At 71.3% G+C, this 113,320-nt stretch carries 111 protein-coding genes, 3 tRNA genes, 1 pseudogene and 1 riboswitch; of the genes and pseudogenes, 92 read left to right on the top strand and 23 right to left on the bottom strand.

The features are described 5' to 3' along the window. Positions 1-568: 568 nt before the first annotated feature. Positions 569-1,450: a hypothetical protein gene (locus tag AB0C22_RS27800; RefSeq protein WP_357537886.1), complete on the top strand. Its 882-nt coding sequence runs from the start codon at positions 569-571 to the stop codon at positions 1,448-1,450. A gap of 112 nt (positions 1,451-1,562) precedes the next feature. Here the strand turns inward: AB0C22_RS27800 and AB0C22_RS27795 are convergent, their stop codons facing one another. From AB0C22_RS27795 to AB0C22_RS27785, 3 genes are all read right to left on the bottom strand, one after another. After that, positions 1,563-2,432 (bottom strand): hypothetical protein, encoded by an 870-nt coding sequence (locus tag AB0C22_RS27795; protein ID WP_357537884.1) that lies wholly within the window; start codon positions 2,430-2,432, stop codon positions 1,563-1,565. A 142-nt stretch (positions 2,433-2,574) separates the two neighbouring features. Next, entirely contained in the window at positions 2,575-3,432 is an 858-nt protein-coding gene (locus AB0C22_RS27790) for a DMT family transporter (RefSeq protein ID WP_357537882.1), read from the bottom strand. Between the two features lie 34 nt (positions 3,433-3,466). Continuing rightward, the gene (locus AB0C22_RS27785; protein ID WP_357537880.1) at positions 3,467-4,240 is read right to left on the bottom strand and encodes a GntR family transcriptional regulator; all 774 of its coding nucleotides are present in this window, start codon (positions 4,238-4,240) and stop codon (positions 3,467-3,469) included. A 446-nt stretch (positions 4,241-4,686) separates the two neighbouring features. Between AB0C22_RS27785 and AB0C22_RS27780 the strand changes: the two genes are divergently transcribed. From AB0C22_RS27780 to AB0C22_RS27770, 3 genes are read left to right on the top strand one after another with little or no spacing between them, the layout of a single operon-like run. Beyond that, positions 4,687-5,082, top strand: a complete 396-nt coding sequence (locus AB0C22_RS27780; protein ID WP_357537878.1) for a hypothetical protein — start codon at positions 4,687-4,689, stop codon at positions 5,080-5,082. Beyond that, positions 5,075-5,386 carry a precorrin-4 C11-methyltransferase gene (locus AB0C22_RS27775; protein ID WP_357537876.1) on the top strand — a complete coding sequence of 104 codons (312 nt, stop codon included), beginning with the start codon at positions 5,075-5,077 and terminating at the stop codon, positions 5,384-5,386. Before AB0C22_RS27780 ends, AB0C22_RS27775 begins: the two co-directional genes overlap by 8 nt. 52 nt (positions 5,387-5,438) lie before the next feature. Further along, positions 5,439-5,981: a DapH/DapD/GlmU-related protein gene (locus AB0C22_RS27770; RefSeq protein WP_357537874.1), complete on the top strand. Its 543-nt coding sequence runs from the start codon at positions 5,439-5,441 to the stop codon at positions 5,979-5,981. Between the two features lie 173 nt (positions 5,982-6,154). Here AB0C22_RS27770 and AB0C22_RS27765 read toward each other — a convergent pair whose 3' ends face one another. From AB0C22_RS27765 to AB0C22_RS27755, 3 genes are all read right to left on the bottom strand, one after another. Continuing rightward, positions 6,155-6,601 (bottom strand): hypothetical protein, encoded by a 447-nt coding sequence (locus AB0C22_RS27765; protein ID WP_219464763.1) that lies wholly within the window; start codon positions 6,599-6,601, stop codon positions 6,155-6,157. A 150-nt stretch (positions 6,602-6,751) separates the two neighbouring features. Further along, positions 6,752-7,270 carry a hypothetical protein gene (locus tag AB0C22_RS27760; RefSeq protein WP_219464761.1) on the bottom strand — a complete coding sequence of 173 codons (519 nt, stop codon included), beginning with the start codon at positions 7,268-7,270 and terminating at the stop codon, positions 6,752-6,754. 188 nt (positions 7,271-7,458) lie between these two features. After that, on the bottom strand, positions 7,459-7,971 hold the full coding sequence (locus AB0C22_RS27755; protein ID WP_357537872.1) for a GyrI-like domain-containing protein: 513 nt from the start codon (positions 7,969-7,971) through the stop codon (positions 7,459-7,461). 481 nt (positions 7,972-8,452) lie between these two features. Here AB0C22_RS27755 and AB0C22_RS27750 point away from each other — a divergent pair, with 481 nt between their 5' ends. From AB0C22_RS27750 to truA, 57 genes are all read left to right on the top strand, one after another. Beyond that, complete coding sequence (locus AB0C22_RS27750; protein ID WP_169733070.1) at positions 8,453-8,599, top strand: hypothetical protein; 147 nt, start codon at positions 8,453-8,455, stop codon at positions 8,597-8,599. Positions 8,600-8,662: 63 nt separating this feature from the next. Beyond that, positions 8,663-11,182 (top strand): bifunctional diguanylate cyclase/phosphodiesterase, encoded by a 2,520-nt coding sequence (locus AB0C22_RS27745; protein ID WP_219464757.1) that lies wholly within the window; start codon positions 8,663-8,665, stop codon positions 11,180-11,182. 96 nt (positions 11,183-11,278) lie between these two features. Further along, positions 11,279-11,351 (top strand) — tRNA-Thr (locus AB0C22_RS27740). 25 nt (positions 11,352-11,376) lie between these two features. Beyond that, positions 11,377-11,449: transfer RNA gene (locus AB0C22_RS27735), tRNA-Met, on the top strand. A gap of 132 nt (positions 11,450-11,581) precedes the next feature. Continuing rightward, complete coding sequence (gene rpmG, locus AB0C22_RS27730) at positions 11,582-11,749, top strand: 50S ribosomal protein L33 (RefSeq protein ID WP_091242082.1); 168 nt, start codon at positions 11,582-11,584, stop codon at positions 11,747-11,749. Between the two features lie 132 nt (positions 11,750-11,881). Next, complete coding sequence (locus tag AB0C22_RS27725) at positions 11,882-12,328, top strand: MaoC family dehydratase N-terminal domain-containing protein (protein ID WP_219464755.1); 447 nt, start codon at positions 11,882-11,884, stop codon at positions 12,326-12,328. Position 12,329: 1 nt separating this feature from the next. Continuing rightward, positions 12,330-12,722, top strand: a complete 393-nt coding sequence (locus tag AB0C22_RS27720) for a MaoC family dehydratase (RefSeq protein ID WP_219464753.1) — start codon at positions 12,330-12,332, stop codon at positions 12,720-12,722. A gap of 127 nt (positions 12,723-12,849) precedes the next feature. After that, positions 12,850-12,922 (top strand) — tRNA-Trp (locus AB0C22_RS27715). Positions 12,923-13,135: 213 nt separating this feature from the next. After that, positions 13,136-13,555, top strand: a complete 420-nt coding sequence (gene secE / locus AB0C22_RS27710; RefSeq protein WP_219464751.1) for a preprotein translocase subunit SecE — start codon at positions 13,136-13,138, stop codon at positions 13,553-13,555. Positions 13,556-13,593: 38 nt separating this feature from the next. After that, the gene (nusG, locus tag AB0C22_RS27705) at positions 13,594-14,316 is read left to right on the top strand and encodes a transcription termination/antitermination protein NusG (protein ID WP_219464749.1); all 723 of its coding nucleotides are present in this window, start codon (positions 13,594-13,596) and stop codon (positions 14,314-14,316) included. Positions 14,317-14,500: 184 nt separating this feature from the next. Further along, positions 14,501-14,932, top strand: coding sequence for a 50S ribosomal protein L11 (rplK, locus tag AB0C22_RS27700; RefSeq protein ID WP_208568215.1), 432 nt, complete (start codon positions 14,501-14,503; stop codon positions 14,930-14,932). 80 nt (positions 14,933-15,012) lie between these two features. Continuing rightward, positions 15,013-15,729, top strand: coding sequence for a 50S ribosomal protein L1 (gene rplA / locus AB0C22_RS27695; protein WP_208568214.1), 717 nt, complete (start codon positions 15,013-15,015; stop codon positions 15,727-15,729). An 80-nt stretch (positions 15,730-15,809) separates the two neighbouring features. Beyond that, positions 15,810-16,742 (top strand): ABC transporter ATP-binding protein, encoded by a 933-nt coding sequence (locus AB0C22_RS27690; RefSeq protein WP_357537869.1) that lies wholly within the window; start codon positions 15,810-15,812, stop codon positions 16,740-16,742. Then, positions 16,739-17,425 carry a hypothetical protein gene (locus AB0C22_RS27685; protein WP_357537867.1) on the top strand — a complete coding sequence of 229 codons (687 nt, stop codon included), beginning with the start codon at positions 16,739-16,741 and terminating at the stop codon, positions 17,423-17,425. The genes AB0C22_RS27690 and AB0C22_RS27685 overlap by 4 nt, the downstream gene beginning before the upstream one ends. A gap of 838 nt (positions 17,426-18,263) precedes the next feature. Continuing rightward, positions 18,264-18,812: a 50S ribosomal protein L10 gene (gene rplJ, locus AB0C22_RS27680; protein ID WP_088644793.1), complete on the top strand. Its 549-nt coding sequence runs from the start codon at positions 18,264-18,266 to the stop codon at positions 18,810-18,812. Positions 18,813-18,866: 54 nt separating this feature from the next. Continuing rightward, entirely contained in the window at positions 18,867-19,256 is a 390-nt protein-coding gene (rplL, locus tag AB0C22_RS27675) for a 50S ribosomal protein L7/L12 (RefSeq protein WP_091276487.1), read from the top strand. Between the two features lie 587 nt (positions 19,257-19,843). Next, the gene (locus AB0C22_RS27670; protein ID WP_208568211.1) at positions 19,844-23,275 is read left to right on the top strand and encodes a DNA-directed RNA polymerase subunit beta; all 3,432 of its coding nucleotides are present in this window, start codon (positions 19,844-19,846) and stop codon (positions 23,273-23,275) included. Positions 23,276-23,394: 119 nt separating this feature from the next. Continuing rightward, positions 23,395-27,285, top strand: a complete 3,891-nt coding sequence (locus tag AB0C22_RS27665; RefSeq protein ID WP_208568210.1) for a DNA-directed RNA polymerase subunit beta' — start codon at positions 23,395-23,397, stop codon at positions 27,283-27,285. Between the two features lie 134 nt (positions 27,286-27,419). Continuing rightward, positions 27,420-27,788, top strand: a complete 369-nt coding sequence (locus tag AB0C22_RS27660) for a hypothetical protein (protein ID WP_208568209.1) — start codon at positions 27,420-27,422, stop codon at positions 27,786-27,788. A gap of 519 nt (positions 27,789-28,307) precedes the next feature. Next, the gene (locus AB0C22_RS27655; RefSeq protein ID WP_208568321.1) at positions 28,308-28,730 is read left to right on the top strand and encodes a hypothetical protein; all 423 of its coding nucleotides are present in this window, start codon (positions 28,308-28,310) and stop codon (positions 28,728-28,730) included. Between the two features lie 471 nt (positions 28,731-29,201). Beyond that, positions 29,202-29,576, top strand: a complete 375-nt coding sequence (rpsL, locus tag AB0C22_RS27650) for a 30S ribosomal protein S12 (RefSeq protein WP_007465318.1) — start codon at positions 29,202-29,204, stop codon at positions 29,574-29,576. 1 nt (position 29,577) lies between these two features. Next, positions 29,578-30,048, top strand: coding sequence for a 30S ribosomal protein S7 (rpsG, locus tag AB0C22_RS27645; RefSeq protein WP_091242043.1), 471 nt, complete (start codon positions 29,578-29,580; stop codon positions 30,046-30,048). Between the two features lie 75 nt (positions 30,049-30,123). After that, complete coding sequence (gene fusA, locus AB0C22_RS27640; protein WP_208568208.1) at positions 30,124-32,220, top strand: elongation factor G; 2,097 nt, start codon at positions 30,124-30,126, stop codon at positions 32,218-32,220. A 217-nt stretch (positions 32,221-32,437) separates the two neighbouring features. Beyond that, positions 32,438-33,631, top strand: a complete 1,194-nt coding sequence (gene tuf, locus AB0C22_RS27635) for an elongation factor Tu (protein WP_204924855.1) — start codon at positions 32,438-32,440, stop codon at positions 33,629-33,631. A gap of 353 nt (positions 33,632-33,984) precedes the next feature. Next, positions 33,985-34,293, top strand: coding sequence for a 30S ribosomal protein S10 (gene rpsJ, locus AB0C22_RS27630; RefSeq protein WP_007073037.1), 309 nt, complete (start codon positions 33,985-33,987; stop codon positions 34,291-34,293). An 11-nt stretch (positions 34,294-34,304) separates the two neighbouring features. Continuing rightward, positions 34,305-34,970 (top strand): 50S ribosomal protein L3, encoded by a 666-nt coding sequence (gene rplC / locus AB0C22_RS27625; protein WP_208568207.1) that lies wholly within the window; start codon positions 34,305-34,307, stop codon positions 34,968-34,970. Beyond that, positions 34,967-35,647: a 50S ribosomal protein L4 gene (rplD, locus tag AB0C22_RS27620; RefSeq protein WP_208568206.1), complete on the top strand. Its 681-nt coding sequence runs from the start codon at positions 34,967-34,969 to the stop codon at positions 35,645-35,647. Before rplC ends, rplD begins: the two co-directional genes overlap by 4 nt. Continuing rightward, positions 35,644-35,946, top strand: a complete 303-nt coding sequence (rplW, locus tag AB0C22_RS27615) for a 50S ribosomal protein L23 (protein ID WP_007465304.1) — start codon at positions 35,644-35,646, stop codon at positions 35,944-35,946. The genes rplD and rplW overlap by 4 nt, the downstream gene beginning before the upstream one ends. 12 nt (positions 35,947-35,958) lie before the next feature. After that, on the top strand, positions 35,959-36,798 hold the full coding sequence (rplB, locus tag AB0C22_RS27610) for a 50S ribosomal protein L2 (protein WP_091242024.1): 840 nt from the start codon (positions 35,959-35,961) through the stop codon (positions 36,796-36,798). A 12-nt stretch (positions 36,799-36,810) separates the two neighbouring features. Next, complete coding sequence (gene rpsS / locus AB0C22_RS27605) at positions 36,811-37,092, top strand: 30S ribosomal protein S19 (RefSeq protein WP_088647003.1); 282 nt, start codon at positions 36,811-36,813, stop codon at positions 37,090-37,092. Positions 37,093-37,132: 40 nt separating this feature from the next. Then, positions 37,133-37,591: a 50S ribosomal protein L22 gene (gene rplV / locus AB0C22_RS27600; RefSeq protein WP_088647002.1), complete on the top strand. Its 459-nt coding sequence runs from the start codon at positions 37,133-37,135 to the stop codon at positions 37,589-37,591. After that, positions 37,591-38,463, top strand: a complete 873-nt coding sequence (rpsC, locus tag AB0C22_RS27595; protein WP_088647001.1) for a 30S ribosomal protein S3 — start codon at positions 37,591-37,593, stop codon at positions 38,461-38,463. Before rplV ends, rpsC begins: the two co-directional genes overlap by 1 nt. Before the next feature lie 3 nt (positions 38,464-38,466). Further along, on the top strand, positions 38,467-38,892 hold the full coding sequence (gene rplP, locus AB0C22_RS27590) for a 50S ribosomal protein L16 (RefSeq protein ID WP_088647000.1): 426 nt from the start codon (positions 38,467-38,469) through the stop codon (positions 38,890-38,892). Then, a complete protein-coding gene (rpmC, locus tag AB0C22_RS27585; protein WP_013288628.1) occupies positions 38,892-39,128 on the top strand; it encodes a 50S ribosomal protein L29 in 237 nt (78 codons plus the stop codon). Before rplP ends, rpmC begins: the two co-directional genes overlap by 1 nt. Continuing rightward, positions 39,125-39,406, top strand: coding sequence for a 30S ribosomal protein S17 (gene rpsQ, locus AB0C22_RS27580; protein ID WP_208568205.1), 282 nt, complete (start codon positions 39,125-39,127; stop codon positions 39,404-39,406). The genes rpmC and rpsQ overlap by 4 nt, the downstream gene beginning before the upstream one ends. A 101-nt stretch (positions 39,407-39,507) precedes the next feature. Beyond that, positions 39,508-39,876, top strand: a complete 369-nt coding sequence (gene rplN / locus AB0C22_RS27575; RefSeq protein ID WP_007073026.1) for a 50S ribosomal protein L14 — start codon at positions 39,508-39,510, stop codon at positions 39,874-39,876. Next, positions 39,873-40,193, top strand: coding sequence for a 50S ribosomal protein L24 (gene rplX, locus AB0C22_RS27570; protein ID WP_208568204.1), 321 nt, complete (start codon positions 39,873-39,875; stop codon positions 40,191-40,193). The genes rplN and rplX overlap by 4 nt, the downstream gene beginning before the upstream one ends. Next, a complete protein-coding gene (rplE, locus tag AB0C22_RS27565; protein WP_204957695.1) occupies positions 40,193-40,762 on the top strand; it encodes a 50S ribosomal protein L5 in 570 nt (189 codons plus the stop codon). The genes rplX and rplE overlap by 1 nt, the downstream gene beginning before the upstream one ends. 1 nt (position 40,763) lies before the next feature. Further along, a complete protein-coding gene (locus AB0C22_RS27560) occupies positions 40,764-40,949 on the top strand; it encodes a type Z 30S ribosomal protein S14 (protein WP_007073023.1) in 186 nt (61 codons plus the stop codon). Between the two features lie 96 nt (positions 40,950-41,045). Continuing rightward, the gene (gene rpsH, locus AB0C22_RS27555) at positions 41,046-41,453 is read left to right on the top strand and encodes a 30S ribosomal protein S8 (protein ID WP_067301438.1); all 408 of its coding nucleotides are present in this window, start codon (positions 41,046-41,048) and stop codon (positions 41,451-41,453) included. Between the two features lie 16 nt (positions 41,454-41,469). Further along, complete coding sequence (gene rplF / locus AB0C22_RS27550; RefSeq protein WP_208568203.1) at positions 41,470-42,012, top strand: 50S ribosomal protein L6; 543 nt, start codon at positions 41,470-41,472, stop codon at positions 42,010-42,012. Then, entirely contained in the window at positions 42,009-42,398 is a 390-nt protein-coding gene (gene rplR, locus AB0C22_RS27545; RefSeq protein ID WP_208568202.1) for a 50S ribosomal protein L18, read from the top strand. The genes rplF and rplR overlap by 4 nt, the downstream gene beginning before the upstream one ends. Before the next feature lie 33 nt (positions 42,399-42,431). Then, positions 42,432-43,046, top strand: coding sequence for a 30S ribosomal protein S5 (rpsE, locus tag AB0C22_RS27540; protein WP_088646996.1), 615 nt, complete (start codon positions 42,432-42,434; stop codon positions 43,044-43,046). Next, positions 43,046-43,228, top strand: coding sequence for a 50S ribosomal protein L30 (rpmD, locus tag AB0C22_RS27535; RefSeq protein WP_067301451.1), 183 nt, complete (start codon positions 43,046-43,048; stop codon positions 43,226-43,228). Before rpsE ends, rpmD begins: the two co-directional genes overlap by 1 nt. After that, the gene (rplO, locus tag AB0C22_RS27530) at positions 43,228-43,671 is read left to right on the top strand and encodes a 50S ribosomal protein L15 (RefSeq protein ID WP_088646994.1); all 444 of its coding nucleotides are present in this window, start codon (positions 43,228-43,230) and stop codon (positions 43,669-43,671) included. Before rpmD ends, rplO begins: the two co-directional genes overlap by 1 nt. A 235-nt stretch (positions 43,672-43,906) precedes the next feature. Further along, complete coding sequence (gene secY / locus AB0C22_RS27525) at positions 43,907-45,235, top strand: preprotein translocase subunit SecY (protein WP_208568320.1); 1,329 nt, start codon at positions 43,907-43,909, stop codon at positions 45,233-45,235. Beyond that, positions 45,236-45,889, top strand: coding sequence for an adenylate kinase (locus AB0C22_RS27520; protein ID WP_091241987.1), 654 nt, complete (start codon positions 45,236-45,238; stop codon positions 45,887-45,889). Positions 45,890-45,986: 97 nt separating this feature from the next. Continuing rightward, positions 45,987-46,838 (top strand): type I methionyl aminopeptidase, encoded by an 852-nt coding sequence (gene map / locus AB0C22_RS27515; protein WP_357537865.1) that lies wholly within the window; start codon positions 45,987-45,989, stop codon positions 46,836-46,838. A 1,156-nt stretch (positions 46,839-47,994) separates the two neighbouring features. Continuing rightward, the gene (locus tag AB0C22_RS27510; protein ID WP_357537863.1) at positions 47,995-48,612 is read left to right on the top strand and encodes a DUF1707 domain-containing protein; all 618 of its coding nucleotides are present in this window, start codon (positions 47,995-47,997) and stop codon (positions 48,610-48,612) included. A gap of 269 nt (positions 48,613-48,881) precedes the next feature. Further along, positions 48,882-49,103, top strand: coding sequence for a translation initiation factor IF-1 (gene infA, locus AB0C22_RS27505; RefSeq protein ID WP_007073013.1), 222 nt, complete (start codon positions 48,882-48,884; stop codon positions 49,101-49,103). Positions 49,104-49,195: 92 nt separating this feature from the next. Continuing rightward, positions 49,196-49,309, top strand: coding sequence for a 50S ribosomal protein L36 (rpmJ, locus tag AB0C22_RS27500; RefSeq protein WP_012184307.1), 114 nt, complete (start codon positions 49,196-49,198; stop codon positions 49,307-49,309). Between the two features lie 264 nt (positions 49,310-49,573). Beyond that, the gene (gene rpsM / locus AB0C22_RS27495) at positions 49,574-49,954 is read left to right on the top strand and encodes a 30S ribosomal protein S13 (RefSeq protein WP_091241981.1); all 381 of its coding nucleotides are present in this window, start codon (positions 49,574-49,576) and stop codon (positions 49,952-49,954) included. A 69-nt stretch (positions 49,955-50,023) separates the two neighbouring features. Further along, entirely contained in the window at positions 50,024-50,431 is a 408-nt protein-coding gene (gene rpsK / locus AB0C22_RS27490) for a 30S ribosomal protein S11 (RefSeq protein ID WP_030329919.1), read from the top strand. Positions 50,432-50,445: 14 nt separating this feature from the next. Then, positions 50,446-51,072, top strand: coding sequence for a 30S ribosomal protein S4 (rpsD, locus tag AB0C22_RS27485; RefSeq protein WP_067301470.1), 627 nt, complete (start codon positions 50,446-50,448; stop codon positions 51,070-51,072). Between the two features lie 95 nt (positions 51,073-51,167). Beyond that, a complete protein-coding gene (locus AB0C22_RS27480; protein WP_007073009.1) occupies positions 51,168-52,190 on the top strand; it encodes a DNA-directed RNA polymerase subunit alpha in 1,023 nt (340 codons plus the stop codon). Positions 52,191-52,224: 34 nt separating this feature from the next. Beyond that, a complete protein-coding gene (rplQ, locus tag AB0C22_RS27475; RefSeq protein ID WP_208568198.1) occupies positions 52,225-52,794 on the top strand; it encodes a 50S ribosomal protein L17 in 570 nt (189 codons plus the stop codon). A 74-nt stretch (positions 52,795-52,868) separates the two neighbouring features. Beyond that, a complete protein-coding gene (gene truA / locus AB0C22_RS27470) occupies positions 52,869-53,699 on the top strand; it encodes a tRNA pseudouridine(38-40) synthase TruA (RefSeq protein ID WP_357537861.1) in 831 nt (276 codons plus the stop codon). A gap of 99 nt (positions 53,700-53,798) precedes the next feature. On the opposite strand, the gene AB0C22_RS27465 is transcribed toward truA, so the two are convergent. Further along, positions 53,799-54,917: a hypothetical protein gene (locus AB0C22_RS27465; protein WP_357537859.1), complete on the bottom strand. Its 1,119-nt coding sequence runs from the start codon at positions 54,915-54,917 to the stop codon at positions 53,799-53,801. Positions 54,918-55,040: 123 nt separating this feature from the next. On the opposite strand from AB0C22_RS27465, the gene AB0C22_RS27460 reads away from it, so the two are divergent. The 3 genes from AB0C22_RS27460 to AB0C22_RS27450 all read left to right on the top strand — a co-directional run bounded on the left by AB0C22_RS27460 (position 55,041) and on the right by AB0C22_RS27450 (position 58,406). Beyond that, positions 55,041-55,646, top strand: a complete 606-nt coding sequence (locus AB0C22_RS27460; RefSeq protein WP_219464739.1) for a methyltransferase — start codon at positions 55,041-55,043, stop codon at positions 55,644-55,646. Between the two features lie 41 nt (positions 55,647-55,687). Further along, positions 55,688-57,367, top strand: coding sequence for an ATP-binding cassette domain-containing protein (locus AB0C22_RS27455; protein ID WP_219464738.1), 1,680 nt, complete (start codon positions 55,688-55,690; stop codon positions 57,365-57,367). Positions 57,368-57,443: 76 nt separating this feature from the next. Next, positions 57,444-58,406 carry an aldo/keto reductase gene (locus AB0C22_RS27450; RefSeq protein WP_357537856.1) on the top strand — a complete coding sequence of 321 codons (963 nt, stop codon included), beginning with the start codon at positions 57,444-57,446 and terminating at the stop codon, positions 58,404-58,406. Positions 58,407-58,476: 70 nt separating this feature from the next. Here AB0C22_RS27450 and AB0C22_RS27445 read toward each other — a convergent pair whose 3' ends face one another. Beyond that, positions 58,477-59,016: a hypothetical protein gene (locus AB0C22_RS27445; protein ID WP_219464735.1), complete on the bottom strand. Its 540-nt coding sequence runs from the start codon at positions 59,014-59,016 to the stop codon at positions 58,477-58,479. A 75-nt stretch (positions 59,017-59,091) separates the two neighbouring features. Further along, complete coding sequence (locus AB0C22_RS27440) at positions 59,092-64,911, bottom strand: ThuA domain-containing protein (protein WP_357537853.1); 5,820 nt, start codon at positions 64,909-64,911, stop codon at positions 59,092-59,094. Between the two features lie 338 nt (positions 64,912-65,249). After that, a riboswitch (TPP riboswitch) is annotated at positions 65,250-65,358 on the top strand. Here AB0C22_RS27440 and thiE point away from each other — a divergent pair. From thiE to AB0C22_RS27400, 8 genes and pseudogenes are all read left to right on the top strand, one after another. Then, entirely contained in the window at positions 65,353-65,979 is a 627-nt protein-coding gene (gene thiE / locus AB0C22_RS27435; RefSeq protein ID WP_208568190.1) for a thiamine phosphate synthase, read from the top strand. (Overlaps the previous riboswitch by 6 nt.) Then, complete coding sequence (gene thiO / locus AB0C22_RS27430) at positions 65,973-67,043, top strand: glycine oxidase ThiO (protein ID WP_219464732.1); 1,071 nt, start codon at positions 65,973-65,975, stop codon at positions 67,041-67,043. Before thiE ends, thiO begins: the two co-directional genes overlap by 7 nt. Before the next feature lie 9 nt (positions 67,044-67,052). Then, positions 67,053-67,253, top strand: coding sequence for a sulfur carrier protein ThiS (gene thiS, locus AB0C22_RS27425; RefSeq protein ID WP_219464730.1), 201 nt, complete (start codon positions 67,053-67,055; stop codon positions 67,251-67,253). A 5-nt stretch (positions 67,254-67,258) separates the two neighbouring features. Beyond that, positions 67,259-68,029, top strand: coding sequence for a thiazole synthase (locus AB0C22_RS27420; RefSeq protein WP_357537851.1), 771 nt, complete (start codon positions 67,259-67,261; stop codon positions 68,027-68,029). Continuing rightward, positions 68,026-68,673 carry a thiamine phosphate synthase gene (locus AB0C22_RS27415; protein WP_219464725.1) on the top strand — a complete coding sequence of 216 codons (648 nt, stop codon included), beginning with the start codon at positions 68,026-68,028 and terminating at the stop codon, positions 68,671-68,673. The genes AB0C22_RS27420 and AB0C22_RS27415 overlap by 4 nt, the downstream gene beginning before the upstream one ends. Then, positions 68,670-69,458, top strand: coding sequence for a bifunctional hydroxymethylpyrimidine kinase/phosphomethylpyrimidine kinase (thiD, locus tag AB0C22_RS27410; RefSeq protein ID WP_219464723.1), 789 nt, complete (start codon positions 68,670-68,672; stop codon positions 69,456-69,458). Before AB0C22_RS27415 ends, thiD begins: the two co-directional genes overlap by 4 nt. Before the next feature lie 17 nt (positions 69,459-69,475). Then, positions 69,476-71,068, top strand: a complete 1,593-nt coding sequence (gene thiC, locus AB0C22_RS27405; protein ID WP_357537848.1) for a phosphomethylpyrimidine synthase ThiC — start codon at positions 69,476-69,478, stop codon at positions 71,066-71,068. A gap of 508 nt (positions 71,069-71,576) precedes the next feature. Then, positions 71,577-72,730: pseudogene (locus AB0C22_RS27400) on the top strand (IS701 family transposase). 1,241 nt (positions 72,731-73,971) lie between these two features. Here AB0C22_RS27400 and AB0C22_RS27395 read toward each other — a convergent pair. From AB0C22_RS27395 to AB0C22_RS27380, 4 genes are all read right to left on the bottom strand, one after another. Continuing rightward, the gene (locus AB0C22_RS27395; RefSeq protein ID WP_357537846.1) at positions 73,972-76,410 is read right to left on the bottom strand and encodes a hypothetical protein; all 2,439 of its coding nucleotides are present in this window, start codon (positions 76,408-76,410) and stop codon (positions 73,972-73,974) included. A gap of 86 nt (positions 76,411-76,496) precedes the next feature. Next, on the bottom strand, positions 76,497-76,805 hold the full coding sequence (locus AB0C22_RS27390; protein ID WP_145921730.1) for a cupin: 309 nt from the start codon (positions 76,803-76,805) through the stop codon (positions 76,497-76,499). Next, complete coding sequence (locus AB0C22_RS27385) at positions 76,802-77,752, bottom strand: LLM class F420-dependent oxidoreductase (protein WP_357537933.1); 951 nt, start codon at positions 77,750-77,752, stop codon at positions 76,802-76,804. The genes AB0C22_RS27390 and AB0C22_RS27385 overlap by 4 nt, the downstream gene beginning before the upstream one ends. Before the next feature lie 2 nt (positions 77,753-77,754). Continuing rightward, positions 77,755-78,540: an ABC transporter ATP-binding protein gene (locus AB0C22_RS27380; protein WP_208568183.1), complete on the bottom strand. Its 786-nt coding sequence runs from the start codon at positions 78,538-78,540 to the stop codon at positions 77,755-77,757. A gap of 262 nt (positions 78,541-78,802) precedes the next feature. Between AB0C22_RS27380 and AB0C22_RS27375 the strand changes: the two genes are divergently transcribed. Together AB0C22_RS27375 and AB0C22_RS27370 are read left to right on the top strand one after the other, a co-directional pair. Next, positions 78,803-79,831: an ABC transporter substrate-binding protein gene (locus AB0C22_RS27375; RefSeq protein ID WP_219464718.1), complete on the top strand. Its 1,029-nt coding sequence runs from the start codon at positions 78,803-78,805 to the stop codon at positions 79,829-79,831. A 100-nt stretch (positions 79,832-79,931) separates the two neighbouring features. After that, complete coding sequence (locus tag AB0C22_RS27370; RefSeq protein WP_219464717.1) at positions 79,932-80,801, top strand: ABC transporter permease; 870 nt, start codon at positions 79,932-79,934, stop codon at positions 80,799-80,801. 72 nt (positions 80,802-80,873) lie between these two features. On the opposite strand, the gene AB0C22_RS27365 is transcribed toward AB0C22_RS27370, so the two are convergent. Continuing rightward, the gene (locus AB0C22_RS27365) at positions 80,874-82,055 is read right to left on the bottom strand and encodes an ABC transporter substrate-binding protein (protein WP_219464716.1); all 1,182 of its coding nucleotides are present in this window, start codon (positions 82,053-82,055) and stop codon (positions 80,874-80,876) included. 280 nt (positions 82,056-82,335) lie between these two features. Here AB0C22_RS27365 and AB0C22_RS27360 point away from each other — a divergent pair, with 280 nt between their 5' ends. The 6 genes from AB0C22_RS27360 to AB0C22_RS27335 all read left to right on the top strand — a co-directional run bounded on the left by AB0C22_RS27360 (position 82,336) and on the right by AB0C22_RS27335 (position 88,399). Beyond that, positions 82,336-82,497, top strand: coding sequence for a hypothetical protein (locus tag AB0C22_RS27360; protein WP_208568179.1), 162 nt, complete (start codon positions 82,336-82,338; stop codon positions 82,495-82,497). Beyond that, positions 82,494-85,841, top strand: a complete 3,348-nt coding sequence (locus AB0C22_RS27355; RefSeq protein ID WP_357537843.1) for a nitrate- and nitrite sensing domain-containing protein — start codon at positions 82,494-82,496, stop codon at positions 85,839-85,841. Before AB0C22_RS27360 ends, AB0C22_RS27355 begins: the two co-directional genes overlap by 4 nt. Then, the gene (locus tag AB0C22_RS27350) at positions 85,838-86,245 is read left to right on the top strand and encodes a roadblock/LC7 domain-containing protein (RefSeq protein WP_067313320.1); all 408 of its coding nucleotides are present in this window, start codon (positions 85,838-85,840) and stop codon (positions 86,243-86,245) included. The genes AB0C22_RS27355 and AB0C22_RS27350 overlap by 4 nt, the downstream gene beginning before the upstream one ends. Before the next feature lie 84 nt (positions 86,246-86,329). After that, positions 86,330-86,692 carry a DUF742 domain-containing protein gene (locus AB0C22_RS27345; protein WP_067313317.1) on the top strand — a complete coding sequence of 121 codons (363 nt, stop codon included), beginning with the start codon at positions 86,330-86,332 and terminating at the stop codon, positions 86,690-86,692. Continuing rightward, entirely contained in the window at positions 86,673-87,296 is a 624-nt protein-coding gene (locus AB0C22_RS27340) for an ATP/GTP-binding protein (protein ID WP_357537842.1), read from the top strand. Before AB0C22_RS27345 ends, AB0C22_RS27340 begins: the two co-directional genes overlap by 20 nt. Before the next feature lie 194 nt (positions 87,297-87,490). Continuing rightward, a complete protein-coding gene (locus tag AB0C22_RS27335) occupies positions 87,491-88,399 on the top strand; it encodes a ferritin family protein (protein WP_357537841.1) in 909 nt (302 codons plus the stop codon). 46 nt (positions 88,400-88,445) lie between these two features. On the opposite strand, the gene AB0C22_RS27330 is transcribed toward AB0C22_RS27335, so the two are convergent. From AB0C22_RS27330 to AB0C22_RS27310, 5 genes are read right to left on the bottom strand one after another with little or no spacing between them, the layout of a single operon-like run. After that, positions 88,446-89,534, bottom strand: coding sequence for a uroporphyrinogen-III synthase (locus AB0C22_RS27330; RefSeq protein ID WP_208568176.1), 1,089 nt, complete (start codon positions 89,532-89,534; stop codon positions 88,446-88,448). After that, positions 89,534-89,881 carry a nitrite reductase small subunit NirD gene (gene nirD / locus AB0C22_RS27325; RefSeq protein ID WP_208568175.1) on the bottom strand — a complete coding sequence of 116 codons (348 nt, stop codon included), beginning with the start codon at positions 89,879-89,881 and terminating at the stop codon, positions 89,534-89,536. Before nirD ends, AB0C22_RS27330 begins: the two co-directional genes overlap by 1 nt. Beyond that, positions 89,878-92,445 (bottom strand): nitrite reductase large subunit NirB, encoded by a 2,568-nt coding sequence (gene nirB / locus AB0C22_RS27320; protein WP_357014510.1) that lies wholly within the window; start codon positions 92,443-92,445, stop codon positions 89,878-89,880. Before nirB ends, nirD begins: the two co-directional genes overlap by 4 nt. A gap of 29 nt (positions 92,446-92,474) precedes the next feature. Then, positions 92,475-93,908 (bottom strand): FAD-dependent oxidoreductase, encoded by a 1,434-nt coding sequence (locus tag AB0C22_RS27315; RefSeq protein WP_219464714.1) that lies wholly within the window; start codon positions 93,906-93,908, stop codon positions 92,475-92,477. After that, complete coding sequence (locus AB0C22_RS27310) at positions 93,905-96,136, bottom strand: molybdopterin oxidoreductase family protein (protein ID WP_357537839.1); 2,232 nt, start codon at positions 96,134-96,136, stop codon at positions 93,905-93,907. The genes AB0C22_RS27315 and AB0C22_RS27310 overlap by 4 nt, the downstream gene beginning before the upstream one ends. A gap of 150 nt (positions 96,137-96,286) precedes the next feature. On the opposite strand from AB0C22_RS27310, the gene AB0C22_RS27305 reads away from it, so the two are divergent. From AB0C22_RS27305 to glmM, 7 genes are all read left to right on the top strand, one after another. Beyond that, positions 96,287-96,985, top strand: a complete 699-nt coding sequence (locus AB0C22_RS27305) for a class I SAM-dependent methyltransferase (RefSeq protein ID WP_219464712.1) — start codon at positions 96,287-96,289, stop codon at positions 96,983-96,985. A gap of 112 nt (positions 96,986-97,097) precedes the next feature. Next, positions 97,098-97,355, top strand: a complete 258-nt coding sequence (locus AB0C22_RS27300) for a DUF6364 family protein (RefSeq protein WP_091241872.1) — start codon at positions 97,098-97,100, stop codon at positions 97,353-97,355. Further along, complete coding sequence (locus tag AB0C22_RS27295) at positions 97,345-97,638, top strand: type II toxin-antitoxin system PemK/MazF family toxin (RefSeq protein ID WP_208568170.1); 294 nt, start codon at positions 97,345-97,347, stop codon at positions 97,636-97,638. Before AB0C22_RS27300 ends, AB0C22_RS27295 begins: the two co-directional genes overlap by 11 nt. Positions 97,639-97,968: 330 nt before the next feature. After that, complete coding sequence (locus tag AB0C22_RS27290; protein ID WP_357537931.1) at positions 97,969-99,282, top strand: nitrate/nitrite transporter; 1,314 nt, start codon at positions 97,969-97,971, stop codon at positions 99,280-99,282. A gap of 211 nt (positions 99,283-99,493) precedes the next feature. Continuing rightward, positions 99,494-99,937, top strand: coding sequence for a 50S ribosomal protein L13 (gene rplM, locus AB0C22_RS27285; protein ID WP_030489638.1), 444 nt, complete (start codon positions 99,494-99,496; stop codon positions 99,935-99,937). 20 nt (positions 99,938-99,957) lie between these two features. Further along, positions 99,958-100,431: a 30S ribosomal protein S9 gene (gene rpsI / locus AB0C22_RS27280; protein WP_091241865.1), complete on the top strand. Its 474-nt coding sequence runs from the start codon at positions 99,958-99,960 to the stop codon at positions 100,429-100,431. Positions 100,432-100,546: 115 nt separating this feature from the next. Beyond that, on the top strand, positions 100,547-101,902 hold the full coding sequence (gene glmM, locus AB0C22_RS27275) for a phosphoglucosamine mutase (protein ID WP_357537837.1): 1,356 nt from the start codon (positions 100,547-100,549) through the stop codon (positions 101,900-101,902). Positions 101,903-102,104: 202 nt separating this feature from the next. On the opposite strand, the gene AB0C22_RS27270 is transcribed toward glmM, so the two are convergent. After that, a complete protein-coding gene (locus tag AB0C22_RS27270; protein ID WP_219464709.1) occupies positions 102,105-103,301 on the bottom strand; it encodes a pyridoxal phosphate-dependent aminotransferase in 1,197 nt (398 codons plus the stop codon). Between the two features lie 91 nt (positions 103,302-103,392). Beyond that, positions 103,393-103,887: a hypothetical protein gene (locus tag AB0C22_RS27265; RefSeq protein ID WP_219464708.1), complete on the bottom strand. Its 495-nt coding sequence runs from the start codon at positions 103,885-103,887 to the stop codon at positions 103,393-103,395. Positions 103,888-104,621: 734 nt separating this feature from the next. Here AB0C22_RS27265 and glmS point away from each other — a divergent pair. Next, complete coding sequence (gene glmS / locus AB0C22_RS27260) at positions 104,622-106,535, top strand: glutamine--fructose-6-phosphate transaminase (isomerizing) (protein ID WP_208568166.1); 1,914 nt, start codon at positions 104,622-104,624, stop codon at positions 106,533-106,535. Positions 106,536-106,564: 29 nt separating this feature from the next. Here the strand turns inward: glmS and AB0C22_RS27255 are convergent, their stop codons facing one another. Beyond that, on the bottom strand, positions 106,565-108,319 hold the full coding sequence (locus AB0C22_RS27255) for an alpha/beta hydrolase (protein ID WP_357537834.1): 1,755 nt from the start codon (positions 108,317-108,319) through the stop codon (positions 106,565-106,567). Continuing rightward, positions 108,316-108,612, bottom strand: coding sequence for a hypothetical protein (locus tag AB0C22_RS27250; protein ID WP_357014531.1), 297 nt, complete (start codon positions 108,610-108,612; stop codon positions 108,316-108,318). Before AB0C22_RS27250 ends, AB0C22_RS27255 begins: the two co-directional genes overlap by 4 nt. A gap of 285 nt (positions 108,613-108,897) precedes the next feature. Between AB0C22_RS27250 and AB0C22_RS27245 the strand changes: the two genes are divergently transcribed. The 4 genes from AB0C22_RS27245 to tsaE are packed head-to-tail and all read left to right on the top strand — an operon-like array spanning position 108,898 to position 113,177. Next, the gene (locus AB0C22_RS27245) at positions 108,898-110,367 is read left to right on the top strand and encodes an NAD(P)H-hydrate dehydratase (protein WP_219464706.1); all 1,470 of its coding nucleotides are present in this window, start codon (positions 108,898-108,900) and stop codon (positions 110,365-110,367) included. A gap of 56 nt (positions 110,368-110,423) precedes the next feature. Further along, positions 110,424-111,542, top strand: a complete 1,119-nt coding sequence (gene alr / locus AB0C22_RS27240; protein ID WP_219464705.1) for an alanine racemase — start codon at positions 110,424-110,426, stop codon at positions 111,540-111,542. Then, positions 111,539-112,636 (top strand): alpha/beta hydrolase, encoded by a 1,098-nt coding sequence (locus tag AB0C22_RS27235; protein ID WP_219464704.1) that lies wholly within the window; start codon positions 111,539-111,541, stop codon positions 112,634-112,636. Before alr ends, AB0C22_RS27235 begins: the two co-directional genes overlap by 4 nt. A 58-nt stretch (positions 112,637-112,694) precedes the next feature. After that, positions 112,695-113,177 (top strand): tRNA (adenosine(37)-N6)-threonylcarbamoyltransferase complex ATPase subunit type 1 TsaE, encoded by a 483-nt coding sequence (tsaE, locus tag AB0C22_RS27230; RefSeq protein ID WP_208568160.1) that lies wholly within the window; start codon positions 112,695-112,697, stop codon positions 113,175-113,177. Positions 113,178-113,320: the final 143 nt, after the last annotated feature.

Raw genomic sequence — 113,320 nt, 5'->3', positions numbered from 1 at the left:
CTCCCTCGTCACGGCAAATACGCGGCAGAGTTCGGTCAAGATCCTTCCTGGTCCTCGATCCTGAGCGCGTTCTCGATCCGCCTCTTGGCGGCCTCCTGCTGACCGTCGATGCACTTCGCGTAGACCTTCATCAGGACGTGCACACTGTGCCTGGCCCACTCGGCGACCTGCGGAGCGAGAACCCCGGGCTGCCGTCCGAGTCGTGTAGTAGAAGCTCGCCAGGGAGAGGGCGCTGACCGAAGCGCAGGTCGCCTCGCCGCTCGTTCGCCGGCCACACGACCTACGTCACGTGGCGGCCTCGCTCTGGCCGAACACCGGCGTCCTGCCGAGCGAGGCTGCCCGGAGCCTGTGCCACGGCGCCGCCGTCCTGCTCCCGGTCTACGCCAACTGTATCGACGGGGGAGACGACATCATGAATGGCAAGATCAGCGATGCGCTCGCATATGTGCCGGCGGTTCGAACCGGCAGAGGTGGGAGTCGGGATAAATAGAGAGGGGCGGTGGACCGTCGATCGGGAGCGGCTTGACCAGGCGGGGACACTCGTAATCATGTGGCGACCATGTGTAGCTTGCTCGGCGTCGAGGGTTTCAGCTCAGGCGGGCGGTACACGGTGAAGGTGCATTCTGCCTGCGATCGGGAGGTGGCAACGGCGGGCACCCGAAGCCTTGCACCAGTACGGCGATATCGAGACCGCGCCATGTGGTTGACGCTTATCCCGCTGCTCCTAGCGCTGGTACTCGCGGGCTGCAACCCGGAGGGGGAGGGTAAGGGCAAGGTCAAATACAAGCCTGCGCTGCTGCCGGTGGCCCTGACAGTCGGTCCGGATGGCGTTGCGGTTGAGGGCGAGACGAGCATCGTCACCCCGATCGGCGAGTTCTCGATCGGAGCGGAGTACTCCCTCCCACCTCGAGACGGAAGCACGATCTACGTCTTGCTTCGGGACCGCAAGAAGGGTGCCACCGGGTTCGACAGTGTGTTCAAGGTTCAGACCGGACGCGACCAGCTCACCGTGGTCGTGAACGGAACCACCACCATCCAGGTCAACGATGGCCAAGTCTTGATCGACGTCACCGGTGGCGCTGTCAAGAGGATCCAGTTCAAGCGAGTGGATCAAGCGAAAGTGAAGGAAGGTGGGGACTCGTACTGGTCCAGCGTTGGCGTGAAGTGGAGCCAGGGCTGGGACTCCTCCCTCTACAAGCCCTTCGTGCTCACCCGCTGGGCATACGACGACTCGACAATCGACAAGTGGTACGGCCTGGGGTTTGTCTGGTTCCTGCTGCGCTTGGCGCTCACCCTCGTGCTGCTGCTCGTAGATTTGGTGCTGAGTTCGATCTTCTTGCTGGCGCAGATCGCCTATTTGATCTTCGGCTCGACTGGACGGAACGTTGTATGGGGGGTTGTCATCCTGCTGGCGGTCATCGGGGTGATCCGCGGGTTCCTCTACTACTGATCTGGACGTTCTGCGCGTGGGTGGATTGTGGATGGCTAGCACCTCAGTCTCGTATCCGTCCCCTCCGACCGGTCGACTGGGCCGACCGTGTCATACACGTGTCGCTTTTCGATCATGTTCGCCAGGGAGCGAGGCCCGATCCAGCGGGTGCCTGTCGGGCGGCAAACCGGGTGCACGCGGCCAGCGTGGCGTCGTCGGACGCCTTGGCGCGCGGCCACCGTCTGCCGTGCGGATCGCCGGCCTCCGCCGCCCGGACCCGCCGGATGATCTCGGCTGGCCCTTCCACAGCGATGAGCGCGAGAACTGCCGGCCAATCTGCCAGGGCGAAGTGGTCCACGATGCGGCTGGCCCCGTCACTGAGTAAGACAGCACCCCTGACTCCCGAGACGGGCAGACTCCCGGTCAGCGCTTCCGCCGCCACCCCCGGGTCGTCGGCAGCGACCCAGAAGCCGCCGGGCTGGTTGCGGTGGGCGCGGAGGGCTTCGATGTACTCGCGGAGCGCCCGGTCGTGTTCGACGGTTCCGTTCGGGGCGGCGTCCATCGCGGCACGGTAGCGGCTACCGACGGCATCGACCCGGCCATCGGTGATCACTTCGGGGGCGTCCCCGGCGTGGTCGAGGACCAGCACGGAGTCGGCGAGCGCGAGGTAATCGGCGCGGTCGTCGTCGATCCGAAAGATGGTGACGGTTGCTGACGGACTGCTCGGATCACTGATGTCGCAGGTGTCCCGGTGCGCGTCGGCAACCTCCACGATCGCCTGGCCGAGGATGGCGGTGAGATCCTGGCCGTCGTCGGCCGCCAGTTGGCCGAGCAGCGCCCCGCCGAGCCGGCGGGTGTACCAGGCGACGCCGTGGAGACAGGTAGATGTGGTGCCGGACAGGCCGGCACCGTCGAGCAGGACGACGGCATTCGGTACGGCACCGGTGAAGTCTTCGTTGGGCTGGTCGGGCTTGGCCGGGCGGGTTGCCATGACGACCTGCATCAGCGTCCTCCACGCGGTTCAGAGCCGACGATCCGATTCAGCGGGGAGCGTCGGTGGCCGGCTTCGACTCGGTGACCATCAGGACGGGCGGGCCATCCGCACCACCCGGGTACGAGGATTGCTGATCGATGTGAAGTGTGGGTTATCCGATTTCGGTGGAACGTTTCCGGGTCAGGGTGACTCCGGCGAGGACCAGGGCGATGCCGGCCACGATTGCGGTCGTGACGGCTTCGCGGAGGAAGGCCCAACCGAGAAGCACCGCGACGACGGGCAGCAGGTAGGTGACCACCGAAGCGGCGGTCGGCCCCTCGTCGTCGATGATGCGGTAGTTCAGGACGTAGGCGGCCCCGGTGCCGAGCACCCCGAGGACGAGCAGGCTCGCCACCGCGTCGAGCCGCCACACCGGCGACTCCAGTCCGGCGAACGGCAGCGCCGGGACCAGCAGAACGGCAGCCGCGCCGAGCTGAGCCGCCGACAGCATGAGCGGCGGTATTCCGCGCCCGGTCAGGAACCGGCCCATGTAGACGTAGCCGAGCCCGTAGCTGGCGGCTGCGGCGAGGCAGGCGAGGCCGCCCCAACTGGCGATCTCGCTCGCGGACTCCCACGGCGAGAAGATGACCACGACCCCGAGGAACCCGAGGGCGAAGCCGGCGGCCTTCTTGACGGTGACGGCCCGGTCGACGCCGACGAGGAATGCCAGCAGCAGCGTCCACAGCGGCGTGGTCGCGTTCAGCACCCCCGCCACGTTGGAGCCGATCGTCTCCTCCGCGACGCTGAACAACAGGTACGGCACGGCGTTGGCGACCATGGCGGCCACGAACAGGTGACCCCAGAGTCGCTTGTGCCTTGGAAAGCGGAGTCCCCGGGACAGCGCGATCGGGGTCAGGACCAGGAAGCCGAGCAGGAGCCGGGCGAACACGATCTGCACCGGGTTGAAGCCGCGCAACGCGAGCTTGATCCAGAGAAAGCCGGAACCCCACAGCAGCGCGAGACCGGCCACCCGGGCGATACCTGCCCGAGTGACCCGCCGGTGGTCAGTCCTCAACGGGCATGTCGTAGTCCAGGCCGTTCACGTCGGCGCGCATGACGAACCGGGTCACCTCGAAGGCTCGTCCGTCACCATCAAGGCTGGTGTGCAGCAACTCGATCACGGGCACACCCGGTGGCATCGAGAGTCCCTTCACCTCTTCGGGCGTCGGCATGCGGGCACTCACCTCCTCGCGGATACGCGCGATCGGGTAACCGAGATCCTCGAACCGCTGGTAGATGCTGCCTCGGCCGAGCTTCTTCTCACTCGCCAGCGGTGATCCCTCGACCACCGCTGTCGGGATGTAGGTCACCCCGACCTGCATGGGCTCGTCGTCGGCGAAGTACCAGTTCTCTCGCCGGATGACCTCCTGGCCGGTGTCGAGCCCCAGCCGTTGGGCGACTTCGGCGGGCGGCTGGACGGTGGTCACCGACCGGCACTCCGTGTGCGGGATGCGTCCCTGCCGCTCCACCTCGATGCGGAACGGCGAAAGTCCCGTCTCGTTCCGCGCCCGGCGGGAGTACCGGTCACGACCCATCCTCATCAGCGGACGCCGCAGGCGTACGAACACGCCTCGGCCGTGTTGGGCCTGGGCAAGGCCCTCGGCCTGCAAGATGCCCAACGCCTCTCGGGCGGTGTTGCGGGCCGTGGCGTATCTGGCGGCCAGATCGCGTTCGGAAGGTAGTTGGTCGCCGTCGCCGAGGTCACCGCGCATTATCGCGGCCCGTAGCTCCTCGGCGATGCGGCGGCTCGGAGGCTGCCGCTCCTGCTGGTCACTCATCGGATCACCACTCCTCAAGGTGGTACCCAGGCTAGCGCAACTGGCTCAAGCCAGCTATTGACAGCCTGCCACCCTTCATCGAAGCTGGCTTAAGCCAGTTGCCGCCAATGTCGGTCCTGTCGTGAGCCGGTCTTGGACTCAGGCCGTTCGGAGGGCCAGGCCATGCCGCTGGCAGCCAAGCAACCCGGGGTCCTCGCCCCGGTTACCTGTGGAGGTGTGATGTCCGGCACTCATCGTCGATGCGATTGGTTCTCGTCCTGGCGGTCTCGAAGGCGTTCACCGTCACGACCTGTCCGCCGCAACGCCCCGCCGGGCCCGTCCACTGCACCTCCGCTCGCCACGCCATGGTGGTCGGTCGAGGTGACCCGCGAACTGCCCACCCTGCGGTGTGCCCCGCTGCTGACGGTGGGCCAGGCACGTCGGGGTAACGGTGGGCGGTGGCGGCGATGACCCGTACCGGTAAGCCGACCACCACCCACCCGCCGTGGTGTACCCCCGAGCGGTGCGGTTTCCTGGTTCCGCCGGTGATGCCGCACATGGCCCGCCGGCATCGTGGCCCGATGCTGCGGGTCGGTGAGAGTCGGGCGAGTGGCCTCGTCGTCACGTACCTCATCAGCGCGGAAGTCCCGGGTGCGCCGCTCGTCGGGGTGCACGCGACCTGCCGGGCCGGCAACGCCTGGGCCGAGTTGTCCCTGCCTCAGGCCGCCGAGCTGGCGGACCAGTTGCGCGACCTGCTGACCCAGGCCGCCGACCGGGGCGATCCGGGCCGGGGCGACGGTGGCCCGCCGGGGGCCGATCGGGTCGCCGGTCCGGGCGGCGGTCCGGGGGCCGGCGATGAGTGAGGGTGGTCGGCCGGTCGTCTGTCCGGTGTGGTGCCGGGGGTGCGGGCCGAACGACCCGATGCACCGGGGGTTCCTCGCCACCGTGGGGCGGGAGCGGACCGGCTGGGTGAGCCTGCAACTGCTCGTCGACCGGTTCATCCGGCGCGAACCGTCGATCAAGCTGGACGCGACCCGGTACGGCGGCACCCAGGCGGTGCTGCTGTCGAGCGGGCAGGTGGACCGGCTCATCGAGGAGTTGACCCAGGCGCGGCGGCTGATGCGGGCACCGGTCGGCCCGCCGGGGCAGGCGGGGGAGCGGCGGTGAACGGCGGTGGCCCGCAGCGCCCCGGGGCGGCGGCGTCGGCGAGGATCGCGGGATGGCCGACGACCGCTTCATGCGCATCCACAGCCCCGAGTTCCAGGCGATGGCCGCGAGGGTGCTGCGGGCCACCGAGTTGACCTCCCGGCTGAACGTGCTGCCCTTCGCCGACGAGGCCGGCCGGGCGGAGCTGTTGGTGCAGCTCCTCGGCCGGCCGCTGCCGGCGCGGGTGACCATCTATCCGCCGTTCTACACCGATCACGGCCTTAATTTGGAGATCGCGGAGCGGGTGTTCATCAACCAGAACTGCACGTTCCTCGACTACGCCGGCATTCGGCTCGGCGAGGGCGTCATGGTCGGTCCGAAGGCCACCTTCATCACCCTCGGCCACCCGGTCGACCCCGTGCAGCGGCGGGAGTGGCTGACCGGTGCGCCCATCGACGTGGCGGAGAACGTCTGGATCGGGGCCGGCGTGACGATCCTCCCCGGCGTCCGCATCGGCCGCGACGCCGTGGTGGCGGCCGGCGCGGTGGTCGCCGACGACATCCCGCCCGCCACCCTGGTCACCGGCCCCAAAGCGACGGTACGCCGCCAGTGGTGACCCCACCCGCCTTGCCGGTGGGCCGGGATGACCTCACCCGCCTCGCCCGGGGGTCGATGTAGCGGTATTCAGGCTGGCCGGATACCGCTACGTCGCCTCCCCTGAGTCGATCGTGCGTCCCGCTCCGCCCGGCGCCGTCGGTTCCGTTATGCAGCCCGTCGCGGCCGGGTCGGTCAGCGGCCGTCGCGGTCGGGCCGCGCCGACTCCGGCGTGGCCTCGTGGCCGGGCATGCCGTGGGTACGCCGCCGCTGCTTCATCTCGGCCTCGTAGAGGTGCCGCCGGCCGCCGGCCAGCTTCTCCCGGGCGTCCCGTTCGATCTCCTGGAACGTGGCGTAGTAGCCGTCGTCGAACTCCTCCACGATCTGGAACGTCCACCGGCCGGGCAGTAGGTTGCGCCCCAGCAGCTCGTGTTCGACCCGGTCGGCCACCTCGTCGTGCCCGGCCCCGCGCAGCAACTCCACCACCCGGTCCAGGGTGAGATCCGCGCCGCCGACGAGCTGGTGCGCGGAGTAGAGGTGCCCGCGCACCCGGTGGATCGTCTCCAACGCCTCACTCAGCTTGCCCAACGCCTCGACCGTCGCGTCGTCGACTCCCGCCGGCCGCGCGTGCTCCTCGTCCATCGCACCGTTCTGACCTGCCATAACCCCCGACATACCCCCAAACCATCCCAGGTATCCCCTGGTCGCGGTGCGAGCAGCGCGGCCGGGCGGAGTCCCTGGCGGCCGGAACACCACGGACGTCGAGGCGGCAACTCGGCTGACGGCGGTGGCTCAGTCGTTCTCCGCTGTGCCGCCGATCAGCCGCCGCGCTTCGGCGACCACGTCCGCATCGACTCCGGCAGCCGCATCGTCCGGGTACGGCTGCCCGTCGTGGACGACGGCCTCGACGATCTCGTACGCGTACTCAAGGTCGATGAGCCCGGCCGCCAGCGGAGTCCCGTCCCGGGTGATGAACCCGTACGCCCAGGAGGTGAGGGCGCGGGCGGTGATCGTCCGGTCGAGCAACCGGCGGGCCATGATCCGGACGGCTTCGTCCTCACCCGCCCGGCTGCCCTGCGGGAAGAAGGTCAGCGAGAGTTCCGCCAGCGTATCCCCGAGCCACCGACGTAGTTCGTCGCTCTCGCCGCCTGGATCGGCCGAAATGCCCGCAAGGATCCGAAGCGTCGGGCTGTCCACCCCCGCTATCAGGCAGTCGCAGGCCGCCTCGACCACCTCGGCCGGCGTGCCCGACCCGACGCTCCACAGGACGGCGGCCTCCTGGAGGCGGGTGAGCACATCGTCTGGTTGCACCGGCACATGGTCCGCCGTCACGCCGACGTTGTCTCCGGGATAACCACCCGGCGAGCCATCCGCTTCTCGCAGTAGCTCGCCGTACTTGAAAACCCTGGCCCGAAATTCAAGTAAAGCGGCAGATACTGCAAATTGCCTGATAGCAGTGGTGCTGTGCGGATGGCGTACGGATGGTCCGCCCGTCCTCGTCAGTCCGCCAGTCGGAAGGCCAGCTGCGTCTGCCACGTGCTCCGGTCCGGGTCGTCGTCCGGGCCGAGGTGGTAGATCTCCAGCCGGCAGCCCCAGCGCTCGCCCGCCCCGGTGTCGCTGACGTCCCAGCGCAACCCGTTGCGCTCCGCCCACTCCAGGAACGCCCCGGTCACCGCGACCAGTTCGTCGGGGTCGCCGACGTGGGTGGTGGTGAGGTAGCGGCCGGCCGGCAGCACGCCGGTCCGCATGGGCGTCTCGACCGTGATCTGCGCGTCGGCCGGGACCGGTACGCCCGCCTCGACCTCAAGCTCCCGCGCCATGTCGATCACGTGGTAGCGCAGGAAGTCCGGGCCGGCCGGGGCGATCCCCTGCGCCGCCAGCCAGCCGAACAGGTCCGACAGGGCGTCCGCGGCATCGCCGATGGTCCCCATCGTCACCGTGCGTCGGATCCCCACGTAGGGCTGGACCGCCCGTTCCTCGATCACCGGCGTCACCGGTGTCTGCGATGTCATGGATTCACGACACCATCGGGGTGCGACATCACGGGGTCCGACCGCCTCTGGCGGGTGTTTCGCCTGCTCGCGCCAGCTCGCCACCGTTAGCGCGTTTTGTCGTTGATCTGGTGCGGAGTCCGTCGACTCCCGACAGGCCGCTTCCGTACCTGACGAAATGAGCTATGGTGATCGATGTGACGGTTCCGGGAGCAGTCGTCGCGACCCTCGAATACGACGGTCGCCCTGCCGCCCGGGCAGCGGCCCCGCGCCGTTAAAGATCGGGTTTGCGTCGATAGTGACATTGGGCGATTCGTGGAGGCTGTTACCCGTCCTGGTGCCGCTGATCTGGCACGGGGAGGTGACGGCGGTGGTCCGAACGGCGGAACCTCTCCGCTGCTCGGACCAGCGCCGCTCTCCCCGCTTTTCTGGGTACCCGAGGTGTGGCACGATCGTGGAACCTCCACCATCCCCCGTGAACACTCTCTCGACAGGAGCAATCATGTCTGGTCGAAGGCTGGGCCGGCTGTTTGGCTCGCTCCTCGTGCTCGCCACCATCCTCGGTGGACTCGCCGTAGCCGGCGTTCAGTCCATCGACGGCAGCGCGCAAATGGCGGACGTCGTCTGGACGATGGGCGGCGCGCGCTAAGCCCCCGCGTCGTCCCCGCTCCCGGTGTCCTGGGGGTGACGTCTCTCAGGGAGAGGGTGGCGCATGGCCAGCCGAGATCAGCGGCGTAAGTCCACCGAACGCGCCTGGTTCATCACCGCCCCCTTGGCCTTGCTGGCCATCGTCTTCAGCACCGCGATCGGTGTCCTGCTTCCCGAGTTCGGGGAGTGGGGCTTGGCGTTCGTGCTCTTCGTGGCGATGACGGGGATCAGCATCCCGGTTCTCAACGTGATCGTCCGGCGGCAGTCGGTCGGGGTGACGTTGACCGAGGTGCCCCTCGTCGTCGCGCTCTTCTTCCTGCCACCGCTGACGGTGGTGCTGATCTACACGCTCTCCGTGCTGATCTGGAGCGCGTCGCACCGGTTCGCTCCGGCCAAGCTGTGGTTCAACGTCGCGAAAGCGGCGGCGGCCACCTCGCTGGCCGGGCTGCTCCTGCTGGCCCTGCCCCCGATCAAGGGGGTCGGGCCGGGGACCTGGGGCAGCCTGTTCCTGGCGGTCAACACCATCACTCTGGTCAGTCTGCTCTCGGTGGCCGGGGTGCACGTACTGCTCCAGGGCTGGCAGGCCGGCCGGGAGGCGCTGCGTACCGCGCCGTCGGTCTTCCTCACCACCTCCATCAACGCCTCGGTCGGCCTGCTCGTCCTGATCGCGTTGAAGACCACCTGGTGGTCGGCGCTGCTGCTGGCCGCGTTGTTCGCGGCGTTGTTCCAGGTCTACCGCTCCTACTCGCAGTTCTTCCGGCAGCACCGCACCCTCACCGGCATGTACGACCTGACCCGGTTGCTCACCAACAGCGCCGAGGGGGCGATCGCCGACATCCTCCTGGACCGGGTACGGGGCCTGATGCAGGCCGAGTACGCCACCCTCTGGCTGCCCGCCCAGCGCCGGCACCCCGAGGTGCTGCTGACCGCCCGGGTCGACACCCCGGGCCTGCTCGACGTCGCACCCACCCCGACGGTCTTCCGGGAACAGGCCCGTGAGCTGGGCAAGACGCTGTCCATCGGCCGACTGCTCGGCGACGACACCGCGCTGCGTCGTGAGGTGGGCGCCCAGCAGGTCAAGGACGCCATCGTGGTGCCGTTGCGGTCCGGCCAGGCGGTGATCGGCACCCTGGAGGTGACCAACCGGCTCAGCGACATCGGCCACTTCACCACGAGCGACATCCCCGTCTTCGAGACCGTCGCCGCGCACGCCGCCGTCGCCCTGGAGAATTCCCGGCTGGTCGACCGGCTGCGGCACGACGCCTACCACGACGCGCTGACCGGCCTGCCCAACCGGCGGCGGATCACCGCCGCGCTGGCCGAGGCGGTCAAGATCCGCGCGCCGGGCGAGGTGGTCGCCGTGCTGCTCTTCGACGTGGACGGGCTGCGGCAGGTCAACGAGTCGTTGGGGCACGCGGCGGGGGACAAGGTCCTCGTCGAGGTGGCCGAGCGGTTGCGCGCCTGCGCCCCGTCGTCGGCCCTGGTGGGTCGGGCCGGGGGCGACGAGTTCCTGGTGACGCTGCGGCTGGAGAACGCCGAGGCGGCCCTGGAGCTGGCCGGCCAGCTCCGCGAGCAGATCCGCGACGAGATGGTCTTCGACGCGCTCACCCTCGACGTGGACACCGCCGTCGGGGTGACCGTGCATCCGGATCACGGCAGTGACGCCGCCGTGCTGCTGCAACGGGTCGACCTGGCGGCCACCGCGGCCAAGGCGGTGCCGGGCAGCGTGCAGCTGTTCAACCCGGCGCTGGAGTCGCGGTCGCTGCGCCGGCTCGGGCTCGCCGGTGACCTGCGTCGCGCTCTCGACGAGGGGGAGCTGGAGGTCTACTTCCAGCCGAAGGTGACCCTGCGGGACCGTCGCCTGCTCGGGGTGGAGTGCCTGGCCCGCTGGGAGCATCCGGCGCACGGCACGGTCTCCCCGGAGGACTTCGTCGCGGTGGCCGAGCACACCGGCCAGCTGGGTCGGCTCACCGAGTTCGTGCTGCGCGAGGGGCTGCGCCGCAGCCGGGACTGGAGCCACACCGGGCAGCCGCTGGCGGTGGCGGTCAACATCGCCGCCCGTTCGCTGACCGACCGGCACTTCCCGGACCGGGTGGGGGAGCTGCTGACCGAGTACGGCGTCCCGCCGCAGCTGCTGACCGTCGAGATCCCGGAGGCGGCGGTGCTGGACGGCACCGAGCGGCCCATCCCCACCCTGCGCCGGCTGCGGGACCTCGGCGTCCGGCTGGCGGTCGACGACTTCGGCACCGGCAACTCGTCGCTGGCCCAGCTGCGCCGGCTGCCGGTGCACGAGGTGAAGGTCGACCAGTCGTTCGTGCAGGGCATGGCGACCGACCCCGGGGACCTGGCGATCGTCAACGCGGTGGTGTCGCTGTCCCAGCAGTTCGGCCTGTCCGTGGTGGCCGAGGGGGTGGAGAGCGAGCTGACCCTCGAACTCCTCCAGGACATCGGCTGCGAGATCGGGCAGGGCTTCCTGTTCAGCCGGCCGCTGCCGTACGAGCGGTTGGAGGCCTGGTTCGGTGCCCAGGCGGACCAGGAGGCGACCGGCGCGGATGAGCTGCCGAGGCTCCGCGTAGTGCCCTGAGCTGTGCCGACGCGGTATCGGGGGATCCCATTTCACCCCCGGCGCGGTGCCGTGTAATGTATCCCCTGCGCGACGCCCTCCGGGGTGATCGGGTAGGCCCCCTTAGCTCAGTCGGCAGAGCGTCTCCATGGTAAGGAGAAGGTCTACGGTTCGATTCCGTAAGGGGGCTCAGAGGGTCCTTTGGGATCCGCCTCGGCGGTGTAGCTCAGATGGCAGAGCAAGCGGCTCATAATCGCTGTGTCGCCGGTTCAATTCCGGCCACCGCTACTCTCGTCCTCCGGGCTCATCCCCGGTGGTGAGTGGGACGGGCGCCATAGGCGCCCACTTTGCATGTCCAGGCATCTTCCGCGTAGGCTGATGCGCTGTAGTTGATATCCGTAGCGAGGAAGGCACTCCGCCGTGGCGAAGGCGACCGATGTCCGGCCGAAGATCACTCTGGCGTGTGTGGAGTGCAAGGAGCGCAACTACATCACGCGTAAGAACCGCCGTAACGACCCGGACCGCATCGAGCTGAAGAAGTTCTGCCCCCGGGACGGCAAGCACACCGCCCACCGCGAGACCCGCTGACCCTCGGTCGGCCACCGGCCGGCCCGGTCCGCAAGCGATCACCCCGGACGCCGATCCGCACGGATGGCGCGGCCTTCACAGCCGCCTGCCCGTACGGGTCGGCGTTCGTGCGTCCCGTGTAGGTTCGGCGGCATGTCCCTGGACCCGTCCTTCGTCGGCCGGACGTATCCGCCGACCGCCCCCTACCAGGTGGGCCGAGAAAAGATCCGCGAGTTCGCCACCGCCATCGGAGCGACCGAGCCGGCCCACCACGACCCGGCGGCGGCCCGTGCCCTCGGCCACCCGGACGTGGTCGCCCCGCCCACCTTCCCGGTCCTGATCACCATGGCCGCCAGCCAGCAGATCGTCGACGATCCGGCGCTCGGGGTCGACTACAGCCGGGTGGTCCACGGCGACCAGCGCTTCGCGTACACCCGGCCGGTGGTGGCCGGGGACGAGCTGGTCTGCGTGAACACCATCGAGGAGATCAGCAACCGGGGTGGGCACGCCTTCCTGACCACCCGCACCGACGTGACCACCTCGGCCGGTGAGCCGGTGGTCGCCGTCTGGTCCAAGCTCGTCGTACGTGGGGAGTCCTGACGTGGAACTGTCGACCCGGACGTTCCGGGTGACCCGGGCGGACCTGGTCCGCTACGCGGGCGCCTCGGGCGACTTCAACCCGATCCACTGGAACGACCGGACCGCCACCAGGGTGGGTCTGCCCGGGGTGATCGCCCACGGCATGTTCACCATGGCGCTGGTCGGTCGGGCGGTCACCGAGTGGGCCGGCGCACCCGACGCGGTGGTCGAGTTCGGGGTGCGCTTCACCCGGCCGGTGGTCGTCCCGGACGACGACGAGGGCACCGAGATCACCGTGGACGCGGTGGTCAAGGAGGTGACCGAAGCCGGGCTGACCAGGCTCGATGTGACCGCCCGGTGCGGTGAGGAGAAGATCCTCTCGCAGGCGCGGGCGGTCGTGCGGACGACCGGCTGACGGCCTGTCGAAACGTACCGGGCGGGACCGGTTGGGAAAGTCGGGGCGCTACCCGTACACTGGTCCGCCGTGGGGCAAGTGACCCCTGCCCGGCCGTGCAGGTCGGGTGGGGAGAGCGTTGCCGCACAGGGGTGTAGCTCAATTGGCAGAGCAGCGGTCTCCAAAACCGCAGGCTGCAGGTTCAAGTCCTGTCACCCCTGCGCCTCAGGCCTGACCGTTCCCGTGGGTCGCGCCGCCGCAAGGCGGCGTCCGGCCCGTGGTGGTGGCATCGGCGGGGTGGTTCCGGGGCGACCCGGGGCCCTTCGTCCGGTCCGCCGGCCGCGGCCCGTCGCGGGACGGTTGGTCCGGCCGGCGTGACCAGCGCCGCGTACGCCTCCCGGCGTACGAACCGACATCCCGCGACGGAGGGCGAAGTGGCCGAGAGCAAGCGGCGCGGCGAGGACGCCGGCGACGACGGTCTGCGCGACGAGCGCGACGAGGTCGTCGACGAGGTGACCGCCGACAACGACGCCCCCGACGACGACGCCACCGACGCGGACGAGCCGGTATCCCGGGGCGGTACCGCGACCCGGTCGCGGACCCGTGCGGGTGCTGCCGACAGCAAGCCGAAGACCCGGTCCGAGACCGACCGGGTGGGGCCGTTCGCCCGCATCGCGCGTTTCTTCCGCGAGGTCGTCGCCGAGCTGCGTAAGGTCATCTGGCCGACCCGCAAGGAACTGCTGACCTACACCGCTGTGGTGGTCACCTTCGTCGCGGTGATGCTGACGATCGTGGGCCTTCTCGACTTCGCCTTCGCGAAGGGCGTGCTGTGGGTCTTCGGCAGCCCCAGCTGACCGGCCGACTGAGCCGATAGTGACGGAAGTGAGCAAGCGTGCCTGAGTACGACGAGACCGCCGGGACCACGGACGACCAGTCCACGGTCGCGACGGCGGCGAGTGACGAGTCGGTCGAGGCCGCCAGCGAGCCGGAGTTCCCGACCACGGAGCCCGAGCCGGACGAGGACTACGACCCGGTCGCCGAGCTGCGCCAGAAGCTGCGCTACGCGCCCGGCGACTGGTACGTGGTGCACTCGTACGCCGGTTACGAGAACAAGGTCAAGACCAACCTCGAGACCCGGATCACCTCCCTCGACATGGAGGAGTTCATCTACCAGGTCGAGGTGCCGACCCGGGAAGAGGTCGAGGTCAAGAACGGCAAGCGTTCCCAGATCCAGGCCAAGGTCTTCCCCGGTTACATCCTGGTCCGGATGGAGCTGACCGCGGAGTCCTACTCGTGTGTGCGCAACACGCCGGGGGTCACCGGCTTCGTGGGGGCGACCGACCGGGCCGACCGGCCGGCACCGTTGAGCCTCGACGAGGTGCTCAAGTGGCTGGCTCCGGCGGTGGAGACCGAGCAGAAGAAGGCCAAGCCCGAGATCAGGGTCCTCGACTTCGAGGTGGGCGACTCGGTCACCGTCACCGACGGGGCGTTCGCCTCGCTGCCGGCGACGATCAGCGAGATCAACGCCGACCAGCAGAAGCTCAAGGTGCTGGTGTCGATCTTCGGCCGGGAGACCCCGGTCGAGCTGAACTTCAACCAGGTCGCCAAGATCTGACGACGTTCGTCGCCGGCGGTGGGGCAGCAGCCCGCCGCCGGCGACGTCGTTACCCCCGGCGCGGACCTCGGCGCGGGGCGCTGTCGGGCGCTGCGCTACTCTTGAACGTCGTCGCTGTGGTACCGCGCTGACCGTGCGCGCCCGTGGCCGGCACCTTTCCCAGTTCCAAGCCCCAGGAAGTGACATGCCTCCGAAGAAGAAGCTCGTCAAGACGTTCACGCTTCAGCTGAAGGCGGGCCAGGCGACTCCGGCTCCGCCGGTGGGCCCCGCGCTCGGTCAGCACGGCGTGAACATCATGGAGTTCTGCAAGTCCTACAACGCGCAGACCGAGGCCCAGCGGGGCGACATCGTCCCCGCCGAGATCAGCGTGTACGAGGACCGGTCCTTCACCTTCGTCCTGAAGACCCCGCCCGCCGCCCGGCTGCTGCTCAAGGCCGCCGGCGTCGACAAGGGTTCCGGTGTGCCGCAGAGCCAGAAGGTCGGCTCGGTGAGCCAGGCCCAGGTGCGCGAGATCGCCGAGAAGAAGATGGTCGACCTCAACGCCAACGACATCGACCAGGCTGCGAAGATCATCGCCGGCACCGCCCGGTCGATGGGCATCGTCGTCAACGACTGACCCCGGTCGGTCCCCAAGATCAGTTCGTGGGAGGGCGCGCGTCACCCGCGGCCCGCCAGAGACCACAGGAGTAACCCGAGATGCAGCGCAGCAAGACGTACCGCAAGGCCGCCGAGGCGGTCGACAAGTCGAAGCTCTACACCCCGGCCGAGGCGGTCAAGCTCGCCAAGGACACCACCAGCGCCAAGTTCGACGCCACGGTCGAGGTCGCCATGCGCCTCGGCGTCGACCCCCGCAAGGCGGACCAGATGGTCCGCGGCGTGGTCAACCTGCCGCACGGCACCGGTAAGACCGCCCGCGTGATCGTCTTCGCCGCCGGCGCGAAGGCCGAGGAGGCCGTCGCCGCCGGTGCCGACGAGGTGGGCACGGACGAGCTGGTCGCCCGGATCCAGGGCGGTTGGCTGGACTTCGACGCGGCGATCGCCACTCCGGACCAGATGGCCAAGATCGGCCGGATCGCGCGGATCCTGGGCCCGCGCGGCCTGATGCCGAACCCGAAGACCGGCACGGTGACCATGGACGTCACCAAGGCCGTCTCGGACATCAAGGGCGGCAAGATCACCTTCCGGGTGGACAAGCACTCCAACCTCCACCTGATCATCGGCAAGGCCTCGTTCTCCGAGACCCAGCTGATCGACAACTACGCCGCGGTGCTCGACGAGGTCCTGCGCGCCAAGCCGTCCGCGGCCAAGGGCAAGTACCTCAAGAAGGTCACCCTGGCCACCACCATGGGTCCGGGTGTCCCGGTCGACCCGAACGTGGTGAAGAACCTCCAGGAGACCGGCGCCGAGGGCTGAGCCCGGCTTCTCCCGCGAAGGGCCCCGCCACGGACAGTGGCGGGGCCCTTCCGCATGTCGCACTGTGGCAGGCTCCTCCCATGCGACTGGAGAACGTCCGGCTTCGATACGGCCGGGGCGGCCCATGGGTGCTGCGCGGCGTCACGGCCCGGCTCGACCCGGGCGAGGTGGCGGTGGTGCTCGGCCGCAACGGGGCCGGCAAGTCGACCCTGCTGCAACTCTGCGCGGGGGTGCTGCGGCCGGCCCGGGGCCGGGTGGTCGACCGGCCCCGGCACGTCGGCTGGGTGCCCGAGCGGTTCCCCGCCGACCAGCCCTGCACGGTGACCCGCTATCTGACCGCCATGGGCCGGGTCGCCGGCCTCGGCCGGGCCGACACCGACCGGGCCGTCGACCGGTGGACCGACCGGTTGGGGCTGACCCCGTTCCGCGAGGTCCGCCTGCCCGACCTGTCCAAGGGCACCGCGCAGAAGGTGGGCCTGGCTCAGGCGATGCTGCGCACCCCGGGCCTGCTGGTGCTCGACGAGCCCTGGGAGGGGCTGGACTCGGCCGCCCGGGGCCTGGTGCCCGAGCTGATCGACGAGGTGCTGGCCGACGGGGGAGCGGTCCTGGTCAGTGACCACCGCGGTGAGACGGTCCGGCTCCCCGGCGCCCGGCACTGGACGGTGGCCGACGGACTGGTCACCGAGGAGGCGGCCACCGGCGATGCGGCCGTCGCCGTGGTCGAGGTCGCGGTGCCGGCCGCGCGGGTGGCCGGCACCGTCGCCCGGTTGCGCGCCGACGGCCACCACATCCTGCGGGTACGCGAACCCGCCACCCCGCCCACGCCGGTGCTCGTGCCGCCCACACCCGTCCCGTCCTCGTCGGTGGCTGACCCGTCTCCGGGGCGGGCCGGGGCCCCGGCCACCGGTGGGCCTGCGGGGGCGGCGGAGCCGTCGGTGGGCGCCCCGCCTCCTGACGCCGGGTCGACAGCCGACCCGGCGCGCAGTGGCCGGCCCGGGGAGGTGGCCCGGTGAGCGCGCTGGTCCGGATGCGGCTGGCCGGCTTCCTGCGTACCGGACGGGCGCTGGCACCGGTGCTGGCCGGCCTACTCACCCTCGGCATCCTGTACGGCGGCGGCCGGGCCCGGCCGGCGGAGGCGTACGGCGTCAGCGCCGTGGTGCTCTTTCCGGTGTTGGCCTGGCAGGCCAAGATCCTGCTGGACGTCGAACCGGACGTGCAGCGCCGGCTGGCCATGGTGTCGGTGGGGCCGGCCCGCGAGTGGATCGCCGGGCTGCTCGCGGCCCTGGTCGCCGGGGTGGGCACGGTGCTGGTGGCGTTGGGATTCCCGTGGCTGGTCGGCGGGGTGACCACGCCGGGCCCGGGTGACCTGCCGGTGGTGGCGGCGCTGGCGCTCGGGCTCTGGGCCCACCTGCTCGCCCTGCTGCCGGCGGTGGCCCTGGGCGCGCTGGCGAGCCGGGCGCTGACCCGCACCGCCGGCTACGGCGTCGCGGTGCTCGCGGTGGGTGCGGTCGGCACCCTGGCACTGGGCCTGCGCGGCTCGGTGGCGCCCTGGCTGGTGCCGCCGGTGCTGACCACTGCCCGGGCGCTCGCCGGCTCCCTGCCGGCCGGCACCGCCCTGCTGCTCTCCGGCTGGGCGCTCGCCTGGGCCGGGGTGGCGCTGACCGGCTACGCCTGGTGGCGGCGGACCCGCCCCTGACCCGGACCTGGAGGCAGCGATCCCCTGACCGTCCGCCGACCACCCACCCACCGTGGCGGGGCGGGGTGGGGTCCGATCTGGTCCGGCGTGTGATGGCTCCGCCTGGTCCGACGCGGCCTGACGTGCGGGGTGGGGCCCGATCTGGTCCGGCGTGTCATGGCTTCACCCGGCCTACGCGGCCTGACGTGGCTGGGGTCGGCGCGGCCCTGTCCTGATCCGGCTCGACGTGGCCTGACGTGGTTGGCTCGGCGCGGCCTTCTCCTGATCGGCTCGGTCTGGTCGGGCCGTTGCTGCTCGACCCCGCACTGCTCCCGACCTGCCGGCAACAGTCGCGGGCTCGCCAAGATCGTGCTCAATCCAGGATGTAGTGGCCTCAGCGCCCGCCGCGCGAGACCACTACAACCAGGAAGCTGCACGATCTTGGCGCTGGCGCTGGCGCTGGCGCTGGCGCTGGCGCTGGGGCTGGGGGTGGGGCTGGGGGTGGGGGTGGGGCTGGGGGTGGGGGTGGGGCTGGGGGTGGGGGTGGGGCGAGAGGGCGGGTGGGGGCGATTTGGCGATGGGTGGACGTGTCGCGTAACCTGGGCCGGTAGTTCCACCCAGAGACCGCTGGTCACCGTGCTCCGGCACGGTCGAAGGCTCCGCGACGACGGGCGACCCGCGCAGGGCGGTAAGCGTAATACGGTTCCTCCCCGTGGTCTGCCGACCATGGTGATCGCTCCGGTCCTCGCCCCGCGCGCCCTGCGCCGGGGCTTTTTCGTTGTCGTGACGCCTTCGGCGCCGTCGCAGGGCCTTGTGCTCCCCGACGGCGACCAGCTCCGAGTAACGAGAGAGGAGGGACATGGCGGACAAGCCGATCCGGGCCGACAAGGCCACGGCCGTCGCTGAGCTGACCGAGAGCTTCCGTACCTCGGGCGCTGCGGTGCTCACCGAGTACCGTGGTCTGACGGTTTCCCAGCTCACCCAGCTGCGGCGCTCGCTCGGCAAGGAGACCACCTACACGGTCGCGAAGAACACGCTGGCAAAGCGTGCCGCGACCGAGGCGGGCATCTCCGGCCTCGACGAGCTGTTCACCGGTCCTACCGCGCTGACTTTCGTTTCGGGCGACGTCGTCGAGGCGGCGAAGGGTCTTCGCGACTTCGCGAAGGCCAACCCGAAGCTCGTCATCAAGGGCGGTGTCTTCGAGGGCAAGGCCATTTCCGCGGCCGAGGTCACGAAGCTCGCCGACCTGGAGTCCCGTGAGGTGCTGCTGGCCAAGCTGGCCGGCGCGATGAAGGGCAACCTGAGCAAGGCCGCAGCCCTGTTCCAGGCACCGCTCTCCAAGGCCGCCCGTGCGGCGGCCGCCCTGGCGGACAAGAAGCGCGAGCAGGAGGGCGCCGAGGCGGCCTGAGGCCCTCCCGGCGCACCACGTTCTTAATTTTCATTGCGAGAAAGGACGCCAGACATGGCGAAGCTCAGCACCGACGAGCTGCTCGACGCGTTCAAGGAGATGACGCTGATCGAGCTCTCTGAGTTCGTGAAGCAGTTCGAGGAGACCTTCGAGGTCACCGCCGCCGCCCCGGTCGCGGTTGCCGCTGCCGGTGGTGCCGGTGGCGCCGCCGCCGCTCCGGTCGAGGAGGAGAAGGACGAGTTCGACGTCGTCCTCGAGGCCGACGGTGGCAAGAAGATCCAGGTCATCAAGGTCGTGCGTGAGCTGACCGGCCTGGGCCTCAAGGAGGCCAAGGACGCGGTCGAGGCCGCCCCGAAGGCGATCCTGGAGAAGGTCAACAAGGAGACCGCCGAGAAGGCCAAGGCCAAGCTCGAGGGCGAAGGCGCCAAGGTCACCCTCAAGTGACCTGAGGTCGACCTCGGGTCGACCTTGGCGGGGGCCGGCTCACGTGAGCCGTGGCACACCGCAAACTGAACGGGCGGTGATCCGACAACGGATCACCGCCCGTCATGCTTGGTGACTCCGGGTATCAGTGGCGTGAGCAGGGTGTTCGCACCCGGTGCGTGATGCGGTGGGGACTCTGGCGGGTAGCCCGTCCGTGGGAAACCCGCCGAGCAGCCGGAAGCAGGCTCTTGACGTGGCCCCGACCTGCCAGGCACGCTGACACCAGCAAGACCTTCCGCGCTTGCGACGGCCACCTCTTGGGTATTGGCTGCGGCAGTACCAGCAGCCGCTGCATCCGAGTGGCCCGACAGGAACTCGCGTTCCGAGCGGCCGGTGCGACCCCGGTTTTCCGGGGTGCCGAGGCACGTTCCGCGACGACCTGCGGGATGGGCTGGACAGCGGTTAGCCTCTCGGCTACACTGCTAGTTTGCGCTGCCTTCCGACTTGACCCCTGCTCGGAAATGTCCGGTTACGGATATTTCTGGTGGGGTCATTGGAGTGCACGCGTACCAGCCGTTCTGCAGCACCGGTCCTCGGAAGGACGCATCTTGGCAGCTTCCCGCCCTGCGAAGACCAGTCGTACGTCGAGCGCTTTCGCTCCCCGCCGAGTTTCTTTCGGCAGGATCACCGAACACCTCGAGGTCCCCAACCTCCTTGCCATCCAGAACGAGTCCTTCGACTGGCTCGTCGGCAACGAGGCTTGGCAGGGCCGGTCGGCGGACGACCCGCACGCACGCTCGGGTCTCGCGGAAATCCTCGACGAGATCAGTCCCATTGAGGACTTCTCCGGCACCATGTCGCTGTCCTTCTCGGCACCGCGCTTCGACGAGGTCAAGGCCTCGATCGAGGAGTGCAAGGAGAAGGACCTGACCTACTGCGCCCCGCTGTTCGTGACGGCGGAGTTCACCAACAACACCACCGGCGAGATCAAGAGCCAGACGGTGTTCATGGGTGACTTCCCGATGATGACGCCCAAGGGCACCTTCATCATCAACGGCACCGAGCGCGTCGTGGTCAGCCAGCTCGTCCGGTCTCCGGGCGTGTACTTCTCCAAGGAGCCGGACAAGACCTCCGACCGCGACCTCTCCAGCGTCAAGGTCATCCCCAGCCGGGGTGCCTGGCTGGAGTTCGACATCGACAAGCGTGACACGGTCGGCGTCCGCATCGACCGTAAGCGCCGGCAGGCCGTCACGGTCCTGCTCAAGGCCATCGGTTGGTCCGCCGAGCAGATCCGCGAGAAGTTCGGCTGGTCCGAGCTGATGATGACCACGCTCGAGAAGGACCACATCGCCGGCCAGGACGAGGCCCTGCTCGACATCTACCGCAAGCTCCGCCCTGGCGAGCCGCCGACCCGCGAGAACGCCCAGACCCTGCTCGACAACCTCTTCTTCAACCCGAAGCGGTACGACGTCGCCAAGGTCGGGCGCTACAAGTTCAACAAGAAGCTCGAGCTCAGCGTGCCGATCACCACGGGCACGCTGACCGAGGACGACGTCGTCGCCACCGTGGAGTACCTCTGCCGGCTGCACGCCGGTGAGGACGGCTACGAGGCCGACGACATCGACCACTTCGGCAACCGTCGCCTGCGTACCGTGGGTGAGCTGATCCAGAACCAGGTCCGGGTCGGTCTCTCCCGGATGGAGCGGGTCGTCCGCGAGCGGATGACCACCCAGGACGTCGAGGCGATCACGCCGCAGACCCTGATCAACATCCGCCCGGTGGTGGCGGCGATCAAGGAGTTCTTCGGTACGTCGCAGCTGTCCCAGTTCATGGACCAGACCAACCCGCTGGCGGGCCTGACCCACCGGCGGCGGCTGAGCGCGCTCGGCCCGGGTGGTCTGTCCCGGGAGCGGGCCGGCTTCGAGGTCCGTGACGTGCACCCGTCCCACTACGGCCGGATGTGCCCGATCGAGACGCCGGAAGGCCCGAACATCGGCCTGATCGGCGCGCTGTCCACCTTTGCCCGGGTCAACCCGTTCGGCTTCATCGAGACGCCGTACCGGAAGGTCGTCGAGGGTCGGGTCACCGACCAGATCGACTACCTGACCGCGGACGAGGAGGACCGGTTCGTCAAGGCGCAGGCCAACGCGCCGCTCAAGGCGGACGGCACGTTCGCCGAGGACCGGGTGCTGTGTCGCCGTAAGGGTGGCGAGACCGAGGACGTGGTCCCCGGTGCCGTCGACTACATGGACGTGTCGCCGCGGCAGATGACCTCGGTCGCGACCGCGATGATCCCGTTCCTGGAGCACGACGACGCCAACCGCGCGCTGATGGGCGCCAACATGCAGCGTCAGGCGGTGCCGCTGGTCAAGGCGGAGTCGCCGCTGGTGGGCACCGGCATGGAATACCGTGCCGCGGTCGACGCCGGTGACGTGGTGGTGGCCGAGGTCGGTGGCATGATCGAGGATCTCTGCGCCGACTACATCACCATCCACCAGGACGACGGCCACCGCCGGACGTACCTGCTGCACAAGTTCCGCCGCTCCAACGCCGGCTCCTGCGTCAACCAGAAGCCGGTCGTCTTCGAGGGCGACCGCGTCGAGGCCGGCCAGGTCATCGCCGACGGTCCGTGCACCGACGAGGGCGAGATGGCGCTCGGACGCAACCTGCTGGTGGCGTTCATGTGCTGGGAGGGCCACAACTACGAGGACGCGATCATCCTGTCGCAGCGCCTCGTGCAGCAGGACGTGCTCACCTCGATCCACATCGAGGAGCACGAGGTCGACGCCCGGGACACCAAGCTCGGCCCGGAGGAGATCACCCGGGACATCCCGAACGTCAGCGAGGAGATGCTCGCCGACCTCGACGAGCGCGGCATCATCCGGATCGGCGCGGAGGTCGTCCCCGGCGACATCCTGGTCGGCAAGGTCACGCCGAAGGGCGAGACCGAGTTGACCCCGGAGGAGCGGCTGCTCCGCGCGATCTTCGGTGAGAAGGCGCGTGAGGTCCGGGACACCTCGCTGAAGGTGCCGCACGGCGAGACCGGCACGGTCATCGGGGTGCGGACCTTCTCCCGCGAGGACGGCGACGAGTTGCCGCCGGGCGTCAACGAGCTGGTCCGGGTGTACGTCGCCCAGAAGCGCAAGATCCAGGACGGCGACAAGCTCGCCGGCCGGCACGGCAACAAGGGTGTCATCTCGAAGATCCTGCCGATCGAGGACATGCCGTTCCTGGAGGACGGCACCCCGGTCGACATCGTGCTGAACCCGCTGGGTGTGCCGTCCCGGATGAACATCGGCCAGGTCCTGGAGACCCACCTCGGGTGGGTGGCCAAGACGGGCTGGAGCGTGGACGGCGACGACACCGACTGGAAGCGTCAGCTCCGGTCGATCGAGGCGCACGAGTCCGAGCCGGACACCAACGTGGCCACGCCGGTCTTCGACGGTGCCCGCGAGGAGGAGATCTCCGGTCTGCTCTCGTCGACCCTGCCCAACCGGGACGGCAAGCAGCTGATCGGTTCCTCCGGCAAGGCGCAGCTGTTCGACGGTCGTTCCGGCGAGCCGCTGCCCGACCCGATCGCGGTCGGTTACATCTACATCCTGAAGCTCAACCACCTGGTCGACGACAAGATCCACGCGCGTTCGACCGGTCCGTACTCGATGATCACGCAGCAGCCGCTGGGTGGTAAGGCGCAGTTCGGTGGCCAGCGTTTCGGTGAGATGGAGTGCTGGGCCATGCAGGCGTACGGCGCCGCCTACGCCCTGCAGGAACTGCTGACCATCAAGTCCGACGACGTCCTGGGCCGGGTCAAGGTCTACGAGGCGATCGTCAAGGGCGAGAACATCCCCGAGCCGGGCATCCCGGAGTCGTTCAAGGTGTTGCTCAAGGAGCTCCAGTCGCTGTGCCTGAACGTCGAGGTGCTCAGCAGCGACGGGGTGGCCCTGGAGATGCGCGAGACCGACGACGAGGTGTTCCGGGCCGCGGAGGAGCTGGGCATCGACCTGTCCCGGCGCGAGCCGAGCTCGGTCGAAGAGGTGTAGGTGGTGGCGGTGGGGGTCGGCCGATTCGTTCGGGCGGTCAGGCGTGAGTCCGACGCGAGTCGGCCGGCCCCCACCCCCGCCCGTGATCTAGCTGTACAGACGACGACATAGGGGACATAGTGCTCGACGTCAACTTCTTCGACGAGCTGCGTATCGGCCTCGCGACCGCGGATGACATCCGCCAGTGGTCGCACGGTGAGGTCAAGAAGCCTGAGACGATCAACTACCGCACCCTCAAGCCGGAGAAGGACGGGCTCTTCTGCGAGAAGATCTTCGGCCCTCAGCGGGACTGGGAGTGCTACTGCGGTAAGTACAAGCGGGTCCGGTTCAAGGGCATCATCTGTGAGCGCTGTGGCGTCGAGGTGACCCGGTCCAAGGTCCGCCGTGAGCGGATGGGGCACATCGAGCTGGCCGCTCCGGTGACCCACATCTGGTACTTCAAGGGCGTCCCGAGCCGGCTGGGCTACCTGCTGGACCTCGCCCCCAAGGACCTCGAAAAGATCATCTACTTCGCCTCGTACGTCGTGACGAGCGTGGACGCCGAGGCGCGTCACCGTGACCTCTCGACGATCGAGAACGAGATCCTCGCCGAGAAGCGGCAGTCCGAGAACAGCCGCGACTCGGAGATCGAGAAGCGGGCCGCGAAGCTCGAGGCCGACCTGGCCGAGCTGGAGGCCGAGGGTGCCAAGGCGGACGTCCGGCGCAAGGTCAAGGAGGGCGGAGAGCGCGAGATGCGCCAGATCCGCGACCGGGCCCAGCGCGAGATCGACCGCCTCGACGAGGTCCTCGACACCTTCCGCAAGCTCGACTCGAAGCAGCTGGTCACCGACGAGCTGCTCTACCGCGAGCTGCGTGACCGGTTCGGCGAGTACTTCACCGGCGGCATGGGTGCCGAGGCCATCAAGGCGCTGGTCCAGAACATGGACCTCGACGCCGAGGCCGAGAGCCTGCGCGAGACCATCCGCTCCGGCAAGGGCCAGCGCAAGATCCGCGCGCTCAAGCGGCTGAAGGTCGTCGCGGCGTTCCTGAACACCCGCAACTCGCCGCTGGGCATGGTGCTGGACTGCGTCCCGGTCATCCCGCCGGACCTGCGCCCGATGGTGCAGCTCGACGGTGGCCGCTTCGCGACCTCCGACCTCAACGACCTGTACCGCCGTGTGATCAACCGGAACAACCGGCTCAAGCGGCTGATCGACCTCGGCGCCCCCGAGATCATCGTCAACAACGAGAAGCGGATGCTCCAGGAGGCCGTCGACGCGCTGTTCGACAACGGCCGTCGGGGCCGGCCGGTCACCGGTCCGGGTAACCGCCCGCTCAAGTCGCTGTCCGACATGCTCAAGGGCAAGCAGGGCCGGTTCCGGCAGAACCTGCTCGGCAAGCGCGTCGACTACTCCGGCCGTTCGGTCATCGTGGTCGGCCCCAAGCTGAAGCTGCACCAGTGCGGCCTGCCCAAGCAGATGGCGCTGGAGCTGTTCAAGCCGTTCGTGATGAAGCGGCTGGTCGACCTCAACCACGCGCAGAACATCAAGTCCGCCAAGCGGATGGTCGAGCGGCAGCGCCCGGTCGTGTGGGACGTGCTGGAAGAGGTCATCGGCGAGCACCCGGTGCTGCTCAACCGCGCGCCGACGCTGCACCGCCTGGGTATCCAGGCGTTCGAGCCGCAGCTGGTCGAGGGCAAGGCGATCCAGATCCACCCGCTGGTCTGCACCGCGTTCAACGCCGACTTCGACGGTGACCAGATGGCGGTGCACGTGCCGCTGTCGGCCGAGGCCCAGGCCGAGGCGCGGATCCTGATGCTGTCGTCGAACAACATCCTCAAGCCGGCCGACGGCAAGCCGGTCACCATGCCCACCCAGGACATGGTCATCGGTCTCTACCACCTCACCCACCTGACCCCGGGTGGCATCGGTGAGGGCCGGGCGTTCAGCTCGGACGCCGAGGCGCGGATGGCCTTCGACGCGGGCGAGCTGCACCTGCAGACCCCGGTCAAGATCCGGTTGCGGGACGTGATCGGTGTCGACAACGGCAACGGCGGCGAGCCCTGGGTCGCCCCCGAGGGCTGGGTCGAGGGTCAGCCGCTGACCGTGGAGACCACGCTGGGGCGGGTCCTGTTCAACGAGACGCTGCCGCAGGGCTACCGGTTCGTGAACTACGAGATCCGCAAGGGCCAGCTCTCCGCGATCGTCAACGACCTCGCCGAGCGCTTCCCGAAGGTGGCGCTGGCCGCCACCCTGGACGGGCTCAAGGAGGCCGGCTTCCACTGGGCCACCTGGTCCGGCGTCACCATCGGCATGGAGGACGTCATCGCGCCGCCGCGCAAGGCGGAGATCCTGGCGAAGTACGAGGCGGAAGCCGACCGGATCGACAAGCAGTACCAGCGTGGTCTGATGACCGCCGAGGAGCGTCGCGGCGAACTCATCGAGATCTGGACCAAGGCGACCAACGAGGTCGCCAAGGAGATGGACACCGCGCTGCCGCAGGAGAACCCACTGTGGAAGATGATCAACTCGGGTGCCCGCGGTAACCTGCTCCAGCTCCGGCAGATCGCGGCGATCCGTGGTCTGGTGGCCAACCCGAAGGGCGAGATCATCCCGCGGCCGATCAAGGCCAGCTACCGGGAGGGTCTGTCCGTGCTGGAGTACTTCATCTCCACCCACGGTGCCCGTAAGGGTCTGGCCGACACCGCGCTGCGTACCGCCGACTCGGGTTACCTGACCCGTCGTCTGGTGGACGTCTCGCAGGACGTGATCATCCGCGAGGAGGACTGCGGCACCGACCGGGCGATCCCGATGCAGATCGGCGAGCGTCTGGAGGGTGGCCGGCTGGTCGTGCACGAGCACGCCGAGACCAGCGTGCACGCCCGTACCCTGGCCGACGACATCAAGGGGCCGGACGGCACCGTGGTGGCCCACCGGGGTCAGGACATCAACTCCATCGGGGTCGACAAGATCGTCGCCGCCGGGGTGGAGACGGTCCGGGTGCGCAGCGTGCTCACCTGCGAGTCGAAGCTGGGCGTCTGCGGTGCGTGCTACGGCCGCTCGCTGCCGACCGGCAAGACCGTGGACGTCGGCGAGGCGGTCGGCATCATCGCCGCCCAGTCGATCGGTGAGCCGGGTACCCAGCTGACGATGCGTACCTTCCACACCGGTGGCGTCGCGGGTGAGGACATCACCCAGGGTCTGCCGCGTGTGCAGGAGATCTTCGAGGCCCGGATCCCGAAGGGCAAGGCGCCCATCGCCGACACCCCGGGTCGGGTCCGGATCGAGGACGGCGAGCGGTCCCGCAAGATCATCGTGGTGCCCGACGACGGCAGCGAGGAGATCGTCTACGACAAGATCTCCAAGCGGGTCCGGCTGCGGACCCACGACGGGGACCACGTCGCGGTCGGCGAGAAGCTCACCGAGGGCACCATCGACCCGCACGAGCTGCTGCGGATCATGGGTCCGCGGGCGGTCCAGGTCCACCTGACCCAGGAGGTCCAGGAGGTCTACCGCTCGCAGGGTGTGCTCATCCACGACAAGCACATCGAGATCATCATCCGCCAGATGCTCAAGCGGGTGACGGTCATCGACTCCGGCTCGACCGAGTTCCTGCCGGGCGTGCTGGTCGACCGGGCGCTGTTCGAGTCGGAGAACCGCCGGCTCGTCGGCGAGGGTGGCGAGCCCGCCGCCGGTCGTCCGGTGCTGATGGGTATCACCAAGGCCTCGCTGGCCACCGACTCCTGGCTCTCGGCGGCCTCCTTCCAGGAGACCACCCGGGTGCTGACCGACGCGGCGATCAACTCGCGCAGCGACTCGCTGGTCGGCCTCAAGGAGAACGTGATCATCGGTAAGCTCATCCCGGCCGGTACCGGCATCAGCAAGTACCGCAACGTCCGGGTCGAGCCGACCGAGGAGGCGAAGGCCAAGGTCTACTCGATGACCGGCTACCCGGAGACCGACTACGGCTTCGGGCCGGCCAGCGGCCAGGCAGTTCCGCTGGACGACTTCGACTTCGGGTCGTACCGCTGAGCAAGCTCTGACGAAGGCCCCCGGCGTGTTGCCGGGGGCCTTCGTCGTTTCCGGGGCCCGGCGGGACCCGCCATCGGGTCCGGGCCCGCCGGGGGAGTGCCCGGTACGGCCGTCGGCCGGGCATGATGGTGGGCATGACGACCGCTGCGGGGCAGGTGCCGGTGGCGCACCAGCCGCCACGTCATCCACTCGACCCCGACCCGGTGCGCGCCACGAAGGCGCGGGCCGTCTTCGCGCTCGGGCTGATCGGGGCGTTGACCGGGCTCTTCGTCGGTGGGGTGGTGCCCGCCACGATCGCCCTCCAGTTGGCCCGGCAGGCCCGCCGGGAGGCGTACGCCTCGGGTGGTTTCCTCACCGGCGCGGCCTGGCTGCGGCGGGGGGAGCGGTTGGCCTGGGCGGGCCTGGTGCTGGTCGCGGTCGCGGTGGTGACGCTGGTGGTGATCGGCGTGGTCCGGCTGGCCGGGTCCCCCTACGGGCAGGACTTCGCGCCGAACGTCGACTGACCCGTCGGGGTGATGATCCGGCAGGGGGCACCCGCGGTGCGCGGCGGCGGTAGCCTGGCCGGTGTCCGTCGCGTGACGGTGGACCCCACATCGCGACAGGAGGACCCCGTGACGGAACCGGCGCCGCCGTCGGGAGGCGACCCGGGCGGACCGCCCGCCGGCTCCCCGGGTCCCGGCAACGACGCCGGGGCACCCGACCGGCCCGATCCGTGGGCCGCCGGCCCCTGGGGGGCACCGTCGGTCCCGGGGCCCGTCCACGGCACCGGCATCCCGCCGGAGGCCGCTCCGATCGGGTACGCCCCACCGCCGGTCCAGCCAGCCCCCTCCGCCGCCGGGCCGTTTCCGGCAGTTGGCGGATCACTGCGGGGCCCGCTGTCCCACCCACCGCCGGGCGGGGCCTTCCCGGGGCCGGGTGGGTCGTATCCCGGGGCGGGGTCGTCGGGGATGTCGCCCGGGTCGTACCCGGGACAGCCGGCCGGGGCGGGCTGGCCGGCGTCCTCGGGGCACCGACCCGGGCCGCTGCCCCCACCGCCACCGGACGCCCCGCGCCCCCCGAAGCGGGTCGAACCGGTCCCCGGCACACCCTTCGCGGTGGTCCACCTCGACGTTCCGGCGGTCACCTCCGGCCCGGCGGTGGGGTCGCTGATCGCCGGGGTGGTGTCGATCCTGGTGTCGTTCCTGGTGATCTGCTTCGGGGTCGGGGGGGCGCAGCTCGGCGGGGCCTGGGCGGCCGGCGCGTTCACCGTGCCGGGCGCGCTGGCCGGCGCGGCGGCGATCGTCGCCGGGTTGCTGGCCCGTCGGCAGATCCGTCGGGCCGCGCCACCGCCGGCGGTGCGGTTCACCGGTCGGGGCCTGGCCACGGCCGGGATCAGTTGTGGCGGGGTGGGGCTGGTGCTCAGCCTGCTGGGGTTGGGGCTGGCGTTGCTGGTGCAGCTGGCGTGACCCCCGTCGCCCGGGGGTGACGGGCTGCGGCACGCGGCAGCCGGTACACTGGAGGTCCTAGGGGCCCGCCACGGGCGAGCAGCCAGGGCGTACGGCGTGGCCGACGGGGATCTGAGACCCGGCGGACCAGCCCGTTTTGACCTGCGAGGCTGTGGTAGGTACTCTTTCCCCTTGCGCCCGGGCATGCCCGGGCAACTCGTGCGTGCGCGGGATCCGGATCGGTCCGGAGATCACGCGGCCGTACGACACAGCCCAGGACCCGGCGTGCGGACGACCACGCGCCGGTGACAGAAATCCGGTGCGCGCGCGAGCGACCGCGCTGGAACCGTGAATCGGGCGACACGCCCGACCGCGGGTGCCGGGACTTCCGTGAGGTGGTCCCGGTCGGGAATGTAGGAGAGTCGGCCATCAGGTCGGCTAACGAGCAGACGGCGCGGTCGCGTGAGCGGCCGAAGGGAGCGGAGAAACCCGGTGCCCACCATTCAGCAGCTGGTCCGAAAGGGCCGCCAGGCCAAGACGACCAAGACCAAGACCCCGGCGCTGAAGGGATCCCCTCAGCGGCGCGGTGTGTGCACCCGCGTGTACACCACCACCCCCAAGAAGCCGAACTCGGCGCTCCGCAAGGTCGCTCGTGTCAAGCTCAGCAGCCAGATCGAGGTGACCGCCTACATCCCGGGCGTGGGTCACAACCTGCAGGAGCACTCGATCGTGCTCGTCCGCGGCGGCCGGGTGAAGGACCTCCCCGGCGTGCGTTACAAGATCGTCCGCGGTTCGCTGGACACCCAGGGTGTCCGCAACCGCAAGCAGGCGCGCAGCCGTTACGGCGCGAAGAAGGAGAAGAGCTGACATGCCGCGTAAGGGACCCGCTCCGCGGAAGCCGCTGGTCGCTGACCCGGTGTACAACTCGCCTCTGGTCACCCAGCTGGTCAACAAGATCCTGATGCGCGGTAAGCGTCAGCTCGCCGAGCGCATCGTGTACGCGGCCCTGGAGGGCTGCCGCGAGAAGAGCGGCACCGACCCGGTCGTCACCCTCAAGCGGGCGATGGACAACGTCAAGCCGACCCTGGAGGTGCGCAGCCGCCGGGTCGGTGGCGCCACCTACCAGGTGCCGGTCGAGGTCCGCCCGGCCCGCGCGACCACCCTCGGTCTGCGCTGGCTGGTGACCTACTCCAAGGCCCGCCGCGAAAAGACCATGATCGAGCGGCTGATGAACGAGCTGCTGGACGCGAGCAACGGTCTGGGTGCCGCCGTCAAGCGGCGCGAGGACACCCACAAGATGGCGGAGTCCAACAAGGCCTTCGCGCACTACCGCTGGTAACAGCCTGGTTCCGGCGCCGGACCGGCGCCGGAACCGCCATCGGTCGAGTCGAGACGACGATAAGTAGGGATTGAAGTGGCCGCCGCAGACGCGCTCGCCAACGTACGCAACATCGGCATCATGGCGCACATCGATGCCGGTAAGACCACGACCACCGAGCGGATCCTGTTCTACACCGGTATCACCTACAAGATCGGTGAGGTCCACGAGGGCGCTGCCGTCATGGACTGGATGGAGCAGGAGCAGGAGCGTGGCATCACGATCACCTCCGCTGCCACCAAGTGTGAGTGGAAGGGCCACACGATCCAGATCATCGACACGCCCGGTCACGTCGACTTCACGGTCGAGGTCGAGCGGTCGCTGCGGGTGCTGGATGGTGCGGTCGCGGTCTACGACGGCGTGGCCGGCGTGGAGCCGCAGACGGAGAACGTCTGGCGGCAGGCCGACAAGTACCACGTCCCGCGGATGTGCTTCGTCAACAAGCTCGACCGTACGGGCGCGGACTTCTTCCGCTGCGTGCAGATGATGATCGACCGGCTCAACGCCACCCCGCTGGTGCTCCAGATCCCGATCGGGCTCGAGGGCGACCACATCGGTGTCGTCGACCTGATCGGCATGCGCGCCCTCACCTGGCGCGGGGAGACCCAGAAGGGTGAGGACTACGCGATCGAGGAGATCCCGGCCGACCTGGCCGACTCCGCGGCCGAGTGGCGCGAGAAGCTGATGGAGACCCTGGCCGACGTCGACGACGCGGTGATGGAGAAGTACCTGGAGGGCGAGGAGATCTCCGTCGAGGAGATCAAGGCCGCCATCCGGCGGGCCACCATCGCCAGCAAGGCCAACCCGGTGCTGTGCGGCTCGGCGTTCAAGAACAAGGGCGTGCAGCCCATGCTCGACGCCGTGGTCGACTTCCTGCCGTCGCCGCTGGACGTCCCGGCGATCGAGGGTACGGCCACCGACGGCGAGACCCCGATGGTGCGTAAGCCGTCGAAGAACGAGCCGTTCTCCGGTCTCGCCTTCAAGATCCAGACGGACAAGCACCTCGGCAAGCTCACCTACGTCCGGGTCTACTCCGGCCTGCTCGAGTCCGGCTCCCAGGTGGTCAACTCCACCAAGGACCGCAAGGAGCGGATCGGCAAGATCTACCAGATGCACGCCAACAAGCGGGAAGAGCGTCCGTCGGCGCAGGCCGGCGACATCATCGCGGTGCAGGGTCTCAAGCAGACCACCACCGGCGACACGCTCTCCGACCCGGCGAACCCGGTGATCCTGGAGTCGATGACCTTCCCGGAGCCGGTCATCTCGGTGGCGATCGAGCCGAAGACCAAGTCCGACCAGGAGAAGCTCGGCACCGCGATCCAGCGGCTGGCCGAGGAGGACCCGACCTTCCGGGTCCGGCTCGACGAGGAGACCGGCCAGACGGTCATCTCCGGCATGGGCGAGCTGCACCTGGACATCCTGGTCGACCGGATGCGTCGCGAGTTCAACGTCGAGGCCAACGTCGGCAAGCCGCAGGTGGCCTACCGCGAGACCATCCGCCGCAAGGTGGAGAAGGTCGAGTACACGCACAAGAAGCAGACCGGTGGCTCCGGCCAGTACGCCCGCGTCATCGTGAGCATCGAGCCGCTGCCGCTGGACAACGAGTCGCCGACCTACGAGTTCGCCAACGCGGTCAGCGGTGGTCGTATCCCGCGGGAGTTCATCCCGTCGGTCGACGCCGGTGCGCAGGACGCCATGCAGTACGGCATCCTCGCGGGCTTCCCGCTGGTCGGCGTCAAGCTGACCCTGCTGGACGGCCAGTACCACGAGGTCGACTCGTCGGAAATGGCATTCAAGATCGCCGGCTCGATGGTGATGAAGGACGCGGCCCGCAAGGCCGACCCGGCATTGCTCGAGCCGATGATGGCCGTTGAGGTCACCACTCCTGAGGAGAACATGGGTGACGTCATCGGCGACCTCAACTCCCGCCGCGGCATCATCCAGGCGATGGAGGAGCGCAGTGGCGCCCGCATCGTGAGGGCCCTGGTGCCGTTGTCGGAGATGTTCGGCTACGTCGGCGACCTGCGGTCGAAGACCCAGGGCCGGGCTAGCTACAGCATGCAGTTCGACTCCTACGCCGAGGTTCCGCAGAGCGTGGCGAAGGAGATCATCGCCAAGGCGACGGGTGAGTGACGCTCATCCGCTGCTGATCCGGTGAGTCGGGGCAGGTCGCGGGCGGGAATCCCGTCCGCGACCACCTCGGTCGGGTTGGATGAATCCGGGCCTGTAGGCTTCATCGCCGCAGAACCCACCAAGCTCTCCGGCCGCAGGCCGGAAAGGCTGTCGACAGAGTCCTAAGCGCCGTCCGGCGCGCCGGGGCGCGAACCAAGAAGTCCACAGGAGGACACCAGTGGCGAAGGCTAAGTTCGAGCGGACTAAGCCGCACGTCAACATCGGCACCATTGGTCACATCGACCACGGTAAGACGACGCTGACGGCGGCCATCACCAAGGTCCTGCACGACCAGTACCCGGACCTCAACCCGTACACGCCGTTCGACGAGATCGACAAGGCGCCGGAGGAGAAGGCCCGCGGTATCACGATCTCGATCGCACACGTCGAGTACCAGACCGAGGCGCGGCACTACGCGCACGTCGACTGCCCCGGGCACGCCGACTACATCAAGAACATGATCACCGGTGCCGCGCAGATGGACGGCGCGATCCTGGTGGTCGCGGCGACCGACGGCCCGATGCCGCAGACCCGCGAGCACGTGCTGCTGGCCCGTCAGGTCGGTGTGCCGTACATCGTCGTGGCGCTCAACAAGAGCGACATGGTCGACGACGAGGAGCTCCTGGAGCTCGTCGAGCTCGAGGTCCGCGAGCTGCTGTCGGCGCAGGAGTACCCGGGTGACGACCTGCCGGTCGTCCGGGTCTCGGCGCTGAAGGCCCTCGAGGGTGACCCCGAGTGGACCGGTCGCCTGCTGGAGCTGATGAACGCGGTCGACACCGCGATCCCGCAGCCCGAGCGTGAGACCGAGAAGCCGTTCCTGATGCCGATCGAGGACGTCTTCACGATCACCGGTCGTGGCACGGTCGTCACCGGTCGCGCCGAGCGCGGCATCCTCAAGCCGAACGAGGAGGTGGAGATCGTCGGCATCCGCGAGAAGTCGCAGAAGACGGTCTGCACCGGCATCGAGATGTTCCGCAAGCTGCTCGACGAGGCCCGCGCGGGCGAGAACGTCGGTCTGCTGCTGCGTGGCATCAAGCGCGAGGACGTCGAGCGCGGCATGGTGGTCGTCAAGCCGGGCACCAGCACCCCGCACACGGAGTTCGAGGCGACGGTCTACATCCTCTCCAAGGAGGAGGGCGGCCGGCACACCCCGTTCTTCCAGAACTACCGTCCGCAGTTCTACTTCCGGACCACGGACGTCACCGGTGTCGTCACCCTCCCCGAGGGCACCGAGATGGTCATGCCGGGCGACAACACCACGATGGCCGTGAAGCTCATCCAGCCCATCGCGATGGAGGACAACCTCAAGTTCGCGATCCGCGAGGGTGGTCGTACGGTCGGCGCGGGTCGCGTCACCAAGATCATCAAGTGAACTAGGTAACCCCGATTAGCGTTGCCGCCGGTCGTGCGGCATACTGGTCAGGTTGCGTAACGACGGTTAGTCGCCCGTGTCCGGCGTAAGTTGGACCTCCGGGACACTGACAATCGCGCGTAGGGTGGTTGATCGCCCCTGGCGGTCAACCACCCTCGCACGGCGTCCAGATCGCTGTGATGCGATCGGCGTCCAGACCCACCGGGTGACCAGATAGCTGCTCCGGAGACCCGGGGCGGAGCCTGGTCCGAGGGCGCGACACGCCCGACCGCGGGGGTCGGCGAAGCGGTCCTGTGCCAGCCGGTACAGGCACCCGCAACACAGCGGCATCGAGAGAAGGAACAGAAGCCACCATGGCGGGACAGAAGATCCGCATCCGGCTCAAGGCCTATGACCACGAGGTCGTCGACTCCTCGGCGCGGAAGATCGTCGAGACGGTGACGCGCACCGGGGCGCAGGTCGCGGGCCCGGTGCCGCTGCCCACGGAGATCAACCGTTTCTGCGTCATCCGCTCGCCGCACAAGTACAAGGACTCGCGCGAGCACTTCGAGATGCGTACGCACAAGCGGCTGATCGACATCATCGACCCGACCCCGAAGACGGTCGACTCGCTCATGCGCCTCGACCTGCCGGCTGGCGTCGACATCGAGATCAAGCTGTAGGGACCGGACAAATGGACAGGCAAGTCAAGGGGATCCTGGGCGCCAAGCTCGGTATGACCCAGGTCTGGGACAACAACAAGGTTGTGCCCGTGACCGTGGTTCAGGCCGGCCCGTGCGTCGTCAGCCAGGTGCGTAGCGCCGAGAAGGACGGTTACTCCGCGGTCCAGCTCGCCTACGGCACGATCGACCCGCGTAAGGCCAAGAAGCCGCTCGCCGGGCACTACGCCAAGGCGGACGTGGCGCCGCGCCGGCACATCGTCGAGCTGCGCACCTCGAACGCCGCGGACTACTCGCTGGGCCAGGAGGTCACGGTCGAGGAGTTCCCGGTCGGCGTGACCATCGACGTCACCGGCAAGACCAAGGGCAAGGGCTACGCCGGCCCGATGAAGCGGCACGGCTTCCACGGCCTGCGCGCCAGCCACGGTGTCGAGCGCAAGCACCGCTCGCCGGGCTCCATCGGCGCCTGCGCGACCCCGGGTCGCGTCTTCAAGGGCACCCGGATGGCGGGCCGGATGGGTGGCGTGCGCTACACCGTCCAGAACCTGACCGTCCAGGCGGTCGACACCGAGAACAACCTCCTGCTCGTCCGTGGTGCCATCCCCGGCCCCAAGGGCGCGCTGGTCCTGGTCCGCACCGCGGCCAAGACGAAGGTGAAGAAGGGCGGTGTGGCCAAGTGACCACCGTTGACGTCCGCAACGCCGAAGGCGCCACGAGCGGCTCCGTCGAGCTGCCCGCCGACATCTTCGACGTCCAGGCCAACATCGCGCTGATGCACCAGGTCGTGGTGGCTCAGCTCGCGGCGGCCCGGCAGGGCACCCACAAGGTCAAGACCCGCGGCGAGGTCGCCGGTGGCGGCAAGAAGCCGTACAAGCAGAAGGGCACCGGTCGGGCCCGGCAGGGCTCGATCCGCGCGCCGCAGTTCGCCGGCGGTGGCGTGGTCCACGGCCCGACGCCGCGCGACTACAGCCAGCGGACCCCGAAGAAGATGAAGGCCGCCGCCCTGCGTGGCGCCCTCTCCGACCGGGCCCGCGCCGGCCAGGTGCACGTCGTCGAGGCGTTCGTCTCGGGCGAGAAGCCGTCGACCAAGGCGGCCCTGGCGACGCTGGCCAAGCTGACCGAGGCCCGTCGGGTCCTGGTCGTGCTGAGCAGCACCGACGAGCTGAACTGGGTGTCGCTGCGCAACGAGCCGCGGGTGCACCTGATCGAGTCCGGCCAGCTCAACACGTACGACGTGCTGGTGGCCGACGACGTGGTCTTCACCAAGGACGCCCTGGACGAGTTCCTGGGCGTGCCCGCGGAGGACGGCCCTGCGGCCGAGTCCGCCGCCGAGACCACCGAGGAGGGTGGCAAGTGAGCACGATCGCCGACCCGCGGGACATCATCGTCGCGCCGGTCGTCTCGGAGAAGAGCTACAGCGAGCTGAACCGGAACTGGTACACCTTCCTGGTGCACCCGGACGCGAACAAGACCGAGATCAAGATCGCTATCCAGCAGATCTTCAACGTCCGCGTCCTGACGGTCAACACGCTCAACCGCCAGGGCAAGCGCAAGCGCACCAAGACCGGCTTCGGTCAGCGCAAGGCGACCAAGCGGGCGATCGTGAAGCTGGCTGACGGTGACCGTATCGAGGCCTTCGGCGGCCCGGTCAGCTGAGGGGTGTAGACAATGGCTATCCGTAAGTACAAGCCGACGACGCCGGGCCGACGCGGCTCCAGCGTCGCCGACTTCGCCGAGATCACCCGGTCCACGCCGGAGAAGTCCCTGCTGGCTCCGCTGCCCAAGAAGGGTGGCCGCAACGCCCACGGCCGGATCACCACCCGGCACCACGGCGGCGGTCACAAGCGGCAGTACCGCCTGATCGACTTCAAGCGGGTCGACAAGGACGGCGTGCCGGCGAAGGTCGCGCACATCGAGTACGACCCGAACCGCACCGCGCGCATCGCGCTGCTGCACTACGCCGACGGCGAGAAGCGCTACATCCTCGCGCCGAAGGACATGAAGCAGGGCGACCGGGTCGAGTCCGGTCCGGGCGCCGACATCAAGCCGGGCAACAACCTGCCGCTGCGCAACATCCCGGTGGGTACCACCATCCACAACGTGGAGCTGCGTCCGGGCGGCGGCGCCAAGCTGGCCCGTTCGGCCGGCGTCGGCATCCAGCTGCTCGGCCGGGAGGGCGTCTACGCGACCCTCCGGATGCCGTCCGGTGAAATCCGGCGGGTCGACGTGCGCTGCCGCGCCAGCATCGGCGAGATCGGCAACGCCGACCAGTCGAACATCAACTGGGGCAAGGCCGGCCGGATGCGCTGGAAGGGCAAGCGCCCGACCGTCCGTGGTGTCGCGATGAACCCGGTCGACCACCCGCACGGTGGTGGTGAGGGTAAGACCTCCGGTGGTCGTCACCCGGTGAACCCGCAGGGTAAGCCCGAGGGCCGCACCCGTCGTAAGGGCCAGCCGAGCGACCGGCTGATCGTCCGCCGCCGCTACGCCACGCGTAAGCGCGGCTGAGGGAGATAGAGCATGCCTCGCAGCCTGAAGAAGGGCCCGTTCATCGACGACCACCTGCTCAAGAAGGTGGAGACGCAGAACGACAAGGGCTCGAAGAACGTCATCAAGACCTGGTCGCGCCGCTCGACGATCATCCCCGAGATGCTCGGGCACACGATCGCCGTGCACGACGGACGCAAGCACGTCCCGGTGTTCGTGACCGAGGCCATGGTCGGGCACAAGCTCGGCGAGTTCGCGCTGACCCGCACGTTCAAGGGTCACGAGAAGGACGACCGGAAGAGCCGCCGGCGCTGACGCCGCGGGCATACGGATAGAGGAACAAGGGGTTACAGCGATGCCAGGAAAGGGCGACGCTCCGGTGCTTCCGGGCGCGCGGGCGGTTGCGCGACACGTGCGCATCTCGCCGATGAAGGCGCGCCGGGTGGTCAACCTCGTCCGCGGCCTGCCCGCGAAGGAGGCGCTCACGGTGCTGCAGTTCGCGCCGCAGGCGGCGAGTGAGCAGGTGTACAAGGTGCTCGCGAGCGCGATCGCCAACGCGGAGAACAACGAGCGGCTGGACCCCGACGCGCTGCTCGTCAGCGAGGCGTTCGTCGACGAGGGCCCGACGATGAAGCGGTTCCGGCCGCGGGCGCAGGGCCGGGCGTACCGGATCCGCAAGCGCACCTGCCACATCACCGTGGCGGTCGAGGCGGTCGCGCCGGCCGCGCCGAAGAAGTCCGCGGCGAAGAAGGCGGCACCGGCGCAGCAGGCCGAGCCCGCGGCGACCGAAAGTAAGACGGAGGGTGCCGAGTAATGGGTCAGAAGGTTCACCCCACTGGATTCCGGCTCGGCATCTCGACCGACTGGAAGTCCCGCTGGTTCGCGGACAAGCTCTACAAGGACTACATCGGCGAGGACGTCAAGATCCGCCGGATGATGTCCAAGGGGCTCGAGCGCGCCGGCATCTCCAAGGTCGACATCGAGCGCACCCGGGACCGCGTCCGGGTCGACATCCACACCGCCCGGCCGGGCATCGTCATCGGCCGTAAGGGTGCGGAGGCCGACCGGATCCGCGGCGAGCTGGAGAAGCTCACCGGCAAGCAGGTGCAGCTGAACATCATCGAGGTGAAGAACCCCGAGTCGGACGCGCAGCTGGTCGCCCAGGGTGTCGCCGAGCAGCTCTCCAGCCGGGTCAGCTTCCGTCGGGCCATGCGCAAGTCGATGCAGTCGGCGATGAAGAACCCCGTCTGCAAGGGCATCCGGGTGCAGGTCTCGGGCCGCCTCGGTGGCGCCGAGATGAGCCGCACGGAGTTCTACCGCGAGGGTCGGGTCCCGCTGCACACGCTGCGGGCCAACATCGAGTACGGCTTCTTCGAGGCCCGTACCACCTTCGGCCGGATCGGCGTGAAGGTCTGGATCTACAAGGGCGACGCCGTCCCGGGCCGGGAGGCCCCGGCCGAGGCCGGTCCGTCCCGCCCGCGTCGTGGTGAGCGTGGCGACCGGCCCGAGCGGCCGCGTCGTGGCCGGTCGGGTTCGTCCGGTACGACCGCCGGCGGTACCGAGGCCGGCCGGGCTGCCGCGACCACCATCGCGCAGCAGGCCGAGACGCCGAGTGGCGAGCCCGTCGACAGTTCCGCTGTCGCCGCGGCCGCCACCCAGCCGGCAGAAACGCAGCAGGAGGGCTGACAGATGCTGATGCCGCGCAAGCCCCCGAAGGGCTTCCGCAAGCCGCACCACCCGGACCGCCACGGCGCGTCCAAGGGCGGTAACCGGGTGGTGTTCGGCGAGTTCGGGATCCAGGCTCTCGAGCCGGCGTACGTGACGAACCGGCAGATCGAGTCGGCACGTATCGCCATGACCCGGCACATCAAGCGTGGTGGCAAGGTCTGGATCACGGTCTTCCCGGACCAGGCCCTCACCAAGAAGCCGGCCGAGACCCGGATGGGTTCCGGTAAGGGCTCGCCCGAGTGGTGGGTCGCGAACGTCAAGCCGGGGCGGGTGCTCTTCGAGATGTCCTTCCCCAACGAGCAGATCGCGCGAGAGGCGATGCGTCGCGCGATCCACAAGCTCCCGATGAAGTGCCGCATTGTTACGCGCGAAGTGGGTGAATCCTGATGGCAGCGGGCGTCAAGCCTTCCGAGCTGCGTGAGCTCTCCGAGGAGGAGCTGGTCACGAAGCTGCGCGAGGCCAAGGCGGAGCTGTTCAACCTCCGCGTGCAGGCCGCCACCGGTCAGCTGGACAACAACCGGCGGTTGCAGGTCATCCGTCGGGAGATCGCCCGGATCTACACGATCATGCGTGAGCGCGAGCTGGGTCTCTCGGCCGCGCCGACTGAGGTGACTGCATCATGAGCGAGACCGAGAACACCACCGCCGACGTGCGGGCCCGCCGTAAGGTTCGTGAGGGCCTGGTGGTCAGCGACAAGATGGACAAGACCGTCGTGGTCGAGGTCGAGGACCGCGTCAAGCACGCGTTGTACGGCAAGATCATGCGTCGTACCCGCAAGCTGAAGGTGCACGACGAGCCGAACGCCGCCGGCATCGGCGACCGGGTCCTGATCATGGAGACCCGGCCGCTGTCCGCCACCAAGCGTTGGCGCATCGTGGAGATCCTCGAGAAGGCCAAGTAGCGAAGGCTCGAGCTCGGCCGGTTTCGGTCGGGCGCAGGTTCCGCCAGGCTCCGGCCGCCCTCGACGGGCGGCCGGAGAACCGGCAGACATAGGAGATAGACGTGATTCAGCAGGAGTCGCGACTGCGCGTCGCCGACAACACGGGTGCCCGGGAGATCCTGTGCATCCGGGTTCTCGGTGGCTCCGGTCGGCGCTACGCGAGCATCGGCGACGTCATCGTGGCCACCGTCAAGGACGCGATCCCGGGTGCCGGTGTGAAGAAGGGCGACGTCGTCAAGGCCGTCGTCGTCCGCACCGCCAAGGAGAAGCGGCGGCCGGACGGCTCGTACATCCGTTTCGACGAGAACGCCGCCGTCATCATCAAGGACGGCGGGGACCCGCGCGGGACCCGTATCTTCGGCCCGGTGGGTCGTGAGCTGCGGGACAAGCGGTTCATGAAGATCATTTCCCTCGCGCCGGAGGTGTTGTGACCGTGAAGGTCAAGAAGGGCGACACGGTCATCGTCATCGCCGGCAAGGACAAGGGTGCCAAGGGCAAGGTCATCGCGGCCTACCCACGGCAGGACAAGGTCCTCGTCGAAGGCGTGAACCGGGTCAAGAAGCACACCCGTATCAGCACCACCCAGCGTGGCGCCAAGACCGGTGGCATCGTCACCCAGGAGGCCCCGATCCACGTCTCGAACGTGCAGGTCCTGGACTCCGACGGGAAGCCGACCCGGGTCGGTTACCGCTTCGACGACAACGGCCAGAAGGTCCGCATCGCGCGTAGCACCGGTAAGGACCTGTGATGACCACGGCTACCGAAACCAAGACCCTGCCGCGCCTCAAGGAGCGGTACCGCAACGAGATCGTGGCCAAGCTGCAGGAGCAGCACAACTTCGGCAACCCCATGCAGGTGCCGCGGTTGGTCAAGATCGTCGTCAACATGGGCGTCGGCGAGGCCGCCCGCGACGCCAAGCTGATCGACGGCGCCGTGCGCGACCTGGCCACGATCACCGGCCAGAAGCCGCAGGTGCGGCGGGCCACCAAGTCGATCGCGCAGTTCAAGCTGCGTGAGGGCATGCCGATCGGCGCGAAGGTGACCCTGCGCGGCGACCGGATGTGGGAGTTCCTGGACCGGCTGCTGTCGATCGCGCTGCCGCGTATCCGTGACTTCCGCGGCCTCGACGGACGCAAGCTGGACGGGCACGGCAACTACACGTTCGGCCTGACCGAGCAGTCGGTGTTCCACGAGATCGACCAGGACCGGATCGATCGCCAGCGGGGCATGGACATCACGGTGGTCACGACCGCCACGACCGACGACGAGGGCCGGGCGCTGCTCAAGCTCCTGGGCTTCCCGTTCAAGGAGAACTGAGATGGCCAAGAAGGCGCTGATCCTCAAGGCCGCCGCGAAGCCGAAGTTCTCGGTTCGCGCGTACACCCGCTGCCAGCGGTGCGGGCGTCCGAAGGCGGTCTACCGCAAGTTCGGTCTCTGCCGGGTGTGCATCCGGGAGATGGCCCACCGCGGTGAGCTGCCCGGCGTGTCCAAGGCTTCCTGGTAATAGCCCGGCGCGCTTCGCGCGTCAGCTGAACTGTCTCTTCGCCGTAGGCCCCGGGCCGTGCCCGGGGAACCCCGGCGAGAAAGGTTGACGAATTTCATGACGATGACCGACCCGATCGCAGACATGCTCACGCGTCTGCGTAACGCCAACCAGGCGTACCACGACCGGGTGACGATGCCCTACTCGAAGATCAAGGCGAACATCGCCGAGGTCCTCAAGGCCGAGGGTTACATCGCCACCTGGTTGGTCGAGGAGCCCGAAGAGGGTGCCGTCGGCAAGCGACTGGTCGTCGAGCTGAAGTACGGCCAGAACCGGGAGCGGAGTCTGGCCGGCATCAAGCGCGTGTCCAAGCCCGGTCTCCGGGTGTACGCCAAGTCGGACGGGCTCCCGCGGGTGCTCGGCGGGCTGGGCGTGGCGATCATTTCGACGTCCCAGGGGCTGCTCACCGACCGGCAGGCCCGCAAGCGGAGCGTTGGCGGGGAAGTCCTCGCCTTCGTCTGGTAACGGGAGACAGGTAGAAATGTCGCGTATTGGACGTAAGTCGATCCCGGTGCCTTCCGGCGTCGACATCACGATCGAGGGCCAGACCGTCAAGGTCAAGGGCCCCAAGGGCGAGCTGTCGCACACGCTCGCCGAGCCGATCAAGGCGGAGCGGGGCGAGGACGGCCAGTTGCACGTCAACCGGCCGAACGACGAGCGCAAGGCCAAGGAACTGCACGGCCTGAGCCGTACCCTGGTCGCCAACATGATCGTCGGCGTGACCGAGGGCTACCGCAAGAGCCTGGAGATCGCCGGCACCGGTTACCGGGTCACGGCCAAGGGCAAGGACCTCGAGTTCGCGCTCGGGTTCTCGCACCCGGTGCTGGTCCCCGCGCCGGACGGCATCACCTTCACGGTGGAGCGGCCGACCCTGTTCCACGTGGCCGGCATCGACAAGCAGCAGGTCGGTGAGGTCGCCGCCAACATCCGGAAGATCCGCCCGCCGGAGCCCTACAAGGGCAAGGGCGTCAAGTACCAGGGCGAGGTCATCCGCCGCAAGGCCGGAAAGGCAGGTAAGAAGTGAGCGCCACGCTGCTCAAGCGCCGCCGCGGCGTCGCCGCCAAGCGCGCCGTCGGCCGTGCGCGTCGACACTTCCGGGTCCGCAAGAACGTCAGCGGCACCGCCGAGCGTCCCCGCCTGGTGGTCACCCGCTCCCTGCGGCACATCGTCGCCCAGATCGTCGACGACACCAAGGGTCACACCCTGGCGTCGGCCTCGACCCTGGACGCGTCGCTGCGCGGTACGGACGGCGACAAGAGCGCCCTGGCCGGCAAGGTCGGCGGTCTGCTCGCCGAGCGGGCCAAGGCGGCCGGTGTGTCCAAGGTCGTCTTCGACCGCGGTGGCAACCGGTACGCGGGGCGGGTCGCCGCGCTTGCCGACGCCGCCCGCGAAGCCGGGCTCGAGTTCTAGAAACCCCGTCACGAGAGATAAGGAAGGCTGCTGATGCCAGGTCAACAGCGCCGTGGCGGCGGGTCCGGTGGCAACGAGGGTGGTCGCCGCGACAACCGCCGTGAGGGCGGCCGCGGAAACGCGCCCGTCGAGAAGACCCCGCACCTCGAGCGGGTCGTCGCGATCAACCGCGTCGCCAAGGTCGTGAAGGGTGGTCGTCGCTTCAGCTTCACCGCCCTGGTGATCGTGGGCGACGGCGACGGCACGGTCGGCGTGGGCTACGGGAAGGCCAAGGAGGTGCCCGCGGCGATCGCCAAGGGCGTCGAGGAGGCCAAGAAGCACTTCTTCAAGGTGCCGCGGATCGGTCAGTCGATCCCGCACCCGATCCAGGGTGAGGCCGCGGCCGGCGTCGTGCTGCTCAAGCCGGCGTCCGCCGGTACCGGCGTCATCGCCGGTGGCCCGGTGCGTGCCGTGCTGGAGTGCGCGGGCATCCACGACGTGCTCTCCAAGAGCCTCGGCTCGTCCAACCCCATCAACATCGTGCACGCCACGGTGGCGGCGCTGAAGGGGCTCGAGTCCCCGGAGGCCGTCGCGGCCCGTCGTGGCCTGCCGGTCGAGGACGTCGCGCCGGCCGCCATGCTGGCGTCGCGGGCGGGGGTGGCGTCCTGATGGCACGCCTGAAGGTCACCCAGCTCCGGTCCGCGATCGGGCGTAAGCAGAACCAGCGGCACTCGCTGCGTTCGCTCGGCCTGAAGCGGATCAACGACGTGGTGGTCAAGGAGGACCGTCCCGAGATTCGGGGCATGATCTTCGCGGTCAGCCACCTCGTGAAGGTCGAGGAGGTCGAGTAATGACGATCAAGGTTCACCACCTGCGTCCGGCCCCGGGCGCCAAGACCGCGAAGACCCGGGTGGGTCGCGGTGAGGGCTCCAAGGGCAAGACCGCCGGTCGCGGCACCAAGGGCTCCAAGGCCCGTAAGAACATCTCGGCGGCGTTCGAGGGTGGGCAGATGCCCATCCACATGCGCCTGCCGAAGATGAAGGGCTTCAAGAACAAGTTCAAGGTCGTCTTCCAGGTGGTCAACCTGGACCGGCTCGCCGAACTGTTCCCCAACGGCGGCCAGGTCGGCCCGCTGGAGCTGGTCGAGGCCGGCGCGGTCCGCAAGGGCCACCCGGTCAAGATCCTCGGCACCGGCGATCTCGGCGGGGTGACCCTCCAGGTGTCGGCGCAGGCGTTCAGCGCGTCGGCCAAGGAGAAGATCACCGCCGCCGGCGGCTCGGTCACCGAGCTGTAGGACAGGCAAACCAGGGCGCCCGCTCAGTTCTCCGTAACTGGGCGGGCGCCCTGGTCTCCCCGGAGCCTGTGCGCCGGGTAACATCGGATTCGGTTTATGTAGCCGGGCACACCTGCCCGGAGCGGGATCGGGCTGTTAGAGTCCCTTCCCAGCCATGGATATCGGGCACTCGCCCGGCACCCACCCCGACCCGCCAGGGACCACCACCGGGCGGCCCGCGCGCAGGAGGAAGAAGTTGCTGTCCGCCTTTCTCAGTGCGTTCCGTACGCCTGACCTGCGCAAGAAGCTGCTGTTCACAGTAGGCATCATCGCGGTCTACCGGCTCGGCGCCACTCTGCCCAGCCCCGGCGTCTCGTACGGCAACGTGCAGAAGTGTCTCGACAGTCTGCAGGGCCAGAACACGGGCGTGCTCAACCTGCTCGACCTGTTCTCCGGCGGCGCGCTGTTGCAGCTCTCGGTCTTCGCGCTGGGCATCATGCCCTACATCACCGCGTCGATCATCCTGCAACTGCTGACAGTGGTCATCCCCCGGCTGGAGCAGCTCCGCAAGGAGGGCCAGGCCGGCCAGGCGAAGATCACCCAGTACACCCGCTACCTGACCCTCGGCCTGGGCATCCTCCAGTCGTCGGCGTTCGTGGCGCTGGCCCGTTCCGGCCAGCTGTTCCAGAACCGCTGCGACCAGTTCCCGATCGTGCCCGAGGGCACCGGCATCCCGGACTGGCTGACCCTCAGCATCCTGGTCATGACGATGACCGCCGGCACCGGCATGGTGATGTGGCTCGGCGAGCTGATCACCGACCGGGGCGTCGGCAACGGCATGTCCGTCCTGATCTTCACCTCGATCGCGGCCCGGCTCCCCAGCGAGGGCTGGAAGATCAAGACCAACGAGGGCTGGGGCAAGTTCGCCCTGGTGCTCGCCCTGGTCCTGGTGGTCATCACCGCGGTCTGCTTCATCGAGCAGGCGCAGCGCCGCATCCCGGTGCAGTACGCCAAGCGGATGATCGGCCGGCGGATGTACGGCGGCACCTCCACCTACATCCCGCTCAAGGTGAACCAGGCCGGTGTCATCCCGGTCATCTTCGCCTCGTCGCTGCTCTACCTGCCGCAGCTGGCGCTCCAGTTCTTCGACCAGACCGACCCGGGAAAGACCCAGGCCTGGATCCAGAACAACATCGTGCAGGCCGACGCGCCGCTGCACATCGTGATCTACTTCCTGCTGATCATCTTCTTCACGTACTTCTACGTCTCGATCACGTTCAACCCGACCGAGGTCGCGGACAACATGAAGAAGTACGGCGGCTTCGTGCCGGGCATCCGCCCCGGCAAGCCGACCGCCGACTACCTCGACTTCATCCTCAGCCGGATCACCCTGCCGGGCGCGCTCTACCTGGGCATCGTGGCGGTCCTGCCGAACTTCTTCTTCATCTGGCTGAACAGCCAGCAGTTCCAGAACTTCCCGTTCGGCGGCACCGCTGTGCTCATCATGGTCGGCGTCGGTCTGGAGACCGTGAAGCAGATCGAGAGCCAACTCATGCAGCGGAACTACGAAGGGTTCCTGCGGTAGATGCGACTCGTTCTGGTTGGCCCGCCGGGCGCGGGCAAGGGCACACAGGCGGAGTTCATCGCCGCACACCTCTCGGTGCCGAAGATCTCCACCGGTGACATCTTCCGGGCCAACGTCTCCCAGGGGACGCCCCTGGGGGTCGAGGCGAAGCGGTACATGGACGCGGGCAAGCTGGTTCCGGACGAGGTGACCATCAACATGGTCCGGGACCGGCTCGCCGAGCCGGACGCCTCCGAGGGTTTCCTGCTCGACGGCTTCCCGCGCACCACGCCGCAGGCCGCCGCGCTGGACAAGCTCCTCGCCGACCTGGGCACCGCCCTGGATCTGGTGCTGGAGCTGGTGGTCGACGACGACGAGGTGATCCGGCGGCTCTCCGGGCGGCGCACCTGTCGGGGTTGCGGCAAGATCTGGCACGTCGAGTTCGACGCCACCACCAAGGACGGCATCTGCGACCGGTGCGGCGCCGAGCTGTTCCAGCGCGACGACGACAAGCCGGAGACCATCGCGGCCCGCCTGCGGGAGTACGCCGACAAGACCGCGCCGCTGGTCGACTACTACGGCGCCCAGAACAAGCTGGTCGGGATCGACGCCACCGGCCCGGTGGAGGACGTCACCGTCCGTGCCATCGACGCGCTGCGCTCGTACGGCGGCTGACCGCCCGCCGCAGCCCGGCGGATAGAGTGCGAACAGCGGGGTACGCCACGTACCCCGCTGTTGCGCTGTGTAATCGGCAACGAAAGGTGACTGCTCCATGCGCCGTGCCCAGCTGGACATCCAGCTGAAGACCCCTGACCAGATTCAGAAGATGCGCGCCGCCGGCCTGGTGGTCGCCGAGGCCCTGCGTCGGATGAGCGCGGCAGTCGCCCCCGGGGTCAGTACGGCCGACCTCGACGCGATCGCCGAGGCGACCATCCGGGAGGCGGGCGCGGTCCCCTCGTTCAAGGGCTACCACGGCTTTCCCGCCTCGATCTGCTCGTCGGTCAACGAGCAGGTGGTGCACGCGATCCCGGCAGCGGACCAGTTGCTCCGGGAGGGCGACCTGATCTCGATCGACTGCGGCGCGGTGCTGGACGGCTGGCACGGCGACGCGGCGGTCACCGTCGGGGTGGGCGAGGTCGACCCGGCGCTGCTGAAGATGGCGTCGGTCGCTGAGGACGCCATGTGGGCCGGGATCGCCGCCGCCGCCCGGGGTGCCGCGAACGGCAGGGGCCGGCTCACCGACATCTCGCACGCCGTCGAGACCGCGGTCCGTCGGGGTGGCCGGTACGGCATCGTCGAGGGCTACGGCGGCCACGGCATCGGCACCGAGATGCACCAGGACCCGCACGTGCTCAACCACGGCCGCCCCGGCAAGGGTCCCCGGCTGGTGCCGGGCATGGCGTTGGCGATCGAGCCGATGATCACGATGGGTTCCCCACGTACCGTCGAGTTGTCCGATGGGTGGACGGTGGTCACCCGGGACCGGTCGATGGCGGTGCACGTCGAGCACTCGATGGCGCTGCTGGAGGACGGGGTCTGGGTGCTGACCGCGTTCGACGGCGGACGGGCGCGGCTCGGCGACCTGGTGACCGCCCGGCAGCCTGCCGATTCCCCGGCCACCTGACCGGTCATCAGGCCTCTCTGCCCTGCGGCTCTCTGCCCTGCGGGCCCCTGAGTAGGGCCCGCTGAGGAGCGTCCGGGCCCGCCCCCTGCCGGGCGCTGGCAGCCTCGTCCGCGCCCCCTCGTCGCCGACCTGGCCGGGGCGTGTCCGGATGGGATGTCCGGCAGGGGGCGGTGCCGAGCTGTGCTCGTCTCGGCGGTTCACGCCGCGTGGTCCGTCTACGGAGGGCAGCTGCCGAACCAGGGGTCACACCGCCGCTGTCGCCCGCTGCTGCCGCCGTCCGCTGTCGCCCGCTGCTGCCGCCGTCCGCTGTCGCCGCTGCCTCTGCCGCCGCCCGCCGCTGTCGCCGTCCGCTGTCGCCGTCCGCTGTCGCCCCTGTCGCCGTTGCCGCTGTGTGGCTGGCTGTTGTACCGGGCCCGACGGGCCGGTGCCAGTTGACCACCCCGGGTCCTTTCGAGCTGATGGCGTTGACGACTCAACCGTCGGTAGGGGGAAGCACATGAACGTCGAGTGTCAGCCTGAGCAGGGAGAGGACCTCGCGGCGGCGGTCCCCTCCTGACCGGTCCCCTCCTGACCGGTCCCCTCCTGACCGATCCCCTCCTGACCGAGGTGGGGGTGCTGGCTGAATCACTGATGTCATCAGGTCGAAAGGGCCCGAGGACAGATGCGGTGGGGGAGGGCGGTCACCGGTGGGCGGACGGGCGGCCCCTCGAGTGGAGATTCGGGGCGACCCGTCGACCGCATGGGCTCGCTACCGGAGGAACCGCCCGGTGGCATCGGTCGCGCTGGCCGGTGCCGGCGTCGTAGCCGGACGAGCATCCGGCTGGCCGTGGCCGTGGCCGTGGCCGTGGCCGGGGCCGTGGTGGTGGCGGGGCCGTGGCGGTGGTCTTGGTGGTGGCGGTGGCCGTGGCCGAGGTGGTGGCGGGGCCGTGGTGGCGGTGGCCGTGGTGATGGTCGTGGTGGTGGTGGCCGTGGTGATGGTCGTGGTGGTGGTGGCCGTGGTGATGGTCGTGGTGGTGGTGGCCGTGGCCGAGGTGGTGGTCTTGGCGGTGGTCGCGGGGCGGTGGCGGTGTGGCCTCTGGTCCGGCAGCCGACCTGTGGCCCGGTGGGCGGTGACGGGGTTCGGTGGCGGTGGACCCGTGGTGTCATGCTTGCCGGCATGGAGAGGCGGGCCGGCATGCAGGAGCGGGACCGGATGCGGGCGGCGGACACCGACCGGGAGGCGACGGCGGAACGGCTCCGGGTCGCCCTGGAGGAGGGCCGGCTCGACCTGCACGAGTACGACGAACGCCTGCAACAGACGTACGGGGCGAAGACCTACGCGGAACTGGACACCGTCCTGGCTGATCTGCCGGCACCGGCGTCCGCGCAGCGCTCCGCGCTGGCCCCGCTCGGCCCGCTGGCCCCGCTCGGCCCGCAGGCCCCGCCGGTGTCCGGTTCCGGGGCGTCGGAGCCCGACCGGGAGGTGACGCCGGAGCCGCCGGTGACCGGGAGCACCGCAGTGGGTGAGCCGGTGCCCGTGGGTGTCGGCTCCCGGCGGTGGCCGGTCGAGGTGTGGGTGCCCTGGCTGCGGGTGGCGGCCCTGCTCACCGTGATCTGGGCGATCTCCTCGGTCGGCAGCCGGGAACTGCTGTTCTACTGGCCGGCATGGGCGCTCGGCCCGTGGGGGGTCCTGCTGCTCCTGCGTACCACTGGCGGGTTCGCCGGCGGGGCTCCCGCCCGGCGGGACCGCCGGCGGGTGGCGCGCGACACGCGGCGGCGCAAGCGCCGCAAGTAGCGCCGCAACGACCGCCGACCGCCGGGCGTTGCGTGGGAGGGTGCCCAGTTTCGTCCGGTTGGGTGACACCACTGGTGGCCGGTTTGGCGACCACCAGTGGGCGGGCGTACACTTTCAGATCGGCGCACAGCGTCCACTCCGGCATGCCCACCCCGCGCTTCGGTGGGAGCCCGGAGCCGCGGCTGGCGCGGGCCCCCGATGACCATCGGGAGGTCCGTGTAAGGCGTTGTGGGCCGTCCGGAGCAACCGACGTCAGGACAGCGGAGTACATGCCGAAAAAAGACGGAGCCATCGAGATCGAGGGTCGGGTCATCGAGCCTCTGCCGAACGCAATGTTCCGGGTGGAGCTCGCGAACGGCCACAAGGTGCTGGCTCACATCAGCGGCAAGATGCGGCAGCACTACATCCGCATCCTGCCGGAGGACCGGGTCGTCGTCGAACTCTCGCCGTACGACCTGACCCGCGGGCGCATCGTCTACCGCTACAAGTAAGCCTGACGGCGGCCGGGAAGTCCCCGTGTCCGTCTTCGACGTCCGGAGTCGCGGTCATCGCGTCGCCGGGCCAGATGGGAAGTAAGGCAACCGTGAAGGTCAAGCCGAGCGTCAAGAGGATCTGCAACAAGTGCCGGGTTATCCGCCGGCACGGCCGGGTCATGGTGATCTGCACCGACCCGCGCCACAAGCAGCGCCAGGGCTGATCCGATTCCGCCGTCCGTGACGAACGGAGGGCGGCGGACCGGTCCGGGTCGCGCAGATCCGACGACAACACGTCACCAGCTCGTCCCAGCCGCGGAACGTACGCACGCGTACCTTCTCGTGGCCAACCCCCGGTCGGAGGCCGGGGCCCGCTCGGGCAGCGGCCGTTCGGTCGCCGGCGCACACCGCGTCGGAGTCGGACAGGTCGGTAGCGGGGTGGGACGGGTCCACACCTCCGCCACACATCACGAGGAGTACGCCCGCACATGGCACGTCTAGTCGGCGTGGATCTCCCCCGCGAAAAGCGGATGGAGATCGCGCTCACCTACATCTTCGGGGTCGGTCGCACCCGTGCCCAGGAGACGCTCGCTGCTACCGGCATCTCGCCGGACAAGCGCGCTCGGGACCTCACGGACGAGGAGCTGGTCCAGCTCCGCGACCACATCGAGTCGAACTACAAGGTTGAAGGCGACCTGCGCCGCGAGGTCGCCGCTGACATCCGCCGCAAGGTCGAGATCGGCTGCTACGCCGGCATCCGGCACCGCCGGGGCCTGCCCGTGCGTGGCCAGCGGACGCGGACCAACGCCCGCACCCGCAAGGGCCCGAAGCGGACCGTGGCCGGCAAGAAGAAGCCCGGCAAGAAGTAACTTCCCAGCCGGGATTCAGGCGAAGAGCCAGCAGTCGATCGAGAACCCATACAGGAGCGCAGAAGACTTATGCCACCTAAGGCTCGTGCCGGAGCCGCAGTCAAGAAGGTCCGGCGCAAGGAACGCAAGAACGTCGCCCACGGGCAGGCGCACATCAAGAGCACGTTCAACAACACCATCGTGTCCATCACGGACCCGACCGGTGCGGTCATCTCCTGGGCCTCCGCGGGCCAGGTTGGCTTCAAGGGCTCCCGCAAGTCGACCCCGTTCGCCGCGCAGCTGGCCGCCGAGGCCGCCGCGCGTCGGGCGATGGAGCACGGCATGCGCAAGGTCGACGTGTTCGTCAAGGGCCCCGGCTCCGGCCGGGAAACCGCCATCCGCTCGCTGCAGGCCGTCGGGCTGGAGGTCGGCCAGATCGCCGACGTCACCCCGCAGCCGCACAACGGGTGCCGTCCGCCGAAGCGTCGCCGGGTCTGAGAGGTTAGAGAGAGATGGCTCGTTACACCGGTGCTGACTGCCGCCGTTGCCGGCGGGAGAAGATGAAGCTGTTCCTCAAGGGCAGCAAGTGCGATGGCCCGAAGTGCCCGTTCGAGTCCCGGCCGTTCCCGCCCGGGCAGCACGGTCGTGGCCGCACCAAGGAGACGGAGTACCTGCTCCAGCTCCGCGAGAAGCAGAAGGCGCGTCGGGTCTACGGCGTGCTGGAGAAGCAGTTCCGCGGGTACTACGAGGAGGCCGTGGCCAAGCAGGCCAAGACCGGTGAGGTCCTCCTGCAGATCCTCGAGTCGCGCCTCGACAACGTGGTCTACCGGGCCGGTTACGCGCACTCGCGGGACATGGCCCGCCAGCTTGTCAAGCACGGTCACTTCACCGTGAACGGCAAGAAGGTCGACATCCCGTCGTACCGCGTCAAGGAGCACGACATCATCGAGGTCCGGGGCAAGAGCAAGGAGCTCACCCCGTTCATCGTGGCGCAGGCCCAGGCCGGCTCGAAGACCGTTCCGGCGTGGCTGGAGGCGATCCCGAGCCAGATGAAGGTCCTGGTGCACTCGCTCCCGGCCCGTCAGGTGATCGACACCCAGGTCCAGGAGCAGCTGATCGTCGAGCTCTACTCCAAGTAGGGCCCGTTGCGGTGGCCCGTCCTGCGGGGCGGGCCACCGGAACAGTTCGTGTCGTGGACGTCATATAGCGGGCGTCCCGGAAGAGAAGAGAAAAGATGCTCATCAGCCAGCGACCGTCTCTCTCCGAAGAGTCGATCAACGAGACCCGTTCCCGGTTCACCATCGAGCCGCTGGAGCCCGGCTTCGGCTACACCCTGGGCAACTCGCTGCGGCGTACGCTGCTGTCGTCCATCCCGGGTGCCGCGGTCACCTCGATCAAGATCGACGGTGTGCTGCACGAGTTCACCACGATCCCCGGGGTCAAGGAGGACGTGGTCGAGCTCGTCATGAACATCAAGGAGCTCTGCGTCAGCTCCGAGCACGACGAGCCGGTCAGCATGTACCTGCGCAAGCAGGGTCCGGGCGACGTCACCGCAGGCGACATCCAGCCCCCGGCCGGTGTCTCGGTGCACAACCCCGACCTCAAGCTCGCCACCCTCAACGGCAAGGGCCGGCTCGACATGGAGCTGACCGTCGAGCGGGGTCGCGGCTACGTGACGGCGGCGCAGAACAAGCAGGCCGGCGCCGAGATCGGCCGGATCCCGGTCGACTCGATCTACTCGCCGGTGCTCAAGGTGACGTACCGCGTCGAGGCGACCCGCGTCGAGCAGCGGACCGACTTCGACCGGCTGATCATCGACGTCGAGACCAAGCCGTCGATGGGCCCGCGTACCGCGCTGGCCTCCGCCGGTTCGACGCTGGTGGAGCTGTTCGGGTTGGCCCGGGAGCTGGACGAGACCGCCGAGGGCATCGACATCGGGCCGTCCCCGCAGGACGCCCAGCTGGCGGCGGACCTGGCCCTGCCGATCGAGGAGCTGGACCTCACGGTCCGTTCCTACAACTGCCTCAAGCGCGAGGGCATCAACTCCGTTGGTGAGCTGATCGGGCGTACCGAGGCCGACCTCCTCGACATCCGCAACTTCGGCCAGAAGTCGATCGACGAGGTCAAGATGAAGCTCGCCGGGATGGGTCTGGGGCTGAAGGACTCGGCCCCGAACTTCGACCCGGCACACGTCGTGGACGCCTTCGGTGAGGCCGACTACGACACCGACGACTATCGCGAGACCGAGCAGCTCTAGTCCGCGCTGCCGCCACACCTGAGGAGCACCAAGCATGCCCACGCCCACCAAGGGCCCCCGCCTCGGCGGCAGCCCCGCGCACGAGCGGCTGATGCTGGCCAACCTGGCCACCGCGCTGTTCCAGCACGGCAAGATCCAGACCACCGAGACGAAGGCCCGGCGGCTGCGTCCGCTGGCCGAGCAGCTCATCACCAAGGCCAAGCGGGGCGACCTCGCCTCGCGGCGGCGGGTGCTGGGCGTCGTCAAGGACAAGGACGTGGTCTACTCCCTGTTCGACCAGATCGCGCCCCGGTACGCCAACCGCAACGGTGGCTACACCCGGATCGTGAAGACCGGCCCGCGCAAGGGTGACGCCGCTCCGATGGCGATCATCGAGCTGGTGGAGGAGCTTCAGGTCGCCGAGCCCAAGGCGAACAAGAAGACCGCCGCCCGCAAGGCCGCCCAGCAGGACAAGGTCGAGGCGCTCGCCCCGGCCGAGGAGACCCCGGCGGCCCCGGCCGACCAGGACTCCGAGGCGCCGGTCTCGGCGTCCGGTGACACCGCCGCCGCCCGCGAGGACAGCGACGAGGCTACCGAGACCGAGGCCACCGAGAAGAAGGCCTGAGCAACGGCAGCACCGTCGGGCCCGGCATCCCTTCCTGGGGTGCCGGGCCCGACGTCGTGAACGGGAGGTACGAGGTGGACGAGCGGATCCGGCTGCGGCTGGACGTCTCGTACGACGGCACCGACTTCTCCGGCTGGGCGGTCCAACCGACCCGGCGCACCGTGGCCGGGGTGCTGGTCGAGACGCTGGACCTGGTGCTCGGGGCGGGTGCCGTCACCGGGTTGACGGTGGCCGGGCGGACCGACGCCGGGGTGCACGCCACCGGGCAGGTCTGCCACCTCGACGTGCCCGTCGTCGTCTGGGCGGAGCACCGGGGGCGGCTGTTGCGCCGGCTGGCCCGGCTGCTCCCCGGTGACGTGCGGGTCCGGGCGATGACCGAGGTGCCCGTCGAGTTCGACGCCCGCTTCTCGGCGACCTTCCGCCGGTACGAATACCGGGTGACCGACGCGCCGTGGGGTGTCGAGCCGTTGCGGCGTCGGGACACCCTCGCCTGGCCCCGACCGTTGGACCTGGGCGCCCTGAACGTCGCGGCGGCCGGGCTGGTGGGGGAGCACGACTTCGCGGCGTACTGCCGGCGCAAGGAGAACGCCACCACCCTGCGTGAGGTGACCCGGCTGGACTGGCGGCGGGACCCGGACGGCATTCTGGTCGCCACCGTGCAGGCCGACGCGTTCTGCCAGGCGATGGTGCGCAGCCTGGTGGGGGCGATGCTGACCGCCGGGGACGGTCGACGTCCGGTCGAGTGGCCGGCGGGGCTGCTGGCCCGGCGGGAACGCTCCAGCGAGGTGACGGTCGCGCCGGCGCACGGGTTGACCCTGGTGGCCGTCGGCTATCCACACGACCCGGCCGAGTACGCCGACCGCGCCGACCGTACCCGCCGGCTGCGGCTCCCCGTCCAGTCCTGAGGGCCGGGGGACGGTCGGTCCCGGGCGGCGGATCCCGTTCCCTCCGGGCCGGGCACGACGCAGGCCCGGCCGCGCCGGCCGGGCCTGCGTCGGTGGTCGTCAGTCGCCGGGCAGCTCGTCGGTGTCCGGGTCGCCGACGCGGGGGGTCGCGGTGGGGGTGGGGGTCTTCCGGTTCCCGGCGTGCGGGGTGGCCGAGGGGCTGGTGGCCTTGGCGGTGGGTTGGTCGACGCTGACGCCGGCCGCCCGGCGGTCCAGGACGCCCTTGTCGAGGTGCAGTTCGACCAGGTCGTAGATGATCTCGCGGACGGTCTGGTCGCCGGCCGGGACGGCACCGGCGTCGTCCCTGGTCACCAGGCAGTAGGCGACGTAGTGGCCGCGCACCTGCCAGGCGACGCGGGCGGCGGCGGTGGCGACCGACTCGGTGTCTTCCCCCGCGGGCATGCCCCGGAACCGGCCGCGCCGGTCGTCGAGCAGTGGGCGGATCCGGTCCCGGACGCGTTGCGCGGTGGCCAGGTCGGTCAGGTTGAGCAGGCCGACGGTGACCAGGTGGTCCTCGTCGGGGGAGCGCAGGGTGGCCCGGACCACCTGGCTGCACCCGAGGGTGACCAGCAGGTCGGCTATCTCGCCGGTGGCCGCGACGGCGCAGCTGGCGTTCGACTGGGTCTTGAGCACCTGGTATTCGTGCCGGTCGACGCCGATGACCAGCTTGCTGCCGGGGAAGACCTCCTTGGCGGTCAACGGCTGCCGGTCGACCTCCCGGGAGTCCAGTGGCCCGTCGGCCTGGTCGTCGGGGGTGGCGGTGCCCGGTGCCGTCGGCGCGGCCTGCCCGTTCGGCGACGTGTCGTCGGTCGGGGTGCGGTCGATGAGCAGGACGGCCCCGCCGAGCCCGCAGAGGCCGAGCAGCATCAGCACGGCGGCCCCGCCGACGACGATCTGCCAGCCGCGGCCACCCCGGCGGCCCCGGCCGTCGCCGGAGCGGCGGGACCTGGCGCGGTCCGGTGCGGACGTCGCGCCGGGCACCTGGACGGCGGACCGGATCGGGACGGGGTCGACCGTCGGCGGTGCCGGTTGGTTGACCCGGGGCAGCGACGGTGCCGGGAAGCGGGACGGGGAGGGCCCGGCCGCCGTGGTCGGCGGGGGCTGGAACAGCGGCAGGTCCGCGTCGGGCCGCGGGTTCTCCTCGAATGCGTCCTCAGCGGACTCGTACCGATATACCATGTCGCCCAGAGTAGGGTTCATTGCCCCTTTAGGGGGTAATAACAGGAAATACGGTCTGTGGCGCGTCGGGCGGGGACGCCGGCCGACGGCAGCCCCGCTCCGGACCGGTGGAACAATGCCCCGGTGACCGGCGACCACTACTTCACCGCGGAGCCCAGCGCCCCGGCCCACCCCCGCGAGGTGGAGTTCCACGTCGCCGGGCGCGACTACACACTCGCCTCCGCCAGCGGGGTCTTCTCCGCCACCCGGCTCGACCCCGGCACCGCCGTCCTGCTGCGCAAGGCCGACCTGCCGACCGCCGCCACCGGTGGCCACCTGCTCGACATCGGCTCCGGGTTCGGCCCGATCAGCTGCGTGCTGGCCGACCTCGCGCCGACCGCCACCGTCTGGGCGGTCGACGTCAACGAACGGGCCCGCGCACTGACCGCCGCGAACGCCGCCCGCATCGACGCCGCCGACCGGGTCCACGCGGTCACCCCCGACGAGGTGCCGGCCGACGTCACCTTCACCCAGGTCTGGTCCAACCCGCCGATCCACGTCGGCAAACCCGAACTGCACGGACTGCTGCGCCGCTGGCTGCCCCGGCTCGCCCCGGACGGCGTCGGCTGGCTGGTGGTGGCCCGCCACCTCGGCGGCGACTCGCTGCACCGCTGGCTGCTCGACGAGGGCTTCGCGGTGACCCGGCACGCCAGCCAGAAGGGCTACCGGGTGCTGCGGGTCACCCGGTAATCCGGTGTCCTCCGGCCCCACGCCTCGGGCAGGATGCCCGCGTGGGATACGTGGACGTGGCAGCGGTCGGGCACATCCTCCCGGACGGTCGGGAACTCTTCGCCGACGTGTCGTTCCGGGTCGGTGAGGGGGCCAAGGTCGCCCTGGTCGGGCCGAACGGCGCCGGCAAGACGACGCTGCTGAGGATGGTCGCCGGGGACCTGCCGGTGCGCACCGGCGCGGTCGCGCGGGCCGGCGGGCTCGGCGTGATGCGGCAGTTCATCGGCATGATCGGTGACGAGTCGACGCTGGCCGACCTGGCCCTGTCGCTGGCCCCGCCGGCGCTGCGCGACGCCGGCCGCCGGCTCGTCGACACCGAACAGGCCATGCGCGCCGCCGAGCTGCGCGGCAAGTACAGCACCGCCGCCGGCAAGGCCCAGCTGGCGTACGCGGACGCGCTGGCCGCCTGGGGCGAGGCCGGCGGGTACGACGCCGAGGTGCTCTTCGACACCGTCACCACCACCGTGCTCGACCTGCCCTGGGACGCGTCCCGGGACCGCCCGGTGCGGACCCTGTCCGGTGGCCAGCAGAAGCGCTTCGCCCTGGAGCTGCTGCTGCGGGGCACCGACGAGGTGCTGCTGCTCGACGAGCCGGACAACTTCCTCGACGTGCCCGGTAAACGTTGGCTGGAGCAACGGCTGCGCGAGTCCACCAAGTCGGTGCTGTACGTCTCACACGACCGGGAGCTGCTGGCCCGTACCGCCGACCGGGTGGTCGCCGTCGAGGGGGGCAGCGCCTGGGTGCACCCGGGTAGCTTCGCCAGCTGGCACGAGGCCCGCACCGCCCGGCACGCCCGCCTCGACGAGTTGCGTCGCCGCTGGGACGAGGAGCACCAGAAGCTGCGTGAGCTGATGCTGATGTACAAGCAGAAAGCCGCGTACAACGACGGGCTCGCCTCCCGTTACCAGGCGGCGCAGACCCGGCTGCGCAAGTTCGAGGAGGCCGGGCCGCCACCCGTACCGCCGAAGGACCAGGACATCCGGATGCAGCTGGCCGGCGGGCGGACCGGCAAGCGCGCGGTGATCTGCGAGCAGCTGGAGCTGGACGGCCTGACCTACCCCTTCGACCTGGAGCTGTGGTACGGCGACCGGGTGGCGGTGCTCGGGGCCAACGGCACCGGCAAGTCGCACTTCCTGCGCCTGCTGGCCCGGGGCGGCACCGACCCCGACCCGGCCAACGGCCCGGTCGACGGGGCCGCCGCGCTGGCCCCGGTGGCACACGGCGGGGTGGTCCGGCTGGGTGCCCGGGTCCGCCCGGGGCACTTCTCGCAGACCCACGACCGGCCGGAGCTGATGGCCAAGACCCTGGTCGAGGCGCTGTGGCGGGGCGACGAGCACCGGGCCGGAATGGACCGGCACGCGGCGATGGCGGCGCTGAGCCGCTACGAGCTGGCCGGCCAGGGCGACCAGCGCTTCGGCACCCTGTCCGGCGGTCAGCAGGCCCGGTTCCTGGTGCTGCTGCTGGAGCTGTCCGGGGCGACCCTGCTGCTGCTCGACGAGCCGACCGACAACCTCGACCTGGCCTCGGCCGAGGCGTTGGAGGCGGGACTGGCCGCGTTCGCCGGGACGGTCGTCGCGGTCACCCACGACCGCTGGTTCACCCGCTCGTTCGACCGGTTCGTGCTGTTCCGGGGGGACGGTGAGGTGGTGGAGACCCCGGAGCCGGTCTGGGACGTGGGCTGAGTCACCCACGCGGACCGTGAGGTGCCGACCCCGGCCGGTCGTCGGGCGGGGTCGGGGCCGGTCCGGGCGGCATAGGGTGGATCTCGTGACTGAGATGACCTACCGCCGGTTGGGCGACTCCGGGCTCGTGGTGTCCGTGGTCGGCATCGGCTGCAACAACTTCGGCCGCAAGCTCGACATCGACGGCACCCGGGCGGTGGTCGACGCCGCGCTCGACGCCGGGATCACCTTCTTCGACACCGCCGACATCTACGGCGAGCCCTCGGGGGGTTCCGAGGAACTGCTCGGGCAGGCCCTCAAGGGCCGCCGGGACGACGTGGTGCTGGCCACCAAGTTCGGCATGTCGATGGGCGGGCGCAACGGCCGCGACTTCGGGGTACGCGGGTCCCGGCGGTACGTGGTGCGGGCCGTCGAGGCGTCGCTGCGCCGGCTCGGCACCGACCACATCGACCTGTACCAGCTGCACGAGCCCGACCCGGACACCCCGATCGACGAGACGCTCGCCGCGCTGGACGACCTGGTCCGCGCCGGCAAGGTGCGCTACCTGGGCAACTCCAACTTCTCCGGCTGGCAGATCGCCGACGCCGACTGGACGGCGAAGACCCGGGGGCTGACCCGGTTCGTCAGCGCGCAGAACCACTACAACCTGCTCCACCGCGACGCCGAGGTCGAGATCATTCCGGCCTGCGAGCGGTTCGGCCTGGGCCTGCTGCCGTTCTTCCCGCTCGCCAACGGGCTGCTCACCGGCAAGTACCGGCGCGACACCGCCCCACCCGCCGGCAGCCGCCTCTCCGGCGGTGGCCGGTACGCCGAGCGGCTCGCCGCGGCCCGCTGGGAGACCATCGAGGCGCTGGAGACGTTTGCGGCGCAGCGGGGGCTGACGCTGCTCCAGGTGGCCATCGGCGGGCTGGCCGCCCGACCGGCGGTGGCCTCCGTCATCGCCGGGGCCACCACCGCCGAGCAGGTCCGGGCGAACGCCGCCGCCGGCACCTGGCAGCCCACCGACGACGACCTCGACGCCCTGGACGCCCTGCTCTGACCGACCCGGGTCGGACGCGGTCGGGCCCGGACACCGTCGCGGTGTCCGGGCCCGATCGGGTACCAGGTCGTCAGCCGGCCAGGCCGGTCGGCTCCCCGGGGTGGGCCCGGCGACGCCACCACAGCAGCGTCGACCCGGCGACGACGACCACCGCCAGCGCACCGGCCAGCCACGGCCAGCCGCCGAAGCCGTCGTCGGCGTCCCCGCCGGTGGGCGGCAGCGTGGCGGCGACCGGCGACGGCGACTGGGCCACCCGGGCCTGCACCTGAGCGGTCGCCGTGCTCTGGTAGGGGGCGGGGGCGCGGACCGTCACCCGCCAGTCGCCGGGGGAGAGCAGCGGGCCGCTGCTGTAGAAGCCCTGCCCCTCCCCGGACGGCTCGATCTGCACCGGCCCGGCCGTCCGGCCCCCCTCACCCTCGGCTGTCACGGTGAGCCGGACCGGCTGGTCCAGCCGGTGCCCGTCGGCGTACACGGCCATCACGGTCACCCCACCGGCGCCGTCACCGGCCACCGTCAGCTTGACCTTTCCGCCGTGCGCCGCCGCCGGACCCGCCGGCAGGGTCACCAGGGCCGCCACGACCAGCGCGGCGAGGGCTCTCAAGGTACGCATCGACGTCTCCCTTGCTATGTGGAGGGGCCGCCCCCACCGCCGGTGTCGACGGTGGGAGCGGCCCCGTGGTGCTCCTTACAGCGAACCGCCCTTGGCGATCCGGGTGGGGTCGGCACCGAGCCGGCCGGCCCCGTTGACCGACTTGTTGGCGTTCGCCTTGACGCCGGCCTTGGTGGCCGCGCCACCGAGCCGGACGATCATGGCGTCGGCGTCCCGGACCAGCACGTCCCGCACGTCGGTGTCGGTCACCACCGCGGGGTCGGTGGCCAACGCCTTGAAGGCGGTCAACTGCTGCACCGCCCGCTTGTCGTTGCCCGCCGCCTCGGACTCCCGTACCGCGTCCAGCTTGTTGGACAGCTGACGGTGCGCCTTGGTGGAGAGTCGTCCGGTCGCCTTGAACCGGTCCAGCAGGTTCTGCATGTCCCGGAACGAGGTGGTGACGAAGAACCGGACCGTCGAGGTGGTGGAGTTGCCCGCCTTGTCGGTCGCGGTCACCGTCAGCTCGTGCAGGCCGAGCGGCAGCTCGTACAGCGCCTGCAGGGTGCCGCTGGCGTACGCCCGACCGTCCAGCACGCCGGAGGTCGTCTTGATGCCGGAGGTCGGGTCGACCGCCTGCCACGAGATCCGGACGTCCTGGCTGTCACCGTAGAGTTGGCCGTCGGCGATGCCGGAGACCAGCAACGTCGGCTTGGTGCCGTCGATCTTGACGACCGCCGACTTCAGCGCCTCGACGTTGCCGGCGGCGTCGGTGGCCCGGTACAGCAGCTCGTGCGTGCCGTCCCCGGTCACCTCCACCGGCGTGGTGTACGCCGTCCAGGCGCCACCGTCGAGCGACCACTCCAGCTTCTTGACCCCGGAACCGGCGTCGGTGGAGGTGATCACCACCGGGACGGTGCCGTTGTGCCAGCCGTCGTCGTTGGCCGGGGCGAACGACGCCGAGCTGACCGGCGCGGTGGCGTCGATCTTCACGGCGACCTTCTTCGTCGCCTCCACGTTGCCGGCCGCGTCCGTCGACCGGAACCGCACCTCGTGGGTGCCGTCCCCGCTGACCTGCACCGGCTCGGTGTACGCGGTCCACGTGGTGGCCCCGTCGAGCTGGTACTCGGTGCTCGCCACCCCGCTACCGCCGGCCTCGTCGGCCGCCGCCAGCGTCACGGTGACCGGGCCGGTGTGCCAACCCTCGGTCGGGGTGCCGGAGACGGTGGCCGTGGTCACCGGGGCGGTCGTGTCGGCCGCCCTGGTGGAGAGCCGGAAGTAGTCGAACGAGGCCGTCGTCGAGGTGGCCGCGTTCGCGCCGAGGGTGAACAGACCGATCTTCGGGGTGGCCCCGACGGCGGTGTTCGTCACCGTCTCGAACGTGGTCCACTCCTGCCCGTCCGCCGAGTACGACGCGGTGAAGGTGTCACCGGCGCGGGCCAGCCGCAGGTACCACACCCCCGAGGTCAGGTTGGAGACCTGGGGCTGCGGGTTCTGCGTCGCCCCGGCGAGTTCGCCACGGAACTCGATCCGCCGGGAGACCGCCTGCCCGGCCTGGTTGTCCACGATGTAGTCCAACTTGACGTAGTTGTCGTCGTCGGCGTGGACGATCAGACCGGCCTGCTGGTACTGCTCGGCCAGGGCACTGCCGTCGACCTTCGTCTCCAGGGTCCAGTCACCGCTCGGCGCGGTCTGGAGGATGAAGTTCTTCGGCCCGGTGTTGTTGGTGCCGTAGATGTCACCGGACGGCACGTCGATCTTCAGCGCACCGTCGACCACCCGGTAACCGGCCGGGTCCTCACGGAGCACCGCGTTCCACCGGCACTTGTCGAGCGTGGTGCCGGTGAACTCGTCCGACGGGGTGACCGGGCCGGCCGGGGCGTCCGGCGAGACCAGGAACGAGTCGAACACCGCGTCCACCACCGGGGCGGTGGTGCCACCGTTGAGGGCGAGCAGGCCGATGCGCGGGTTGGTGATGCCGGCCAGCGCGGCGGACCGGCCGACCGGGGTGAACGTGACACCGTCGGTCGAGAACTGCGCGGTCAGGTTGGTGCCGTCGCTGATCAGCCGCAGCCAGATGGTGTCACCGGCCGGGGCGGCCACGGCGTCGGCCGCGTCGTTACGCGGAGTCCCGGCGGTCTCCCGGATGAACTCCACCTTGCGCGAACCGCCGTAGAGCAGGTCCACCTTGGCGTAGTTGTCGTCGTCGCCGTAGATCAGCAGGCCGGCCTGCTGGTAGTCGGCGGTGACGGGCACGGTGACCTTCGTGGTGGCCTGCCAGGCCCCGCTGGGTGCGGGCTGGAGCACCAGGTTGGTCGCGTCGTTACGGGAGCCGTACAGGTCACCCGAGGAGGTGGGCAGCCGCAGCGCCCCACCGGAGACCGAGTAGAGCTGGTTCTCCCGGACCACCGACCAGCGGTCCTTGTCGAGGCTGTTGCCGAGGAACTCGTCCGACCGCGCGCCGAGGCACGAGTTGGTCGGCGCGTCCACCTTGACCGGGACGGTCGCGTAGGACTTCGCACCCCGGCTGTCCGTCACCGTCAGGGTGGCGGTGAAGGTGCCCGGGGTGGGGTAGGTGTGGGTGGCGTTCAGGGTCGTCGCCGTCCCGCCGTCACCGAAGTCCCAGGCGTACGTCAGCGGGGTGTCACCCTCGGTGTCGGTGGCCGTGCCGGTGAAGGTCACGGTGACCGGCGCGGTGCCGGTCGCCGGGGTGGCGGTGGCCGTCACCTGCGGCGGCGCGTTGTCGGTGACGCCCCGTCCGATGAAGTCCATCCAGTTGACGTTGAACAGCGAACCCGCGCCACCGGCGGGGTCCTTGGCGACGAAGTACAGCGCGCCCTCCGCACCGGCCGTCACCGGCGCGGTCACGTCGACGAACTGCTGCCAGCCACCCGTGCTCGGCACGGTGGCCGTGGCCACGACCGGGCCGTCGACGGCACCGGCGTGCACGTCGATCCGACCGCCCTGGACCTCGGAGGCCACCCGGAACCGGATCTGCTCGACCCCGGTCAGGTTGGCCGGGACGAGCGACCACCAGTCGCCGTCCTCGATGAAGCCGATGTTCTGGCCGCCACCGGCGGGGTCGGTGGTGGTCTCCTTCTGCACGCCCGGGTCACCGCCGCCGGTGCTGCCCGGGGCCCGCCCGGTGGCCGTGTAGTACTCGGCCTGCTTGCGCTTGGGCTGGAGGATCTCGATCGCCCGACCGGTCAACGGGCCGGCGCCGCCGGTGCCGCCGTCGTCGGTGTAGGTGGCCTCGAAGACCGCGAAGACGTTGGCCTCCGCGCCGTGACCCGACGCCAGCGAGGTCTGCACGGTGCCGGTGCAGCCGGTGTGCTGCTCCAGCGGGTGGGCGTGCTCGTCGTGGCCGAGCAGCACCTGCAGCTGCACCCGGTCACAGTCGACGGTGCCGTCCTCCGGGTCGGTCACCTTGATCGTGTACTTGACCTGGTCGCCCCACTCGAAGAAACCGCCGCTGGGCGGGAACTCGATGGTCACCGTCGGGGCGGTGTTGCCGACCGTCACCGGCACGTTCGCCACGGCGGTGCGGCCCTTGGGGTTGGTGACGGTGAGCTGCGCGGTGTAGTCGCCGGCCGCGGTGTAGGTGTGGGTGGGGTTCGCCTCGGTGGAGGTCTGGCCGTCACCGAACTTCCACGCGTAGGTCAGCGTGCCGCCGTCCGGGTCACGCGACCCGGCGCTGGAGAAGTTCACGGTCAGCGGCGCGGCCCCGGAGGTGGGGTCGGCGCTGGCCTCGGCGATGGGGGCGCGGTCACCGGCGGTGTAGTCGATCCGGTAGACCCCGGAGTCGTCGTTGTTGCCGCCGAAACCGGTGCCCCACTCGATCATGTAGAGCGCGCCGTCCGGACCGAACTCGAAGTCCATCGGACGGATCATCGGCATGCCGGTGAGCAGCTGGTTGATGTCGACCAGCGTCTTGCCGTCCGCGCTGACCTGCATCGTGTACATCTTCGACTGGTTCCACTCGCCGAGCAGCGCCTTGCCGTCGTAGTACGCCGGCCACTTGCGGCCCGACGTGCTGTCGGCGTCGTAGCGGTAGACCGGGCCGCCCATCGGGGCACCGCCGCCACCGATCTCGGGGAAGCGCGGGTCGCCGGCGTAGCCGTAGTCCACCGTCGCCGCGATGGCCGGCGGCAGGTTGGTCAGGCCGGTGTTGTTGGGCGAGTCGTTGACCGGCGCGGCGCAGTCGAACTTCGCCCCGCTCGGCCCGGACGGGAAGGTGTAGTCGTTGTACGCCTTGTTGTTGCCGGTGCAGTACGGCCAGCCGTAGTTGCCGGCCGTGGCGACGATGTTCCACTCCACCAGGCCCTCGGGGCCCCGGTTCGGGTTGGCCGTCGAGGCGTCCGGCCCGTAGTCGGCGACGTAGAGGGTGTCGGTCTTCTGGTCGACGCCGATCCGGAACGGGTTACGGAAGCCCATGCCGAAGATCTCGGGACGGGTCTTCGCGGTGCCCGGGGCGAACAGGTTGCCCGTCGGGATCGTGTAGGTGCCGTCGTCCTCCGGGTGCACCCGGATCACCTTGCCGCGCAGGTCGTTGGTGTTGCCGGCGCTGCGCTGCGCGTCGTAGTCCTGCCGGCCGGCCCGCTCGTCGATCGGGGTGAAGGCGCTCGACTCGAACGGGTTGGTGTTGTCGCCGGTGGCCAGGTAGAGGTTGCCCTGCGAGTCGAAGGTCATGCTGCCGCCGGCGTGGCAGCAGGTGTTGCGCTGCGTGTCGACCTGGAGGATGACCTTCTCGGTGGCCTTGTCGATGGTGTCACCGTTGACGGTGAACCGGGACAGGTAGTTGCGCGGGGCGCCACCGGCCGGTGCGTAGTACAGGTAGATCCACTTGTTGGTGGCGAAGTCCGGGTCGAGGCGCAGCCCGAGCAGGCCGTCCTCGTTGCCGGTGAAGACGTCCAGCCGGGTCGCGGTGACCGTGTTGCCGGTGTCCGGCTTCACGATCTGCACCCGGCCGTCGCGCTCGGCGTAGAACACCCGGCCGTCCGGAGCGATGTCCAGCTCCATCGGGTTGTTGGTGTTGCTGTCGAGGGTGACCTTCTCGAAGTTCGCGGTCTTGGAGGCGCCGCAGTCGGCGTTCTCGACGCCGGCCGCGGTGCGGATGCCGCCGAGCAGGTGGCTGAGGAACTCCGGCTCGGTGTACGACGCCTGGGTGTGGCCGCCGCCGGTGTACCACGACCGACCGCCGTCGTAGTCCTGGCACCAGGCGGTGGGGTGGTCGGCGCCCATCGCGCCGGCACCCGGGCTGTAGGACTTCTCGTCCAGGCTGGCCAGCACGTGCACCTTGGAGCGCGGGTTGGTGCGGAAGTTGTACCACTCGTCGAACCGGGACCAGCGGTCCGGCAGGTCGGCGGTCGACGGGTGCGCGTGGTCCTCGACCTTGACGGTGGCCTGCTGGTTGGCGGGGTGGCCGGAGAAGTACGCGCCGACCAGGTTGCCGTACCAGGCCCAGTCGTACTCGGTGTCGGAGGCGGCGTGCACGCCGGCGTAGCCGCCGCCGGCCTTGATGTAGCGCTCGAACGCGGCCTGCTGGGTGGCGTCGAGGACGTCACCGGTGGTGGAGAGCCAGATCACCGCCTGGTATTTCGCCAGGTTGGTGTCGTTGAAGGCGGCTCCGTCCTCGGTGGTGTCGACGGTGAACCCGTTGTCGGTGCCGAGCTTCTGGATCGCGGCGATGCCGGCCGGGATGGCGTCGTGCCGGAATCCGGCGGTCTTGGAGAAGACCAGGACCGAGAAGGGTTCGGCGGCGGCTGCCGCCGGTGCCGGTGCGGCCTGTGGCTGGGCCGCCGCGACGGGAGCGGCCTGGGCGGCGGTGCCGCCGATCAGGCCGCTGGCGAGTAGGGAGAGGGCCAGTAGACCGGCACCCAGTGGGCCGCGACGGGCGCGGCGATGGCGGGATGGAGACACTCCATGCTCCTTTTGTCCGTGCTGGACAGTGGTGGGGGCATGGGGACGACTCGCCGCAGACCGTCCCCGGTCGGATCGGTGTGGGCCCGCCGAGGTCCGCACCAGTGGCGATCAGGTGCGGGCCACGCCGAGGCTCCGCACCGGAATAATGTCGATCGGTTGAACAAATTAGCGCCGCTGGATTGGTTTCCGGCAAGGCATGAGCATGTAACGATTCGGTATCGGCGACTCGCTTTTCCGGCTTATGTGGATACAAGCCCACAACCGTACGCATTGATAGTCCTGGATCAATCTAACACCCCTTGGCGGATCAGCGGATCTGTCGTACGGTCACAGGCACGTGACCCACGGGAGCCCGGTACACCGGGCTGAGAGGGGGGCTGAGAGCCCCCGACCGTCGAACCTGATCCGGGTAATGCCGGCGCAGGGAGGAGAGTTGCCGTGCCGTCCCTCGGCCGACTGCATCTGATCACCGACACCCGCCCCGGGTGCGACCCGCTCGCCGTCGTACGGGCCGCCCTCCCGGTGGCCCGCGCCGACCTCGTCGTCCAGGTCCGGGTGACCGACGACACCACCGACCGGCAGGCGTACGACCTGGCCCGACGGGTACGCGCGCTCTGCGTGCCGTACGAGGCGACCTGCCTGGTCAACGACCGGCTGCACGTCGCCCTCGCGGTGGACGCCCACGGCGGCCACGTCGGCGCGGACGACCTGCCCGTCGCGGCGGCCCGCCGGGTCCTCGGCCCCGCCGCCGTGCTCGGCGCGACCGCCCGGGAACCGGACGCCGCCGCCCGGGCCGTCGCCGCCGGGGCCAGCTACCTGGGCGTCGGCCCGTGCCATCCCACCGCCACCAAGACCGGCCTGCCCGACCCGATCGGCCCCGCCGGCATCCACGCCGTCGTCGCCGCCGTCGCCGTGCCGGTGATCGCCATCGGCGGGGTCACCGCCGCCACCGTGCCGGCGCTGCGGGCCGCCGGGGCGTACGGCGTGGCGGTGGTCGGGGCGCTGTCCACCGCCGCCGACCCGGGCCGGGCCACCGCCGAACTGATCGCGGCACTGACGTGCTGACCCGGCCCGACGTCGCCATCGTGGGCGCGGGGCCGGTCGGATTGGCGATCGCCTGGCGCTGCGCCACCCGGGGCCTGCGGGTGACCGTGCACGACCCGGCCCCCGGCTCCGGCGCGTCCCGGGTCGCCGCCGGGATGCTCGCCCCGGTCGCCGAGGCGTACTTCGGGGAACGGGAACTGACCGGGCTGCTCACCGCGTCCGCCGCCCGCTGGCCGGGTTTCGCCGCCGAACTGACCGCCGCCACCGGCAGGGAGTTCGGCTACCGCACCGACGGCACCCTCGTCGTCGGGCTCACCGGGGACGACCTGGCCGAAGCCCGCCGGCTCTGGTCGTACCAGCAGGGGTTGGGGCTGCCGATCAGCGCGCTGCGCCCGTCGCAGCTGCGGGAGCGCGAACCGGCGCTGACCCCCCGGCTGCGCGGCGGAGCGGTCGCCCCCGGCGACCACCAGGTCGACCCGCGCCGGCTGGTCGACGCGCTCCGGGTCGCCGCCGAGCGGGCCGGCGCGACCCTGCTGCCCGGCCTAGTGACCCGACTGGCCGAGGTGGACGCGCCCGTCGTCGTGGTCGCCGCCGGCTGCGGCGCCGCCGCGCTGACCGGGCTGCCGGTCCGCCCGGTCAAGGGCCAGGTGCTGCGGCTGCGCGCGCCCGACCAGCGCCCGCCCGGCTTCCGGCACGTCATCCGGGGGTACGCCGACGGCGAGTCGGTCTACCTCGTCCCCCGCGACGACGGCGAGGTGGTCCTCGGGGCGACCGTCGAGGAACGCGCCGACACCGAGGTGACCACCGGGGCGGTGCTGCGGCTGCTCCGGGCCGCCGTCGACCTCGTCCCCGAACTCGCCGAGTACGCGCTGACCGAGGCCACCGCCGGGCTGCGCCCCGGCACCCCGGACAACGCGCCGATCCTCGGCCCGCTGCCCGGCCGCCCCGGCGTGCTCGCCGCCACCGGCCACCACCGGCACGGCATCGTGCTCACCCCGGTCACCGCCGACCTGATCACCGACCTGATCGTCACCGGTCAGCCGGACCCGCTGCTCACCCCCTTCACCGCCGACCGGTTCCACTGAGGAGGACACGTGCGACTGATCGTCAACGGCGTCGGACGCGAGCTGGCCGGCGGCACGACCGTCGCGGACCTGGTCGCCACGGTCACCGGGCAGCGGCGCGGAATCGCCGTCGCGGTCAACGGCGAGGTGGTCCCCCGGGGCGGCTGGCCCGCCACCGAGCTGCGCGACGGCGACCGGGTCGAGGTGCTCAGCGCCGCCCAGGGCGGGTGACCCGGATGCCCCTCACCATCGCCGGACAGACCTTCACCTCCCGGCTCATCCTCGGCACCGGCGGCGCGGCCAACCTGCACGTGCTGGAACAGGCGATCCGGGCCTCCGGCACCGAACTGGTCACCCTCGCCCTGCGCCGCGTCGACACCGCCCCCGGCACCGCCGGGGGACTGCTCGACCTGCTCGACCGGTGCGCGGTGCGGCTGCTGCCCAACACCGCCGGCTGCTACACCGCCGCCGAGGCGGTCAAGGTGGCCCGGCTGGCCCGGGAGGCGTTCGACACCGACTGGGTCAAGCTGGAGGTGATCGGCGACGAACGCACCCTGCTCCCGGACGGGGTGGAGCTGCTGCGGGCCGCCGAGGAACTCGTCGCCGACGGCTTCGTCGTGCTGCCGTACACCTCCGACGACCCGGTGCTGGCCCGCCGGCTGGCCGACGTCGGCTGCGCGGCGGTGATGCCGGCCGGTGCGCCGATCGGTTCCGGACTGGGCATCACCAACCCGCACCACATCCGGCTCATCCGGCAGAGCGTCGACGTGCCGGTGATCCTCGACGCCGGGATCGGCACCGCCTCCGACGCGGCCCTCGCCATGGAACTGGGCTGCGACGGGGTGCTGCTGGCCAGCGCCGTCACCCGGGCCGCCGACCCGACGGCGATGGCCACCGCCATGCGGCACGGCGTACGGGCCGGGCGGCTCGCGTACAACGCCGGGCGGATACCCCGCCGCTTCCACGCCCTCGCCTCCACCCCCGACGACGGAAGACCCGACCTGTGACCCGCCCGGCCGCCCCACCCCTCCTCCGGCCGGACGGGGTGGTGCTGCTGACCGACCGGCTGGTGGCGCGCGGCGACCTCGTCGACGTGGTCGCGGGGGCGGTAGGCGGTGGGGTGCGGTGGGTGGTGCTGCGGGAGAGGGACCTGCCCCGCGCCGAACGGGCGGCGATCGCCGTCGACCTGCGGGCCGTCCTGGCGCAGGCCGGCGGCACCCTGATCGTGGCCGGCCCCGACCCGCTGGACGGGGACGCCGTCCACCTGCCCGCCGCCGGGCCGTACCCGCCGCCGGCCGTCGGACTGGTCGGCCGGTCCTGCCACGACACGGCGGAGCTGGCCCGACTGACCACCGAGGACTACGTGACGCTCTCACCGGTCTGGGCCACCCGCAGCAAACCCGGCTACGGCCCACCGTTGCGCCCGGACGGGCTGCGCGACCTGATCCGGCGCAGCCCGGTGCCCGTGCTCGCCCTGGGCGGCGTCGAGACACCGGAGCAGGTGACGGCCTGCGTCGACGCGGGCGCGGTCGGGGTGGCGGTGCTCGGCGCGATCATGCGGGCCGCCGACCCGACCGGGGCCGCGACGACCCTCACCAGCGCCTTCCCCCGCACCCCGAGCACCGACGCGTGGCCCGAGGAGACGACATGACACCCACGACCGTGCTCACCATCGCCGGCTCCGACTCCGGCGGCGGCGCCGGCATCCAGGCCGACCTGAAGGTCTTCGCCGCCCTCGGCGCGTACGGCACCAGCGTGCTGACCGCCGTCACCGCGCAGAACACCCGGGGCGTGGACGCCGTGCTGCCGCTACCCCCACGCACCGTCACCGAGCAGCTCGACAGCGTGCTCGGCGACTTCGCGGTCCGGGCGGTGAAGACCGGGATGCTCGGCACCCCGGCGGTCGCCGACGCGGTGGCCGAGGCGGCGAAGGCGGGCCGGCTGCCGCACCTCGTCGTCGACCCGGTGCTCGTCGCCACCAGCGGACACCGGCTCGGGGTGGTCGCGGCCGTCGAGCGGCTGCTGCCGTACGCCCGGGTGGCGACGCCGAACTGCGCGGAGGCCGCCGCCCTCACCGGACGCCCGGTGACCACGGTCGAGGAGATGGTCGCCGCGGCGCAGGCCCTGGCGGCCGGCGGCCCCGAGTACGTGGTGGTCACCGGCGGTGACGTCGACGCGGCCGGCGAGTCGGTCGACGTGCTGGCCGACGGCGCAACGACCACCCTGCTGCGCGCCCCCCGGGTGGACACCCGGCACAGCCACGGCACCGGCTGCTCGTTCTCGGCGGCGATCGCCGTCCGGCTGGCCGCCGGCGACCCGGTGCCGGTCGCGGTCGCCACCGCCAAGGAGTACGTCACCCGTGCGCTGACCGGCGCGCGGGGTTGGGAACTGGGCGCGGGACGCGGCCCGCTGGACCACTTCGGCTGGTCCCGATGACCAACAGGGAGGCTGTCATGCAGGCACGTCGCAAGGTCTACGTCGAGGGGTCCCGGCCGGACGTCCGGGTGCCGTTCGCCGAGGTGGAGCTGGCCGGGGACAACCCGCCGCTGCGCCTCTACGACACCTCCGGCCCCGGCTCGGACCCGGAGGTGGGGCTGCCGCCGCTGCGCGGACCGTGGATCGCCGAGCGGGGCGACGTCGCGCCGGTCCGGGGCGCGGGCACCCCGCTGGCCGGCGTCGACGCCAAACGCCCCACCCAGCTCTGGTACGCCCGCGCCGGGGTGGTCACCCCGGAGATGGAGTTCGTGGCGATCCGGGAGGGGCTGCCGCCGGAGCTGGTGCGCGACGAGATCGCCGCCGGCCGGGCGGTGCTGCCACTCAACGTCAACCACCCCGAGTGCGAGCCGGCGATCATCGGCAAGGCGTTCCTGGTGAAGGTCAACGCCAACATCGGCACCTCGGCGGTGACCTCGTCGGTCGCCGAGGAGGTGGAGAAGCTGACCTGGGCCACCCGGTGGGGCGCGGACACCGTGATGGACCTGTCGACCGGCAAGCGCATCCACGAGACCCGGGAGGCGATCGTCCGCAACTCGCCGGTGCCGATCGGCACCGTGCCGATCTACCAGGCGCTGGAGAAGGTCGGTGGCGACCCGGTCAAGCTGAGCTGGGAGGTGTTCCGGGAGACCGTCATCGAGCAGGCCGAGCAGGGCGTCGACTACATGACGGTGCACGCGGGGGTGCTGCTGCCGTACGTGCCGCTGGCCGTCGACCGGGTCACCGGGATCGTCTCCCGGGGCGGTTCGATCATGGCGGCCTGGTGTCTGGCGCACCACGAGGAGAACTTCCTCTACACCAACTTCCGGGAGCTGTGCGCGATCCTCGCCCGCTACGACGTGACGTTCTCCCTCGGCGACGGGCTGCGACCCGGCTCGATCGCCGACGCCAACGACGAGGCCCAGTTCGCCGAGCTACGCACCCTCGGCGAGTTGACCCGGATCGCCTGGGAGTACGACGTGCAGGTGATGATCGAGGGCCCCGGCCACGTGCCGATGCACAAGATCAAGGAGAACGTGGACCTCCAGCAGGAGTGGTGCCACCAGGCCCCGTTCTACACCCTCGGCCCGCTGACCACCGACATCGCGCCCGCGTACGACCACATCACCTCGGCCATCGGGGCCGCGATGATCGGCATGTTCGGCACCGCCATGCTGTGCTACGTCACCCCGAAGGAACACCTCGGCCTGCCCGACCGGGACGACGTGAAGGCCGGCGTGATCGCGTACAAGATCGCCGCACACGCGGCCGACCTGGCCAAGGGGCACCCCGGCGCGCAGGCCTGGGACGACGCGCTGTCCAAGGCGCGGTTCGAGTTCCGCTGGGAAGACCAGTTCAACCTGTCGCTGGACCCGGAGACCGCCCGCGCCTACCACGACGCGACGCTCCCGGCGGAGCCGGCGAAGACCGCCCACTTCTGCTCCATGTGCGGCCCGAAGTTCTGCTCCATGAAGATCACCCAGGAGCTGAAGGAGTACGCCGCCCAGGGTATGCAGAACAAGTCGGCCGAATTCCGCTCCACCGGCAACCGCGTCTACCTTCCCCTCGCCTGAACTGGCCTGCCTCGGTGGCTGTCCGGGGGCACCGGCTCGGGCGGCTGCGCGGGTCGGCGGCGCTTGGCCGCGCCTCGGGTCCGCCCCGGTGATCAAGAGGTTTGCATTAGGTGTGGTCGGGGGATGACGTAAACCTCTTGATCACCGCGCCCTGATGTCTGCCTGGGCGGGTGGCTTGCGGCTTGGCGATCAAGAGGTTTGCGTCAGCCTGCGATCGGCGGGTTCGACCGGGGCGGGCTGGGGAGTGCGTCGAAATCTACGCACTCCCCAGCGACTTGCGCGCGTGGTCGATTGAGCAGCTCGGTCACTCCGAGCCGGACGGATCGAGAACAGCTAGTACTCCAGCCGCAGTTGCCTCATCTGGAGTTTGGGCAGCTCATTGGCGTGATCGATGTCGGGGTTGAGCCCATCACGTAGCTGCTTGTGTCGATGCTATTCGGTCGGTGGTTCCGTGATCGGACTGTCTGTCTGTTGTGGCCAGTCGCCGTGGGGGCAGGCTCTCGGGCTTGTGCTGATCGATGAGATTGTGGGCTGGCGGGCGGGTCTGGATGATCTGTTGGCGCGGTTCGCGCACCGGTTCGGGCGGGCGGAGCCGCGCCGGCAGGCGTTGACCTACCTGGTCGGGTTGCTGTCACCCCTGGCCAGCAAGAACGGCTGGACCCTGGCCGAGGCTGCCGGCGACGCGACGCCGGATCGGATGCAGCGGCTGCTCAACCGGTCGGCGTGGGACCCGGAGTCGGTCCGCGATGACCTGTTCGCCTACGTGTCCGAGCACCTCGGCGATGACGACGGGGTGCTGATCGTCGACGAGACCGGGTTCCTGAAGAAGGGAATCAAGTCGGCCGGGGTGCAGCGCCAGTACTCGGGCACGGCTGGACGAACGGAGAACTGCCAGCTCGGGGTGTTCCTCGCCTACGCCAGCCCAGCCGGGCGCACGCTGATCGACCGGGAGTTGTATCTGCCCCGTGGTTGGTGCGACGACCCCGCCCGCCGCGCCGAAGCCGGCATCGCGGCCAGCGTCGGGTTTGCCACGAAACCCGTGCTTGGCCTGCGAATGCTTGAACGCGCCGTCACCGCCGGCCTACAGGCGAGGTGGGTCACCGCGGACGAGGCCTACGGACAGGACTCCAAGTTCCGGACGTGGCTGCAGCAGCACCGGATGGGCTACGTGCTCGCCGTGCCCCGCAACCAGCGGGTCCCGACCACGGTGGGCAGCTCCCGCCCGGACGTCCTCGCCGCGAACGCGCCGGCCCTGGTGTGGAAGCGGCGCAGTTGCGGCGACGGCGCCAAGGGACCGCGACTCAATGACTGGGCCGTGGCCTCCCTGCCCGGTACGGGCGACGGATCCGGCCACTGGCTGCTGATCCGACGCAGCATCACCAACCCCACCGATCTGCAGGCACCCAAGACGAGCAGCTGATCCGCATCGCCGGGACCCGTTGGGCGATCGAGGAGTGCTTCCAGACCGCCAAGACCGAGATCGGCCTCGACCACTACCAGGTGCGTCGGTACGACGCCTGGTACCGGCACATAACTCTCGTTCTGTGCGCCCATGCCTACCTCACCGTCACCGCCGCCCACGCTAGAAAGGGGGCACCGAACCCGATGACGGCCTCATCCCCCTCACCCTCGGCGAGGTCCGCCGTCTCCTGGCACACCTGATCACCACCACCCGCCCCTTCGACCACATCCATCGATGGTCACGATAGCGACGACGACACCAGTACCGCGCCAAACTGGCCCACTACCAGCGAAGACACTGACTTCACCAGGTGCGGCTGGAGTACTAGGTCGAGGTGTTCCTGCCTGCGTCATCCCTTTGGGCCGGCATTGATCGATCGTACGCTCTCTGCCGGAGGTGACCTGGTCCCAGCGGCCCGAGCGGCTCACCGCCGCCGGCGTACCTGAGGAGATCAGGTTCGCGACGAAGCCTGCCTGGCCGGGCAGATGATCGCTGCCGCGATCGAGCCTGATCGCCGACAACGCTGCGTCGCTGTTGCGGCCGGGAATTCGGATGATTACGGCTGCCGACGGTGACGAGCTCGCCGTGCTCAACCTCGGAGAGACCGCAAACTGAGGCAACGACCTTGAAAGGATTGAACTTATGAGATAGGCTCACATCAAATTCCCGGGAATTGGGTTTGCATAATTTTACCTCCCCTTGTTGTTGCATATCTCTGGATGCACTCCATTCGTAAAGGTGGTAGATTCGAGTGCCAATCAAAAGTCCTCGTATTGTGAAAAGGGTCACGCTTGCGGCCTCTGCGGCGGGCCTGGCTGCCGCCGCCATTCTCATCCCGGCGTCCCCGGCGTGGGCGGCCCCGCAATGTATCGGCTACGTCAGCGGTGGCGTATCGTTTGACGTCTGCGTCGAGAGAATCAGCGGGGTCCAAGGGAGGGCGAGCATCAAAGTCAAGTCTGGGACCTACGTTAGCGGTAGCCTCCAGATGTACAGGGGTAGCAACCTGGTGCAAACGGGCTGCAGCGGCCAGTGGCCGGCCGGCCAGAGTTGCGGGTTCACCAACAACTGGAACTCCGGCGGCTCGTTCCGCTCGGTTTGGGTCAGCGCGGGCAGTGGCACCTTCCCCAGCCCCACAGTCTCTAACTGATGCCGCAAGCTGCAGTGTCCGCTGCAATGGCGCCTGGTTTGATCTATAGCTCCACCCTCGACCTTTCATCTGTCCGGTAGCGCAGTTTCTTCGGCTCCGCGCGGCGAGTTCACCGTGCAGGAGCAGGGTTTGCGTCCAGACGGTGCCGCAGGTCCCCGAACGCCCTGCCCCTAGCTGGGGCGTGCCCGGGTTACTGGGTGTCTTGCCTGCTGGGTGTGGGCTGGTGGCCAAGGGGTTTGCATGATGGGTTGACGCGAACCTCTTAATCACCGATGCAAACCGGGGGCGAGTGGGTCAGTCGCGGTGGTGGCGGCCGCTGGTGCGCAGGGAGCGTCGGCCGCTGTCCCGGTCCGGTTCGTTGTCAGCCAAGGGCTTGCCCAGGCCGGTGACCCAGTCGACGTACTCGTCGTCCGGCGTCGCCGACTTCGGGTCGACTTCGTCCATTGGGGCGTCCTGTGGGGAGCGGTTGCGCCGGAACAGTCCCCGTCGACTCTTGGTCTTTCCGGTCTGTTCCGGCGCGCTGCCGTCGTCGGTAGTGGGATCGGACTGGTCAGGGTCGACGGTCGGACCGTTCACCGGCGCGGTGCCGCTGGACTTCTCCGGCTCCCAGCGGAGACTGATCGGCTTCGGGGCGTCCGTCTGCTCGGTGGCACCCGGTTCGGGAAACGGCAGGGCGGCCCGGGCCGGTGCGGGTCGGTGGGCACCGGCCGGGCCACCCGTACCGCCGAGATCCGGCAGGTGGTGGCGGGGGCGGGGGGTGGCCTCGACGCCACCCGGCGCAACGTGCCGTACGCCGGCCACCGGCGGCACGTCCTCGGTGATCGGCGTGGCCGCAGCGGTGCCGCCCCGGCTGGTGGTTTCCGGTGCCGTCGTGCCGACCGGGGCGGCGTCGACGTCATCCGGTGTCGGGCTGCCGGTCGGGCCGGAGCCGGCCGGTCGGTCCTCCCCGGTACCGCCTGTCTCTGCGACGGGCGAGGGTTCGGGGCGGGCGGGGACGGCCGCAGCTCCGGTCGCGGTGGACCGGGCGCGGCTGGCCCGCTTCGCCCGGGGCTTGGGCGTGGCCACGGACTCCTCCCCGGTGGCCGGCCCGGCACCTGCTGCCGGCCGCACTGCGCCGACCTCGCTGCCCGCCTCTTCGGCGGCTGCCGCCTTCCGCTGGCCTGAGCGGCTTCGCGGCGACCCGGCCCGACCAGCTCCCGCCCCCGCGGACGACGTCGCACCCGGTGCGTCCCCGGCCGGCCCGTCCGGGGTGGCTGCCGCCGGGTCCGGCCCGGTCGGGGCCGGCCGGTTCGGGCTCGGAGCCGGCTCGATCGGGGTCGAGCCGCTCCAGGCCGCCCCGGTCGTGCTCACCCCGGTCGTGGTCAGGCCGGTCGGGGCCGGAGCGGCCGGGGCCGCGCCGGTCCGGCTCGGTTCGGGCCTGGTCGGGGGTGGGGTGGTGCGGGAGGCGTGCCGGTCGGCGACCGTGGCGGCGGGGTCCGGCCAGTCCCAGTGGGCCGGGTGGCGGCCGGTGCCCGGCGCGTCAGGCGACGGCCACCCCGGGCCGGTGCCCGGTATCGCCGGCACCCCGCCGACCCCCGACGCGATGTCGGCCGAGGACCCGGAGGCCATCGCGGAGGCGGCGGCAGCGGGCCGGTCGGCGGCGCGGGAGCGGGCGGCGTCCGGTCGGTCGGGGCGGAGGGCGCGGGTGGCGGCGCTCAGGTCCACGGTGACCGGCTCGTCCGCGCCGATGCCGGCCAGCTCGGAGCCGGTGAGCTCGGAGCCGGTCAGGCCGGTCCGGTCCGGGCCGGAGCCGGCAGCGGCGGTGCGGGCCGGGTCGGCCACGGCCGGCAGCGGGGCGAGGATGTCGGTCGGCTCGATCGCCGCCTCGCCGTCGCGGCGGGCGGCGCGGGCGGGCAGCAGCGGCCAGCGCAGCAGGGTGGCGGCGACCGAGCCGAGCGCGCCGGTGACGACCGCGATCACCACGCCGTAGTACGGGGCGAGCTGGTACCGGTCCACCTGGTCACCCGGCCCGGCGGTCAGGTAGGCGAAGGCGAGCAGCACCGGCCCGGCGACCCCGGTGGCCCCGCCGGTCAGCCGGGGGTGTCCCCGTCGCCGGGCCACCCCGCCGGTCACCGCGCCGGCCACCAGCGCGATCACGGGCAGCAGCATCGCCAGCCGCTGTGCCCGGTCCGCCCCGAGCCAGGAGGGCTCCAGCACCCCCAGGCGTACGGTGCGCAGCGGCTCGCCGGACAGCACCGCTGGTGCGACCGACAGGAGCGCGACCAGCCAGATCGTCCCGCCCAGCAGGGCGACGTTCCAGCCCAGCGGAGGGCGCAGCAGGACGGCCGAGGCGGCGACCGCGCCGACCACCGCCCCGGCGACCGCGCAGATGCCGACCGCCCAGACCGGGTCGACGGCGTTGACGTCGGCGGCCCGTGCGGGCTGCATGCAGAGCGGGGCGACGACCAGCGCGCCGAGCGCGGCGGCCCCGGAGATCGCCAGCTGTACCGGGGTGTCCTGCGGCAGCCCTTCACGGCGGACGAGCCGGCCGGTGAGGACCGCGCCGACCACGGCGGCGGTCACCGCGAACCAGCCCACCCAGGCGAGCTGGGCCGGCCACCGGTTGACGTCGGTGAAGTCGCCGGTGAGTCGGACGATGCCGAAGCCGTACGCGATGCCGAGCTGGCCGGCCCCGGCCAACATGCTCACCCCGAGTGCGGTGAGCAGCAGTTTGCCCCACGTCCGAAAGGCCATGTCGCGCACGTTACGGCCCGGTGCGCCCGATCGCCACTGTGGCGCGGCGCGGCCGGGACCAGCTGTTACCCAAGCGCTACCAGCGACTACTTGAGTTCCACCAGGCGGGCCAGATAGGTCGTGTCCCCGACATTGGTGAGCATGTGGACGGCACCCGGGTCCCGGTAGACCACCCCGCCGGTGGGCTCGTCGGCGTCGATCCGGGTCCCGTCGATCGTCTGCACCACGTTCTTCGCGCCCTCGATCGCCACCACCAGGTACGGGTGGTCGTGCCGGTGCAGCGGCTGCCGCTCACCCGGGGCGAGCCGGATGTGCCACACCCGGACCCGGTCGTTCTCGAAGACGATCTCCTGGCCGACCGGGCCGAGTTCGAGGTCGTGGGTCACGTCGGTCATCGGGTTCCGCCCAGTTGGGGGAGCACCTCGGCGGCGATGAGCTCCAGGTGGTCGAGGTCGTCGAGTTCGATCAACCGCAGGTGGACCCGGGTGGCCCCGATCGCGGCGAACTCGCCGATCCGGTCGACCAGTTGGGCGGGGGAGCCGACCACCGGGTCCTCCGGCGGCAGGGCGCTCTTGACGTGCAGCGGTGCGGCCCGGCGCTGGGCTTCGGCGTCGGTACGCCCGATCGCCACCACGATCCCGGCGGAGAGCACCAGCGGTGCCCGTCCCGACCCGGCCCGGCCGGTCCGGTCGCACGCCTCCCGTACCCGGTCGTACGCCTCGGCGGTCTCCTCGACCGACTTGAACGGCATGTTGAACTCGTCGGCGTACCGGGCGGCGAGGTCGGGGGTGCGTTTCGGACCCCGGCCGCCGATGATGATCGGCGGGCCGGGCTGCTGGACCGGCTTGGGTAGGGCGGGGGCGTCGACGAGCTGGTAATGCTCGCCGGCCCAGCTGTAGGTCTCGCCGACCGGGGTGCGCCACAGCCCGGTGACGATCTCCAGCTGCTCGGCGAGCCGGTCGAAGCGTTCGCCGACCTTGGGGAAGGGGATGCCGTACGCGGTGTGTTCCCGTTCGTACCAGCCGGCGCCGATGCCCAGCTCGACCCGGCCGCCGCTCATCTGGTCGACCTGGGCGACCATCACGGCCAGCGGGCCGGGCAGCCGGAAGGTGGCCGAGGTGACCAGGGTGCCGAGCCGGATGCGGGAGGTTTCGCGGGCGAGTGCGGCCAGGGTCAGCCAGGCGTCGGTGGGGCCGGGCAGCCCGGGTTCGTCGCCCATCGCCCGGTAGTGGTCGGCCCGGAGGAACCCGTCGAAGCCGCCGGCCTCGCAGAGCTGGGCGAACCGGAGCTGGTCGTCGTAGCTGGCGCCCCGGTGCGGCTCGGTGAAGATCGCCACTCGCACGGTCATCGTCCCTCCACCCCGGCGGTCGCCGGTGTCTCCCGTTCCATCAGCAGTTCGTGCAGGTCGGCGCTGACCCGGGCGACGTCGGCCAGGTGGGCGTTGCGGCCGAGGGTGCGGGGCCGGGGGATGTCCACGTCGACGATCTTGCGGATCCGCCCGGGGCGGGGGCTGAGCACGACCACCCGGTCGGCGAGCAGCACCGCCTCGTCGATGGAGTGGGTGACGAAGACGACGGTCGCCCCGGTCTCCATGTGCACCCGTTGCAGTTCGCCGGAGAGTTCCTCCCGGGTGAGCGCGTCCAGGGCGGAGAAGGGCTCGTCCATCAGCATCACCCGGGGTTCGCCGATCAGCGACCGGCACAGCGACACCCGCTGCTGCATGCCACCGGAGAGTTCGTGCGGCAGCCGCTTCTCGAAGCCGGCCAGGCCGGAGAGTTCCAGCAGTTGGCGGGCGCGTTCGCGGTGCTTGGCGCGGCTCCAGCCGAAGATCTCGGCCGGCAGCAGCACGTTGTCGAGCACCGTGCGCCAGGGGAGCAGGGCGGGTTTCTGGAAGAGCATCGCGACGTCCCGGCGGGGCCGGGTGATCGGGCTGCCGGCGACGGTGATCTCGCCGCTGCTGACGGGCAGCAACCCGGCGATCATCCTGAGTAGAGTGGACTTGCCGCAACCGGAGCGGCCGAGCACGGCGACGAACTCGCCCTCGGCCACGTCGAGGTCGATCCCGCGCAGCGCCTCCACCCGCCCGGAACGGCCGTCGAAGGTACGCGACACATCGGACAGTCTGATCATCGCCGTCGGTCTCCCCTGAGTCGGCGGTCAGGAATCCGACAAGGATATCCCCAGCGTGCCGGCCGCTCACCGTCCGGGGTGGAGTCGAGTTGTTTCCGTTCCGCAACCCGATCCGCCTGGTGTGGTGACGGTAAGTGTCTCGTACGCTGTGCCAGCGAAGAGTCCCTTCACGACGGCTGCGTCGGCGCCCCCTCACGCCGTCCCGCCGGAACGACAACCCCCTCCGGGCACACCGCCCGGTCGGAAAGGACATGGTGCACTGATGACAAGGCTGACCCGCACGGTCGCCGCGGCCACCCTGGCCACCGCCCTCGCTCTGGTATCCGCCTGCAGTGGCGGGTCCGACTCGGCGGACGCAAAGACCGGCGACGGCAAGTCGCTGGAGAAGGTGACCTACCTCACCTCGTTCGGCAACTTCGGTCGCGACTCGTACGCCTGGGTGGCGAAGGACAAGGGCTTCTTCAAGGAGGCCGGCTTCGAGGTGGAGATCAAGCCCGGTCAGGGCACCGGCGCGGTCATCCAGACCATCGTCGGCGGCCAGGCCGACTTCGGTCCGATCGACCTGACCGGCGGCCTGCTCCAGGTCGGCAACGGGGTGGCCAAGGACTTCGTGGCGGTGGCCGCGATCCAGCAGCGCACCATGGCCGCCATCGTCTCGGTCGAGGGCAAGAACATCGCCACGCCCAAGGACCTCGAGGGCAAGAAGCTCGCCGACACCCCCGGCTCCGTCGTGCGCAACCTCTTCCCGACGTACGCCCGGATGGCCGGGGTGGACTACAACAAGGTCACCTGGGTCAACGGTGACGCGCAGACCCTGATGGGCACGCTGGCCTCCGGCCAGGTCGACGGCATCGGCCAGTTCGTCGTCGGTCAGCCGACCGTCGAGGCGGTCACCAAGAAGAAGCCCGTCGTGCTGCCGTACAGCAACGTGATGCAGGACCTCTACGGCAACGCGCTGATCACCTCCAGCAAGATCGCCAAGGAGAACCCGGAGAAGGTGAAGAAGTTCACCGCCGCGCTGCTCAAGGGGCTTGAGTACGCCCTGGCCAAGCCGCAGGAGGCGGCCGAGATCCTGAAGAAGAACGTGGACACCACCAACCCGGCAGCTGCCGCCGCCGAGTTGCAGCTGATGGCCGGCTACGTGCGCTCCAGCAACTCCGGCACCGCCATCGGCACCCTGGACAGCGACCGGGTCGCCAAGAGCATCGCGATCCTCCAGGGCGCCGGCGCGCTCAAGTCGAACATCACCCCGGACCAGATCATCGACTTCAACCTCGTCCCGAAGGCCTGATCGACGCCGAGGTGCCACGGGGGTGCGACCCAGCGGGACGACCGGTGGGCGCACCCCCGTTCGCGTGCCGGCCAGCGTGCCGGCAGGAGAGGAGGATCCTGTGACGGACTCGATCCGGACCCGTCCCGTACCCGGATCGGCCGGACCGCCGACCCCCACGGTTCAGGCCGCGCCCCCACCGCGCGCCCGGTCACCCTGGTCCCGGATACGCCCCGCGGCGGTCGGCCTGCCGCTGGCCGGCCTGGTGGTCACGGTGGCCGTCTGGTGGGTGGTCACCTCCGGGCTGCACCTGGTGCACCCGTCGTCCCTGCCGCCACCACAGGCGGTCTGGACGTCCCTGACCGCATCGGCGGACGTGCTCTTCCCGGCGCTGGGCACGACGACCCTGATGACGGTCCTCGGTTTCCTGCTGTCGACGGTCGCCGGGGTGCTGATCGGGATGGCGCTGGCCGCCTCCCGGCGGGCCGAGCGGATGTTCGCCCCGCTGCTGGTGGCGATCAACGCGGTGCCCAAGATCGCGCTGGGGCCGCTGCTGGTGGTCTCGGTCGGCTGGGGTTCGAAGCCGATCCTGACCATGGTGTTCCTGCTCTGCTTCTTTCCGATCGTGCTCTCCACCGCCACCGGCCTGACCACCACCCCGGCTGACCTGGCCGAGCTGGCCCGGTCGCTGAACGCCTCCTGGTGGCAGTCGTTCCGCAAGGTGCGGTTCCCGGCCGCCCTGCCGCAGATCTTCGTCGGGCTGAAGGTGGCGATGCCGCTGGCCGCGATCGGCGCGGTGATCGGGGAGTTCTACTCCGACAAGCCGGGCCTGGGCTACCAGATCCTCCAGTACAACGGGGTCGGCGACACCGCCACGGCCTGGGCGGCGATCGTGCTGATCGCGGCGATGAGCATCCTGCTCTATTCGGCGTTGTCGCTGGTCGAGCGGCTGGCCCTGCCCTGGGTCCGGGCCACCACCTCGGCCCGCTGACCCCGCAGCCACCCGACCCGAAGCACCGACGGGCCGACCCCACCCGGGGGCCGGCCCGTCGGTCGGGGGCGGTCAGCTCGCCAGCCGCCACCGGCCGCCCCGGGCCACCAGCGTGGTCAGCGCCTGCGGCATCAGCCCGGAGTGGTTGTCCGGGGTCATCCGGATCGGCCCGGACAGGCCGTCCAACTGGGACGTCTCCAGCACGTCCCGCAGGCCGTCCCGGTTGACCCGGCCACTCGGGCCGCCGGCCCGTACCGCCGAGTCGGCGATCAGCTGGACGGCGTCGGCGGCGAACGACGAGAGGCCGTTGTAGCCGCCGAACCGGGCCGTGTAGTCCTGGAACCACTGCCGGCGGGCGGCCTTGGCCGGGGTGGTGGCGATGACGTCGTCGATCACCATGGTCTGGGTGAAGATCAGGGTGGCCCGCTCGGTGGCCCGGCCGGAGCCGCCCAGGAAGAGGTCACCGGCCGCGGCGGCGTCGAGGAAGAGCGACCCGGAGTAACCGGACTGGTCGGCGGCGGTGGCGGCGAGGGTGGCCTGCTCCGGCGGGGTCCAGATGACCAGCCCGGTGGGGTCCCGGTCGACCAGCCGGCGAACCGGTGCGGCGAGTTCGGTGTCGGTGGTGCGTACCGCCTCGGCGCGGACCCGCTTGATGCCGACCTTGCGGAACTCGCCCTCCAGCGCGGTCAGTCCCTCGCGGCCGTAGTCGTCGTCGCTGTGCAGGATGCCGACCTCGGTGATCCCGCGCCGCCGCAGTTCGGCGGTGAGCGCGGCGGCGCTGTCGCCCGCGTTCGGCGCGAGCTTGAACACGTACCGGCGTTCGGGGACGGGGCTGGCGACCGCGCCCGACGGCGCGAGTGCGATCGTCGGCACCTTCCGTTCGTTGATGGTGCGCGCGGCACCGACGGCGCATTCGTTGCAGCCGCCCATGATGATGGCGTTGACCGTGGAGTCGTTGCTGAAGTCGCCGATGTTGCGCAGCGACTCGTTGGCGTCGGACCGGTTGTCCTTGACCACCAGTTTGATCTTCCGGGAGCCCAGGGCGCCGGAGGAGTTCAACTGGTCGACCTTCAGATCCAGGGCGCGCTGGTACGCCTTGCCGACCGGCGCGGCGACGCCGGAGAGTTCGAGATCGGCGGCGATCGTGATCGGGCTGTCGTCCTCCTCTGTCGCGCCGAACGAGCAGCCGGTGAGCGTGGTGGCCAGCACGGCCGATGCGAGCGCCACGATGGTCGCGGAGCGGATGGGGCTCAACTCAGTCCTCCAGGTGCGGCGCGGGACGGGCCCGGTCACCGCCGCTAGTCCGTCCTCAGTGGAGAAACGGGATTGTGTGCCGTACGGTGTGCGCGAAAGCCTGCAAAACCTTGCCAATGCCGGGGCGTGCGGTCAAGCGCGGATGCTGTCGGCGGTTTCGGGACGCGAATCTCACATTGTGGGGACATCAGATATTTACCCATGCTCACTCATCAGAGGCGTACGAACACTCTGGAGTGACATGCCCTGTTCAGGGGTGGCCTGCTAAGCAGGGAAAACGGTGATCAGCATGCTGGTCGACCGATTCCTGTCCGAACGCGGCTTCCCAAACAGGATCTTCTCTGATGAAATCGCGGCCGTGCCGCGCGTGGCGCTGTCCGTCGCACCAGGCGCGGGTCGGCGGGTCAGGCGTGTGGAAGATACGACGGAGGCGATGTCGTGAGCACCGGACCGACGACCCTGCCCGAGCCAGGCGAAAACGCCGGAACCGAACGGGAGCGCCGACTGCCCCGGCTTCGGGATGCGCGGATTCGTTCCAAACTCGCCCTCATTCTGGTCGTACCGGTCGCAGCGGTCATCGCACTGGCGACAATCCGACTCGTCTCCACTACCGAGGGTGCGGTCGACGCCACCCAGATCCGTTCGCTGACCGCGCTCTCCATCGACGTTTCGGCGCTGACGCAGGATCTGCACAAGGAGCGGATGGCCGCCGCCGGCTACCTGGCCAACCCGCAGCTGCTCCCGGACGACTACAACCTGCGGGTCCGGGCCACCGGTGAGCGGATCAACGCCTACCGGGCCGAGCGGGCCGACCTCGGTGAGGTCCCGGCCGCCGTGCGGGACCGGCTCAAGGTGATCGACGACCACCTGCGGACGCTCGACGCGACCCGGCAGGAGGTGCTCGACCGCCGGCAGATGCCCGTCGCCGAGGCCACCCTGCGGTACGGCGTGATCCTCACCGACCTGGTCTCGTACGGCGACACCCTGGCCCAGCTGCCCGGCCAGGAGAGTCTCGCGGACGCCCGCCGCGCGGTGGCCGCGTTCAGCCGGGCCAAGTCCGCCGTCGCCGAGGAGGAGGCGGTCGCCTACACCGCACTGGTCAGCGGACGCCTCGACGAGGAGCAGTTCTCCTCGTTCGTGGCGACCCTGACCAGTCAGCAGGAGGCACTGCTCGGCTTCTCCCTCGCCGCCGACCCCACCCAACGTGCGCTGGTCTTCAGCGCGGTCTCCGGTGACGCCGTCGGCCTCGCCGACCGGGTGGCCGCCGACATCACCCGCTCGGTCGGCCAGCGCAGCCCGATCAGCGCCGGTGACGCCAGCGCCGCGATCGGCGCGGTCAACGACCTGATGCGGTGGACCGAGATCCAGCTCCAGGACACCCTGCTCGCCCGCTCCGAGCAGGCCCGCAGCGACGTCATCCAGCAGGCCGTCATCGAGACGGTGCTGGTGCTGCTCACCCTGATCGTCGCGATCACCCTCGCCGTGGTGCTGGCCCGCTCGCTCAACCACTCGCTGCGCCGGCTGCGCGAGGGCGCCCTCTCGGTGGCCAACCACGACCTGCCGGACGCGGTCAAGCGGTTGCAGAACATGGGCAGCGTCGGCGACGGCGGGGTCGAGGAGATCGTCCGCCAGGTGCGGGACCCGATCCGGTTGACCAACCGGGACGAGGTCGGCCAGGTGGCCCTGGCGTTCAACGTGGTCCACCGGGAGGCCGTCCGGGTCGCCGCCGAGCAGGCGGCGCTGCGGACCAGCGTCTCGGCGATGTTCCTCAACCTGGCCCGCCGCAGTCAGACCCTGGTCGACCGGATGATCGGCGAACTGGACGCGATCGAGCGCGGCGAGGAGGACCCGAAGCGGCTCGCCCAGCTCTTCGAGCTGGACCACCTCGCCACCCGGATGCGCCGCAACGACGAGAACCTGCTGGTGCTGGCCGGTGCCGACTCGGCGGTGCCGCGCCGCGACGACGCGCTGCTGGTCGACGTGCTGCGCGCCGCCCAGTCCGAGGTGGAGCTCTACAACCGGATCGAGTTCGGCACCGTCGACACCGACATCTCGGTCGCCGCCCACGCGGTCAACGACGTGGTACGCCTCGTCGCCGAGCTGCTGGACAACGCCACCCGCTTCTCGCCGCCGACCACCACCGTCGTCGCCGACGGCCGGCGGATCCGCGACTATGTGCTGATCCAGATCGAGGACCGCGGACTCGGCCTCACCGACGAGCAGCTCGACTCGCTCAACCGCCGCCTCGCCGCCCCGCCGACCGTGGACGTGGCCGCCTTCCGGCTGATGGGTCTGGCCGTGGTCAGCCGGCTGGCCAGCCGCTACGGCGTCCGGGTGGAGCTGCGACGCAACGTCGAGGGCGGCACCGTCGCCCAGGTGACGCTGCCCAACGCCACCGTGGTCCTGCCCGCCCACCGGGGCCGCGACCAGGCGATCAGCCGTCCGCGCCAGCCGCTCGCGGTCGAGCAGCCGACGCCCGCGTCGTCCGGCATCGGCGGGGCCTTCAGCGGTGCCCGCAGCGCGGCGGCGACGCTGAACGACCAGTGGCGCACCGCCCCACCGGCGCCCGCGCCGTGGCAGCCGCCGGTGGACGCCCGGGAGACCGCCCCCGCCGTGCAGTTCGGCGGCCCGGTCTCCGCCCCACCGTTCGCGCCGGTCCCCGCCCCGTCGGCCGACTCCGGGTTCGGGGCCTTCTCGGCCGGCAGCCCGACGGTGGCGAACCCGACCATCGACCCGCTGCCGCGCCGGGCCGCGCCGGGCGAGTCCGCCCCGGTGCTCCCGGTCGGCCCGGTCGCCGGTGCCACGCCCGCCCCGACGGAGTCCTACGGTGCGCCGGCCATGCCGTTCGCTGGTGCCCCGGCAACGACTCCGTACGCCGGTGCCCCGGCAACGACTCCGTACGCCGGTGCCCCGGCGGCGACCCCGTACGCCGGTGCGCCCGCCGCCACCCCGTACGCGGGTGCTCCGGCGGCCACCCCGTTCGCCCCGGCCGCCGCCGCGGCGGCGTTCGCCCCGGCGGCCCAGCCGGCCGCGTACGCCGCACCGGCCGCCCAGCCGTACACCGCACCGGCCGCGTCCTACACCCCGCCGGCGCCGGCCGCACCGGTGGTCGCCCGCCCGGACCGGCCGGCCGACTCGCCGATCTTCCGGGAGATGGAGGCGGTGTGGTTCCGGTCGCACGGCGACGACGCCACCGCGATCTTCACCCGGCCCCGCTTCGACGAGGAACCGCCGGCCGCACCGCCGCGGTCCAACGGCGCGAGCAAGCCGACCCGCCCGCCGCTGCCCACCCGGGTACCGACGGCACCCACCGCCGCCGGCACCCCGACCGTCACCCCCGCCCCGGCGGCCCCGCAAGCGCCCGCCGCCACCGGACCCGTACCGCCGGCCCCCACCGCGGCGTCCACATTCGGCACCACCGCGCCGGCCGCCCCCACCACGGCGTCGACATTCGGCACCACCCCGCCGGCCGCGCCCGAGGCGCCGGCAGGCCCACCGGCCGCCGACGCCGACGCCTGGCGGACAGCGGCCGACGAGGGCTGGACCCGGGCCAGCCAGGCGGCCGAACCGGCCAACGCCGGCACCACCCGTTCCGGCCTGCCGAAGCGGGTGCCGCAGGCGCAGCTCGTCCCCGGCGGGATCGAGCCGAAGGAGGGCCGGGACCGCAGCCGCCGCACCCCCGACGAAGTACGCGGTCTGCTCTCGGCCTACCACCGCGGCGTGCAGCGCGGACGCACCGCAGGCGCGGACCTCAACAGCACCTCGACCAAGGAGACGAACCGATGAACAGGCCAGCTGCCATGCAGGACATGGGTTGGCTGCTCACCAACTTCGCCGACAGCGTGGCGGGCATCGCCCACGTGGTGGCGGTGTCCGCGGATGGGCTGCTGCTCGCCTCCTCGCGGGACCTGCCCACCGACCGGGCCGACCAGCTCGCCGCGATCACCTCCGGCGTGGTGAGTCTGACCGAGGGTGCCGCCCGGATGTTCAGCGCGGGCGGGGTGCTGCAGACAGTGATCGAAATGGACAGCGGTTACCTGTTCCTCATGTCGATCAGCGACGGTTCGTCGATGGCGGTGCTCGCCGCCCGCAGCTGTGACGTGGGTCAGGTCGGCTACGAGATGGCGTTGCTGGTCGAACGGGTGGGTGCGGCGTTGGTGCCGCTGCCCCGGGACGCCGTGCGTTCGTAGCACCGGTGAGGCCGGGCGCGACCGCGTCCGGCCGGAGGGACGACGCATCCGGGCCGGACCCGGGCGGAAGGAGGTGATCGCGGCATGGACCCCCGACGGGACCCGCGCGGGGCGTTGGTGCGTCCGTACGCGGTCACCCGGGGCCGCACCGAGCCGAGCCGGGACATCGCACTGGAGGCGGTGCTCACCTCCAGTGCGACCCAGGTGGCCGAGTCCCGCTTCGCCGGCCACGACAAGTACCGGATCGCCACCGTCTGCGAGGGCCGGGCGCAGTCGCTGGCGGAGATCGCCGCTTACACCCGGATGCCGTTGGGCGTCGCCCGGGTGCTGGTCGCCGACCTGGTCGCCGACGGTCTGCTCACGCTACACACTGCCGCTCCCGCCGAGGGGTTCGAGGAGCGAATGGAAATCCTTGGAAGGGTGCTAAGTGGACTTCGCAGGCTATGACCCCGTCGGGTCGCGCCAGAGCCGGGGAATCGTCTCCGCGAAGATCGTGGTCGCGGGCGGCTTCGGCGTGGGCAAGACGACCCTGGTCGGGGCGATCTCCGAGATCACTCCGCTGACCACAGAGGCGCTGATGACCGCCGCTGGCGTCGGCATCGACGATCCGTCGAAGGTGCCCGGCAAGGAGACCACCACGGTCGCCATGGACTTCGGCCGGATCACCATGGCGCAGGACCTGATCCTGTACCTGTTCGGCACCCCCGGGCAGACCCGCTTCTGGTTCATGTGGGACGAGATCATCCGGGGTGCGGTGGGTGCCGCCGTGCTGGTGGACACCCGGCGGATCACCGACGCCTTCGCCCCGTTGGACTACTTCGAGAACCGCAAACTCCCGTACGTGGTGGCGCTGAACCGGTTCGACGGCTCGGACCTGTACGAGCCGGACGAGGTCCGCGAGGCGTTGGCCATCTCGGCGGACGTGCCGCTGGTGATGTGCGACGCCCGGGACCGGGAGTCGGTCAAGCAGGTGCTGGTGACGGTGGTCGAGCACGCCATGATCCGGCTGCAGGCCGAGCACGGCCGGGGCTTCCCGACTCCGGTGGGCTGAGGGCAAACCTGTCACCATTTGTAACGACACGGCGTGGCCGCGCTCAATCCGACGACGCCCTCCGGGTGCGCCCAGAAACTGGATGAACCCACTCTGACCTGCAGCAACGTACGCTTTTCCACGAATGTAACGCCCAGTGAGAGGTTCCTCACTGGAACATTGGTGGAGGTGGCGTCATGCGCACAGTGACAGTGATGTCGATCATTGCGGCCGGGGTCGTGCTCGGGGCCGGAGTCGCCGGGCCGGCCCAGGCGGCCGGTCTCGATCCGCAGACCCGGGCGGACGCGTTGACGGCGATGGAGGGGGAGGCGTTCGCCCACGCGAAGTACCTGGCGTACGGCGAACAGGCGGCGCGTACCGGCGAACGGCGGATCGCCCGGCTCTTCGCCGACACGGCGCGGACCGAGCGGTACGACCACTTCGCGGCCGAGGCGAACCTGATCGACTTCGTCGGCAGCAACGTGGACAACCTGCGGGAGTCGATCGCCGGCGAGGAGCACGAGGCGACAGTGGTCTATCCCGGCTTCGCCGCCCAGGCGCAGCAGGACGGCTGTGCCGAGGCGGCCGAGCTGTTCACCGAGCTCGCCGCCGACGAGGCGGTGCACGCGGCCCGGTTCCGCACCGCGCTGCAAGCGCTTACCGATCCGGGCTCCGGGGTACGCATCCCGGTGGGCGAGGCGGTGCCCCCGGTGCCGATCCTGCCGAGCCTGCCCGCCTGCACCGGGGCGACCCAGGAGAACCTGGAGGCCACCCTACGGGGTGAGGCGTTCGCCAACGCGCGCTACACCTCGTACGCCGGGCACGCCCGCGCCACCGGTGTCCTCCGGCTGGCCCGGCTCTGGGACAACACGGCCGGCCAGGAGCTGGGCGAGCACTTCGCCCAGACCGCCGAGCTGGCCGGACTGGTCCGCGACAACGCGGCCAACCTGCGGGAGTCGATCGACGGCGAGCAGTACGAGGCCACCGTCATGTACCCCACGTTCTCCCGGCAGGCGGCTGCGGCGGGTGACCGCCGGGCGGCGGCGCTGTTCCGGGAGATCGCCTTCGACGAGGCCGACCACGCGTCGGCCTTCCTGCGGGCGCTGGTGCGACTGGAGGTCTGAGCATCCCGCCCGCGCGACGTCGACCGCACTCCACCAACCCCCGGCCTCACTCCACCCGGAGCCGGTAGCCGCGCTTGACCACGGTCTGCACCACCCGGGGTGCCCGCAGCCCCACCCGCAGCCGGGCCACCGCCATCTCCACCGCGTGCTCGTCGGCCCCCCGGGGCAGCGTGCGCAGCAGTTCGGTCCGGGACAGCACCCGACCGGGCTGGGCGGCGAGCGCCCGCAGTACCGCCATCGGCGCGGGCGCCAGGGGCCGCAGCTCCCCGTCGATGACGGCGGCGTGCCCACGCAGGGTCAGCAGGTGCCCGGCCGCCTTGACCGTGACGGTTCGGCGGGGCAGTTCGTCCACGATGGTGCGGACCAGCGCGCCGAGCCGGGCCCGGGTCGGCGCGCTGACCGGCACGCCCCGCCGCACCAGCGGTTCGGCGGTGACCGCGCCGACGCAGCTGACCAGCACGTCGCCCCGCAACGCGGCCAGCACCGTCTCGGTACGGTCCCCGGCGGCGCGCAGCAGCGCCTCCGCCGCCGGGGCGGAGGTGAAGGTGACGGCGTCGACCAGCCGGCCGGCGACGAGGTCGATCAGCCGGTGCAGCGGGGCCGGGTCGGTCGGTGGGGCCCACCGGTAGACGGGCACCTCGATCACGGTGGCCCCGGCGGCCTCCAGGGCCTCGGTGCACTCCGGTTGCCGGTCGCCGTGCAGCTGCATGGCGATCACCTGCCCGGCCACCCCACGTCGGCACAGGTGCTCGACCACCTCCTCGCAGCTCTCCGAGGCCGGCGACCACTGGTCGTGCAGGCCGGCGGCCCGGATCGCGCCGCGCGCCTTGGGGCCCCGGGCCACCACGTAGGCCCGGGACAGCACGTTCTTCAGCGGCTCGGCCAGCCCCCAGCCCTCGGCCGCCTCCAACCAGCCGCGCATCCCGATGCCGGTGTTGGCCATCAGCACGTCCGGTGGCCGGTCCAGGCAGGCCCGGGTGGCGTCCCGCAGGTCGGTGTCGTCGGCCAGCGGCACGATCCGCAGGGCCGGGGCGAGCACCACCCGGGCACCGCGCCGTTCCAGCAACGCGGCCAACTCGTCGCGTCGCCGGTCGGCGGTCACTCCGATGGTGAAGCCGGCCAGTTCGTCCCGCATCACTCCTCCTGTCGCAGCCGCACCTCGACCAGGCCGTCCCGGCAGCGGACGTCGTACCGGGGCAGGGTCACCCCGGGCAGGTCCAGGCACAGCCCGGTTCGCAGGTCGTACACCTGCTTGTGCAGGGGGGAGGCGACGGTGGGCACCCCGCCCCGGCTGCCGACGATGCCCCGCGACATCACGTACGCGCCGCTGAGCGGGTCGAGGTTGTCGACCGCGAACAGCTCGTCGTCGGTGCGGAAGATGGCCACCTGGACGCCGTCGACCAGGGCGGCGACGCCGCGCTCGGGTTCCAGCCTCTCCAGCGGGCAGACCGGGGCCCAGCCGATGGTGACGGTGTCGCTCATCGCCGCACCTCCGGCAGGCCGAGGACGACCGGCTGGCGACGCCGGGTGGGTGCCCCGGCGGGGGCGGCGGCCCCGTCCGGTGGTGCGGCCCCGGCGGCGACGGGGCCGCGTGTCGGTACCGGCTGGCCGCGTTCCACGGCGAAGGTGATCGACGGGTCCGGCACCTCGGGGGCGTTGACGAAGGAGGTGAACCGGCGCAGCCGTTCCGGGTCGTCGAGCACGTCCCGCCACTCGTCGGAATAGGACGTGACGTGCCGGGCCATCGCCGCGTCGAGTTCGGCGCAGAGCCCGAGCGAGTCGTCGACGATCACCGACCGGAGGTGCTCCAGGCCACCGTCCATCGCCTCGATCCAGGCGGAGGTGCGTTGCAGCCGGTCGGCGGTGCGGACGTAGAACATCAGGAACCTGTCGATCAGGGTGATCAGCTCGTCGGTGGTCAGGTCGGTGGCGAACAGGTCGGCGTGCCGGGGCCGGAAACCGCCGTTGCCGCCGAGGTAGAGGTTCCACCCGGTGTCGGTGGCGATGATGCCGAAGTCCTTGCTGCGGGCCTCGGCGCACTCCCGGGCGCAGCCGGAGACGGCGGACTTGAGCTTGTGCGGGGCCCGCAACCCCCGGTAACGCAGTTCCAGCGCGACGGCCAGGCCGACCGAGTCCTGCACCCCGTAGCGGCACCAGGTCTCGCCGACGCAGGACTTCACCGTGCGCAGCGCCTTGCCGTACGCGTGGCCGGACTCGAAGCCGGCGTCGACCAGCCGCCGCCAGATCTGCGGGAGCTGCTCGACCCGCGCGCCGAACAGGTCGATGCGCTGCCCGCCGGTGATCTTGGTGTAGAGCTGGAAGTCGCGGGCCACCTCACCGATCACGATCAGCTTGTCCGGGGTGATCTCGCCGCCCGGGATCCGGGGCACCACCGAGTAGCTGCCGTCGCGTTGCAGGTTGGCCAGGAAGTGGTCGTTGGTGTCCTGCAACGACGCCTGCTCGCCGTCGAGCACGTGCCCGGTGCCCAGCGACGCGAGGATCGAGGCCACCACCGGCTTGCAGACGTCGCAGCCCCGGCCCCGGCCGTGCTCGGCGACGAGCTGCGAGAACGTCCGGATGCCGCGCACCCGGACGATGTCGAACAACTCCTGCCGGCTGGCGTCGAAGTGCTCGCACAGCGCCGTGGACTGCTGCACCCCGGCCGCGTCGAGCAACTGCTTGAGCATCGGCACGCAGGAGCCGCAGCTCGTCCCGGCCCGGGTGCACGCCTTCAACGCCGGCACGTCGCACGCCCCGCCGGCGATCGCCGCGTCGATGTCGTCGCGGGTCACCGCGTTGCAGGAGCAGACCTGCGCCGCACCGGGCAGCGCGGTCACCCCGCCGCCGCCCTCGCCGGCCGGGGCCAGCAGCGTCAACGGGGGAGCGGGCAGCGGCCCGCCGACGCTGGCCCGCAACGTCGGGTAGGCGGTCGCGTCCCCGACCAGCACCCCGCCGAGCAGCGTCCGCGCGTCGTCGGAGAGGACCAGCTTCGCGTACGAGCGGGTGACCGGGTCGGTGAACGTGACGTCCAGGCAGCCGGGGGTGGTGCCGTGGGCGTCACCGAACGAGGCCACGTCGACGCCGAGCAGCTTGAGCTTGGTGGCGCTGTCCGCGCCGGGGAAGGTGGCCGCGCCGCCCAGCAGCCGGTCGGCCACCACCTCGGCCATCGCGTACCCGGGGGCGACCAGGCCGTGGCAGGTGCCGTCGACGGCCGCGCACTCGCCGACCGCCCAGATCCGCTCGTCGTCGCTGCGGCAGCTCCCGTCGACCAGCACCCCGCCCCGGGGGCCGAGGCCCAGCCCGGCGGCGCGGGCCAGCTCGTCGCGGGGCCGGATGCCGGCGGCCACCACCACCAGGTCGGCGTCGACCGTGCCACCGTCGGAGAGGTCCAACGCGGCGACCGTGCCGGTCGGGCCGGGCCGCAGCGCGGTGGTGCCCACCCCGAGGTGGGTGGTGACGCCCAGCTCTTCCACGTAGCGCCGCAGCATCGCGCCGCCCGCCTCGTCGACCTGCACCGGCATCAGCCGGGGGGCGAACTCCACCACGTGGGTGCGCAACCCCAGCAGCCGCAGCGCGTTGGCGGCCTCCAGACCGAGCAGGCCGCCGCCGATCACCGCCCCGGTCACCCGGCCCCGGGCGTGCTCCCGGATCGCCTCCAGGTCGTCCAGGGTGCGGTAGACGAAGACGCCCGGCAGGTCCGTGCCGGCCACCGGCGGGACGAACGGGTACGACCCGGTGGCCAGCACCAGCGCGTCGTACGGGTGCTCCCCGGTCGCGGTGGTCACCACCCGCCGGTCCCGGTCGATCCCGGTGACCGGCTCGCCGAGGTGTAGCCGCACCCCCTCGTCGGGGGTGTGCAGGTTGAGCTCCTCGGCGGACACCCCGTCGAAGAACGCCGACAGTCGCACCCGGTCGTACGCCGGGCGGGGTTCCTCGGCGAGCACCGTCACCTGCCAGCGCCGGTCGTGGTCGCGGGCGCGCAGCGCCTCGACGAACCGTTGGCCGACCATGCCGTTGCCGACGACGACCAATCGTCCACCGGTCATCGGGTCACCTCCTCGTGGTGTCATCACGGTCATCGGGTCGTCCCCACCGAGTCCACCTCGGACAGCCAGCCGACGATGCCCTCGACGGCCTGCCGGCAGCCACCGCAGCCGGTCCCGGCCCGGGTCGCGGCGACCACCTCGTCGACGGTCCGGGCGCCGGAGCGCCAGCAGCGCACCAGGGTGCCCTTGTCGACGTCGTTGCACTGGCAGACGGTCACCGCGTCCGGCATCAGCGCCGGGGAGGCGGCGGGTGTCGCGGGGGCGCTGCCGAGCGACCGGCCGAGCAGCAGCGCCCGCCGGTCGGTGGGGACCGGGGCGCCCCGGTCGAAGAGCTGCACGACCGTGCCGACCGCCGGGTTGTCACCGAGCAGGATCGCCCCGGTCAGCCGGTCGTGGTGGATACGCAGCCGGGCGTACGTTCCCCGGGCCGGGTCGGCGAAGGTCAACTCCTCGCCGGGGCCGCCCGTCGGGTCGCCCATCGCGGCCAGGTCGATCCCGGCGGCCTTGAGCCGGGTCACCACCGGTCGGGGCCGGTAGCGGGCCGCCGGGTCCTCGCCGGTGAGCAGCCGGGCCACCACCCGGGCCTGTGCCCAGGCGGGTGCGACGAGCCCGGTCGGGCCGCCGGTGCGGGCGCAGTCGCCGATCGCCGAGATCGACCCGTCGTCGGTGCGTAGCCGGTCGTCGACCAGCACCCCCCGGTCGACGGCCAGCCCGGCGGCGGTGGCGAGGTCGGTGTCGGGGCGCACCCCGCAGGAGAGCACCAGCAGGTCGGCGTGCAGGGTGGTGCCGTCGGCCACGTCGAGGCGGACCCCGTCGTCGTCGGTGGCCAACCCGGTCGCCGGCACCCCCCGTCGGGTGGTGACGCCGAGCCTGGCGAGCGTGGCGGCGAGCACCTCCCCGGCGGCCGGGTCGAGCTGGCGTTCCATCAGGTGCGGGTGGGGGTGCACCACGGTCACCGCCAACCCCCGGGCGGCCAGGCCGCGCGCCGCTTCCAGGCCGAGCAGCCCACCGCCGAGCACCAGCGCGGTGCGGGCGGTGCGGGCGGTGGCGAGGATGCGGCGGCAGTCGGCCAGGGTGCGGAAGACGGCGACCCGGGGCGGCAGGGCGGCCGGGTCGAGGCCGGGCAGCGGGGGCACCACGGCCCGGCTGCCGGTGGCGAGGACCAGGTGGTCGTAGTCGATCCGGTCGCCGTCGGTGGTGTGCACCGTCCGGGTGGCCCGGTCGATCGCGGCGGCCACCACCCCGGTCCGCACGTCGGTGCCCTGCCCGGCGACCTCGGCCAGCTCCACGTCGGGCTCGTCGACCTTGCCGGCCAGCAGCGTGGAGAGCATGATCCGGTTGTACGCCCGGTGCGGTTCCGCCCCGAGCACGGTGACCTTCCGGTCGCCGTTGCGGGCGTGCAGCTCGGTGGCGAGCCGGGCGCCGGCCATCCCGTACCCGACGATCACGATCTGCCCGGTCATGCCCGCTCCACCCGGACCGCGCAGATCTTGAACTCGGGCATCCCGGAGACCGGGTCGAGGGCGTCGTTGGTGACCGAGTTGGCGCGCGCCGCCCCGGGCCAGTGGAACGGGGCGAAGACGGTGTCGGGCCGGATGGTCGGGCTGAGCCGGGCCGGTGCCCGCAGCTCACCCCGGCGGGAGGCGACCCGGACCTCGTCGCCCTCGGCCACCCCGAGCCGGTCGGCCAGGTCGGGGTGCAGCTCGACGAAGCCGTGCGGGGCGGCCCGGTGCAGCGCGGCCACCCGCCGGGTCTGCGCGCCGGACTGGTACTGGGCCAGCACCCGCCCGGTGGTGAAGTGCAGCGGGTAGTCGGCGCAGACCTCCTCGGCCGCCGGCCGGTGCTGCACGGCGTGGAACCGGGCCCGGCCGCTGGGGGTGGGGAAGGTGTCGGCGAAGAGCCGGGGGGAGTCCGGCCCGTCCGGGTCGGGGCACGGCCAGAAGACCCCGTCGGCGGATTCGATCCGGTCCCAGCTGACCCCGGCGTAGTCGGCGACGCCCCCGGCGGAGGCCCGCCGTAGCTCGGCGAAGACGACCCTCGGGTCGGTCGGGAACCGGTCCGGCGCGGTCCGCGGGGCCGGGACGTGGTCCGCAGGGGTGCGCGGGGCCGGGACGGCGGGCCGGGTGGTCGTCGGGGTGGTCGGGGCCGGGCCGTCCGGCGTCGTCGCCGGGACCGGTGCGTCGGGGGCGTCGTCGAGGCGGGCCGCGAGCTCGGCGAGGACGGTCAGGTCGGTGCGGACGCCGGGGGGCGGTGGGCGCAGCGCCCGGCGGCGCAGCACCCGACCCTCCAGGTTGGTCATCGTGCCGTCCTCCTCGGCCCACTGGGCCACCGGCAGCACCACGTCGGCCAGCTCGGCCGTCTCGGAGCGCAGGAAGTCGGCCACCACCAGCAGGTCCAGCCCGCGTAGCCGGGACTCGACCCGGGCCGCCCGGGGCGCGGAGACCACCGGGTTGGAGCCGAAGACCAGCAGTGCCCGGGGGCCGTCGGGGGTGCCGAGCGAGTCGAGCAGCTGGTAGGCCGGCACCCCGGGGCCGGGCAGTTCGGCGGGGTCGACTCCCCAGACCCCGGCGACGTGGGCGCGGGCCGCCGGGTCGTCGATCTTGCGGTAGCCGGGGAGCTGGTCGGACTTCTGGCCGTGCTCGCGTCCACCCTGGCCGTTGCCCTGACCGGTGAGGCAGCCGTAGCCGGAGTGTGGGCGGCCGGGCAGGCCGAGGGCGAGGGCGAGATTGACGTACGCGCTGACGGTGTCGACGCCCTTGGCGTGCTGTTCGGCGCCCCGGGCGGTGAGGATGACCGCCGAGTCGGCGGTGCCGAGCGCGCGGGCGGTCGCCTCCAGGTCGGCCACCGGCACCCCGGAGAGCCGTTCCACCTCGGCCGGCCAGTACCCCGCGACGGTACGGCGTACCGCGTCGAAGCCCTCGGTACGGGTGGCGACGTACTCCCGGTCGATCAGCCCTTCGGTGAGCGCGATGTGCAGCAGTGCGTTGGCGACCGCGAGATCGGTGCCGGGCAGCGGTTGCAGGTGCAGGTCGGCCTGGCGGGCGGTGGCGGTGAGCCGGGGGTCGACCACGATCAGCCGGCCGCCCCGGGCCCGCTGGTCGGTCACGTGGCGCATCAGCGGCGGCATGGTCTCGGCCGGGTTCGCCCCGACCAGCAGCAGGGTTCCGGTGCGGCCCAGGTCGGTCAGCGGGAACGGCAGCCCCCGGTCGACGCCGAAGGCGCGCAGTCCGGCCGCCGCCGCGGAGGACATGCACCACCGGCCGTTGTAGTCGATGTGCCGGGTCCGCAGCGCCACCCGGGCGAACTTGCCGAGGGCGTACGCCTTCTCGTTGGTGAGCCCGCCGCCGCCGAAGACCGCGACCGCGTCCCGGCCGTGGGCCCGCTGGATGGTGCGCAGCCCGTCGGCGATCCGGTCCAGCGCGACGTCCCAGCTGGCCGGGCGCAGCGTGCCGGACGGGTCGCGGACCAGCGGGGTGGTCAACCGGTCGGGGTGGTCGAGCAGTTCGGCGGCGGTCCAGCCCTTCTGGCACAGCCCGCCGCGGTTGGTGGGGAACTCCCGGGGCCGGACCTCGATCCGGCCGTCGGCGTCCCGCAGGATCATGCCGCACTGGAGCGCGCAGTACGGGCAGTGCGTTTCCGTCTCCCGGGGCGGGGGCTCCGTTCGTGTCGCGGCGCGTGCACCGTCTGTCATGTCCGCAAAGCGTGCCGCCGGGCGGTTTCCGACCGGGGTCCCTTCTGTTTCGGTCCTGTCAAGAGCGGTTCACACCGCACGGGGGCAGGGGACCGGTCGGTGGGGTCTATAATGTGAGACAAGTTTCTTAATATGTGAGAGGGGTGGATCGTGGACGTGACGGCGGCCTTCGATGCGGTGGCAGGTTCCTACGACGGGGCCCGCCGCCGGCTCGTCCCCTGCTTCGACGACTTCTACGGCACCGCCGTCGAGGTGGCCGCCCCACCGCTGCGGGCCGCGCTCGCCGCCGGCCGTACCCCCGAGGTGCTCGACCTGGGCGCCGGCACCGGACTGCTCTCCCTGCTGCTCACCGCAGCGCTGCCCGGGGTGCGGGTGACCCTGGTCGACGGGGCCGCGCGGATGCTCGCGGTGGCCGCCGACGGGTTGGCCGCCCGGGGGGTGGCGCACCGGACCGTCGTGGCCGACCTGGCCGACCCGCTCCCCGCCGGCCGCTACGACGCGGTGGTCTCCGCCCTGGCCGTGCACCACCTCGACGACGACGGCAAGCGCGCCCTCTACCGGCGGGCGGCCGACGCGCTCGTCCCCGGCGGGGTGTTCGTCAACGCCGAGCAGGTGGCCGGCCCCACCCCGACCCTGGACCGCCGCTACGACGACGTCTGGCTGGCCCAGACCGCCGCGCGCGGCTCGGATGCCGACGAGATCGCCGCCGCCCGGGAGCGGATGCGGCACGACCGCCCGGCGTCGGTGACCGACCAGTGCCGGTGGCTGGTCGACGCCGGCCTGGTCGACGTGGACTGCTTCTACAAGGCGTGGCGGTTCGCGGTCTTCGGCGGTCGCCGTCCCGCCTGACCCGGACCCCCTGCGGCGGGCGGGCCGGGCGGTGGCACACGGCGGTTTGTCGGGTTCGTCGAGGCGGGCGAACGGAACGACCGGCGGTCATACCGGGAGTAGGATCGCAGGCATGACTGCCAAGGTGACCCTCTCGTTCTCCGACGAGACGATCGAGGAGGCCCGCCGGTTCGCCAAGCGGGAAGGACTCTCCCTCTCCGCCTGGATGGACCAGGCCGCCCGGGAGAAGGCGCTGCGGGAGGTCTTCACCGCCCACGCCGAGGCGGTCGGGCGGGCCGGGCTCGACCTGGAGTCCGCCGCCCTCGCCGACGCCCGCGAGGTGGGCATGGTCGCCGACGTGCTCTTCGGCGGTCGCCCGCGTGCTGCGTAGGGGAGAGGTCTGGCGCATCGAGGGCGCCCGGGAACGGCTCGGCCTGGTGATCAGCTCCGACGTCTACAACTCCACCGACGTGCCGATCGTGATCGTCGCCGAGGTGGTCGAGACCGCCCTGCTGCGCGACTCCCCGCTCGCCGTGCCGATGGGTGCCAACGTGGTGATGCCCGACCGGCTGTCGGCGCCGATGAAGAAGTGGTTCACCGAGTGCGTGGACGTCGCCGACACCGAGACCATGCAGCGGGTGGCCCGCGCACTGCGCATCCTCCAGGAGCTGTGACCCGCCCCGGCGGGAGCGGCGACCCACCGCAACGGTGGGCCCCTCACCACCGGTTCCCGGTCGACGTGCGGTCTCCGTTTCCGGCCCGACCCACGTGGGGCACCGCCGGGAAACCGACCCTGCCTAGCGTCCTGCTCACATCGACGAGGAGGAGTCGCCGTGAGCACGCTCGCCAGCAGCAGTAACGCCGCCGCCGATCCACCGGCCGCCACCACCGACCCGCTGGCCGCCGCCACGGTCGGTCCGCCGGGCGACACCGACGTCCCGCCGACCGCCGACGCGGCTGTCACCGCCGCCGGACCCGACCGGCCCGCCGGGCGGCGGCACCGGATCGACGACTGGCGACCCGAGGACCCGACCTTCTGGCAGACGACCGGAGCGCCGATCGCCCGTCGCAACCTCTGGGTGTCGATCTTCGCCGAGCACGTCGGCTTCTCGGTGTGGAGCCTCTGGTCGGTCACCGTGCTCTTCCTCGGCCCGGCGTACGGCATCGACCCGGCGGGGAAGTTCCTGCTCACCGCCGTACCGGCCGCGCTGGGGGCGGTGCTGCGGCTGCCGTACACCCTGGCGGTGGCGCGCTTCGGCGGGCGGAACTGGACCATCGTCAGCGCGCTGCTGCTGCTGGTGCCGGCGGTGCCGATGGCGCTGCTGCTGGAGCCGGGTGTGTCGTACACCACGCTGATGGTGCTGGCCTGCCTGACCGGGGTCGGCGGCGGCAACTTCGCCTCGTCGATGGCGAACATCAACCTGTTCTTCCCGGACCGGCTCAAGGGTCGCGCACTCGGGCTCAACGCCGGGGGCGGCAACCTCGGCGTGCCGGCGGTGCAACTGGTCGGGCTGGCGGTGCTGGCCACCGCCGGGGCCGCGTACCCCCGGCTGGTGCCGGTGGTGTACCTGCCGCTGATCGTGCTGGCCGCGCTCGCCGCCGCCCGCTGGCTGGACAACATCCCGGACGCCCACAACGAACCCGGCGCGTTGCGGGAGGCCGCCCGCGACCGGCACACCTGGGTGATGTCCCTGCTGTACATCGGCACCTTCGGCTCGTTCATCGGCTTCGGCTTCGCCTTCGGCCAGGTGCTCCAGCTCCAGTTCGCCGAGCGGTTCCCCACCCCGGTCGACGCGGCCTGGCTGACCTTCCTCGGGCCGCTGATCGGTTCGTTGATCCGACCGTTCGGCGGTCAGCTCGCCGACCGGCTGGGCGGGGCCCGGGTGACGTTCTGGAACTTCGTCGCGATGGCCGTCGGCGCCGGCCTGGTGCTCTACGCCGCCCGGGAGCAGTCGTTCCCGCTCTACCTCGTCGGGTTCCTGGCGTTGTTCGTCTTCTCCGGCATCGGCAACGGGTCGACCTACAAGATGATCCCGGCGATCTTCCGGGTCCGGGCGGCGGCCGAGGCGGAGCTGACCGGCGACCCGGTCGCGGCGCAGCGCCGGGCCCGGCGACGCTCCGGGGCGCTGATCGGCATCGCCGGGGCGGTCGGCGCCTCGGGCGGGGTGCTGGTGAACGTGGCCTTCCGGCAGTCGTTCCTCACCTCGGGCAACGCGGACGCCGCCTACCTGGCCTTCATCGGCTGGTACGCGCTCTGTTTCGTGGTGACCTGGGTGGTCTACCTGCGGCCCGGCCCGGGTAAGCTGATCGGCGTGTGACCCTGGTCATCCGCCGAAACCGCAGGCCACGCCGGCCGACCCCCCGTTTTGACCAGCAGACCGGGCGCCGGGTATCGTTGCCTGCTGTTGTACGACATCCAGAGGCGTGCCGCTCAGGTACGCTTGGTCGTTCGTGCGCGCTGGTCCGGCCGGGAAGCCTCTGGTCACCTCGGCGCGCGACCCCAGACCGACGACGAGACAAGGTAGACCTGTGCGTACGTACAGCCCGAAGCCGGGTGAGATCGAGCGTCAGTGGCACGTTATCGACGCCTCTGATGTCGTGCTGGGCCGCCTGGCCACCCACGCCGCCACGCTGCTGCGCGGCAAGCACAAGCCGACTTTCGCGCCGCACGTCGACACGGGCGACTTCGTCGTCATCGTGAACGCGGGCAAGGTGGCGCTGACCGGCAACAAGCGGCAGACCAAGGTCGCCTACCGGCACTCCGGTTACCCGGGCGGCCTCAAGCAGATCGGCTACGAGGAGCTGCTGACCAAGCGGCCCGAGCGGGCCATCGAGCTGGCCGTGAAGGGGATGCTCCCGCACAACAAGCTCGGCCGTCAGCTGATCAAGAAGCTGAAGGTCTACGCCGGTGCCGAGCACCCGCACCTGGCGCAGCAGCCGGTGCCGTTCGAGATCAAGCAGATCGCGCAGTGAGCGAGGGCGAAGGAAACAGCATGACCGACATCACCGAGACCGAGGTTGCCCCGGAAGCCCCTGAGGCCACCGAGGCGCCCGCGCCCGTCGCCCGCGCGCCTCGTGGTGACCGGCCGATCCAGACCGTGGGCCGCCGCAAGGAGGCCATCGTCCGGGTCCGTATCGTCCCCGGCACCGGCAAGATCACCTGCAACGGCCAGGAGCTCGAGTCGTACTTCCCGAGCAAGGTGCACCAGCAGCTCATCAAGGACCCGCTGGTCACCGCCGAGAAGCTGGAGCAGTTCGACGTCATCGCCAACCTGCGTGGCGGCGGCACCACCGGCCAGGCCGGTGCGCTGCGGCTGGGCATCGCCCGTGCGCTGATCGTCAACGAGCCGGACGACCGCCCGGCCCTGAAGAAGGCCGGCTTCCTGACCCGGGACGCCCGGGTCAAGGAGAGCAAGAAGTACGGTCTCAAGAAGGCCCGTAAGGCGCCTCAGTACTCGAAGCGCTGATCACCACCAGCGCGTTGTACTTCTGACGGACGGCCGGGTCCGCCTCCCCCACGGGAGGCGGCCCGGCCGTTTCCGTTTTCTCCACTCATCGCAGGTGCACCGGAGGTTCGCGGGTATGGGGCGGTTGTTCGGCACGGACGGCGTACGCGGGCGGGCGAACGTGGATCTCACCCCGGAGTTGGCGCTCGCGGTGGCGGTGGCCGCCGCGCACACGCTGGCCGAGTCGGACCGCAGCCACCCGCCGCTGGCGGTGGTCGGGCGGGACACCCGGGCCAGCGGCGAGATGCTGGAGGCCGCCGTGGTCGCCGGGCTCACCAGCGCCGGGGCCAGCGTGGTCCGGGTCGGCGTGCTGCCCACCCCGGCCGTGGCGTTCCTGACCGCCGAGGCCAAGGCCGACCTGGGCGTGATGCTCTCCGCCTCGCACAACCCGATGCCGGACAACGGGATCAAGCTGTTCGCCGCCGGTGGGCACAAGCTGCCCGACGAGATCGAGTTGCGGATCGAGGCGGCCGTCGAGGCGAACGCCACCACCGCCTGGGACCGTCCGGTCGGCGCGGGGGTCGGCCGGGTACACGACCTGCTCGACGGTGCCGACCACTACGTGCAGCACCTCGTCGGCACCGTGCCGCACCGCCTCGACGGCATCAAGGTCGTGGTCGACTGCGCCAACGGCGCCGCCGCCGAGGTCGCCCCGGTGGCCTACCGGGAGGCCGGCGCCGAGGTCATCGCGATCCACGCCGAACCGGACGGCCTCAACATCAACGACGAGTGCGGCTCCAACCACCTCGACAGCCTGCGGGCCGCCGTGGTCGAGCACGGTGCGCACCTGGGCCTCGCCCACGACGGCGACGCCGACCGCTGCGTGGCGGTCGACGCCACCGGCGCGGAGGTCGACGGCGACGAGCTGATGGCGGTCCTCGCGCTGGCCCTGCGCGACGCCGGTGAGCTGACCCAGGACACCCTGGTCGCCACCGTGATGAGCAACCTCGGCCTGCGGCTGGCCATGTCCGCGCAGGGCATCCGGCTGGTCGAGACCAAGGTCGGCGACCGGTACGTGTTGGAGGAGCTGCGCGCCTCCGGCCTCGCCCTCGGCGGCGAGCAGAGCGGCCACCTCGTCATGCCCGCGCACGCCACCACCGGCGACGGGGTCCTCACCGGCCTGCACCTGATGGCCCGGATGGCCGCCACCGGCCGGTCCCTGGCCGAACTGGCCTCGGTGGTCACCAAGCTGCCGCAGGTGCTGATCAACGTGCCGGTCGGCGACCGCACCGCCGGTGCCACCGCACCCACCGTCAAGGCCGAGGTCGAGCGGGCCGAGGCGGAGCTGGGGGAGACCGGCCGGGTGCTGCTGCGGCCGTCGGGCACCGAACCGTTGGTCCGGGTGATGGTCGAGGCCGGCACCGAGGAGACCGCCCGGTCGGTGGCCGAACGGATCGCCGCCCAGGTCAGCGCCGCCAGCCCTGCCAACTGACCGTCCCCGTTGCGGGCGGGTCCCGCCTGCTCCACCCCTCGTTGTGCTGCCGGCGTCGCCGGTGGGCCCAGGGAGCGTCCCGGTGGCTGCCCCACCGCGTGCCCCCGGTTGTGCCGGTGCCGGCTGACCCTGCTGGCGGGCGCGACGATGCCGGCCCGCGCGGGCGGTCAGCGGGCGTCGGACGCCAGTCCCGCGTGGGCGGTCAGCGGGGGTCGGACAGGGCGCGTAGCCGGGCGACCGCCTCGGTCAGCACCTCGGGACGCTTGCAGAAGGCGAACCGGACCAACCGCCGGCCGGCCTCCGCGTCGTCGTAGAAGACCTGGGTGGGCACCGCCACCACACCGCAGCGTTCCGGCAGGGACCGGCAGAACTCCAACCCGTCCCGACCGCCGAGGCCGGTGATGTCGGCGGTGACGAAGTACGTCCCCTCCGGGGTGAGCACCGCGAAACCGGCGTCGGTCAGGCCACCGATCAGCAGGTCCCGCTGCCGCTGGAGGCTGTCACGGAAACCGGTGTAGTAGTCGTCGGGCAGGGCCAGCGCCACGGCGACCGCCGGTTGCAGCGGTGCCGCGTTGACGAAGGTGAGGAACTGCTTGACCCGCAGCACCGCCGACACCAGCGCGGCGGGGCCACTGACCCAGCCCACCTTCCAGCCGGTGCAGGAGAACGTCTTGCCGGCCGACGAAATGCGCAGGGTCCGTTCCCACATCCCCGGCAGGGTGGCCAGCGGCAGGTGCGCGGCGGCGGCGTCGGTGAAGACGAGGTGCTCGTACACCTCGTCGGTGACCGCGTACACGTCGTGCTCCTGGCAGAGGTCGGCGAGCAGGGCCAGCTCCGGCGCGGTGAACACCTTCCCGGTCGGGTTGTGCGGGGAGTTCAGCAGCATCAGCCGGGTACGCGGCCCGAACGCGGCCCGCAGCTCGGCGGGGTCGAAGGCGTACCGGCCGTCGTCGCCGGGGCGCAGCGTCACCGGCCGTCGTACCGCCCCGGCGAGGGCGATCGACGCCGCGTACGAGTCGTAGTAGGGCTCGAAGCAGATCACCTCGTCGCCCGGCTCGCAGAGCGCGAGGATGCTCGCGGCGATCGCCTCGGTGGCCCCGGCGGTGACGATCACCTCGCCGTCCGGGTCGTAGTCCAGCGCCCAGAACCGCCGTTGGTGCGCGGCGACGGCAGCGCGCAGGGCGGGAATGCCGGGGCCCGGCGGGTACTGGTTGTGCCCGGAGCGCAGCGCCTCGGCGGCGGCGGCCAGCATCTCCGGCGGCCCGTCGGTGTCCGGGAAGCCCTGGCCCAGGTTGACCGCACCGGTCCGGACGGCGAGCGCGGACATCTCCGCGAATACCGTCGTCCCGAACGGACGCATCCGGGTCACCAGCGGGTCCACATCGGTCGACGTCGTCACGCCCGTCAGCCTACGGCCCGCGACCACCCCTGCCACCGGGTCCGGTCGCCGCCATTCTTCCCCTGACGGGGTCTTCCCCTGGTCCGGCGGGTCAGCGGACCCGGTTGGCGTGGCACTGCACCTGCCAGTCGTCCGGGCCGGCCACGTCGGTGACCCGGGGCCGGGTGCCGACGGTGGTGGTGCACCGGAACCCGCCCGGGTTGCCGCCGGAGCGGGTGGCGCTGACCAGCACCCGGGTCGGATCGTCGACACGCAGCGTCATCCGCCAGGGCAGCCGCACCTTGTCCTGTCGGATGAAGTAGCCGTCCCCGTCATAGAACTGGAGGTCGACGGAGCCGGTCCCGGTCACCTCGTACGTCACCGGGTACCGGCCGGGGCCGTCGGCCGGCGCGGTGGCGGGCGCGGGCGGCTGGAGCGGCTGCGGCGGGCTCCAGCTCGGCTCGGGTTCGTCGTCGTAGTAACCGTTGTCGTAGGGCTCTGCGGTTGCCGTGTCCGGCCCGGAGCTGCCCAGCAGGCGACCTCCCCCGCAGAAGCAGGCGCAGACGACGAGGACGAGCACCACGACCACGGCGACCACGATGCCCACCACCGCACCGGTGCCGGTGGAGCTCCGCCCGCCCGGCGACGGGTGGGCCGGATAGGCGAACGGCGGCGGATACCCCGGCGGTGGCCAGCCGGGACCGGGTGGCCCGCCCGGCATTCCCGGGGTCGTGCCGGGCCACCCGGTGGGCGGGCCGCCGGGCAGCCCGGGGGCCGCGCCGGGCCAACCGGTGGGTCCGGGGGCCGGACCGGGCCAACCGGTGGGTCCCGGCGTCGGACCGGGCCAACCGGTGGGCGGGGGTGTGCCGGGCCAGCCGGGAGCGGGTGCGCCGGCAGGGTCGATCGGCGGGTCGGGAGGGACCGGCCCGGCGGGCGCGCTGCCGGCAGTCGGACCGCCGGGCCACGGGTCGGGGGCCGCCCAGGGCTGCGGGACCGCGAACGGGTCCGGTGGAGTCCAGGGGGACGGGCCGGGCGACGGGTCGTTGGACGCAGCCGGGGCCGGGTCGCCGGGCGGGGGCGGGGGATCGCTGGGGGGTGGCGCGTCGGACATGGCGGCTCCGGGACGGAAGTGGAGGAAAGGGGCGAGCGAGCCGTCCCAGGGACGTTCCAGGGGTCGCCGAGAGACTCTCGTACCGCCGGGCCGCCCGCAACCCCGTCCGGACGGCCGGGTGCGCCGGTAGTCCGATTGCCGCCCGTCACCGACCGATCGCTCAAAATCGGTGATTGATTGCCCGACTTCCGCGCACGTGAGGTGAGCGAAACTGGGTTAGGCTGCGAACCATGTGTGGAATCGTGGGTTACGCCGGCGCACGTCCGGCGCTCGGCATCGTGCTCGACGGATTGCGGCGGCTGGAATACCGGGGCTACGACTCGGCCGGGGTCGCGATCGTCTGCGACGACGAGCTGCTCACCGAGAAGAAGGCCGGCAAGCTGGCCAACCTGGAGAAGGTCCTGTCCGAGCGGGCCGCCACCAACCCGGACGACTGCGCCGCCAGCCCGGTCGGCATCGGCGACGGCACCACCGGCATCGGGCACACCCGGTGGGCCACCCACGGCGGCCCGACCGACCGTAACGCCCACCCGCACCTGGCCCCCGACGGCCGGGTCGCCGTGATCCACAACGGCATCATCGAGAACTTCGCCAAGCTCCGCGCCGAGCTGGAGGACGACGGCGTCCAGTTCACCAGCGACACCGACACGGAGTGCGCCGCCCATCTGCTCTCCCACGCGCTCGCCGAGCTGCGGGCGGCCGGCGGGACCGACAGCCCGCAACTGCTCGCCGCCGCGATGCGGGTGGTGTGCCGGCGGTTGGAGGGCGCGTTCACCCTGCTCGCCGTCGATGCCGCCATTCCCGGTGCGGTGGTCGGCGCCCGGCGCAACTCGCCGCTGGTGGTGGGCCGGGGCGAGGGGGAGAACTACCTGGCCAGTGACGTGGCGGCGTTCATCGAGCACACCCGCGAGGCGGTCGAGCTGGGGCAGGACCAACTCGTCCTGATCACCGCCGACAGCATCGAGATCACCGACTTCGACGGTCAGCCGGCCACCGGCAAGGACTTCCACATCGACTGGGACTCCTCGGCTGCCGAGAAGGGCGGCTACGACTGGTTCATGCTCAAGGAGATCGAGGAGCAGCCGCAGGCCATCGCGGACACCCTGCTCGGCCGGCTCACCGAGACCGGCGAGATCGCCCTCGACGAGGTCCGCCTCAGCGACCAGGACCTGCGCGACGTCGACAAGATCTTCATCGTGGCCTGCGGCACCGCCTACCACTCCGGCATGGTCGCCAAGTACGCCATCGAGCACTGGACCCGGATCCCCTGTGAGGTGGAGCTGGCCAGCGAGTTCCGCTACCGCGACCCGGTGCTCGACCGGTCCACCCTGATCGTGGTGATCTCGCAGTCCGGCGAGACGATGGACACCCTGATGGCGCTGCGGCACGCCAAGGAGCAGAAGGCCCGGGTGTTGGCCATCTGCAACACCAACGGCTCCACCATCCCGCGCGAGTCCGACGCGGTGCTCTACACCCACGGCGGCCCGGAGATCGCCGTCGCCTCCACCAAGGCGTTCCTCACCCAGCTGGTCGCCTGCTATCTGATCGGGCTGCACCTGGCCCAGGTACGCGGGATCAAGTTCGCCGACGAGGTCGGCGCGGTGGTGGCCCAGCTCCAGGAGATGCCGGGCAAGCTGCGGGAGCTGCTGGGCCGGATCGAGCCGGTGCGGGAGCTGGCCCGGGAGCTGAAGTCCGAGCCGACGGTGCTGTTCATCGGTCGGCACGTCGGCTACCCGGTGGCCCTGGAGGGCGCGCTCAAGCTCAAGGAGCTGGCGTACATGCACGCCGAGGGGTTCGCCGCCGGTGAGCTGAAGCACGGGCCGATCGCCCTGATCGACCAGGGCACCCCGGTGATCTGCGTGGTGCCGTCCCCGGTCGGCCGGGGCATGCTGCACGACAAGATCGTCTCCAACATCCAGGAGGTCCGGGCCCGAGGTGCGCGGACCATCGTGATCGCCGAGGAGGGCGACGAGGCGGTGGTGCGTTACGCCGACCACCTGATCTATGTGCCGCGTACGCCGACCCTGCTCGCGCCGCTGGTCACCACCGTGCCGTTGCAGGTGTTCGCGGCCGAGATCGCCGCTGCCCGGGGCCACGACGTCGACCAGCCGCGCAACCTGGCGAAGTCGGTCACCGTCGAGTAGGTGACCCCGCGCCACCGACGGTGACCCGGTCACCGGCCGAGCACGATCCGGGCCATCCCGTCCAGGGCGGGGTTGCCGGGCTCCCAGTAGCCGGTGTGGCCGTACCGGCCGCTGGGGAAGGTCCGGCCACCGAAACCCGGATCGCTCGGGTCGTGCCCGAACCACAGTTGGTGGTCGTCGGGGCGTAGCAGCCAGGCGGCGCTGGCCAGCGGCGAGGCGGCCAGCACCGCCCGGCCGGCCAGCTCCCGGGGCGGCTCGACCAGCCTGATCACGTCGTCGTCGGCGGTGCTCGACCAGACCTGCTGCGGTGGCAGGCCGAGCGCCCCGGCCCGGTCCACCCCCACTCCTGGTGAGCCGACGAAGGCCAGCGCGTCGGCGGCCAGCCCGTGGTCCCGGGCGGCGCTGCCCACCACCAGTGAGCCGTAACTGTGCCCGAGCACGGTCTGCCGGGCCGTGGGCCCGTCGTGGGTGGCGCGCAGCCCATCCTGGAAACGGTGCAGCGCCGGACCGGCGTCCCGGGCCTGGGTCGACGAGGACGCCTCGGGCAGGAAGTCGGGGGCGTCGTAGTCCAGCCAGAGCACCGCCGCCGTCTCCACGCCGGGGGCGATGGCAGCGCACCTGGCCTGCACCCGGGCGGCCCGGCCCAGCTCACCGGGGACGTCGGCGAGGTCGCTGGTCATCCCCGGCACGTAGGTGAGCACCCGGCCGGCCCGGTCCGGATTGCCCAGCGCGACGATCGCCCGGCCGTCACCGCGCGGGTCGAGCCCGAGCAGGTACGCCCGGGGCGGTGAGGTGGCGGCCAGCCGACCGGCGAGCCCGTCCAGGACGGCCAACGCCGCATCGATCCGCCGCCGACCGCGCCCGCCCGGCGTCGCCCGGCGGGCGGTCAGCAGCGCCTCCCGGTGGCCGGCCAGCAGCAGCCGGTTCGCCTGGTCCCGGGCCGAGGTCGGCACCCCGTCGCGCGGGCCGATCCGGGTCGGCTCGTGCAGCACCAGCCAGCGCCGCTGGGCCGGGGTGAGGGTGGCCCACCAGGCCCGGACCGTCGCCGCAGTGGCGTCGTCGGCCGGTCGGCCCGGTGGTGGCCGCTCGACCCAGCCGGTGCGGGCCGCCCCGGACAGCTCGGCCAGCCGGGAGGCCGCCTCCCGGTCGGCCGCGTCGGCCAGCGCGAGCGCCTCCCGCAGCGCCGCCGCCACCTGCCCCACCGCCACGGGCGAACCCACCCCGCCGCCCCCACCCCCGCCGCCTGCGCCCGCCGCCGCCCCGTTGCCGCCCCCGGCACCCGCGCCGCTGCCAGTGGCGCTCCCACCGGCGCGGGGGTCCGGGGCCGGACCACGGACCTGGCCCCCCGCGCCGACGCCACCGCCCGTCGGAGAAGGGCGGGCACCCACCCCGACCGGGAGCTCACCCGCCTCGGGGCCGCGCCAGAGCAGGGGTGCCGCCCGGACACCGCCGTGCCGGTCTACCGCCACGCCGGTGCGGTCGGCCAGCGCCACCGCCTCGGCGAGCCGGGCCTTCGCCACCCGGAGCCGACCGGCGAACTCGGCGAGCACCTGGTCGACCTCGACCAGCGCCGGCAGGATGGTGGCCAGTTCCGACCGGAGCCCGTCGAGCCGCCCACCGGCCGCTGTCGCCGCCCCGCCGGCCCAGCCCGCCCGCAACGCCGCGGCCCGGTCGGCCAGCCCGGCCCGTCGCCGCCCGACCGGTGCGTCCACCCCGCGCCAGGCCACCCCCGCCGCGTCCCAGTCACCCGGGGAGGCGGACCAGAGCTGGGCGTACCCGATCATCGGGGTCGGCCGACCAGTCGCCCGGCGGCCCGGTCGTCGGCCGCCGTGTACGCCTCGGCGGCGGCGCGCAGGGCCGCGCCGGCCTCCGCCACCCGGACGCCGAGCGCCCCGTGCCACGCGTGCACCGCCGACTCCAGCCCGGCCAGGGCAGAGCCGGCCCGCCACCCCGGTGCGGACAGCACCAGGCCGGGTCGGCCCGCCAACCCCTGGGCCAGCGCGTACGCCTCGTCGGCCAACCCACCGGCCGCCACCCGCAGCACCGACAGGTCGACCTCCACCGGCTCGTTCGTCACCCGCCCGCCTCCTCCACCCCCGTGGTCGGTCCCGCCGCCCGACTGCCGCACCGACGCTAGGCGGACGGGCAGCCGGTGGACCTGCCCTGTGGACGACGGGCGGCGGTCGTACCCCCGGGTTGTCCACAGGTCTTGCCCGGGGCGTCGCCGGTGGCTACTCTGCCGCCCGGCCGCCGGTAGGGTGATCTCGGCCACGACGGAGCCGGGACGTGGGTCGAACCGGCCGTCCCTCCGCGACGGGACGCCGTGGCCGGGAAGACGGCCGGCGGCAGGGACGGGGACGGCATGAGACCGGTGTGGCGGGTATCGGACGTACGTGCGGCGGAGGCCGGCCTGATGGCCACCCTCCCGCCCGGGACGCTGATGCAGCGGGCGGCGGCCGGGCTGGCCCGACGTTGCGCCCTGCTGCTCGCCGGCCGGGGCGGGGTCTACGGCGCGCGGGTGCTGGTGCTGGCCGGTTCCGGCGACAACGGCGGCGACGCGCTGTACGCGGGCGAGCGGCTGGCCCGGCGCGGCGCGCAGGTCGCCGTGCTGGCGACCGCCCCCGGCCGGACGCACGCCGACGGGTTGGCGGCGCTGCGGGCCGCCGGTGGCCGGCTGGTCGACGCCCCACCGCCCACCGTCGACCTGGTGCTCGACGGGATCGTCGGGATCGGGGGCAGCGGTGGGCTGCGGGAGGCCGCTGACGACCTCGTCGCCGGCCTGCCCGCGCTGCGGGGACGCGACGGCGGCCGGGCCACGGTCGTCGCGGTGGACGTGCCCAGCGGGGTGGCGGTGGACACCGGGGACGTGCCGACGGACGGGTCCGGTCGGCCCGGCGCCGTCCGGGCCGACGTGACGGTGGCGTTCGGCGCGCTCAAACCGGCCCTGGTGGTCGGCCCGGCGGCCCCGCTCGCCGGTCAGGTCGAGCTGGTCGACATCGGGCTCGGGCCGTGGCTGCGCGGCACCCCTGCATCGTGGGTGACCGAATGGTCGGACGTGCGCGACTGGTGGCCCCGCACCGGGGCGTCCTCGGAGAAGTACAGCCGGGGCGTGGTCGGGGTGGCCACCGGGTCGCGGACCTACCCGGGGGCGGCGGTGCTCTCGGTGGGTGGCGCGCTGGCCGGCCCCACCGGGCTGGTCCGGTACGCCGGTGGCGCCCGGGGCGAGGTGGTCCGGCAGCACCCGTCGGTGATCGCCACCGACCGGGTCGCCGGGGCCGGCCGGGTGCAGACCTGGGTCTGCGGCTCCGGCCTGGGCACCGACGAGCAGGCCGGAGCGGAGCTGCGCGCGGTGCTGGCCGCGCCGGTGCCGGTGGTGCTCGACGCCGACGCGTTGACCCTGCTGGTGGACGGTTCGCTCGCCGGCCGGCTGCGCAACCGGGACGCCCCGATCGTGGTCACCCCGCACGACCGGGAGTTCCGCCGGCTCTCCGGGGAGGAGCCGGGGGCCGACCGGGTCGCCGCCGCGCTGCGGCTGGCCGCCTGGATGAACGCGACGGTGCTGCTCAAGGGGGACCGCACGGTCGTCGGGACGCCCGACGGCCGGGCGTACGTCAACCCGACCGGCAGCCCCGCGCTGGCCACCGGGGGCACCGGGGACGTGCTGGCCGGGTTGCTCGGTTCGCTGCTCGCCGCCGGGCTGGCCCCGGAACGGGCGGCGGTCGTCGCGGCGTACCTGCACGGGCTGGCCGGTCGGGAGGCGGCCCGGGGCGGCCCGGTGACCGCGCCGGACGTGGTGGCCGCGTTGCGCCCGGTGGTGGCCCCGCTGCTCTGACCGGCCCGGGTCGGCGTCCACCGGCCGGTGATCAGCGACGCCAGTAGGCTGGGCGCATGTGGCAGGCCGAGGTACGCGTCGATCTGGACGCGATCCGTGCAAACGTGACCCGACTCCGGTCGGGCACCAGCGCCGAGCTGATGGCGGTGGTGAAGGGCGACGGGTACGGCCACGGCATGGTCCCGTCGGCGCGGGCCGCGCTCGACGCGGGGGCGGACTGGCTGGGGGTGTGCACCCTCGACGAGGCGTTGACCCTGCGCCGGGCCGGGATCACCGTGCCGGTGCTGGCCTGGCTGCTCGACCCGGGGCTGCCCCTGCACGAGGGGGTGGCGGCCGGGGTGGACCTGGCCGCCGCGAGCCTGTCCCAGCTCGACGAGATGGTCGCGGCGGGCCGGGCCGCCGACCGGCCCGCCCGGCTGCACCTCAAGATCGACACCGGCCTGTCCCGGGGCGGCGCCACCGTGGCCGACTGGCCGACCCTGCTGGAGGCCGCCGCGAAGGCCCAGGCCGACGGCCTGGTCGAGGTCGTCGGCGTGTGGAGCCACTTCGTGTACGCGGACTCGCCCGGCCACCCCACGACCGACCGGCAGCTGGCGGTGTTCCACGAGGGGCTGGCCATGGTCGACCGGGCCGGCCTGCGCCCGCGTTACCGGCACCTGGCCAACTCGGCGGCCACCCTGACCCGACCCGACACCCACTTCGACCTGGTCCGGCCCGGGATCGCCGTGTACGGGCTGTCACCGATCGCCGGGCAGCAGTTCGGGTTGCGTCGGGCGATGACCGCGCGGGCCCGGGTGATGCTCACCAAACGGGTCCCCGCCGGCACCGGCGTGTCCTACGGGCACACCTACACCACCGAGGAGGAGGCGAACCTGGCGGTGGTGCCGCTCGGCTACGCCGACGGGGTGCCCCGGCACGCCTCCAACGTCGGCCCGGTGCAACTTGGCGGGAAACGACGCACCATCTCCGGCCGGGTCTGCATGGACCAGTTCGTGCTCGACTGCGGTGCCGACGAGGTGGCCGCCGGTGACGTGGCGACCCTGTTCGGCAGCGGCGACGACGGGATGCCCACCGCCGACGACTGGGCCGAGGCGGTCGGCACGATCAACTACGAGATCGTCACCCGGTTCGGCGGGGTCCGGGTGCCCCGGATCTACGACGGGGAGCGACCGTGAGCGCGGTCAGCCGGTTCCGGGTGCCCCGGCCGAGGACGGCCGCAGGCAGGGTGGCCGGCGTGGTCGGGGCCGCGGTCGGGGTGGCCGCCGCCGGGCTGGCCGCCGGGGTGGCCACCGAACGCGCCCTGGTCCGCCGGCTCAAGGCCGACCCCGCCGACCCGTACGCGGGGGAGGACTTCGGCGCGCAGCGCTACGACGAGGCGTACCGGCTGGAGTTGCCGGACGGCACCGACATCCACGTCGAGGTGGTCGAGCCGACCCGGCCGGTGCCGGGGCACCCGACGGTGGTGCTGGTGCACGGCTTCTGCCTGGACATGGGGACGTTCCACTTCCAGCGTCAACTGCTCGCCGAGCGGGGCGACTACCGGGTCGTCGCGTACGACCAGCCGGGGCACGGCCGGTCGGGGCGGTTGGAGAGCGGCGAGTACGACCTCGCCGCGCTCGGGCACACCCTGCGCCGGGTGATCGACCGGACCGCCCCGGAGGGGCCGTTGGTACTGGTCGGGCACTCGATGGGCGGGATGACCATCATGGCGTTCGCCGAGGCGTACCCGGAGTTCTTCGGTGACCGGGTGGTCGGCACGGTGCTGATGGCCACGTCGGGCGGGTTGCTCGCCGAGACGAAGCTGGTGGCGCCGGCCCTACTCGGCCGGGTCGGCTCGCCGGTGCTGTTCATGATGAGCACCACCACCCGGTACGGCGGACTCGTCATCGACCGGGCCCGGAAGTCCACCTCCAACGTGGCCTGGCTGCTGACCCGCCGGTACGGCTTCGGCACCCCGAAACCGAGCCCGGCCCTGGTGTCGTACGTGGAACGGATGAACTCCCGCACGTCGGCCGACACGGTGACCCGCTACCTGCGGACCCTGGCCACCCACTCCCGGTTCCCGGCGCTGGCCGCGCTGAGCGGCACACCGGTGCTGGTCGTGGTGGGCGACAAGGACATGATCACGCCGGTGGTCCACTCGGACGAGATCGTCCGTCGGCTGCCGCACGCCGAATACCTGAAGATCCGAGACAGCGGGCACGTGGTGATGCTGGAACACGCCGACGAGGTCAACGCCGCGCTGGAACGCTTCCTGGAGGCGCTGTGAGCTGGTCCGTCGTTCCTGCGCCGGTCGCCGGCGGACCGGACCGACCCGGGGTGGCCCGGTGACCGTACGCGTCACGCTACCCACGGTCGACGACACGCACGCCTTCGGCCGGCGGCTCGCCGGGGTGCTGCGCGCCGGTGACCTGCTGCTGCTCACCGGCCCGCTGGGGGCCGGCAAGACCGCGCTCACCCAGGGCCTCGGTGCCGGCCTGGGGGTACGCGGCGACGTCACCTCGCCGACCTTCGTGATCGCCCGGGTGCACCGGCCCGACCCGGCACGCGGCGGCACGGTGGCCCTGGTGCACGCCGACGCGTACCGGTTGGGTGACGCGACCGACCCGCGCGCCGAGATCGACGACCTGGACCTCGACGCCTCGGTGGACGACTCGGTGACCGTGGTCGAGTGGGGCGAAGGGCTGGTCGAGCAGCTCGCCGACGCCCACCTGCGGGTCCGCATCGACCGGCGCGACGACGACACCCGGGTGGTCGAGTTGGAGCCGGTGGGCGGGGACTGGTCGCGACGGTTGACCGCGCTGGGCTGACCGGCTCCGGAAGGGCCGCCCTGCGCCGAGGGCTGTCGTACCCGCTGCCTAAGGGATGTCTCGTAACTCGGTGATGGGTCCATGGTGGATCATGGTGTGGTGCAGGTGATCACGGCAGCTCGCCCGGAGTGGGTCTTCCCGTT

Origin of the sequence: Micromonospora sp. NPDC048894 (assembly GCF_040649765.1) — a bacterium.
Classification (GTDB): domain Bacteria; phylum Actinomycetota; class Actinomycetes; order Mycobacteriales; family Micromonosporaceae; genus Micromonospora; species Micromonospora antibiotica.
Note: the sequence above shows the minus strand (reverse complement) of the source record. Positions and strands in the feature narration are given on the sequence as shown.

Coding starts and splice junctions, on each gene's coding strand:
- AB0C22_RS27510 (WP_357537863.1), top strand. CDS start 47,995: ATGGAGAGGCGGGCCGGCATGCAGGAGCGGGACCGGATGCGGGCGGCG.
- AB0C22_RS27445 (WP_219464735.1), bottom strand. CDS start 59,016: ATGCGTACCTTGAGAGCCCTCGCCGCGCTGGTCGTGGCGGCCCTGGTG.
- rpmD (WP_067301451.1), top strand. CDS start 43,046: ATGGCACGCCTGAAGGTCACCCAGCTCCGGTCCGCGATCGGGCGTAAG.
- alr (WP_219464705.1), top strand. CDS start 110,424: ATGTGGCAGGCCGAGGTACGCGTCGATCTGGACGCGATCCGTGCAAAC.
- AB0C22_RS27785 (WP_357537880.1), bottom strand. CDS start 4,240: ATGAGTGACCAGCAGGAGCGGCAGCCTCCGAGCCGCCGCATCGCCGAG.
- rplO (WP_088646994.1), top strand. CDS start 43,228: ATGACGATCAAGGTTCACCACCTGCGTCCGGCCCCGGGCGCCAAGACC.
- AB0C22_RS27380 (WP_208568183.1), bottom strand. CDS start 78,540: ATGATCAGACTGTCCGATGTGTCGCGTACCTTCGACGGCCGTTCCGGG.
- rpsC (WP_088647001.1), top strand. CDS start 37,591: ATGGGTCAGAAGGTTCACCCCACTGGATTCCGGCTCGGCATCTCGACC.
- AB0C22_RS27775 (WP_357537876.1), top strand. CDS start 5,075: ATGAGTGAGGGTGGTCGGCCGGTCGTCTGTCCGGTGTGGTGCCGGGGG.
- AB0C22_RS27375 (WP_219464718.1), top strand. CDS start 78,803: ATGACAAGGCTGACCCGCACGGTCGCCGCGGCCACCCTGGCCACCGCC.
- AB0C22_RS27315 (WP_219464714.1), bottom strand. CDS start 93,908: ATGACCGGGCAGATCGTGATCGTCGGGTACGGGATGGCCGGCGCCCGG.
- AB0C22_RS27795 (WP_357537884.1), bottom strand. CDS start 2,432: ATGCAGGTCGTCATGGCAACCCGCCCGGCCAAGCCCGACCAGCCCAAC.
- rplF (WP_208568203.1), top strand. CDS start 41,470: ATGTCGCGTATTGGACGTAAGTCGATCCCGGTGCCTTCCGGCGTCGAC.
- infA (WP_007073013.1), top strand. CDS start 48,882: ATGCCGAAAAAAGACGGAGCCATCGAGATCGAGGGTCGGGTCATCGAG.
- AB0C22_RS27520 (WP_091241987.1), top strand. CDS start 45,236: ATGCGACTCGTTCTGGTTGGCCCGCCGGGCGCGGGCAAGGGCACACAG.
- AB0C22_RS27480 (WP_007073009.1), top strand. CDS start 51,168: ATGCTCATCAGCCAGCGACCGTCTCTCTCCGAAGAGTCGATCAACGAG.
- AB0C22_RS27395 (WP_357537846.1), bottom strand. CDS start 76,410: ATGGCCTTTCGGACGTGGGGCAAACTGCTGCTCACCGCACTCGGGGTG.
- rpmC (WP_013288628.1), top strand. CDS start 38,892: ATGGCAGCGGGCGTCAAGCCTTCCGAGCTGCGTGAGCTCTCCGAGGAG.
- rplC (WP_208568207.1), top strand. CDS start 34,305: ATGGACAGGCAAGTCAAGGGGATCCTGGGCGCCAAGCTCGGTATGACC.
- map (WP_357537865.1), top strand. CDS start 45,987: ATGCGCCGTGCCCAGCTGGACATCCAGCTGAAGACCCCTGACCAGATT.
- AB0C22_RS27465 (WP_357537859.1), bottom strand. CDS start 54,917: ATGGTATATCGGTACGAGTCCGCTGAGGACGCATTCGAGGAGAACCCG.
- glmM (WP_357537837.1), top strand. CDS start 100,547: ATGGGGCGGTTGTTCGGCACGGACGGCGTACGCGGGCGGGCGAACGTG.
- rpsK (WP_030329919.1), top strand. CDS start 50,024: ATGCCACCTAAGGCTCGTGCCGGAGCCGCAGTCAAGAAGGTCCGGCGC.
- AB0C22_RS27690 (WP_357537869.1), top strand. CDS start 15,810: ATGCGACTGGAGAACGTCCGGCTTCGATACGGCCGGGGCGGCCCATGG.
- rpsS (WP_088647003.1), top strand. CDS start 36,811: ATGCCTCGCAGCCTGAAGAAGGGCCCGTTCATCGACGACCACCTGCTC.
- AB0C22_RS27660 (WP_208568209.1), top strand. CDS start 27,420: ATGACGACCGCTGCGGGGCAGGTGCCGGTGGCGCACCAGCCGCCACGT.
- AB0C22_RS27765 (WP_219464763.1), bottom strand. CDS start 6,601: ATGGACGAGGAGCACGCGCGGCCGGCGGGAGTCGACGACGCGACGGTC.
- rpsJ (WP_007073037.1), top strand. CDS start 33,985: ATGGCGGGACAGAAGATCCGCATCCGGCTCAAGGCCTATGACCACGAG.
- AB0C22_RS27310 (WP_357537839.1), bottom strand. CDS start 96,136: ATGACAGACGGTGCACGCGCCGCGACACGAACGGAGCCCCCGCCCCGG.
- AB0C22_RS27745 (WP_219464757.1), top strand. CDS start 8,663: ATGGCCAGCCGAGATCAGCGGCGTAAGTCCACCGAACGCGCCTGGTTC.
- thiD (WP_219464723.1), top strand. CDS start 68,670: ATGACACCCACGACCGTGCTCACCATCGCCGGCTCCGACTCCGGCGGC.
- AB0C22_RS27750 (WP_169733070.1), top strand. CDS start 8,453: ATGTCTGGTCGAAGGCTGGGCCGGCTGTTTGGCTCGCTCCTCGTGCTC.
- rplL (WP_091276487.1), top strand. CDS start 18,867: ATGGCGAAGCTCAGCACCGACGAGCTGCTCGACGCGTTCAAGGAGATG.
- AB0C22_RS27300 (WP_091241872.1), top strand. CDS start 97,098: ATGACTGCCAAGGTGACCCTCTCGTTCTCCGACGAGACGATCGAGGAG.
- AB0C22_RS27330 (WP_208568176.1), bottom strand. CDS start 89,534: ATGCGGGACGAACTGGCCGGCTTCACCATCGGAGTGACCGCCGACCGG.
- AB0C22_RS27245 (WP_219464706.1), top strand. CDS start 108,898: ATGAGACCGGTGTGGCGGGTATCGGACGTACGTGCGGCGGAGGCCGGC.
- AB0C22_RS27725 (WP_219464755.1), top strand. CDS start 11,882: ATGTCCCTGGACCCGTCCTTCGTCGGCCGGACGTATCCGCCGACCGCC.
- AB0C22_RS27335 (WP_357537841.1), top strand. CDS start 87,491: ATGTCGATCATTGCGGCCGGGGTCGTGCTCGGGGCCGGAGTCGCCGGG.
- rplE (WP_204957695.1), top strand. CDS start 40,193: ATGACCACGGCTACCGAAACCAAGACCCTGCCGCGCCTCAAGGAGCGG.
- rpsG (WP_091242043.1), top strand. CDS start 29,578: ATGCCGCGTAAGGGACCCGCTCCGCGGAAGCCGCTGGTCGCTGACCCG.
- AB0C22_RS27345 (WP_067313317.1), top strand. CDS start 86,330: ATGGACCCCCGACGGGACCCGCGCGGGGCGTTGGTGCGTCCGTACGCG.
- AB0C22_RS27770 (WP_357537874.1), top strand. CDS start 5,439: ATGGCCGACGACCGCTTCATGCGCATCCACAGCCCCGAGTTCCAGGCG.
- rplQ (WP_208568198.1), top strand. CDS start 52,225: ATGCCCACGCCCACCAAGGGCCCCCGCCTCGGCGGCAGCCCCGCGCAC.
- rpsM (WP_091241981.1), top strand. CDS start 49,574: ATGGCACGTCTAGTCGGCGTGGATCTCCCCCGCGAAAAGCGGATGGAG.
- AB0C22_RS27755 (WP_357537872.1), bottom strand. CDS start 7,971: ATGACATCGCAGACACCGGTGACGCCGGTGATCGAGGAACGGGCGGTC.
- rplP (WP_088647000.1), top strand. CDS start 38,467: ATGCTGATGCCGCGCAAGCCCCCGAAGGGCTTCCGCAAGCCGCACCAC.
- glmS (WP_208568166.1), top strand. CDS start 104,622: ATGTGTGGAATCGTGGGTTACGCCGGCGCACGTCCGGCGCTCGGCATC.
- AB0C22_RS27780 (WP_357537878.1), top strand. CDS start 4,687: ATGACCCGTACCGGTAAGCCGACCACCACCCACCCGCCGTGGTGTACC.
- AB0C22_RS27420 (WP_357537851.1), top strand. CDS start 67,259: ATGCCCCTCACCATCGCCGGACAGACCTTCACCTCCCGGCTCATCCTC.
- rpsD (WP_067301470.1), top strand. CDS start 50,446: ATGGCTCGTTACACCGGTGCTGACTGCCGCCGTTGCCGGCGGGAGAAG.
- rplA (WP_208568214.1), top strand. CDS start 15,013: ATGCAGCGCAGCAAGACGTACCGCAAGGCCGCCGAGGCGGTCGACAAG.
- rplK (WP_208568215.1), top strand. CDS start 14,501: ATGCCTCCGAAGAAGAAGCTCGTCAAGACGTTCACGCTTCAGCTGAAG.
- rpsH (WP_067301438.1), top strand. CDS start 41,046: ATGACGATGACCGACCCGATCGCAGACATGCTCACGCGTCTGCGTAAC.
- nirB (WP_357014510.1), bottom strand. CDS start 92,445: ATGACCGGTGGACGATTGGTCGTCGTCGGCAACGGCATGGTCGGCCAA.
- rplB (WP_091242024.1), top strand. CDS start 35,959: ATGGCTATCCGTAAGTACAAGCCGACGACGCCGGGCCGACGCGGCTCC.
- rplJ (WP_088644793.1), top strand. CDS start 18,264: ATGGCGGACAAGCCGATCCGGGCCGACAAGGCCACGGCCGTCGCTGAG.
- thiC (WP_357537848.1), top strand. CDS start 69,476: ATGCAGGCACGTCGCAAGGTCTACGTCGAGGGGTCCCGGCCGGACGTC.
- AB0C22_RS27350 (WP_067313320.1), top strand. CDS start 85,838: ATGAACAGGCCAGCTGCCATGCAGGACATGGGTTGGCTGCTCACCAAC.
- AB0C22_RS27255 (WP_357537834.1), bottom strand. CDS start 108,319: ATGATCGGGTACGCCCAGCTCTGGTCCGCCTCCCCGGGTGACTGGGAC.
- rpsI (WP_091241865.1), top strand. CDS start 99,958: ATGACCGACATCACCGAGACCGAGGTTGCCCCGGAAGCCCCTGAGGCC.
- AB0C22_RS27390 (WP_145921730.1), bottom strand. CDS start 76,805: ATGACCGACGTGACCCACGACCTCGAACTCGGCCCGGTCGGCCAGGAG.
- rpsE (WP_088646996.1), top strand. CDS start 42,432: ATGCCAGGTCAACAGCGCCGTGGCGGCGGGTCCGGTGGCAACGAGGGT.
- rpsQ (WP_208568205.1), top strand. CDS start 39,125: ATGAGCGAGACCGAGAACACCACCGCCGACGTGCGGGCCCGCCGTAAG.
- rplV (WP_088647002.1), top strand. CDS start 37,133: ATGCCAGGAAAGGGCGACGCTCCGGTGCTTCCGGGCGCGCGGGCGGTT.
- nirD (WP_208568175.1), bottom strand. CDS start 89,881: ATGAGCGACACCGTCACCATCGGCTGGGCCCCGGTCTGCCCGCTGGAG.
- AB0C22_RS27560 (WP_007073023.1), top strand. CDS start 40,764: ATGGCCAAGAAGGCGCTGATCCTCAAGGCCGCCGCGAAGCCGAAGTTC.